This window comes from Serinicoccus chungangensis, from assembly GCF_001483745.1.
Taxonomy (GTDB): Bacteria; Actinomycetota; Actinomycetes; order Actinomycetales; family Dermatophilaceae; genus Ornithinicoccus; species Ornithinicoccus chungangensis_A.
Genome location: NZ_LQBL01000002.1, coordinates 1 through 115,343, shown reverse-complemented (window position 1 = coordinate 115,343; position 115,343 = coordinate 1). Strand labels below are relative to the sequence as shown.

The following is a 115,343-nucleotide window of genomic DNA, read 5'->3' as shown; positions in this document are numbered from 1 at the left end:
GCGACCGGTCGGCCCGGGCGGCGCAGCTGGTCCTCCAGCGCGTGCACCTCCCGCACCAGCGCGAGCAGGCCCGCGTCGTCACCCGCGGCGACCGGCTCCAGGAGCAGGTGCCGGACCTGGTCGAGCGGGCGCCCGCTCACCGTGCTGACCACCTCGACCAGACGGTCGGCCCCGGTGGTCGTCGGCAGGCCCAGGTGCGGGGCGAGCCGCCGTCGGGCCCCGGCCTGGACCGCGCGGGCGGCGTGGCGGCTGTCGTGGGCCTGGTGGTAGAGCCGGGCCCGGCTCATGGTGGTCTCGGTCGACCGGACGACGGCCGGCAGCGGCTCGGTCACCACGGCGCCCAGGCGGCGCCCCCGCCAGAGGGCGAGGGCCAGCACCCCACCCCCGAGGACCCAGAGCGCCGGGGTCAGGCTGCGGGGGAGCACGTCCCACAGCGAGCCGGTCGCCTCCAGCCCCAGGTCGGAGGGCTGCGGCTGCACCCAGACCAGGCGTTCGCTGCCGCCCAGCAGCCGCAGCGCCACCGCGGCGTTGGCGCCCTCGGTGATGCGGGCGTTGGTCCAGGTCGGGCCGATGCCGGCCAGCACGGTGCGCGGCCGGGACCCGTCCTCCTCCAGCACCAGCACGGCCCCCTCCCGGGCCCCGCCGAGGTTGTGCCCCGCGCCCGGGGGGAAGCACGCCGTGGTCGCGGGCCGGTCCTGCGACCCGGCGGACAGCAGGACGTCCCACCCGACGAGCTGGTCCCCCTCCCGCGCGAAGCCCACGGAGCAGTCGGCGACCACCGGTATGCCGGCCCCCCACGACTCCTCGACGTCCAGCCCCAGCGAGGCGCCGGTCCCCCCGGTGCCGTCGGCCAGCACCACCAGCTGGTCGAGGTCTGCGAGACGGGCCACGAGGTCCGGACCTGCCTCGGGGCCGAGGTAACGGGTGTGCGGGAGCAGGACGGTGGTCCCCGGGCCGAGCGAGGACGGGTCCAGGCGCGCGGTGCCCGCGACGATCTCCACGTCCACCCCCTCCTGGCGCAGCACCTCGGCCAGCGCCTGGGCGCCGTCGGGACCGTTGTTGGCCGGGCTGAGCGGCTCGCCGGAGCGAGGCGTGCTGAGGAGGGCGGCCACGACGGCCACGACGAGCACGAGCAGCACCCACGGCGCCCACCGGCGCAGGACCCTCACGACGGGACCGCCATCTGCGGGCGCCGCCCACCAGGCAGCTCGGGGCGGGCCGCGTCGAGGTCGGCGTCGAGCTGCACGACCGCCCGGGCCTGGTCGGTGTCGGCGTGGTGGCCGCCGTAGCGGACGGCGTCGAAGGTGTCCCCGGCGCGGTGCAGCGGCTCCGCGTGGGCGCCGAAGACGTCCCCGAGCTCGACCGCGACCTCGTGCGCGGTGCGGCCCGGGCGGTCCTCGAGCAGGGTGCGCTCGGTGGCCCCGGCCGCGATGGCCCGGAAGGCCTCCAGCACGGCCTCGTCGGCCCGCCCGGCCTCCAGGGCCGCTCGCGCGGCGCCGCGGTAGTCCGCAGCGGACCGGCGTCGACCGTCCAGGACGGCCCCGGCCCGGCCGGCGGGAGCCAGCCGCCCGGTCCGCCACCGGTCGCGCGTGACGAAGAGCGCGACGGCGGTCACGGCGACGACGACCGCGGCCAGGACGACCCACGTCGTCCACGGGGGGAGCGGCCCGAGGGCCGCCGGGTCCGGCAGGCGGTCGGTGACCCACCGCCACAGGCGCAGCCACCACGGCACCTCGAGCCGGTAGTCACCGGAGTCCAGCTCCTCCTGCAGCCACCGTCGCGCCTCGTCGCGGTCCGGGTCCACCGCCCCCGGGGCGGGTAGCACCGGGGGCAGGGTGCGCAGGGCGGGCACGGGCATACCGGGTGCTGCCGGACTCAGCGGGACCGCGTCGCGGCGCGCTCCTGGGCGGCCGCGACGAGCGAGACGTCCAGACCCTCGCGCCGGATCCGCTGGTCGAGGTAGAGCAGGGCGGTCACGCCCGCCGTGAACGGGATGGTCAGGGCCCCGACGACGAGCTGCAGCGCGTGGTCGGTGAGCACGGTCACCGGGCTCAGGGGTGAGGTGACCACCTCCGGGCCGACCAGCGCCGAGACCACGGCCACGACGGGCAGCTGCACGATCGCCGCCAGGATGCCGGTGACGATCCCCGCCAGCACCGTGATGCCGACGACGCGCCAGGCCTGGGCGCCCTTGGTGAGGGCCCAGGCGCGGGCGATGCCGCGCCACGGCCCCACCCGCTCGAGCACGACCGGGGCGGGGGCGAGGCTGAGCCGGCAGCCCGCCCACACCAGGCCCACCACGAAGGCGACGGACAGGAGCACGACGAGGAGGACCGCCAGGCCCGACTCGCCGAGGCCGACGACCAGGCCGACGGCGGCGGCCACCAGGGCGACCAGGGCGGCCGTGAAGAGCACGCCGAGGAGCAGCACGGTCCCCACGAGCGCGAGGAGGCGCCCGCGGACCGCGGCCCAGGTCGAGGCGAGGCTGGCCCGGTCGCCCAGGACGGCCTCCCCGACGACGTGCACGATCATCCCGGTGAGGGCGATCGAGGCGAGCGAGCTCAGCAGGCCCCCCACGAGGAGCAGGATGAGCTCGGCCCCCAGCTGGTCCACCGAGGAGACCGAGCGGGTGGCGAGCAGGGTCAGCAGGAGCGAGGGGACGAGCACGACGGAGAGCACGACGAGGCCCATGCCGATCGTCGCCTCGGGGTTGCGTCGCATCGTCTGCAGCGACCCGCCGAACATGTCGCCGAGGGTCAGGGGCCGCAGGGGCACGACGCCGGGCTGGTGCAGACGGGTGAGCTGCTCGGGCGGCAGCTGCTGCCACCGTGTCGGGCCGGGCGTGTCCTGCTGCGAGGGGTGACCTCCCGGCGGCTGCTGCCACTGCGGTGACCCGCCCACGGCCTGCCCCGGCGGGGCCTGCGGGATGGGTGGGGGAGCCGGTGACGGCTCGCCGCGCCCGGTGTCACCGGGCGGCGGCCCGAAGGGTGGCTGGCTCATCCCCCTGCTCCTCGATCGATCGACGACGTCCGCGGACCCGACGACGCGGTCAGCCCCCGGGCGAGCAGCTGGGCCTCGCGCGCGGTCATGGCACGCGCGCCGAGCTGCTCCTGGGCGGCCACGATACCCGGCTCCGCCCGGCGCAGGACGTGGCCGCGCCGCCAGAGGGTGAGCGGGGGCTTGCGACGTTCGGCCAGGTCACGGACCAGCCGCCGGCTGAAGGTGAGCCACGGCCGGTTGCGGATGCACCAGGCGTCGGCCAGCAGCCCGCGCGAGCGCAGCCCGGGCGTCGTGTGGGCGGCGAAGATCCCTTCCGCCACGACCACGGGGTGCCGCCCGCGGCTCACCTCGTGGGTCCCGCTGACGGCCGAGCGGCTGATGTCGTAGACCGGCATCTGGGCCGTGCCCGCCCGGCACAGCTGCTCGAGCGCCCCCAGCGCGGCGTCCAGGTCCCACGAGTCGACGTGGTCCCAGTCGGGCAGCCCCAGGGGGCTCATCGGCAGGTCCGGGTCGGTGCCCTCGCGGTAGAAGTCGTCCAGCTGCACCACCGGCCAGCCGTGGGTCGAGTGCAGGTGCGCGGCGAGCCTGGACTTGCCGGCGCCGCTGGGGCCGGCGAGCACGAGGACACGGGCGGGGGCGGGGGCCGGGTCCATGAGGGGACAGTCTAGGTCGCGGTCCCGGGCGCCGTCGCCGGGGACCTGCGCTCAGAGCAGCACGGCGAGCACCGCCAGCAGGACCGCGAGGGCCAGCGCCGCGAGCGCGGGCCGGGCCGGCGTGCTCGTCACCGTGGTGGCCCCCTCCTCGAGCTGACCGCCGTCGAGGCGCCAGCGCTGCAGCGCCCGCTGGACCTCGTCGGCGACGGTCTGGGCGGAGGTGCCCCCGTCCCCCCGCCGACGGGTGGTCTGGGCGAAGTCGTCCACGGGGGTGGGGCGGCTGCGCTCCCGCTTCGCCGGCACCGCCCAGGCGCTGTGCCGTCGACCCTCGGTGTCGTGCAGCTCCAGCGCCCACTGGTGGGTGACCTCGTCGACCGCGGCGAACGGCACCGCGGTGTCCCGCACGACGTTGACCAGGAGCACGCCGTCCTCGTGCAGCACCGCGCGGGGGCGCAGGAAGAGCACCCACGCGGCCGCGGCGATGCCCACGACGAAGGCGACGGCCCCGACCGCGCCGTCCCGGTGCCCGGAGAGCAGGTCCCAGACGGTGAGGGCCGCGAGGACGCCCGCGCAGCCCACCATCACCCAGCCCAGCACCCGGGCGGGCAGGGCGCGGTAGGTCCCGAGGACCTCGCCGCGCAGGGTGGCGTCCGTCGCTGCCATGGGTGCTCCCTCCTCTCCCTCCGGACCACGGGTGGGCCGGTGCCGGTCAGACCTCGGTCAGCTGCTGCATACTCTCGCGCACGCGCTGCAGGCGCCGACCGGCCTCCTCGCGGGCCGGCTCGAGGCCGTCCGGGTCCTCGACCCCGACGACCGCCTCGAGGTAGACCTTGAGCTTGGGCTCGGTGCCGCTGGGCCGCACGACGACCCGGGTGTCGTCGGTGAGCAGGAAGCGCAGACCGTCGGTCGGGGGCAGCCCGTCGACCCCCTCGGCGAGGTCGTCGAGGCGCTCGACCGGGACCCCGCCCAGCTCGGCCGGGGGTTGCTCACGCAGCCGGGCCATCACCGGCGGGATCTGGGCGAGGTCGCTGACCCGGACGGAGAAGGCGTCGGTCTGGTGCACCCCGTGGCGCACCGCCAGCTCGTCCAGGAGGTCGGTGAGCGTCCGCCCGCGCGCCTTGAGCGTCGCCGCCAGCTCGGCGGCCAGGAGAGCCGCCGTCACCCCGTCCTTGTCCGGGACGCAGGCCGGGTCGACGCAGTAGCCGAGGGCCTCCTCGTAGCCGTAGGCGAGCCCGGGCACGCGACCGATCCACTTGAACCCGGTGAGCGTCTCGGCCGGCTGCAGCCCGGCCGCCTCAGCCATCGCCCCGAGCAGCCGCGAGGAGACGATGGACCGGGCCAGCACGCGGCGCTCGCCACCGACCCGACCCCGGTCGATGACGTGCTGCCCGAGCAGGGCGCCCACCTCGTCGCCGCGCAGCATCCGCCACCCGTGCGCGTCCTGGACAGCGAGCGCGCACCGGTCGGCGTCCGGGTCGTTGGCGATGACCAGGTCGGGGTGGACCTGGCCGGCCAGCTCGAGGGCGGCGTCGATGGCGCCCGGCTCCTCGGGGTTGGGGAAGGGGACCGTGGGGAATGCCGGGTCTGGCTCGGACTGGCTGGGGACCGGTGCCGGCGCGGCGAACCCGGCCCGCTCGAACGCGCGACGGACGACCTCCGAACCCACGCCGTGCAGCGCGGTGTGGACGATGGTCAGGTCGCGGGGGCTGTCGGGGTCCAGCACGGCGACCGCCCGGTCGAGGTAGGCCTCCAGCACCTCCTCGTCCAGCGTCTCCCAGCCGTCCCGCGCGAGCGGGACCCCGGCGACGCTCTCGACCGCGTCGATCTGCGCGGCGATCTCGGCGTCCGTGGGCGGCACGATCTGCGAGCCGTCGCCGAGGTAGACCTTGTAGCCGTTGTCCTGGGGCGGGTTGTGGCTGGCGGTGACCATGACGCCGGCGTCGGCGCCGAGGTGCCGGATGGCGAAGGCCAGCACCGGCGTCGGCAGCGGGTGGGGCAGCACCATGGCCCGGCCCCCGGCCGCGGTGACGACGGCCGCGGTGTCGCGGGCGAAGACGTCGGAGTTGCGTCGGGCGTCGAAGCCGATGACGACCGCCGGACCGGGGGTGGCGTCGCCGGCGTCCTCCAGCCGCGCGCGCAGGTATGCCGTGAGCCCGGCGGCCGTGCGGATGACCACCGCGCGGTTCATCCGGTTCGGGCCGGCGCCGAGCTCGCCGCGCAGCCCCGCGGTGCCGAACTCCAGGAAGGCGGAGAAGCGGTCGGCCAGGTCGGCACGAGCCTCGTCGTCACCCGCCTCCACGGCCTCGAGGACGGCGTCGAGCTCCGCCCTCGTCGCGGGGTCGGGGTCGTCGTCCAGCCAGGACCGCGCGGTGGTCACCAGGTCGTCGTTCTCGGTCATGGTCGCTCCTCAGATGCGCTCGACGATGCGGGCCAGCAGCTCGCCGCAGCGCTGGGCCGCCGCGGTCCCGGCGTCGATGACCTCCTGGTGGTCCAGCGGCGCCTCGCTGATCCCCGCCGCCGCGTTGGTGACGAGGGAGACACCGAGCACCTCGAGCCCCGCCTGGCGGGCGGCGATCGCCTCCAGGGCGGTCGACATACCGACGAGGTCGCCGCCCAGCACCTTGGCCATCTGGACCTCGGCCGGCGTCTCGTAGTGCGGGCCGGGGAACTGCACGTAGACCCCCTCGTCCAGCTCGGGGTCGACCTCGCGGGCGAGGTCGCGCAGCCGGCGGGAGTAGAGGTCGGTGAGGTCGACGAAGTTCGCGCCCTCGACCGGCGAGGTGGCCGTGAGGTTGAGGTGGTCCTTGATGAGCACCGGGGTGCCGGGAGCCCACTCCGGGCGGAGCCCCCCGCAGCCGTTGGTGAGCACGATGGTGGAGCACCCGGCGGCGGCGGCGGTGCGCACGGCGTGCACCACGGAGCGCACGCCCTTGCCCTCGTAGAAGTGGGTGCGGGTGCCGTAGACGAGGGCGCGACGGCCGCTGCTCAGCGGGATGGACCGCATCGTGCCCGAGTGACCGGCCACGGCCGCGGCGGCGAAGCCGGGCACGTCGGCATGGTCGACCTCGGCGTCGGCGGCGCCCAGCGCGTCCGCCGCGGGCTTCCACCCGCTGCCCAGGACCAGGGCGATGTCGTGCCGGTCCGCGCCCGTCCTGCGGGCGATGACGTCGGCCGCGGCCGCCGCCACCTCCAGGGGGTCCGTGGCCGGGTCGTCGAGGTCGGGAGGAGCACCAGTAGTCATCGGGTCAGGGTAGCGATGGTTTGATGGGCACGTGAGTGCCGCCAACAAGTCCGTCGTCGTCATCGGGGGAGGTCCCGGTGGCTACGAGGCCGCCCTGGCCGCCGCCCAGCTCGGCTCGGAGGTCACGGTCGTCGAGCGCTCCGGGCTGGGGGGTGCCGCGGTGCTCACCGACTGCGTCCCCAGCAAGGCCCTCATCGCCACCGCCGACTTCATGGACCGCTTCAGCGCGGCCAAGCGCATCGGCGTCCACTTCGACGGGGCGCAGGTGCCCGGCGACCAGGGCGTGACCGCGCACATCACCGATGTCAACAGCCGGATCATGGACCTCGCCCGGGCCCAGAGCCGGGACATCGGCGAGCGCCTGGAGTCCGCCGGCGTCGAGGTCGTCCAGGGCGCGGGCAAGCTGCTGGGCTCGGGCCGGGTGCAGGTGCTCGAGGGCGTCGACGACGTCCTCTCGGGGGAGGAGCCGGCCCCGCACGACGAGGACTGCGACCACGAGCACACCCGTCGGGAGCTGGAGGCCGACGTCATCCTCGTCTCGACGGGCGCTCGCCCGCGCGTGCTCGAGTCGGCGCAGCCGGACGGGGAGCGGATCCTCACCTGGCAGCAGATCTGGAACCTCGCCGAGCTGCCCGAGCACCTCGTCGTCATCGGTTCGGGTGTCACCGGCGCCGAGCTGGCCCACGCCTACCTCGGGCTGGGGTGCCGGGTGACGCTCATCTCCTCACGGGACCGGGTGCTCCCGGGCGAGGACGCCGACGCCGCCAACGTCGTGGAGGAGGTCTTCCGCCGGCGCGGCATGACGGTGCTCAACCGCTCGCGCGCGGGGGCCGTCCGGCGCGACGGTGAGGGGGTCGTCGTCACCCTGGAGGACGGGCGCGAGGTGGAGGGGAGCCACGCCCTGCTCGCCGTCGGCTCGATCCCCAACACCACGGACATGGGGCTCGAGGAGGCCGGGGTGCGGCTGAGCCGCTCGGGGCACGTCGAGGTCGACCGGGTCTCGCGCACCAGCGCCGCGGGGGTGTATGCCGCGGGCGACTGCACCGGGGTCTTCCCCCTGGCCTCCATCGCCGCCATGCAGGGCCGGATCGCGGTCGCGCACTCCCTCGGCGACGCCGTGGCCCCGCTCTCCCTGGGCAAGGTCAGCTCCAACATCTTCACCGACCCCGAGATCGCCACGGTCGGCGTCAGCCAGGCCGACGTGGACGAGGGGCGGGTCGACGCGCGCGCGGTCATGCTGCCGCTCACCAAGAACCCGCGCGCCAAGATGCAGAACCTCCAGGACGGCTTCGTCAAGCTCTTCGCCCGCAGCGGCAGCGCCACCATCGTCGGTGGTGTCGTCGTCGCACCCCGGGCCAGCGAGCTCATCTTCCCCATCGCGCTGGCCGTCGCGAACCGGCTCAACGTCGACCAGTTCTCGGCGACCTTCACGGTCTACCCCTCGATGAGCGGCTCGCTGTCCGAGGCCGCCCGCCAGCTGCACGAGATCGCCGACTGACGCACCCCTCATACGACCGGGCGCCGCGAATGGTTGCCTTCAGGTCGACCGAGCGCCGCGAATGGTTGGCATCAGGCTCACCGAGCGCCGTGAATGGTTGGTGTCGGCGACTGGCAGCAACCATTGACGGCGCTCGGTGGGGTTACCGGCAACCATTCACGGCGCTCGGTGGGGTCACCGGCAACCATTCACGGCGCCCGGTGGTATGAGGCGGTCTCGGTGGTATGGAGTGGTGCCGGTGGTATGGGGTGGTGGCGGGGGTATGAGGTGGTGTCGGTGCGGGTCTCAGTCGGTGAGCTCGCAGATGACCGCGCCGGTGGTGACGGTGTCGCCCACGGACGCCGACAGGCCGCTGACCGTGCCGGCCTTGTGCGCCTTGATCGGCTGCTCCATCTTCATCGCCTCGAGCACGACGACGACGTCGCCCTCCGCGAGGGACTGGCCGTCCTCGACGGCGATCTTGACGATGGTGCCCTGCATGGGCGCGGTCACCGCGTCGCCGGACACGGCCGCGCCGCCGCCACCGCCGCGGGAGCGCTTGGGGGCCTTCTTGCGGCCGCCTGCCGCCGCGCCGCCCCCGCCACCGAGGGCGAGCCCTGCTGGGAGAGAGACCTCGAGGCGCTGGCCGCCGACCTCGACGACCACGGTCTGCCGCTCGGTCTCCTCCGGGGCGTCCGCGGTCGGGCCGGAGTAGGCCTCGATCTGGTTGTCGAAGTCGGTCTCGATCCAGCGGGTGTGCACGGTGAAGGGCGCCTCGGGGTCCTCCGGGGCGAAGGCGGGGTCGGAGACCACGGCGCGGTGGAAGGCGAGCACGGTCGGCATACCCTCCAGCTCGAACTCCGCGAGCGCCCGGCGCGAGCGCTCCAGGGCCTGCTGGCGAGTGCGTCCGGTGACGATGAGCTTGGCCAGCATCGAGTCGAAGGCGCCCGCGACGGTGTCGCCCTCGACGACGCCGGAGTCCAGGCGCACGCCCGGTCCCGAGGGCGGGCGGAAGACCGTGGCCGTGCCCGGCGCCGGGAGGAAGTCGCGGCCGGCGTCCTCCGCGTTGAGCCGGAACTCGAAGGAGTGCGCCACCGGCGCCGGGTCGTCGTAGCCCAGCTCCTCGCCGTCGGCGATCCGGAACTGCTCGCGCACGAGGTCGACACCGGTGACCTCCTCGGTCACCGGGTGCTCCACCTGGAGCCGGGTGTTGACCTCGAGGAAGGAGATGTCCCCCTCCGGCCCGACGAGGAACTCGCAGGTGCCGGCGCCGACGTAGCCGGCCTTCTGCAGGATCGCCTTGCTGGCCCGGACCAGCTCCGCGTGCTGCTCCTCGGTGAGGAACGGCGCCGGGGCCTCCTCGACGAGCTTCTGGTTGCGGCGCTGCAGCGAGCAGTCACGGGTCGAGACGACGACGACGTTGCCGTGCTGGTCGGCCAGGCACTGGGTCTCGACGTGGCGGGGCCGGTCGAGGAAGCGCTCGACGAAGCACTCGCCGCGCCCGAAGGCGGTGACCGCCTCCCGGACCGCGGAGTCGAAGAGGTCGGGGATCTCCTCCATCGTGCGCGCCACCTTGAGCCCGCGGCCGCCGCCGCCGTAGGCCGCCTTGATGGCGACCGGCAGCCCGTGCTCCTCGGCGAAGGCCACGACCTCCTCGGGACCGGCGACGGGGTCGGTGGTGCCGGGGACCAGAGGGGCCTCCGCCTCCAGCGCGATGTGGCGGGCCTTGACCTTGTCGCCGAGCGCGTCGATGGCCTCGGGGGAGGGGCCGATCCAGGTGAGCCCGGCGTCCATGACGGCCTGGGCGAACGAGGCGTTCTCGGCGAGGAAGCCGTAGCCCGGGTGCACCGCGTCGGCGCCCGCCTGGCGGGCGACGTCGAGCAGCTTGTCCTGCACCAGGTAGGACTCGCCGGGGGTCGTGCCGCCCAGGGAGTACGCCTCGTCGGCGACCTTGACGTGCAGCGCGTCGCGGTCGGGGTCGGCGTAGACGGCGACGGAGCCCAGACCTGCGTCGCTGCAGGCACGGGCGATGCGCACGGCGATCTCGCCCCGGTTGGCAATGAGGACCTTGCTGATCGGCATGGGGGTCACCCTAGCCGGAGAGGTATGCCGTTCGCGGCCAGGCGCCACGACCCCGTCGCGGCCCCCGCGAGCGGCCCGAGAGGGTCAGGACAGGCGAGCGACGTCCTCCGCGCAGCGCTGCTCCAGCTCGTCGAGCTCGCGCAGGCTGTCCTCGATGTCGCGGCGGCGGCGCTCCAGGTCCGCGCGCCGGTCGCCGATCTGGGAGAGCAGGTAGCGCAGCTGGCCGACCTCACCGGGCTGGTCGTCGTACATGTCCAGGATCGTGGCGATCTCCTCGAGCGAGAACCCGAGCCGGCGCCCCCGCAGGATGAGCGCGAGGCGGGTCCGCTCGCGGCGGTGGTAGATGCGCCGCTGGCCCTCGCGGTCGGGGGCGAGCAGCCCCAGGTGCTCGTAGTGCCGCAGCGCCCGGTGGGTGACGTCGTAGTCGTCGGCCATCTGGGCGATGGTCCACGTCGTCGTGGTGTCCGTCACGGTGCTTGTCCTAACGTCAAGGTCGGTGCGACCATCCTGCTTGACCTTGGCGTCAACGTCAAGCAGGATGGTGAGGACGTCGGCGGGAGTCCCCGTCGCCACCGTCGAGGCGAGCAAGGATGCGGACACCGATGTTCGAACTGAGCGAGGACCACGAGGAGTTCCGCGGCCTGGTCCGCGAGTTCGCCGAGGGCGAGATCGCCCCCCACGTCGAGCAGTGGGACCAGGACTCCCACTTCCCGGAGGACCTCGTCCCGCAGATGGGCGAGCTCGGGCTGTTCGGCCTCAACGCCCCGGAGGAGTTCGGTGGGGCGGGCACCGAGCACGGCGGCTTCACCTACACCTGCCTGGCCATCGAGGAGCTGGGCCGCATCGACCAGTCGATCGGCATCACGCTGTCGGCCGGCGTCGGCCTCGGCATCAACCCGATCCTGTCCTTCGGCACCCAGGAGCAGAAGGAGACCTACCTGCCGGACCTGCTGGCCGGCCGCGCGCTGGCGGGCTTCGGCCTCACCGAGCCGGACGCGGGCTCCGACGCGGGGGCCAGCCGCACCAAGGCGCGGCTGGAGGACGGCCACTGGGTCGTCGACGGGTCGAAGGCCTTCATCACCAACTCCGGGACCAGCCTGACCTCGGTCGTCACGGTCACCGCCAAGACCGGCGAGACCGACGACGGGCGACCCGAGATCAGCGCGATCATGATCCCGGCCGGCACCGACGGCTTCGTCGTGGAGCCGGCCTACCGCAAGCTCGGCTGGCACATCTCGGACACCCACGGGCTCACCTTCGAGGGGTGCCGGGTGCCCGAGGACAACCTGCTCGGCGAGCGGGGCGAGGGTTTCCGGCAGTTCCTCAAGACGCTGGACGACGGCCGCGTCGCGATCTCCGCCCTCGCCGTCGGCTGCGCCCAGCGGATGCTGGAGGAGTGCACGGCCTACAGCCAGCAGCGGCAGGCCTTCGGACGCCCGATCGCGGTCAACCAGGGCGTCTCCTTCCAGATCTCCGACCTGGCGGTCATGGTCGAGGCGGCCCGGCTGCTGACCTACAAGGCCGCCTGGCTCAAGGACGAGCAGGAGGCCGGCCGCCGCGGGGTGGCCGAGGTCAAGCAGGCCGCCGCGATCGCCAAGCTCTACTCCACCGAGGCCGCGGTCAGCGCCACGCGGATCGCCACCCAGGTCTTCGGCGGCAACGGCTTCATGGAGGAGTACCCCGTCGCCCGCTTCTACCGGGATGCCAAGATCCTCGAGATCGGCGAGGGGACCTCGGAGGTCCAGCGCATGGTCATCGCCCGCGGCCTGGGCCTGCCCGCCCGCTGACCCAGGCCTCATCCCACCGGGTCCCAGCACAGGAGAGGACGGACGTCGATGAGCAGCAGCGCGGCCGACACCCCCGGCGACCCACGGGTCGCCGACCTCCGCGAGCGGCTGGGCACGGCATACCGTGCCTCGGCGGAGCCGAGCGAGCGCGCCCGCGCCAAGCTGGACTCCCAGAACAAGCTCTACGTCAGGGAGCGGATCGCCCTGCTCTTCGACGAGGGCACGTTCGTCGAGGACGGCCGGTATGCCCACGCGACGGCGGGCACGCTCCCGGCGGACGGCGTCGTCACCGGTCGGGGTGAGGTGGACGGGCGGGCGGCGATCGTCGTCGCCAACGACCCCACGGTCAAGGCCGGGTCGTGGGGCGCGCGCACCGTCGAGAAGATCATCCGGGCCACCGAGGCGGCGCTGCGCGAGGAGCTGCCGATCTTCTGGTTCGTCGACTCGGCCGGCGCCCGCATCACCGACCAGGTCGACCTCTTCCCCGGCCGGCGCGGCGCGGGGCGGATCTTCCACAACCAGGTCGCGCTGTCCGGCAAGGTGCCGCAGATCTGCTGCCTCTTCGGGCCGAGCGCGGCCGGCGGCGCCTACATCCCGAGCTTCACCGACCTCATCATCATGGTCGAGGGGAACGCGTCGATGTACCTCGGCAGCCCGCGTATGGCCGAGATGGTCGTGGGGGAGAAGGTCTCGTTGGAGGAGATGGGCGGGGCGCGCATGCACTGCACCGTCTCCGGGGTCGGGGACCTGCTCGCCGCCGACGACACCGAGGCCATCGAGCTCGCCCGGCACTTCTTCTCCTACCTGCCCGAGTCGTGGCGCGCCCCCGTCCCCGCCTACGAGGCCGAGGAGCCCGCGCGGCCGCTGGAGCGGCATACCGTGCCGGAGGCCGAGTCGGTGCCCTTCGACGTGCACGACGTCATCGACGGGCTGGTCGACGACGACAGCTTCTTCGAGATCAAACCGCTGTTCGCCGCCGAGCTCGTGGTCGGCCTCGGGCGGGTCGACGGGCAGACCGTGGGCATCGTGGCCAACAACTCGGCGGTCAAGGGCGGTGTCCTCTTCACCGACTCGGCCGACAAGGCCGCCCGCTTCATCTGGCTGTGCGACGCCTACGGCATCCCGCTGCTCTACCTCGCCGACGTGCCCGGCTTCATGATCGGCTCGGAGGTGGAGCGCGGCGGGATCATCCGGCACGGCGCCAAGATGGTCTCGGCGGTCTCCGAGGCGACCGTGCCGCAGCTGTGCGTCGTGCTGCGCAAGGCCTACGGCGCGGGGCTCTACGCCATGGGCGGACCGGGCTTCGGCCCCGAGGCGACCATCGCCCTGCCCACGGCCCGGATCGCGGTCATGGGCCCCGAGGCCGCGGTCAACGCGGTCTACGCCAACAAGATCGCCGAGATCGCGGACCCGCAGGAGCGTCAGGACTTCATCGACGCCCGCCGTGCGGAGTACCTCGAGGACGTCGACCTGGAGCGGCTCGCCTCCGACCTCGTCATCGACGCGATCACCGAGCCCGAGGACTTGCGGGCCGAGGTCGTGCACCGCCTCCGGTATGCCGCGCGCCGGGACCGGCACTTCTCCACCCGCCACCGCAGCATCCCCCCGGTCTGATGGACCGTCGACGGGGTGCGCTCCCCCTCCTGCTCGCGGGGGCGGGGGCGGTCGGCGTCGTCGCCGGCCTGGTCTCGCTGCTCAGCCGGCCGGTGAGCTTCGGGTGGTTCGCCTACCAGGAGATCGAGGCCTACCAGGTCTTCTCCTGGGCCGACGTCGTCGGGCCGATCGCCATCTGCCTGGGCGCGGCGCTGCTCGCCGTCGGCGGCTACCTGCTCGGCAGGCGCTCGCGGGACAGGTGAGCGCCTACTGCTCACCGACGACGACGAGCAGGGCTGGAACGACGTGCTCGACCGCCTGCCGGAGCACCTGTCGACCTGAGGCGCCGCCGCACGGAGTCCGCGGCCCCGCCCGGGGCGTCGACTAGCATGACGGGCATGCCGCTGACGTCCCTGCTCCCCGCGTCGTGGCAGCAGTCCTGGCGCAAGCGCGAGGTGCTCGACACCTACGTCTTCCCGGTCCAGGGCCCCCGTCCGGAGGCCGATCCGTCCCGGACCCTCGAGGACGCGACCGAGGCCGTGCTGGACCAGATGCGGCGCGACTACCCCGACGACCTCAACGAGCGCAAGCACCGGCTGCTCGTGGAGCGGCTGCAGCACCCCGCGGACCGCACCCTCGTCATCCGGGACGAGCACGGTGAGCCGTGCGGCTACTGCCACCTCACCTACGGCGACACCGAGAACGCCCGGATCCACCTGCGGCTGCGGGTGTCTCCGCGCGAGGCGTACTTCTGGGACGACCACGTCTTCGTCGCCCACCGGCGGCGCGGGCTGCACGCCTTCTCCATCGCGCGTCGGCTGGAGCTCCTCGCCGAGGAGGGCAGGGTGCAGGGGGTGACGATGATCTCCCGCAAGAACACGGCGTCCCGCGCGTCGTATGCCGCGTTCGGGGCCCGGCGCACGCGGCAGCACGTCTTCCTCAAGGACCGCGGACGCACGCTCACCGTCCCGACTTGGGTGGAGATCCCCGCCCGATGATCGAGACGTCGATCTGCCGGACCACCGAGGACCTGGCGGCGCTGCGCGAGGAGTGGGAGGCGCTGAAGCGGCCGGGGGAGTCCTACTACACGAGCCACCGCTTCGTCTCCGCCTGGTGGGAGAGCTACCGACACGCGCCCGGCTACCGGCTGCACGTGGTGCTGGTGCGCCAGGAGGGACAGCTCGTCGGGGTGGGTCCGTTCGCCTTCCGTCCCGAGAAGCGGGAGGGCGAGCCGGTGACGGTCCTGCGCTGGGCGTCCCACGGCGACTACCTGTCCGTGCTCCACGCCGCCGGCCCGTCCGTGGCCAGCCCCCAGACGATCTCGGGCCACGTCCTCGCCGAGCTGGACCGCGTCGTGGAGGACGGCGAGGCGCAGGTGGTGCAGCTGACCGGCATACCGTCCGAGTCGGCGTTCGCGTGGCACGTCCGCACCTCCCAGGTGCACCACCGTCGGCTCGCCTTCCTCATCGAGAACCCCTGGATCGACCTGCGTGAACCCTGGTCCGCGCCGTCCCACACCGGCAAGTACCTCCGCAAGCTGCGGCGGGAGCACGACGTGCACCTGCACACCTTCACCGGCGACGAGCACGGCATCCTCGACCGGATCGCCGAGGTGCACCGCGCGGAGAAGAACCACCTCATCGAGACGCACGCGCGCTCCGAGCGGCACTCGCTCTACGACGACGACCGGCGGACCGAGCACATCCGTCAGGTGTTCACCACGACCGAGGACGCGCTGACCTTCGCCTTCCTCGACGGCAAGGACCCGGCGGCCGGTCGCGTGCTGGCCTACCGCACCGTCTTCCGGGACGGCCGACGGCTGCTGTCGTGGAACAGCGCCTACCTGCCCGAGTTCGAGCGCTACCGGATGGGCAAGGTCCTCCAGCTGGCCATCCTGGAGTACGTGACCGAGCACGACCTGGCCGACGAGTTCGACCTCGGGGCGGGGAAGTACCCGTGGAAGTTCGAGTGGACCCCGCACCAGCGCCCCACCTACCGCTACCTGCACAAGCCGCTGCGACCGAAGGCGGCGTCCAAGGGGAGCGCGAAGGTCTCGACGAAGGCCACCCCGCAGGTCGCCCCGGACTCGTCGGGGAAGGGTGGAGCGACGGACCCTGCGCCGACGAACCCTGCATCGGCGGAGGTGAGTCACGGTGCGGCAGCCCCGGCGGGGTCGACACCCGGGGCCCAGGGAGGTGCCGAGTCACCCGGTCAGGTGACCGCACCCGCGAGCCCGGTCGGCCCGCGCTGGCGCCAGGGCGTGCGGCGGGGCGTCCGGTCCACGATCCGCAGGCTCCCGGAACCCGCTGCGCAGCAGGCCAAGCGGATCGCTCGGACGCGGCGCCTGACGCGGGCGGTGATGATCTGGTACGTCCCCCACCCCGACGACGAGTCGATCTTCATGGGCGGGGCCATCGCCTCCGAACCCGACCGGAGGCACATCCTCGTGCTGCTCACCCCGGGGGAGGGGTCGCAGGCGATCCACAGCCTCCGGCGCCGACTGGGGCGCGACATCGGGCTGGACGAGTTCGTCGCGGCACGGGACCGGGAGTTCAGTGCGGCGATCGAACGCCTGGGGGTCGTGCGCCGCGACGTGCACCGGGTGGGGCTGCCCGACGGCGGCATCACCGAGGACTCCGTGCTCGCCGTGATCCGCCGCCACGCGCGCCGCCACCCGGGCGCCGCTCACCGCACGATGAGCTATCTCGACCCGCACACCGACCACGCCACGGCCGGGCGCGCGCTGCGCCGGGCGCACGAGCTCGGGATCGTCGACGACGCGAAGTTCTTCCTGCCCGTCCCGCAGGTCGTGGACGAGCGGGCCGACCGGGTCGTCCTCGACGAGCCCGCGCGGCAGGCCAAGAAGGCTGCGCTGGCGGAGTACCGCCGCTTCGACCCCGACCACGGCAGGTATGCCATCGGTCGGCGCAGCGTCAGCGAGCTCGTGACCTTCCACCACCGCACGCCGGACGAGCGGGTGCACGGCCCCGACCTGGACTGACGCCGATCCCGGCAGCCGACGGCGGGGTGGGGCGTGCATACGTCTCTGTGGATAACTTCTGCGGCCGGGGGCGGCAGCGACCTAGTCTGCGAGACATGAGACGCCATGGCCCGGGAGGACTTCCGCTCATCATCGTGGACGGGTATGCCGTGGCGCCCGGCGCAGAGGTGGAATCGCTCCTCGATCTGCTGCCTGGTCTGGTCCTGGATCAGCGCGCCTTCGGGCCCCGACAGCTCATGGTCGCCTTCGCGGCGGTCGACGGCAGGTTCCTCGCGCTGCTGCATACGTCCCGGACGGACCCGAGGCGGAGCGGGCTCGAGGCCTGCCTGCTGCACTTCTGGAGCTTGGGGCTCTCCGACAGCGACATGGTCGCGGCAGTGGTCTTGTGCGACGAGCCGGTGGAACAGGGGGAGTCCGTCGATCTCGCACCCTTCCTGACCACCTTCGAGACGGCGAAGGGGCTGGCGGCTCGACACCGCGTCCATCTCGTGGACTGGGTCAGCTGCGACGATGACGTCTACCGCTTCGCTCGCCTCGGCAGCATGGATCCGACCACGGAGCCTGGCTGGTGGGACGTCCCTCAGTAGGTCACCAAGGGCCGGCCCCGCTCTGCGGACCACGCCGTCACCGCAGGTGCTCGGCCCACCAGTCGAGGATGTGCTCGAAGCGCTGCTGTCGGTGGCGCGGCTGGCCGCTGCGGGAGAGCTCGTGACCTTCGCCCGGGAAGATCAGCAGATTGGTCGGCACACCGTTGCGCTTCAGGCGGGCGAACAGGCGCTGCCCCTGCTCCAGGGGGCACCGGAAGTCCCGCTCGGAGTGAATGATCAGTGTCGGGGTGGTGATGTTGTCGGCCCAGGTCAGCGGCGACTGCTCGTGCTGGTAGGCGCCGGCATACTCGTCGGCGAAGAACCAGCCGATGTCGCTGGTGCCGGCGAAGGAGTCCCAGGCGTTGACGGCCCGCTCGCTGATCGCGGCGGTGAAGCGGTCGCTGTGACCGACGAGCCAGGTCGTCATGAGACCGCCGTAGGAGCCGCCCTGGACGCCGAGGCGTGAGCTGTCGAGCCCGTGCAGGGTCAGCGCGTGGTCCAGCAGCGCGGTGAGGTCGGCGACATCGACCGTGCCGATCGCCTCCTTGACCGCCCGCCCGTGGCTCGCGCCGTACCCCGCACCACCGCGCGGGTTACCCATGACGACGGCATACCCCGCACCCGCGAGCACCTGCGCCTCGTCGAAGAGGTTGCCGGAGTACTGCGCGTAGGGGCCGCCGTGGATCATGAGGATCACCGGGTGGCCCGCCTTGCGACGTGCCTTCGTGGTGGGCCGGAACAACCACCCGTGGACGGGGTAGCCGTCCCCCGAGGTCGCCTCGAGCTCCTCCGGTTCGATGGCCGCGGCCGAGCCGGTGAGGTGCTGGGCCAGCTCGGTCCGCTGGGTGAGCGGCTCGCTGCCGCGGCCCACGAAGAGCTCGGAGTATGACGTGCGCGTGCCCGCGACAGCGACCGTCACGTCGCCACCGGTCGCCAGCGCATCGACGCTCACGTGGCCGTCGAGAACGACTGTGCCGGAGGGGAGTTCGCGTACCTCGGTGTCGCCGCGCCGCTCGAAGGCCGCGATGACCCGGCCGTCGTCGGCGATGACGGGTGAGCAGGCGAGGTGGTCGTCCTCGGCGTCCGTGAGCGCCACGCCGGGGCCGTCCAGGCGGCGCAGGACGGCATTGTGGGCCACGAAGTCCTGGAGGGACGGGCCGAGGTCGTTGGCGCCGTAGACGGCCGTGCCGTCGGTGCCGACGGTGAGGCTGCCGACGGACCCCGTCCCGTCGGTGTGGCGGCGGAATCCCTTGCCGCGCAGGTCGATCGAGCACACGTCCCGCACGAGGGTGTCGGGCCTCCAGGTGCCCCGCCGGTCGCGGGAGGCGAGGAAGGCGACGCGGGTGCCACCGTGCAGGAAGACCGGTGCCGTGTCGTCGCCGGCGCCGTGGGTGAGCTGGGTGCTGGTGGGGATCGCCTCGGGCGCAGCCGGGTCGTGGGGGTCGGTGACGTCGGCGTCCTCGACGGGGGCGAGGTCGAGCAGGAAGATCGCGCTCGGTCGGTCGAGCACGTAGCCGAGACCGTCCGCGAGGTAGGTGCTGTGCTCGATGAGGCGCGGCGCCTCCTGGTCGGGCTTGACCTCCGTGTCGGTGCCGTAGCGACCCTCCTCGGGCACGCGGGCGGCATACACGATCTGGCTGCTGTCGGGGGACCAGGAGTAGGCGCCGACACCGAGCGGCTGGTCGGTCAGCACGCGTGCGTCGCCGCCGTCCGTGCTCATGACGTGCAGCTGGGCCGGGCCGTCCTCGGAAGCGCGGAGGAAAGCAAGCCGGGTGCCGTCGGGGGAGTAGCGGGGGGCGGAGTCGCGGGTGCCGTGGGTGAACCGGGTCAGCTCGGCGTCCTCGACCGTGAGGTCCAGGCGCCACAGGCTGGTGCGGTAGCGGTTGTCCTCCCCGTCGGGCCGACTGAGGACCACGACGGTGTCTCGTCCAGCGGGGTGGACGGTCGGGGAGGAGAGGGTGCGGATCAGGGTGAGGTCGCCAGGTTTCACCCGAACGAGCCTACGCCGCAGCGTCCGAGTCGCCAGTGGGGGCATCGGCGCAGGTGGGAAGGTCTGTCAGTCAGTGGTCGTACAGTTGTTCGCATGAAGGGGAATCGCGGGGGCGAGGGTCCGTCGGGCGGTGGCCGGGACCCCAGGACGAGGGGCGTCGAGCCGGGGTGCGCCGGTGCCATCGACGAGGTGAGCCGTGGCCTGGACCGCGCCGTGGTCGCTCTGAGCCGGCCGGCGCTGTTGCTGGAGCAGGAGCTCTCGCAGGTGCTGTCCGGCCTCGACACCGCGCTGGCACGGATTCAGTCGCTCCTGGTGACGGTGGCGCGGGAGGCCATCACGCGGGGACTGCACGTGGGTTCCGGGTTCTCCGTCATCGACTGGGTAAGGAGTCAGTGCCCCGGGTTGTCGACCCGTGAGGCCGCCGAGGTGGCGACCGTGGCCCGGGCCGGCCAGGAGCAGGTCCACCAACCCCTGCTCGACGCGGTCGAGCGTGGGTCGGTGACCGTCTCGCGCGCCGCGTCGGTGCTGCGGGCGCTCGGGCGGATCCGACCAGCGGTGGGGGAGTCGGAGTATGCGGAGGCGACCGAGCTCCTCGCCGCTGCTGCCGGTGATGACCGCTTCGACGACAAGGCTCTGACCAGGATCACGTCGAAGCTCGTGGCGTCCTGCCTGTCCGAGCGCGAGCAGGTCGCCCGGGAGAAGGCTCGACACGAGCTGCGCGACCTGCACGAGTCCTCGCTCGCCGACGGGTCGGTGCGTCGCTTCGTGCTCACGGTCGGCGATGACGCCGACGTCGCGACGATCCAGGCCATCCTCCGCTCGCCGTTGGCAGCGCCGGTCACAGCCACGGGTGACGGCGGCGACCCGACCGCGACCACGTCGACGACAGATTCGACGGCAACGGCGACGACGGCGACGACTGCGCCAGGGACGTCAGCGACGACTGCACAAGGGGTGACGGCGACGACTGCACCAGGGATGACCGCGATGCTGGACACGCGCACACCGGGTCAGCGCAGATATGACGCTTTCATGACGGTGCTCCGTCGAGGGGTGGCCGGCAGTGAGGGTCAACCGACCACGCCCAAGGCTCAGGTCATGGTGACCATGGCCCTCGACGAGCTCACCGGTGCCCTGCGTGGCGCGGGGCTCACCGTGCACGAAGGCACCCTGAGCGCCGGTCAGGTGCGCCAGCTCGCGTGCGAGGCCGACCTCATCCCGGCCGTGCTCGGCGAGCAGGGCGAGATCCTCGACCTCGGGCGCGCCCGCCGACTGGTCACCCCGGGGCAGCGACGAGCCCTCGCTCACCGAGATCAGGGGTGCACGTTCCCGGGGTGCCACGTGCCGGCGACCTGGTGCGATGCGCATCATGTCGTCCACTGGGCCAGGGGCGGACGATCGGACCTCGCCAACTACGCCTTGCTGTGTCCCAGGCACCACACGTGGGTCCACCAGCACGACGCCACGGCCCAGGTCGACGCCACCGGTGTGCGCTGGAAGCTGCGATGATCCCGCCCCGCACCCGGCCCAGGAGGGCCGGGTCATGGGGCTGCGATCGAGCCGGACTTGCCGGCTGTGACTCGATGTCCGGGCCCGGAGGCTGCGCCGTCAGGCCGATGTCGCGCCGGGGCGGTCGAGGCGTTCCCAGGTGACCCACGCGACCACGGCGTCGTCACCGGAGCCGGGCTGGCGAGAGACCACGCGCCATGCCGAGGGGTCGACAGGGGGAAAGCGGGTGCGGCCTGTCGGCTCGAGATCGACCTCGGTGAGGATCAGGCGTTGGGCATGCTCGATGGTCTGGGCATAGATCTCACCGCCACCGACGACGAAGACCTCGCCGTCCCCGGCCATGAGGAAGGCCTCCGCGAGGGAGTGCGCCACCTCGGCGCCGGGAGCCGACCAGCCGCGCTGCCGGGTGACCACGATCGTGCGTCGGCCCGGCAGCGCGCGGCCGATGGAGTCCCAGGTGCCTCGACCCATGAGCAGGACTCCGCCCATCGTGGTCTGCTTGAAGAACCTCAGATCAGTGGGGAGGTGCCACGGCATCGACGACCCGTCGCCGATGACGCCGTTGCGACCGACCGCGGCCACCAGGGTCAACGACTGGCGGAAGCCGTGGAGCAGCAACGAGCCCCGTCTTCCCTCCCGCAGCGCGTCGAGGGCGAGACGTTCGTGCGGGACCACGGCGTCGGGCAGCTCATCCAGCGGCCACCAACGCAGCTCGGCGGCTCGGTGCGACTCGGCCACGTGCGGCTCTCCCGTCCAGGTGGTCGCGGTGACGAAGACGTCGACCCGCTGCTCGACCGGGTCCGGGAGCGCGCAGGTGCGGTGCACCGTCGCGAGGTAGGACAGCTCGGACTCCGCGAGGGTGATGCCCATCTCCTCCGACGCCTCGCGGACGCCCGCCTGCAGGAAGGACTCACCCGGCTCGACGTGCCCGGCGGCCCCGCACGCCCACCACCCGTCCATGTAGGGCGTGCCCTGGCGCAGCTGCAGGAGCACCTCGGTGCCGGACCCGCCCTCGCGCTGCAGCACGACATACGTGGCGGGCACGAGCCTGGAGTCGGGGTGCCGGTCCTCGCGGTCGGGCGCAGGCGCGCCCGCGGGGCCTGCGCTCATACGGCGATCGGTGCCTTGATCGTGGGTGCGGCGACGTAGTCGCGGACCTCGACGTCCTCGATCTCGAACCCGTCGATGTCGCGGACCTCAGGGTTGAGCCACAGCGTCGGCAACGGGCCGGGGGTGCGCGTCAGCTGCTCGGCCGCCTGGTCTAGGTGGTTGGTGTAGAGGTGTGCGTCACCCAGGGTGTGGACGAAGTCCTTGGCTCGCAGGTCCGTCACCTGCGCCACCATGTGCGTGAGCAGGGCATAGGAGGCGATGTTGAAGGGCACGCCGAGGAAGGTGTCGGCGCTGCGCTGGTAGAGCTGGCACGACAGCCACCCCCGCTGGTCCTCGTCGTCGGCGGCCGCGGGCGCGACGTAGAACTGGAACATCGTGTGGCACGGCGGGAGCGCCATGTCGTCGACGTCGGCGACGTTCCAGGCGCTGACGATGTGTCGACGCGAGTGGGGGGTGGTCCGCAGGCCCTCGACCAGCCGCTGGATCTGGTCGATGGTCTGCCCGTCGGCGGTCGGCCAGGACCGCCACTGGTGGCCGTAGACCGGACCGAGGTCGCCCTGCTCGTCCGCCCACTCGTCCCAGATCGTGATCCGGCGCTCCTGCAGCCAGCGCACGTTGGTGTCGCCGCGGAGGAACCAGATGAGCTCGCCGATGATCGAGCGCAGGTGCAGCTTCTTGGTCGTCAGCGCCGGGAACCCCTCGGTGAGGTCGAAGCGCATCTGGTGCCCGAAGACCGACAGCGTGCCCGTCCCCGTCCGGTCGTCCTTGCGGACCCCCTCGCGGCGGATCCGCTCCAGGAGGTCGAGGTATGCCTGCATGCGCCACACCCTAGACGAGGGCGGGGACACACCATCCCGGTCCGGATATCCTCTCTCGCCATGAGCCACCCTCATCCCGAGCTGTCCGCGCCCCCGCCGCTCCCGGACGGGGGCGTCCGCGTCATCCCGCTCGGGGGGCTCGGTGAGGTGGGCCGCAACATGGCCGTCATCGAGCACCGCGGCAAGCTCCTGGTCATCGACTGCGGCGTGCTCTTCCCCGAGGAGCACCACCCCGGGATCGACCTCATCCTCCCCGACTTCACCGCCATCGAGGACCGGCTGGACGACGTCGTCGCCGTCGTGCTGACGCACGGGCACGAGGACCACATCGGCGCCGTCCCCTACCTCCTGCGGCTCAAGCCCGACATCCCGCTGGTCGGCTCCCAGCTGACCCTCGCGCTCGTCGAGGCCAAGCTCAAGGAGCACAAGATCACCCCGCTCACCCTCGGCGTGACCGAGGGCGGGCGCGAGCAGCTCGGCCCGTTCGACTGCGAGTTCGTCGCCGTCAACCACTCCATCCCCGACGCCCTGGCCGTGTTCATCCGCACCTCGGGCGGCACGATCCTGCACACCGGCGACTTCAAGATGGACCAGCTGCCGCTGGACGGCCGCATCACCGACCTGCGCGCCTTCGCCCGGCTGGGGGAGGAGGGCGTGGACCTGTTCATGACCGACTCCACCAACGCCCACGTGCCGGGCTTCACCACCCCCGAGCGGCAGATCGCCCCGGCCATCGAGCGGGTCTTCCACAACGCCGCCCGCCGCATCATCGTGGCCTGCTTCTCCTCGCACGTGCACCGCGTCCAGCAGGTGCTCGACGCGGCCGAGGAGTCGGGTCGCAAGGTCGCCATGGTCGGGCGCTCGATGATCCGCAACATGGGCATCGCCGCGGACCTGGGCTACCTGCGCATCCCGGACGGCGTGCTCGTCGACCTCAACCGGCTGACCCGGCTGCCCGACGACCAGCAGGTGCTCGTCTGCACGGGGTCTCAGGGCGAGCCCATGGCGGCCCTGTCCCGCATGGCCGGCGGCGACCACAAGATCGACGTGGGCGAGGGCGACACCGTGCTGCTCGCCTCCTCGCTCATCCCCGGCAACGAGAACGCCGTCTACCGCGTCATCAACGGGCTGACCCGTCGCGGGGCGGACGTCGTGCACAAGGAGAACGCGCTGGTGCACGTGTCCGGGCACGCCAGCGCCGGCGAGCTGCTGTACTGCTACAACATCGTGCGCCCCCGCAACGTCCTGCCGGTCCACGGCGAGTGGCGGCACATGGTGGCCAACGCCGACCTCGCCGTCCAGACGGGTGTGCCCCGCGACAACGTCGTCATCGCCGAGGACGGCGTCGTCGTCGACCTCGTCGACGGCCAGGTCCGCATCGCCGGTGCCGTGGACTGCGGCTACGTCTACGTCGACGGGTCGCTCGTCGGCGCGGCGGACGAGACGATGCTCAAGGACCGCAGGATCCTGCGCGACGAGGGGTTCGTCACGATCATCCTCGTCCGGGACGCCTCCTCGGGGGCGATCGCGGCCGGGCCGGAGATCCAGACCCGCGGCTTCGCCGAGGGCCAGGACGTCTTCGAGCGGGTCCGCCCGAAGCTGGTCGCGGCGCTCGAGGAGGCCCAGCGCACCGGCACCCAGGACAGCTACCAGCTGCAGCAGGTCATCCGGCGCACCGTCGGGTCGTTCGTCGGCAACAAGCTGCGCCGTCGGCCGATGATCATCCCCATCGTCATCGACGCCTGAGGCAGGCCGGCCGCCGTCAGTCCTCGGGGTGGTCGGGGCGGCCGAGCCGCTTGCGCAGGCGGGCGGCCTCCTCGGCGATCTGCGCCTCGGTGGGCTCGCGGTCCAGCCGCAGCGTGGTGGCGTGGATGGCGACGCCGACGCCCCAGCCCATCATGGGCCAGACGGGCCAGTAGTAGCCCATGCCGCTGACCAGCCAGATCGCGGTCAGCAGCGTCATGATGATGACGTAGACACTCAGGTGCTGCAGGAACTCCTTGCGCTGCTGCAGGCGCTGCAGCGCCCGCTCGCGCATCTCCGGGTCGAGCTCGGTCTGCGGCCGGTAGGGCTGCAGCGGGGCGCCCCCCTCGACCGGGTCGTGCGGTCCCTGCGGTGGCTGGCTCACCGTTGCAGCGTACTCAGCACCCACCACGGCCACGACCCGCTCGCCCGTCGAGGATCCGCGCGACGTCCGGCGCCAGGCACGCACCCCAGCCGATCATGACCCAGACCGGCCAGAAGTGCCCGCCGCCGCTCACCGCCCAGACCACGACGAGCAGCCCGAGCAGCGCCAGCGCCCGCACCACCCGCAGCCGGCTCGCGGACAGGTCTGCCCGGCCGGAGGTGCCGCACCCCGAGAAGCCCGGGGGCACCGGGAACCCGCCGGGGCCGGGCAGGCCGGGCAGGGGCGTGCGGACGGGCCGCCCGGGCACCTCCTCCACGCCCCCGGTGCCGGGGGTGGGCAGCGGCGGCGGGGCGTCCGTCGCACCGGTCGCGTCGAACGGGCCGGGTCGGTTCTGCACCGGGATGGTCATGGCGGCTCCTCGCTGGTCGGACGGTATGCCTCGACGCTAGAGGCTGCGGCGTCACCACGGGTGTGACACCTGTCAGCGGGTGGCCGGGTGCCCCGTCACGAGGCGGACGAGGAGCCCCCGGTCGGGCCGCGGACGGCGTGGGACCCGTGTGACGACGGTGACCATTGGGTACCGTGCGACCGTGGCCAAGACTGCGACCTCGACCCGAGCCGGCTCCGGCGGCGCCTCCCGGCGCCCCGCGAGCCGGTCGACGACGACGAAGGGCCGTGGCTCGGCCGGCTCGGGCCGGGGCGGGCCCGCCGCCTCCCGGCCGGCCGACGGCCCCTCGCTCCCGGGCCGGGCGCTGCGCGGCATCGCCGGCGTCACCGGCGGCACGGTCCGGGCGATGACCGACACGGCCCACGACCTGGACCCCGAGCACCGGCGCGACGGCGCCGGGTTCCTCCTGCTCGCCCTGGCCCTGGTCGTGGCCCTGCGGGAGTGGTGGGGCCTGGACGGCTACGTCGGCGACGTCATCCACGTGGCGGCCGCGGGCACCTTCGGCCGGGTCGCGCTCGTCCTGCCGGCCGTGCTCCTCTTCTTCGCGGTCCGGCTCTTCCGTGCGCCCGACCAGCAGCAGGCGACCAACCGGATGAGCATCGGGATGACCGCCATCCTGGTGTCCGCCAGCGGCATCACCCACCTCGCGACCGGCAACCCCGACTACGCGGAGGGCTCGGCGGTCCTGCAGCGCTCCGGCGGCATCCTCGGCTTCATGGCCTCCTCCATCCCGGCGTCGGCGATCACCGTGACCGGGGCCTACATCGTGCTCACCCTCCTGGGCGTCTTCGGGTTCCTCGTCCTCACGCGCACCCCCGTGCACCGCATCCCCGACCGCCTCAGGGAGGTCGAGCAGCAGCTCTTCGACTCCGCCCGCTTCGACGAGGTCGACGCCGACGGCAACCCGCTGCCGCGGCGTCGCCGCGGCGCCGGTGACGTCGACGGCCCGCGCGAGGGGGACGTGCCCTTCGACCAGGCCGCGGAGGTGGACCGTGCGGCCCGGCGCGCCCGTCGTGCGGGAGCCCGCAGGGCCGCGGCCGGCGACGACGACACCGGGGAGGCCCCCCCGCCGGCGACCGGTCGGACCGCCGCGAAGGCCACCCCCCGGCCCGGGCCGAGGACGGCCCCCGCCGCGGACGCCCAGGGCGACTCCACCGACGAGATCCCCGGCCCCCGGCCCGGGCAGAAGCGGCCGGCCGCCCCCACCGCGGTCGAGAAGGCCAAGGCGGCGAAGTCCGAGCTCGAGGCCCCGCCGACGGCCCAGCTGCCGCAGCGGGTGGAGCAGCTGCAGCTCGCCGGCGACATCACCTACACTCTCCCGGAGTCCGCGCTGCTCAAGCCCGGCACCCCGCACAAGGAGCGCTCGGAGGCCAACGACAAGGTGGTCGAGGCGCTCACCGGCGTGCTCGAGGACTTCAACATCGACGCGCAGGTCACCGACTTCAGCCGGGGGCCGACCGTCACCCGCTACGAGGTCGAGCTCGGACCCGGGGTCAAGGTCGAGCGGATCACCGCGCTGTCCAAGAACATCGCGTATGCCGTCGCCAGCGCGGACGTGCGGATCCTCTCGCCCATCCCGGGCAAGTCGGCGGTCGGCGTCGAGATCCCCAACGCGGACCGGGAGAACGTCAGCCTCGGCGACGTCCTGCGCAGCCAGACGGCGCGCAACAACACCCACCCCATGGTCATGGGGGTGGGCAAGGACGTCGAGGGCGGCTACGTCATCGCCAACCTCGCCAAGATGCCGCACATGCTCGTCGCCGGGGCCACCGGCTCCGGCAAGTCGAGCTTCGTCAACTCGATGATCACCTCGATCCTCATGCGGTCGACCCCCGACGAGGTGCGCCTCATCCTCGTCGACCCCAAGCGGGTCGAGCTCACGGCATACGAGGGCATCCCGCACCTCATCACCCCGATCATCACCAACCCCAAGAAGGCCGCCGAGGCGCTCGCCTGGGTGGTCAAGGAGATGGACCACCGCTACGACGACCTCGCGGCGTTCGGCTACAAGCACATCGACGACTTCAACAAGGCCATCCGGGCCGGCAAGGTCAGCCCCCCGCCGGGGTCGGAGCGGGTGCTGCAGCCCTACCCCTACCTCCTGGTCGTCGTCGACGAGCTCGCCGACCTCATGATGGTCGCCCCGCGCGACGTCGAGGAGTCGGTGGTGCGCATCACCCAGCTCGCCCGCGCCGCCGGCATCCACCTGGTGCTCGCCACCCAGCGTCCCAGCGTCGACGTGGTCACCGGCCTCATCAAGGCCAACGTGCCGAGCCGGATGGCCTTCGCGACGTCCTCGCTGGCCGACTCCCGGGTCGTGCTGGACCAGCCGGGGGCGGAGAAGCTCATCGGCATGGGCGACGCGCTCTTCCTGCCCATGGGCGCGAGCAAGACGATGCGCGTCCAGGGGTCGTGGGTCACCGAGTCCGAGATCCACGACGTCGTCGCGCACGTCACCGGGCAGCTCAAGCCGAGGTACGTCGAGGAGGTCATCGCCGCCCCGGCCAAGAAGCAGATCGACGAGGACATCGGCGACGACCTCGACCTGCTGCTCCAGGCCACGGAGCAGGTCGTCACGACGCAGTTCGGCTCGACCTCGATGCTGCAGCGCAAGCTGCGCGTCGGCTTCGCCAAGGCGGGTCGTCTCATGGACCTCATGGAGAGCCGGGGCATCGTCGGACCGTCCGAGGGCAGCAAGGCCCGCGACGTGCTGGTCAAGCCGGACGACCTCGAGACCACCCTCGCGCTCATGCAGGGCCAGGAGCCGCCGCGTCCGGAGGTGGAGTCCGACACCGCGCCCTTCGACGCCGACCCCACCGAGGTCGCCGACGAGGACGACGTCGTCGAGCAGGAGGGGCCCGGCCCCGTGCGTGGTGACGGTGCGCCGGCCCACCCGGCCCGGCGGGACCCCCGCTACGACGGCGACCCGATCAGCGGCAGCTACGTCGAGGACGAGGAGGAGCCCGAGAGCGAGGACGCCTGGTCGCTCACGGGGCGCGACTGACGTGGCCCCCGGACGCGGCAGCTCGCTGGGGTGGGTCGCGGCCGGGACCCGGCTCTGGGAGACGACGCTCGCATCCCTGCCGGACCAGGCCCTCCGGGAGCCCTCCCTGCTGCCCGGCTGGACCCGGGCGCACGTCGTGGCGCACGTCGCGCTCAACGCCCGCGCCCTGGGCCACCTGGTCAGCTGGGCCCGCACCGGGGTCGAGACGCCCATGTATGCCTCGCCGCAGGCTCGCGACGCCGACATCGAGGAGCTGGCCCACGCCCCGGCGTCGATGCTGCGGGAGCGCTCGCGCGAGGAGGCGCAGGCGTTGGCCGAGGGGATGGGCCGGCTGGGGGAGGAGCAGTGGCAGGTCCGGGTCCGGGTCCGGCAGGGCACCGTGATCGCGGCGGACACCCTCCCCTGGCTGCGGGCGCGGGAGGTCTTCCTGCACGCGCTCGACCTGGGCGCCGGGGCCCACGACCAGGACCTGCCCGAGGTCTTCGCCCACGCCCTGCTCCGGGACGTCACCCGTCAGCGGTCCCGCGTCGAGGGCCACCCGAGCCTGGTCCTGCGCGAGGAGGGCGGCGAGGCGGGCTGGGAGGTGGGTCGTCCCGGGCCGGAGGCACCGCGGGTGGTCGGCGACGTGCGCGCGCTGGCGGCCTGGGTGAGCGGGCGACCCGTCACGCTGCCGGTCGCGGCCACCGGTGGTCGGCTGCCGCAGCTGCCGGCGTGGCTCTGAGGCCCCCTCATCCCTCCGCCGCGTCCTCGACGTCCTGCAGGAGCCGCAGGACGTTGCCGTGGGTCAGCGCGTCCAGGTCGGCGCCGGACCATCCCCGGTCCCGCAGCTCGGCGAGCAGGGCCGGGTAGGTCGAGACGTCCTCGAGGCCGACGACGACCTGCTCGGTGCCGTCGAAGTCCCCGCCCAGCCCCAGGTGCCCGACGCCGGCGACGGCGCGCAGGTGGTCCAGGTGGTCGGCCACCTCCGGGAGCGTCGCGACCGGCCGGGGGTGATGCTGCTCCCACGACCCGGCGAAGCGGGTCATCGCCGGGTGGTCGTTGGGGTCGAGCCCCGCGTCCTGGGCCGCCTCGCGCGCCTCGACCTGCCAGCGCCAGCAGGCGGGGGAGACGAACTGCGGCACGAAGGTGGCCATGCACACCCCGCCCGCAGCGGCCATCGAGGCGAGCACGTCGTCCGGCACGTTGCGGGGCGAGGGGCAGAGGGCGCGGGCGTTGGAGTGGCTGAACAGCACGGGGGCGGTCGACGCCGCCAGCGCGTCACGCATCGTCGTGGCCGCGACGTGGGAGAGGTCGACGAGCATGCCCAGGCGGTTGAGCTCGCCGACCACGCGGACGCCGAGGTCCGTCAGGCCGCCGTGCTCCGGGACGTCGGTGGCGCTGTCGGCCCACGGGGTGTTGTGGTTGTGGGTGAGGGTGAGGTAGCGCACCCCCAGCCGGTGCAGCATCCGCAGCACCCCCAGCGAGGAGCCGATGGAGTGCCCGCCCTCCGCGCCCAGCAGCGAGGCGACCCGGCCCCGCGCCATCGCCTCGCGCACCTGGGCGGCGGTCGTCGCCAGCGTGAGGTGGTCGGCATACCGCTCGACCAGCCGGTGCACGAGGTCGATCTGCTCGAGGGTGGTCGCCACGGCGCGGGCCTCGCCCGTCGAGGACGGGACGTAGACCGACCAGAACTGACCGCCCACCCCTCCCCGGCGCAGGCGCGGCAGGTCGGTGTGCAGACCACGGTCCCGCGTGGACGCGCCCAGGTCCACCTCCGGGCCCAGCTCGGTGCCGACCAGCTCGCGCAACGCCCAGGGCAGGTCGTTGTGCCCGTCCACGACCAGGTGCCGACCGCTCCAGGACCCGGGGTCCGCCTGCTCCTCCATGGGTCCATCTGACCACGCGAGGCCCCCGACGCCGGGCCGGGGGGCGGCGTCGACGGCCGCGGCACGGGGATGCCGCACCTACACTCGAGGGATGCTGGAGCCCACGCGAAGCGTCGCCGTCGTCACCCTGGGGTGCACCCGTAACGAGGTGGACTCCGAGGAGCTGGCGGGCCGCCTGGCGGCCGAGGGCTGGACCCTGGTCGAGGACGCCGCGGACGCCGACGTGGCGGTGGTCAACACCTGCGGCTTCGTCGAGCAGGCCAAGAAGGACTCGATCGACGCCCTCCTCGAGGCGAACGACCTCAAGCGCACCGGCCGCACCCAGAAGGTGGTCGCCGTGGGGTGCATGGCCGAGCGCTACGGCGAGCAGCTCGCCTCGGAGCTGCCCGAGGCCGACGCGGTGCTGGGCTTCGACTCCTACGGGGACATGTCCCAGCACCTGCGCACCATCCTCGGGGGCGGGAGCGTGCCCTCGCACGTCCCCGCCGACCGGCGTCGGCTGCTGCCCATCTCGCCCAGCGCACGGCATACCTCCAGCGCAGGGGTGGCGCTGCCCGGCCACCAGCAGCCGCGGGGGACGCCGACCCCCACCGGGGTCGAGCCGACCGTGCCCCTCGAGCAGGTCGCACCGGCCACCGGCCCGCGGGTCGTCCGCGCCCGGCTGGACGGACGGCCGTGGGCCCCGCTCAAGATCGCCTCGGGCTGCGACCGGCGGTGCGCCTTCTGCGCCATCCCCATGTTCCGCGGCGCCTTCGTGTCGCGGACGCCGGAGGAGATCCTCGCCGAGGCGGCCTGGCTGGGCGAGCGGGGCGTCAAGGAGGTGTTCCTCGTCAGCGAGAACACCACGTCCTACGGCAAGGACCTGGGTGACCTGCGCCTGGTCGACGCGCTGCTGCCCGAGCTGACCCGGGTGCCCGGCATCGAGCGGGTCCGGGTGTCCTACCTGCAGCCGGCCGAGATCCGTCCCGACCTGCTGGACGCCATGGCCAGGACCCCCGGCGTGGTCCCCTACTTCGACATCTCCTTCCAGCACGCCTCCGGGCCGCTGCTGCGCCGGATGCGCCGGTTCGGCGACCGCGATTCCTTCCTCGGGCTGCTCGAGCAGGTGCGCGCCCGCGTCCCTGAGGCGGGCATCCGGACCAACGTCATCGTCGGCTTCCCGGGTGAGACCGAGGAGGACGTCGCCGAGCTCACCGACTTCCTCGGGGCGGCTCGCCTCGACGTCGTCGGCGTCTTCGGCTACTCCGACGAGGACGGCACCGAGGCGGAGGGGTATGCCGACAAGGTGCCCGAGCACGTGGTCCGGGAGCGCGTCGAGCAGGTCGGTGCGCTCGTCGAGGAGCTGACCGCCCAGCGGGCCGCCGAGCGGGTGGGGACCCTGGTGGAGGTGCTCGTCGAGGCGGTCGAGGACGACGACGAGGAGCTCCGGCTCGTCGGTCGGGCCGGGCAGCAGGGCCCGGACGTCGACGGGGTGACCTACCTCGTCGACGAGGACGGGCGGATGCCGGCGCTCGTGCCGGGTGCCGTCGTGACGGCGCGGGTGGTGGACACCGAGGGTGTGGATCTGGTGGCATGTCCCATCGCGTCCCCCGGCAGCGAGGAGCCTGGCCGATGATCGGCCCGCACGACCCCGACGGACCCGACCTGGCGACCGCCACGGTCCCGCAGCCCGTCTCCCCCTGGAACCTGCCCAATGCGCTCACCGTCCTGCGGATCGCCCTGGTCCCCCTCTTCGGGTGGCTGCTGCTCAGCGGCGGCGGGGACGACGCGGGGCTGCGCTGGTGGGCGCTGGCTGTCTTCCTCGTGGCGATCGGCACCGACTGGGTGGACGGGCACCTCGCGCGCAGGCAGGGGCTCATCACCGCCTTCGGCAAGCTCATGGACCCGATCGCCGACAAGGCGCTCATCGGCACCGCCCTGGTCGGGCTCTCGCTGCTGTCGCAGCTGTCGTGGTGGGTCACCGTCGTCATCCTCGTGCGGGAGGTCGGCATCACGCTCATGCGCTTCGTCGTCATCCGGCGCGGGGTCATCCCGGCGAGCAAGGGCGGCAAGCTCAAGACGGTGCTGCAGGCCGTGGGGATCGCGGTGCTCGTCGCCCCGGTCGCGGGCTGGTTCCAGGACCTCGGGCTGTGGGTCATGTACGCCGCCACCCTGGTCACGGTCGTGACCGGCGTCGACTACGTCCGCCAGGCCCTGGCGCCCACGGGCAGGCCGCGGGCCGGCGGGTCGTGACCGGGTCCGCCGGGGAGCCGCGAGCCACGGCCCTGGTGCGCGACCTCCTGGAGCGTGGGGAGTCCGTGGCCACCGCCGAGTCCCTGACCGGGGGCCTGGTGTGCGCGGCGCTGACCGACGTGCCCGGTGCCAGCGGCGCGGTGCGCGGCTCGGTCGTCGCGTACGCCACCCCGGTCAAGGAGCAGGTGCTGGGGGTCGGTGACGGGGTGCTGACGGGTCCGGGGACGGTCTCGCAGGAGTGCGCGGAGGCGATGGCTCTCGGAGGGGCCCGGGTGCTGCACGCGGACTGGTGCGTCTCGACGACCGGCGTGGCCGGGCCGGGACCCAGCGAGGGCGCCCCCGCCGGCACGGTGCACGTCGCCGTCGCCCACCGGGAACAGGTGGTGGGCCACCGGGTGTTCTCCCTTCATGGTGACCGTGACCACATCAGGAGGGCGACGGTGAGCGTCGCGCTGGACCTGCTGCAGGGCTGCCTGACGAGAGGTGTGTCGGGCGGGGAAGGTACGGTAGAGGCAGCAGGTGCCGCTACGGCATCCGCGTCGGCCCCCGGGCCGGCGCGGGTCGACGCCGCGGCACCGGGCACGACCGACGCGAAAGGTGAGGAGGGATGACCATGGTGCTCCTACGACGCGAGCTCGGGGACGCCCTCCGAGAGACGCGGCAGACCCAGGGCCGGACGCTGCGTGAGGTCAGTGCCTCGGCGTCCTGCTCGCTGGGCTATCTCTCCGAGATCGAGCGGGGGGAGAAGGAAGCCAGCTCCGAGCTGCTGGCCTCCATCTGCCGCGCGCTGGACGTGCCCCTGTCCCAGATGCTCTCGACCGTCGCCGACCGGGTCAGCCTCACCGAGACCGCCGAGACGCAGATGACGACGGTCCTCACCGAGGGTCTGGCGAAGCCGATCGACCCCCGCCGGGTCGGTCGCCGCGACTCCGTGGTCTCCGCAGCCTGAGCCCGACCACGGCGCATCGCTGATGCACCTCGACATCCACCACGAGCCCGGCCGGGTCCGTATCGCCCTGACCCCGGGCGAGGGCGAACCGGTCACCCGCAAGGGTGGGCTGGCCAGGCATACCGCCTCGTTCACGGTCACCGTCGCCCCGCGCGGCGTCCACCCCGACCTGCTGGTCCTGTCCGCGGTCCTCTGCGCCCGTCCGTGGATCCGCCGCCAGACGCCGGTGACCAGCAACCTGGCGGGCAGCCCCGCCCTGGCCGCTGCCCTGGCCTCCGGTCCCGGCCTGCGGCTGGGGTCGGTGGACCCCACCCTGGCCCCGCGGCCCCGGCCGGAGCCGGGGGTGCCCGGGCTGTGCTTCAGCGGCGGGACCGACAGCGTCGCCACCCTCGCCGTCATGCCGGAGTCGACACGCTCCTACCACCTGCTCCAACGGGCGCCGGAGGGGGAGCGGCGGGCCACGATGTTCGACACCCGCGCCGCGCAGGAGTCCTGCGAGGTGGTGCGGCGTCACGGACGCCGGGTCGACGTCGTGGACAGCGACGTGGAGTACCTCCGGGCGTCGATGGGTTTCCCGCACGACTTCACCACGGCCGTCCCGCTCCTCCTCCACGCCGACCGGGACCGGCTGGACGTCATCGCCTGGGGCGCCCCGCTGGAGGCGACCTACCGGCTGCAGCGTGGTCACTACCGTGACCTCGCCGAGTCCCCCTTCGTGGCCGAGTGGGGCCCGGTCTTCGCTGCGGTCGGGCTCCCGGTGTGCGTGCCCGTCGCCGGTGTCTCCGAGCTGGTGACGAGCCGCATCGTCCACACCCATGCCCTGGGCGCGGCCGCGCAGTCGTGCGTGCGCGGCCCCCGGCTCGGCTCGCCGTGCGGGCGGTGCGCGAAGTGCGCCCGCAAGACGCTGCTGGCCGGCGCCGTGACCGGGCGGTGGCCCTCCGCGTCGACGCTGGAGCGCCAGTGGCGTGGCGCGGAGCCGCGGGCCCACCTGCTCGCCGACCCGATCAAGGTGGAGCCGGTGATCGCCCACACCGTCCACCGCTACCTCACCGACGGCGGTGACAGCACGGTGCTGCGCCTCGTCGCCGACAAGGTCGGCCCGGACCCGCTGCCGTGGCTCTCCCGGTCGTTCGACCCAGCGCTCGAGCTGGTGCCGCAGCCCTACCGGGACGAGGTCTCGGACCGGCTGCACCGGGTGGCTCCGTCGATGAGCCCCGCCGAGGAGCAGGTCGTGCGTGACTACGACGTGCGGGGCGAGGACCGCCGCGCGGCGCAGCAGGCCCTGGTCGAGTGGTTCGAGGCCCACCCGCCGCAGGAGCGGTGGTCCCGGATCCGGGGCCGGGCGCGTCGGGAGTCGCGGGCCCGGGCGCGGCTGGCCCGCGAGGCGGCGCGCCGCCTCCTGCCCGGCACCCGGGCCCGGGCGGGTCAGTAGGTCGGCCGCCGCCCGTGGCCGAGGGGTGACTGCGGGCGCCCGTCGTCGGTCGGGGCGCGACCACCCTGGCAGTGCGGGCACGAGAACATCACGCGTTCCTGCGGCTGACGTCCGATCGGCGCCAGCCGGATGGTCGTGCCGCAGCGCTTGCACGGCAGCCCCATGCGCCCGTGCACCCAGGCGTCGTCCTCGTTGACGTCACCCCGCCCGGTGATGGTCGTCCGACCCGCGCGGCAGCTGACGACGAGCAGCCGGCGGGCCAGCGCGAGCAGCTCGCGCACCTGGTCCTCCGCCAGCTCGCCGACGGGCGTCCACGGGTTGATCCCGAGGAGGAAGAGCGGCTCGGCGGTGAAGATCGTGCCCATGCCGGCCACGTTGCGCTGGTCGAGGCAGGCCTCGGTGATGGTGCGCGTCGGGTCCGAGCGCACGTGGTCGAGGGCGAGCTCGGCGTCGTACGCGGGGTCCAGCAGGTCGGGGCCGAGGTGGCCGACCACGCGGTGCTCCTCGCTGGTGCGCACCAGCTCGAGCATCCCCAGGGAGTCGCCCACCGCGACCCGGCGCCCGGTCCACACCAGCATACGCACGGTATGTCGTCGCCCCAGCGCGTGCCGGCGCGCCACCGGGTGGACGCGCCAGGACCCCTCCATGCGCAGGTGGCTGTGCACGGTGACGTCTCCCTCGACCCGGTGGAGCAGGTGCTTGCCGCGGGGCACGACCTCGAGGGTGCGGCGTCCGGACAGGTCGGCCGTCGCGTGCGCCGGGACCCGCACGTCGGAGCCCTCGAGCACCTCATCGGCCAGGGCCTGGTGCAGCCGTCGGGCCGTCCGCCAGACCGCGTCGCCCTCAGGCACCGGCGAACCCCACCCCGAGAGAGGTGCCGATGCTGATCACCGCGGCAGCCGGCGCGGCGGTGAGCGGCCCTCGTCCCCCGCCGGCGGTGGTCGGGGCGTCGGCTGCGGGCAGGGTGGCGTGGGGCTCGACGGAGAGGGCGGCGGCGGCGCCGTCGTTGACGAGCACCTCGACCCGGACCGGGCGCGCGAGGCGGTCGGACAGCTCGGTCGACAGGGTGTCGCGAGGGTCCGCGCCGGGACGGGCGAGCGTCCCGTAGGTCTGGTCGTCGTCGAGCCGGCCGTCGACGACGTAGTTGGCGACGGCCACCCTGACCCGCAGCGGCCCGAGGCTCCCGGGAGCGGGCAGCACCGTGCGGCACGCGGCCGCCACGAGGTCCAGGAGGGCGTCGGGCGACGGCCAGGTGTCCGTGTCGAACGGGTGCCACGGCACCGGCACCGTGGCCGGGGGGCCGAGCGCGCCGTCGCTGACCGTCGCCGCCATGATGCTGGAGTGGCCGAGGTCCAGGACGAGGACGGGCCCGTCGTCACCGCCCGCGAGTCCGTGGAGGCAGGCGTGAGCGGGATCCTGCGCCACCTCGGCCCGGTGCGCACGCACCCCCGGGTCATCGGCTGCCCTGACTCCCAGCTCACCGGCCACGACACCACCGCACAGAAGGACGCGGGACGCCGAGGACCACCTGGCCCAGTCGGCGTCGTCCCACTCGGGGCGGGCGTCGCGGTCGACGTCGGTGGGCTCGCGCAGGGTCCGCAGGAGGTGTGACAGGGCGTCGACCCAGGCCCCGGCGACCTCCTGCGCCCACGGGTCCCCGGCGAGCAGGGCACGGTCGAGCGCCTGCAGCGGCGCACCATCCGTCCCGGCGCCGGCCTCGGACGCCGCGGCCCGGACCGTCGAGGACAGCCCGGTGGCGCCGAGCACCCGTCCGGCGGGTCGCCCGTGCCAGGGCGCACCCGGGCGCAGCAGCACCGTCCGGTTCAGGCCGGTGCGCCGGGTGATGTCGGGTGCCCTCACGTGCCCAGTCTCTCCTCCGCCGTGGTCGGCCGCACGCGGACCGGCTCCGGGAGGTGCAGGCGTTCCCCCGACCAGTCCTCGCGCAGCCACCGGTCGTGGCTGGCGACGACGACCGCGCCCGGATAGGCGGGCAGGGCGAGCTCCAGCTCGGAGACCAGCAGCAGGGACAGGTGGTTCGTCGGCTCGTCCAGGAGCAGCAGGTCCGGTGGGTCGGCCAGGACCACGGCGAGGTCCAGACGCCGCCGCTGGCCGACCGACAGCTCCGCCACCGGTCGGTCGAGGTCGCGGTCGGCGAGGAGTCCGAAGCCGGCCAGCGGCTGCCGGGCGGCGCGCTCGTGGCCCACCCGGCGCGCATACTCGGCCCGGGCGGTGTCGCGCGTCGGGTGCGGCATCGGCTCCTGGGACAGCAGACCGACGCGGAGGCCGGGCGCCCGCATCACCCGCCCGGACGTCGGGAGCAGGGTGCCGGCCAGCAGCGCGAGCAGCGTGGACTTGCCGGAGCCGTTGGCGCCGGTGACGAGCAGTCGCCCGTGTGCCGGCACGACCAGGGACAGAGGCGCGAGCCTCCGGCGCAGGCCCACGTCGGTCGCGCGGAGCACCGGGCCCCCGCCGGCGGGTCCCCCCGCTGCGCCCTCCGGTGACCCGAGCCCTCGGAGACGCAGCCGGTCGGGCGGGCGCCGCACCTGGTCGCGCTCGAGCTGCTCGAGGGCGGCACGGGCGTCGTTGACGCGTCGCGCCACGACCCTGGCGTTGCGGTCGGCGTAGAACTTCGCGCTGGCGCGGGCCTCGGTGCGTGGGCCGCGGTCGGCGTGGCCGACCGTGTGGTCGTCGGCGACCTTGCGCCGCAACCGGGTCAGCTCGGCCTGCTCGTCGCGGTACCGGCGCACCCAGCGACGCCGGTCCTCCCGGCGCTGCTGCAGGTATGCCGTGTAGCTGCCGGTGTACCGGGTCAGCCCGTATCCCGAACCGGGCGAGTCCTCGTCGGCGGCGACCCGGGCGTGCGGCACCGGTGTCGGGTCGAGGTCCAGCACGGTGGTGGCCACCTCGTCCAGGAAGGCCCGGTCGTGGCTGGCCAGCAGCACCGGCCCGGACCAGGAGCGCAGCAGGTCCGTGAGCAGCGCGGTGCCGGCGTCGTCGAGGTGGTTGGTCGGCTCGTCGAGCAGCAAGGTGTCGGGCGAGCGCAGCAGCGTCCAGGCGAGCGAGAGCCGGGAGAGCTGACCACCGGACAGCTCCCCGGCCCTACGGCCTCGGGGGAGGGAGGCCAGACCCAGTCCGTCGACCACCTGGTCGGCGCGGTGCTCGACGTCCCAGGCCCCGTGCCGCCGGGCGTCCTCGAGGGCGGCGTCGAGCGCGACCTCGGCGCCGGGCTCGGCACGGCCGAGGGCCTCGCCCGCGCGCTCCACCCGTGCCGCCAGCTCCCGCACCGCGACGGTCGCGTCCTCCAGCACCTCGGCGACGGTGAGCGCCGGGCTGAACGGCACCTCCTGGTGGTGCAGGCCGACGGTGCCGGGGGCCTGGACCCGACCGGTGTCCGGCCGGGTCAGGCCGGCGACGATCCGGAGCAGGGTCGACTTGCCGGAGCCGTTCTCGCCGATGAGGCAGGCCCGTCCGCCGGAGGGCACGACGAGCGAGACGTCGGTCAGCACCCGACGGGTGGGGAAGGACATGGACACCCCTTCCACCCGGAGGTGGAGCGGGCCGGCGGCGTCGCCGGAGGGCAGGTGCGAGGTCGTGGACATGGGTCTCCCGGGGCAGCTGGGGCGGGCGGGCGCGCTGCGGAGGGCAGCCTCAGGAGATCCACATGAGGCCGAGCCTAGGCGTTCCCCTCCGCCCGGCGCGACCGGATAGTCGAGGTCCGCAGACCGTCCAGCTCCGCGCGCAGCCCGCCCAGGGCGGTGCGGGTGTCCTCGTCGTCGTCGTGGGGGCCGCGGAGCCAGGCGCTGTAGGAGCCGACCTCGCCCAGCTGCCACTCCAGCCGGAAGAGGTGCAGCAACGCCGGGTCGTGGGGGATCGCGGAGGCATAGCCCGCGACCACGTCGCGCTCAGGAGGCGCGAGGCGCAGCGTCTCCCAGTCCAGCAGCAGCAGGCGACCGTCGTCCGCCCGCCACAGGTTGTGCACCCCGGGCTCGCCGTGGGTGGGCACGTAGGTGTGGGGGTCGAGACGCTCGACGAGCCGGAGGTAGTCCGCCAGGCCACGTCGGACGTCGGCAGCCCCTGCCCGGACGGCGTCTCGCGCCGCCTCGCCCAGGGGACCGTCCGTCCACGCGCTGCGGGTCCACTCCGAGAGGTGGTCCACCAGGTCTGGTCCGACCGAGGGCTCCCAGGTGAGGATCCCCTCCGGCGGCCGGCTCGCATGGAGGTCGGCCAGGGCCCGGACCGCCTCCGGCCCGAGCGATCCTGGTCGGTGGCCGGGCACCCACGACGTCAGGCTGAGGCTGCCGTCACCGGCGCGGCTGGTGAACCTGCCGGTCGAGGTCCGCACGCACGGATGGACGAACGCGAGGGTCTCGCCCAAGGAGGCCGCGGCGGCATACGTCGCCTCCAGGGTCGCCGCGGAGTGCCACCACGGAGGGTCGAGGCTGACGAAGTAGCCGGGCTGGGGGTGTCCATCCCCGCCGGGGACGTCGGCGCGCCAGTGCCAGGCCCCGAACCCGACGGCCAGGTGCTGCACGCCGACCACCCGGCTGTCCCACAGGGAGCGGACCTGGCTCAGGACCTGGTCTGCCGTGACGCTGCGGGGTGGCTCGTGCACCACCCCAGGCTAGGGGGGCGGCGTCAGCGGCGGAGCCGTAGTCCTTGGGGAGCGGTGTGGAAACCGGCCTCGGCGAGCGCGACGGCGAGCGGGTGCGAGGAGGAGAGGGCGCCCCCGCCGTCGATCGTGGCGATGGTCAGCCCGCTGACCGAACCGCGGCGGACGGCGGTGACGAGGGCGCGGGCCGCGGCGGGCCAGACCACGTCGGGGGCGGCCTCGGGCGGCATCTCCATGGTGAGGGCCCGGCGGCCACCGCGTTCGAGGTAGAGCGCCAGGGCGCCGTCCACCAGGACGACCATGGAACCGGCCTTGCGCGCGGGACGGTGCGAACCCTCGTCGTCGCCGCGCTCGGGCCAGGGCACGCTCGCCCCGAACGGGCTCGCCGGGTCGGTCGCGGCGAGCAGGACGACCTCGGGGCCCGCGTCGGGTCCGTCGGACGAGGACCCGGGCCGGCGCTCGTGGCTGAGGGCACGGAGCCGGTCGATGGCTCCGCTGCTGCCGAACTGCGCGGCGCCGAGCCCCTCCACGACATACCCGCGGCGGACCCGCCCGACCTCCTCGGCCCCGGACAGCACGCGGTAGACCCCGGCGAACCCGCCCGGCACGCCCTCGGCCACGACCGAGCCCCGGGTCAGCACGCCGTAGCGGTCCAGCAGCTGCTCGGCGCCCGCCAGCGCGCGCACCGTCGGGTCCGTCTCGACGGCGGGGAGGAGCGACCACCGGCCGACGGTGGCCGGGGGGCCGGACCGCGTGGGTCGTCCGGGGCGGGAGGCGCCACCACCACGCGAGGCCGCCAGGCCCACCGAGGTACGTGACCAGCGGCCCGTGCGCGAGGGGGCACGTCGCGCCTTGTGGGTGGTCCGGCCACCGGCGAGCAGCGCCCGGACCGGGGCATAGGTGTCGGCACTGACGCGGCCGGTCCACACCAGCTCCCACAGGGTGCCGGCCAGCTGCTGGTCGTCCAGCGAGCCGACGGCGTCGCTGAGGGCACGGAAGAAGTAGGCGCCGCCGGCCACCCGCTCCAGCACCTCGAGCACACCACGCGCGGTCTCGCCCAGCTCGTCGGTCGACGCCTCCTCGGCCGCCCCGGCCGACCGCTCCGGGGCCGGCGTCATCGTCAGGTGCGCGGTGTCCGCCAGGTGCAGGGAGATCCAGCCGTCGTCGCCGGGCAGCGACCCGTGACCCTGCCACAGCACCTCGCCCGCGCTCATGAGCTCGTCGAGCATCGCGGGGGAGTAGTCGACGACCCGGGCCGGCAGGACGAGCGACTCCAGGGCCGAGGCGGGGATCCGGGCCCCGGCCAGCTGCTCCACCGCGCGCACCGTGCCGTCCAGCCCGCGCAGCTCCCCGACCGACTGCCACCGGGGCAGGAACCGCGCGTAGGTGGCCTGGGTGACCGGCTCCACCTCCTGCCGCAGGGCCGCCAGGGAGCGGCGGCGCAGCAGCCGCAGCACCTCGGCGTCGCAGACGTCCTCGTCGCCGGTACCGGACGGGGCCAGGGCGCCCACCACCAGCCGTCCCGACGACACCTGGCGCCGCACGGCGTCGCGGACCACCGCCGTGCCGAGCCCGAGGCGGGTCGCCAGCGACCCGACCGTGAAGGGGGTGTGGGTGCGCGCGTGCCGGACGACGAGGTCGCCGAGCGGGTCCTCCACGCCCTCGAGGAAGGTCGCCGGCACCCCGACCGGCATCGCGACCCCCAACGCGTCGCGCAGGCGCGCGGCGTCCTGCGCGTCGGCCAGGCGCTGCTCGCCGGCGATGCGCACCTCGATGACCCGCCGGGAGTCCAGGAGGGAGGCGATCCAGCTCTCGACGTGGTCCCTGCCCTCCTCGGTCGTGCGCTCGGCCACCTCCAGCCGGCTGAGCGGTCCGAGCACCCGCAGGAGGTCCACGACCTCCTCGGGGTCGCGGGCCTGCCGGTCCGGGGCCAGTCGCTGCAGCTCGGCCCCGGTGCGGGCGACCACCTCGGGGTCCAGCAGGTCGCGCAGCGCGGCGCCCTCGCCGCGGCCGAGCAGCTCGGCGAGCAGGCCGGCGTCGAGGGAGAGGGCCGCCGCGCGCCGCTCCGCCAGCGGCGAGTCCCCCTCGTAGAGGAACTGCGCGATGTAGCCCATGAGCAGTGAGGAGGCGAAGGGGGAGGGGCGCTGGCTGACCACCGAGACCAGCCGGACCTCACGGGCGGCGAGGCGCCGCATGAGCTCGCGCAGGGCGTCGACGTCGTAGACGTCCTGGACGCACTCGCGCACCGCCTCCAGCACGATGGGGAAGGTGGGGTAGCGGGCAGCCACCTCGAGCAGCTGGGCGGAGCGCTGCCGCTGCTGCCACAGCGGCTGCCGCTTGCCGGGGTTGCGGCGGGGCAGCAGCAGCGCCCGCGCCGCGCACTCCCGGAAGCGGGAGGCGAACAGCGCCGAGCCCCCGATCTCCTGGGTCACCAGGTCCGCGACCTCGTCCGGGTCGAGGGTGAGCAGCTCGGCGATCTCGGCGTCCAGCCGGGCCGCCTCCGAGCCGCCTCCCCGAGCGCCGCCAGGGCCACCGCTCCGGGAGCCGTCCGTCGCGTCGTCGGCAGGGCCGGGGCCCTCGGGGTCGTCCCAGCCCCCGAGGTCGGGCAGGCGCAGCACGATGCCGTCGTCGGCGGCCAGCGCCTGCACGTCGGTGCCGAAGCGCTCCCGCATCCGCGCGGCGAGGCACAGCGCCCACGGGGCGTGCACGGGGCTGCCCCACGGCGAGTGCACCACCACGCGCCAGTCGCCGATCTCGTCGCGGAAGCGCTCGACGACGAGGGTGCGGTCGTCAGGCAGGTGGCCCACGGCCTCGCGCTGGTCACCCAGGTAGGTCACGAGGTTGTCGGCGGCGAACCCGTCGAGGCCCTGCTCGGTGAGCGCGCCCAGCGCGGCCTCGCGGGGCTGCCCGGCGATCCGCCGCACGAACTCGCCGACCGCGGCCCCCAGCTCGGCGGGACGCCCGAGGGACTCCCCCTTCCAGAAGGGGAGCCGGCCGATCTGTCCCGGGGCGGGGGTGACCAGCACCTGGTCGTGGGTGATGTCCTCGATCCGCCAGCTCGTCGTGCCCAGGGTGAACACGTCCCCGACGCGGGACTCGTAGACCATCTCCTCGTCCAGCTCGCCGACCCGGCGACCGGGACCCTCGCCGGTGGCGAGCATCACGGCATACATGCCGCGGTCGGGGATGGTGCCCCCGGAGGTGACCGCCAGCAGCTGCGCCCCACGACGCGCGCTGAGGGTGTCGGTCACCCGGTCCCAGACGATGCGCGGGCGCAGGTCGGAGAAGTCCTCGCCGGGGTAGCGTCCGGCCAGCATGTCGAGGACGGCGTCGAACAGGGAGCGGGGGAGGGCGGCGTAGGAGGCGCTGCGCCGCACGAGCTCGAAGAGGTCCGTGACGGACCAGTCCTCCATGGCCAGCACGGCGACGACCTGCTGGGCCAGGACGTCGAGCGGGTTGGTGGGGACCGCCAGCTGCTCGATCGCGCCGCGGCGCATGCGGTCCACCACGACGGCGGTCTGCACCAGGTCGGCCCGGTGGGTGGGGAAGAAGACGCCGTGGCTGGTGGCCCCGACCTGGTGGCCGGCCCGACCCACCCGCTGCAGCCCGGAGGCGACGCTGGGCGGGCTCGCGACCTGGACGACGAGGTCGACCGCTCCCATGTCGATGCCCAGCTCCAGGCTGCTGGTCGCCACGACGGCCGGCAGCTGGCCCGTCTTGAGGGCGTCCTCGATCTGGGCGCGCTGCTCCTTGCTCACCGACCCGTGGTGGGCGCGGGCGAGCACGGGTGCGGCGCCGCCGCTCGCGCCGGACTGCGCCATGACCTGCGCCGGGGTGCGTGAGGTATGCCGCCCGCCGTCGCCTCCCGGGCCGTCGCCGTCACGGTCGCGGTCGTCGTGGTCGTCGTGGTGGTCGCGGTGGTCGTCGTGGCCCCCCTCGCCGGGACGGGAGTGCCGGTCCTCCCACTCCTCGTTGAGCCGTGAGGTGAAGCGCTCGGCCACCCGGCGCGAGTTGGTGAAGACGAGCGTGGAGGTCTGCCCCGAGACGAGGTCGGCGACCCGGCGCTCGATGTGCGGCCAGATGGAGGCACGCTCCTCGGGGTCCGCGGCCGGTGCCCAGACGTCCTCGTCCTGGTCGGCGCCCGTGCCGTCGAGGTCCGGCAGGACCGGGCCCGCCCCCACGGACGGCGGGTCGTCGTCGAGCTCCGGCAGCACCGGACCCTCGCCCACCTCGACCGGCTGGGCCTCGTGCTCCCAGTCCGCGCTCCCCGGCGGCGGGGTGCCGCTGCGCGCCGCGACCTCGGAGCCCGGGGCGTCCGGACGGTCGGCGGCCCCGGGGTCGGCCATGTCGGGGATCGGCACGACGACCTCGAGGTCCCAGCTCTTGGTGGACGGTGGCTGGACGGTGGTCACCGGTCGCCCGCCGGCCAGGTAGCGGGCGACCTCCTCGACCGGTCGCACGGTCGCGGAGAGCCCGATCCGCTGGGCCGGCCGCTCCAGCAGGTGGTCGAGGCGGTCCAGGGTCAGGGCCAGGTGGGTGCCCCGCTTGGTCCCCGCCACGGCGTGGACCTCGTCGACAATGACCGACTCGACCCCGGTGAGGGCGCTGCGGGCCTGCGAGGTGAGCAGCAGGAAGAGGGACTCCGGCGTGGTGATGAGGATCTCCGCGCCGTTCTTGGCGAAGGCCCGCCGCTCGGCGGCCGGGGTGTCTCCCGAGCGCACGGCCACCGACACCTCGGGCGCGGCGGCCCCGAGCCGTCGGGCCGCGTGGCCGATGCCGACGAGGGGGGAGCGCAAGTTGCGCTCCACGTCGACGGCGAGCGCCTTGAGCGGCGACACGTAGAGCACCCGGCACCGGCCCCGCTGCTCGGCCGGGGCGTCTCCCGACGCTGACGGCGACCCCTCCGCGGTCGGTGTCCGCCCGCCGGACGGGGAAGGAGTCCCTGGTCGGGGCCCGCTGACGATCCGGTCGATGGCCCACAGGAAGGCCGAGAGGGTCTTGCCCGACCCGGTCGGTGCCACGACCAGCGTGTGCTCACGACGGCTGATGGCGTCCCAGGCCCCCAGCTGCGCGGCGGTGGGGCCGGCGAAGGACGCCTCGAACCAGGCCCGCGTGGGCGCCGAGAACCGACCCAGCACCGTCGCCGGGTCCGGGGGGTCGGGGCTGCTGTCCCGCTGCTGGCTGCCGGTCACGCGGTCACTGTGCCACGCGCCACCGACAGACGCCGTCGAGGCTCAGTCCATCGTGCTGGTGATGGGGGCGTCGTCCCCCCGCTGCGGCACCAGACGGCGGCGCGTCGAGGTCACCAGCCGGTTGCCGTAGGCCCCGGTCACCGGCGGCATCTCGGGACGCTCCATCTCCTTGCGCACGTGGTGGTCGGTCCGGTGCTCCGGGCGCCACAGCTTCAGCGCGACGAGCAGCTTCTGCCACCAGGCCAGGTTCTGCTGGGTGCTCACGAGGTTCCTCCAGGACGCCGGGACGGATGCTTCGACCCTCATCCTCTCATCCCGGCCCCCGCCGTCCCAGACCTCTCCGGCACGAGGCGGTACGGCATACCTCCGGCCACCGTCGCGGGGGCCTTGACGTGCACGGAAAAGCGGTGGAGGTGTGTCGGGCGGGCGTCCTAGGCTGGCCCTCGCCATGCGCGACTTCCCACCCACCGTCACCGCCTGGACCCCTGCCTCGACGCAGCCGGGTCGTCGGGCCGGCATCGGCGTGCCCGACACCCGCGGGCCGGTGCGCTTCCTCTGGTGGCTGGTGCGCCAGCAGCGCGACCTCGTGCTCGTCGGCTGCCTGTGCAGCCTGCTGTGGATGCTGCCGACGGCCCTGACGCCCTGGGTCTTCGGCCAGGCCATCGACGAGGGGATCATCCCCGGCGACAGCACCCGCACCGCCCTGTGGTGCGGGGTGCTGCTGCTCGTCACCCTCGTCGGCGCCAGCAGCGGCGTCTTCTACCACACCGTCGTCGTGCGCTCCTGGCTGTACGCCGCGTACGGTCAGACCCGCCTCGTCACCCATCAGGCCACCCGGCTGGGGCACGTCCTGCCGCGCCGGGCCCCGACCGGCGAGGTCCTGAGCGTCAACGGCAGCGACGGCGACCAGTTCGGCCAGTTCATCGAGATCTTCTCGCGGCTGGTCGGCAATGTCGTGGCCTACCTGCTCGTCGCCGTCATCGTGCTGCAGATCTCGGTGCCGCTGGGGCTCGTCGTCCTCCTCGTCGCACCGGTGCTCGTGCTCATCTCCTCGGTGCTGCTGCGCCCGCTGGCCGCCGCCCAGACGCGCGAGCGCAGCCGGGACTCCGAGCTGACCTCGATGGCCACCGACATCGTCGCCGGGCTGCGCATCCTGCGCGGGATCGGCGGCGAGCGGATCTTCGGCGACAACTACGCGCGGCAGAGCCAGCGGGTGCGCCGCGCGGGCGTGCAGGCCGGCGCCTGGGGAGCCTTCGTCGAGGGTGTGGGCGTCCTGCTCTCCGGGCTCTTCGTCGTCGCGCTCATGGTGCTCGGCGTGCAGCGGGTGCGCGCCGGCGACATCGAGATCGGCGAGCTCATCACCTTCCTGGGGTATGCCCTCTTCCTCGTCCAGCCCATCCGCGTCGTCTTCGAGGCGGCCCAGCAGATCACCCGCTCGGTCGTCTCGGCCCGCAAGACCGTCGGGGTCTTCGGCACCACCGACCCGTGGCCGCAGCGGGCGCCGCTCGAGCCCGACCAGCTGCGCGCGCTGGCGGCCGGCGAGCTCCTCGACCAGGCGTCCGGCCTCCGGGTGCGCCCCGGCCGGCTGACGATGGTCGTCAGCGCCCTGCCCGACGACAGCGCGCGCCTGGCGGACCGGCTCGGTCGCTACCTGCCTGCCGGTGACACCGTGCCGGCGGGCGACGACGAGGCCACCGGCCGGGCCGCCCGCCGGGCGGCCGCGGAGCGGGCGCGGGTCCGGACCGAGCTCGAGGCCCGCGACACCCGGCGCGCCCACGGGTCCTGGGGCGTCACGCTGGGCGGCACCGACCTGGCCGAGCTGCCGCTGGACCAGGTGCGCTCGCTCGTGCTCGTCAGCGACACCGCCGCGCACGTCTTCGCGGGCACCCTGCAGGAGGCGGTCGACCCGCACCGGACGCTGAGCCGGGAGCAGGCCGAGGCCGCGCTGCACGCGGCGGCGGCCGAGGACGTCTACGACATCCTCCCAGGCGGCTGGCAAGGCGTGCTCGACGAGCGCGGGCGCGGCCTGTCCGGCGGGCAGCGGCAGCGGCTCGTCCTCACCCGGGCGCTGGCGGCGGACCCGCCGGTGCTCGTGCTGGTGGAGCCGACCTCGGCGGTGGACGCGCACACCGAGGCCCGGATCGCCGACCGGCTGCCCGGTCACCGACGGGGTCGCACGACCGTGGTCATGACCGCCTCGCCGCTGCTGCTGCACCACGCCGACGAGGTGGCCTTCCTCGAGGACGGCCGGGTGGTCGCCACGGGGACGCACGACGACCTCGTCGCCGGGCACGCGGCATACCGCGCCACCGTGCTCCGGGGCGAGGCCGGCGACCGGGTGACGACCACCGGCGAGGCGCCCGGTCGCCCGAGCGACGGGACGACCACCGACGCGACCACGACCACGACCACCACGACCACCACGACCGGCACCAGGGAGGTGACGCCATGACCAGCCTGCTCGACCCCGACCTGCGCGAGCGCTCCGCGCGCACCTGGCGCGACGCCGACGGCAATCCGCCTGCCCCCGTCGTGCCGGACCTCCTCTGGCCGCCCGCACCAGGGTCGGTGGGGCTGCGCGAGCGGCACCGCCTGCTGTGGCAGCGGCACGCGCTGCGCCGCGAGCGGGCCCGCGCCCACCTCATGACCGCCCTCGACCCCGACCGCGGCATGCCCGTCGCCACGTCCGGCACGGTCATGGCCTACCTGCGGGGCCTGCTGCGGGAGCGGTCCCGTCTCGTCGTGCTCGTCACCCTCGCCAACGGCCTCGCGGCAGCGGCCGGGCTGGCCGTGCCGCTGCTGCTCGGCGACCTCGTCGACGCCGTGGCCCGGGCCGGGGGAGACCCCGCACCCGGGGCGGTGCGCGACCTCGTCCTGCTCGTGGTCCTCCTCCTCGTCGCCCAGGCGGTCCTCACCTACGCCGCGAAGGGGCTGGCGGCCGTCCTCGGCCAGGGCGTGCTCGCGCAGGCCCGCGAGCACGTCATCCGGGCCGTGCTCCGGCTGCCGCTGGGCAAGGTCGAGTCGGCCAGCACCGGTGACCTCGTCACCCGGGTGACGCGCGACGTCGGGTCGATGAGCGGGGCCGTGCGCTGGGCGCTGCCCGAGTTCATCATCGGCGTCGTCACAGTGCTGCTCACCGTGGTCTTCATGGTCCTCAACTCGTGGGCGCTGGCGGTGCCCACCCTGGTGACCGCGTCGCTCTCGCTGTGGCAGGTGCGCCGCTACCTCCAGCAGGCCCCGGCCGGCTACCTCCTGGAGGGCGCGACCTACAGCGACATCAACACCACGCTCACCGAGACCGTCGAGGGCGTCCGGACGGTCGAGGCCTACCGGATGCAGCACACCCGCCGCTCGGTCTGCGTCGACGACATCGAGGTGTCCTCGCAGGCCGAGCGCTACGGCCTCGTCCTGCGCAACGTGCTCTTCGCGGTCATGGACATGGCCTTCTCGCTGCCGCGGGTCATCACCCTCGTCATGGGCGCCTGGCTTTACTCGACCGGCGCCGTGACCCTGGGTCAGCTCACCACCGCCATGCTCTTCATCGAGATGTTCTACGCACCCTTCGACCGGCTCGTGGGCACCATCGACCGGCTGCAGGTCGGGGTGGCGTCGACCACGCGTCTGCTCGGCATCGCCGAGGTGCCTCCCGACCGGACGCCGGGCGAGGACCGGCCCGAGGGCAGCACGCTCGTGGGGCACGACCTGAGCTACGCCTACCGGCCCGGCTACGACGTGCTGCACGGCATCGACCTCACCCTGGAGCCGGGGGAGCGGCTGGCGATCGTCGGGCCCTCCGGGTCGGGCAAGTCGACCCTGGGCCGGCTCATCTCCGGCATCCACGCCCCCACCGGCGGCACGGTGACCGTGGGCGGGGTGGAGGTGACCGAGCTGCCGCTGGAGCTGCTGCGGACCGAGGTCGCGCTCGTCACCCAGGAGCACCACGTCTTCCGCGGATCGGTGCGCGACAACGTCGAGCTGGCGCGCGACGGCACGGGCGAGGACGGGGTATGGCGTGCGCTCGCCACCGTGGACGCGCGCGGCTGGGTCGAGGCGCTGCCGCAGGGCCTGGACACGGTGCTGGGCTCGGGCCACCACGAGCTGACCCCGGCGCAGGCGCAGCAGATCGCGCTGGCCCGGCTCATCCTGGCCGACCCGCACACGCTGGTCCTCGACGAGGCGACGAGTCTCATCGACCCGCGCACGGCACGCCACCTGGAGGGCTCCATGAACGCCCTGCTCACCGGGCGGACCGTCGTCGCCATCGCGCACCGGCTGCACACCGCCCACGACGCGGACCGCATCGCGGTCGTGCAGGACGGCCGGGTCGTCGAGCTCGGCAGCCACGACGAGCTCATGGCGGCGGACGGGGAGTATGCCGCGCTCTGGCGGGCCTGGACCAGCTGAGCCTCGGTCGACGTCCCGGGGTCCGGCGACGACCGGACGGTCGCGCCCCGCCTGTGGTGTGATGGGCACATGGCAGGAGCCGGGTTCAGCGCTGCCGAGCGCGAGGCGATGAAGCAGCGCGCCGAGGAGCTGCGCACCACCAAGGGGCTGAAGGGTGCGGCCAAGAAGGCGCGCGAGCTCGAGGCGTGCCTGGACGCCATCGACGCCCTCTCCGGCACCGACCTGGAGCTCGCGACGATGCTGCACCGCATCGTCACCGAGGTGGCGCCCGACCTGACCCCCCGCACGATGTACGGCTTCCCGACCTATGCCCGGGAGGGCCGCACCGTGGTGTTCTTCCAGCCCGCGTCGAAGTTCGACACCCGCTACGCCACGATCAGCTTCGACGAGGCGGCCGCCCTGGACGACGGCGTCATGTGGGCGACGTCCTACGCCGTCCTGGAGGCCGACGAGGAGGTCGAGCGGACGGTGCGCCGGCTGCTCCGGAAGGCGGTCGGCTAGGCCGCGGACCGGGCAGGCGCACCGCGGCCGGGTCAGTCGTCGGGGCGGTCCTCGGAGCGCTCGGTCGACGGGGCGGCCGGCCGCTCCTCGGCCCGGTCGACGCCGAGGTGCTGGTGCTGCGGCTGCTCCTCGTGGCTGCCGGCGTGCCGCTCCTCCACGGTCGCCAGCCTGCCCAGCGTGCGCGGGCGCAGCCGGTCGTCCGCCTGGCGCCGGAGCCGTCGCGGGTTGAGGCCGTGCTGGGCGTTGTACCCCTTGACGATGGCGGCCCGCAGCTCGCCGGCGGTGGTCGCGGGGTCGTCGGCGTCGTGGACGATGGTGTCGACCAGGCCCTGCGCCTTGAGGTCGAGGGCGGAGGCCTTCATGGTCTCCAGGGTCATCCCGACCTGCTCGACCGTGGGGTTGGCCACGCTGTAGAGGATCGAGGCCGTCGAGCGCGGCTCGGACACGAAGCCCAGGGCGCTGTCGAGCATGATGGTCTCCCGGCCGAAGGGCGTCGTCGCCAGACCGCCCCCGGAGCCCATGGCCCCCGAGATCACCGAGATCGTGGGGTAGGGGTGGGAGGCGGCGCGCTTGATGCTCTGGGCGATGGCGCGGGACTGGCCGCGGCGCTCGGCGGCCATGGACGGCATGGCGCCGAGGGTGTCGGTGAAGAAGACGATCGGCAGGTCCCACCGCTCGGCGGCGGTCATCATCCGCACGGCGTACTCGAAGTCCTCCGGGCTCGGGTTCGCCGGGCGCTTCCCGACATACCCCCCGGAGATGGTGTAGGACGGCTGGTCGCCGATGACCATGAAGGACTGGCCCCCGAGCGTGGCGAGCGCGGCGATGATGCTCGGGTAGGCCTTCTGGTCCTCGAACCGGACGTGGTTGTAGAACGGCACCGCGGCGTCGAACACGTGCCGCAGGAAGTACTCGGTGTCCAGGCGGCCGGCACCCGCGGCGATCTCGTTGTAGCGCGCCATGAGCGAGTCCCGCGTGCTGGCGCTGTCGCGGTCGCGGCGCTCCCGGGGGATCTCGACCGACTGCTCGACCTCCTGACGGTCCCACAGCGCGGCGGAGAAGCCCTCCGGCCCGGCCGTCACCGTCCGCGACCCGGTGCCGGTGCCCGGCTCGTCCCGGTCGCCGACCTTGAGCCGGTGCGTGTGCCGCCCCGAGGTGAGGACCTGTCCGATGAAGGTGATGAGCTCCTCGACGTCCTTGACGAGCACGTCGACGTTGCGGTCGAGGTAGTTGGCCTCGGCGCTCTGCAGCCCCCGCGGCACCTCGCGGCCCTCGAAGGTCTCGATGACGCGTCGCCCGGCGAAGCCGTAGTCGGTGCCCTCCAGCGCCACGATGAGGTCGGCGACCGGCACGGCGCTGGCCGACATGCCGCCCCACACCTGGCCCGCGAGCACCGAGATGTAGGGGCGGTTCGTCGTGTGCTGGAACTTGTTGGCGGCGGCCGCCATGCGCTGCATCTGGACGAGACCGAGGACGTTCTCGTGCTGCCGGACGCCGGAGGAGGCGCCCATGCTGATGAGGGGCAGGCCCTCACGCTCGGCGAGCTCGGCCGCCTGCACGAACTTCTCTCCGGCCACCTCGCCCAGGGAGCCGGCGAAGAACGACCAGTCCACGACATACACGACGGCGCGCTCGCCACCGAAGTGGCCGATGCCGAAACGGGCGGACTCGCTGGTGCCGGAGCGGGCCTCGGCGTTGCGCAGCTTGTCCGTGTAGCGCTCGATGGTGTCGCCGACCCGACGTTGCAGGCCGATGAGGTCGTCGACGACCCGCAGGTGGCCGTACCGCTCCTGCAGGTTCACCGCCTCCACGAAGGTCCTGGCCGCCTGGGTAGGGTTGAGACCGGGTCGGGACTCGTAGAGGCTGGCCACCGTGCGGGGGACGACCGGGCGACGGTCCAGCAGGTCCGGGGTGACCCCACCCTCGCCGTAGACGTCGTCGACATCGACGTCGGAGTCCGCCGGGTCGGGGGTGTCGCGGGGATCGGCCATGGGGTGGAACGCTAGCAGCAGGGCACCCTCCGACCCGACAGGACGGACCGCTGATAATGGGCCGGTGCTGTCGGTGCTGGAGGGGTTCTCGCTCATCGCTGCGGTCGTCGCCGTGGGGTGGCTGCTGGCGCAGACCGGCATCTTCGGCCGCGACGAGCAGCGGATGCTGGCGCGGCTGACGTTCTGGGTCGGGTCCCCGGCCCTGCTCTTCCTCATCGTGGCGCGTGCCGAGCTCGGGGTCATCTTCTCCGGCTTCCTCGTCGCCACCGTCGCCGCGACCGCCGCGTGCGCGGTCGTCTACCTCGTGCTGGCCCGCCGGGTCCTGCGCCGGCGGTGGGCCGACGCCGTGCTGGGTGGCATGGCGGCCAGCATCGTCAACGCCAACAACCTCGGTATCCCCATCGCCATCTACGTCCTCGGCGACGCCTCCTGGGCGGCCCCCGTCCTCTTCATGCAGCTGCTCTTCCTGCAGCCGGGCTGGCTGGCCGCCCTCGACGCGACGCGGGCGGGGCACGTGTCGTGGGGCCGGGTGCTGCGTTCCCCGGTGACCAACCCGCTCACCATCGGGACGGTGCTGGGGCTGCTCGTCAACCTCTCCGGATGGCAGCCCCCCGACCTGCTGCTGGCGCCGGTCGAGCTCGTCGCCGGGGTCGCGGTGCCCTGCATGCTCCTCGCCTTCGGCATCTCGCTGCGCCTCTCCCCGCTGCCCGGGCGCGAGGGCGGGCTGGCCGAACCGGTCGCCGTGGTGCTGGTCAAGCTGCTCGTCATGCCGCTGGTGGCCGGGCTGGTCGCCGGCCCCGTCCTCGGTCTGCAGGACGCGGAGGTGCTGGCGGCCGTCGTCATGGCGGCCCTGCCCACGGCGCAGAACGTCTACGTCCTCGCCCTCGCCTACGGCCACGGCGAGCGGATCGCTCGGGACGGCGTCTTCCTCACCACGGTCCTCTCGCTGCCGGTCATGCTCGTGGTCATGGCGGTCCTCGGGTGACCTAGCCTGGAGGTATGCGGTTGAGCGAGTTCTGGGACCTCGTCGAGCAGGAGTTCGGCTCCGGCTACGGCGCCGTCGTCACGCGGACCCAGTCGCTGGGCAGCCTCGGGGGGCGCACGGCCGACGAGGCGCTCGAGCAGGGGGAGTCTGCCCGCCGGGTGTGGGAGGCCATCTGCCGCGACATGGATGTGCCCCCCGAGCACCACTACCTGCCGGACCCGCCCGCTCCGGACGAGCGGTAGCCGACGGCCCTGCTCCGGGCGGACGCGTGGCGGGTCTGGGTCGCTCCCCAGCGCTCACGCCCGCGAGGCATGATGGCTCCATGTCGCAGCAGGAGGAGGAGCTGACCAGGGCCGCCTACGACGCCGTGGCCGACCTCTACGCCGACACCTTCACGGCGACCGAGCCCGAGCAGCCGCCGGAGCTCGCGATGATCGACCACTTCGTGGCGCTGCTCGGCGACGGGCCGCGTGTGCTCGACGCCGGCTGCGGTGCCGGGCGCATGCTCCCCCGGCTGGCGGCGCGCGGGTGCCGGCCGTGCGGTGTCGACCTGTCGCCGGAGATGGTGCGCCGGGCTCGCGCCGACCACCCTGCATACCCGTCCACGACCGGGAGCCTCGCCGACCTCGACGTCGCCGACGAGACCTTCGACGGGGTCTTCTCCTGGTACTCGACCATCCACACCCCGGACGACCACCTCGACGCGGTGCTGGCGGAGCTGGCGCGGGTGCTGCGCCCGGGGGGTCACCTCCTGCTGGCCTTCCAGGTCGGCGAGGGCGCGCGCGACATCGGCGCGGTCTTCGCGGCCCACGGCCACCGGGTCTCCCTGACCAGGTACCACCGCGGTGCCCAGGACGTCGCAACCCGGCTCGAGGGGCTGGGTATGCCGGTGGTCGCCCGGCTGGAGCGCGGCCCCCTCGGCTCGGAGCAGGACCCCCAGGCGGTGGTCATCGCCCGGCGACCGGCGAGATGAACCGGCACGGTCGAGACCACGCCAGCCACACTGAGCACACGCTGCGCCGATATGTCCGTGGGACGGCGAAATAACCCGTGCAGCTGGGCACATCCCCGCGCCGTGGTGCGCGTGAGCCCAGTGTGACGCGAGGGACACGGGACCTCCGCGCTCGGGCTGGTTCGCCCTCCGCCGGCGGGCCATCGACCGCGAGCTGTCTGACCGGGCCGCCTCGGCGGGACCGGCCACCCTGGGACCGGGCCGTTCTCGGCCTCAGGCTGGGCCGACGGAAGGTGCCGTGGCACGACGTGGTCGGGTTCCGACGACAGGGCCGCGACCTCGACGTCCCGTCCCTCCGGCTGGGGGACGGCTCCGAGGTGCCCCTGACCGTGCCCGGCGACCAGCTGGCCGAGCTGCTGGCCTACGCCCCATCGCGCCTGCGCGACGCCGAGGTCCGCCACGGCAGCAGGACGGTCGAGATCCGCAGAGGGCTGAGGGATGCGGGTCAGGCATAGATAGCACGCCACCGCGCAGATCACGCCAGCCACACTGAGCACACGCTGCGCCGATATGTCCGGAGGACGGAGAAATAACCCGTGCAGCTGGGCACATTCCCGCACCGTGGTGCGCGTGAGCCCAGTGTGACGCGAGGGACACAGGACCCACGCGCTCGGGCTGGCTCGCCTCCGTCGGCGGGCCATCGACCGGCGAGCTGTCTGACCGGGCCGCCTCGGCGGGACCGGCCGCCCTGGGACCGGGCCGCCCTCGACGGAACCGGCCGTCATCGGACTGCGTCGTCTTCGGCGAGACCCGCCGCCATGGGGCCGGCCCGACCTCGGCGAGACCGGCCCGCCCTCGGGCCGGCCCGACCTCGGCGGGACCGGCCGCCATGGGGCCGGCCCGACCTCGGGCCGGCCTTCAGACCAGGTCGCGCTCGAGCAGGACCTCGGCCAGCTGCACGGTGTTGAGGGCGGCGCCCTTGCGCAGGTTGTCGTTGCTGATGAAGAAGACGAGGCCGCGGCCGTCCGGCACCGACTGGTCCACCCGGATGCGCCCGACGTAGGACGGGTCCTGACCGGCGGCCCGCAGGGGCGTGGGCACGTCGGCCAGCTCGACACCGGGCGCGTCGGCCAGGAGCTCACGGGCCTGGTCCGGCGTGATCGGCTCGGCGAACTCGGCGTGCACGGCCAGGCTGTGGCCGGTGAAGACCGGCACCCGCACGCAGGTGCCCGAGACGGCGAGGTCGGGGATGCCGAGGATCTTGCGCGACTCCTGGCGCAGCTTGATCTCCTCGGTCGTCTCGTCGTCGGCGCCGAGGTCACCGGCCATGGGCAGGACGTTGAAGGCGATGGGGGCGACGTAGACCCCGGGCCGCGGCATCGACACCGCGCCGCCGTCGTGGGTGAGCGTCTCCACCGGCACGTCACCACCGAGGGTGGCCCGCGCCTGGTCGGCGAGCTCGGTGACGCCCGCCAGCCCGGAGCCGGAGACGGCCTGGTAGGTCGCGACCCGCAGCCGCTCGAGACCGGCCCGGGCGTGCAGCGGACGCAGGACCGGCATCGCGGCCATGGTCGTGCAGTTGGGGTTGGCGACGATGCGGCGGCCGCCCTCGCCCAGGGCGAGCCCCAGGTCGTCGGGGTTCACCTCGCTCACCACGAGCGGCACGGCGTCGTCCATGCGCCAGGCGGAGGAGTTGTCGACCACCACGGCCCCGGCCTCGGCGAACCGTGGTGCGTGCTCCCTCGACGCGCCGCCCCCGGCGGAGAACAGCGCGACGTCGATGCCCGAGAGGTCCGCGGTCGCGACGTCCTCGACCTCGATGTCGCGCGCCACGTCATACCCGGGTGCGCCGGCGGCCGACCCGGCCCAGGCGAGCGTCGTCCCGGCGGAGCGGGCGGAGGCGAGGTAGCGCACCGAGGCGACCGGGAAGTCCCGCTCGGCGAGCAGCCGCCGCATGACCGCACCCACCTGGCCGGTGGCGCCGACCACCGCGACGTGCAGCCGCCGCCCCCGCGCGCCGCTCTCCGGCTGCTCACCGCTCATCGCGCTCACCGCCCCGTCCCGCCGTAGACCACGGCCTCGACCTCGGTGTCCAGGTCGAACGCCGTGTGCACCGCCCGGACCCCGGCCTCGAGGTCGGTCTGGTCGCAGATGACCGAGATCCGGATCTCGGAGGTGCTGATCATCTCGATGTTGACCCCGGCGTCCGCGAGCGCGGAGAAGAGGCGGCTCGCCACCGAGGGGTTGGAGCGCATGCCCGCCCCGACCAGCGACAGCTTGCCGACGTGGCTGGTGTAGAGCACGTCGGAGAAGCCCATCTGCTCCTGCAGGCCGCGCACCGCGGCCACCGCCGTCTGGCCGTCGGTCTCCGGGAGGGTGAAGGAGATGTCCGACGTCTCGGCGTTGGAGGTCGAGACGTTCTGGACGATCATGTCGATCGACACGCCGGCCTCGGACACGGCCCCGATGACCGCCGCGGCGGCGCCGGGCCGGTCGGGGACGCCGACGGCGGTCACCTTGCCCAGGGACTTGTCGTGGGCGATGCCGGAGATGATGGGCTCTTCCATGGTGTCCTCCGTGAGGGGTCGCCCGACCAGGATCCAGGTGCCTTCCTGGTCGGAGAAGCTGCTGCGGACGTGCAGGGGCACCTGGAAGCGGCGGGCGTACTCCACCGCGCGCAGGTGCAGGATCTTGGCGCCGTGGGCCGCCATCTCGAGGGTCTCCTCGATGGTGATGCGGGTGACCCGGCGGGCGCTGGGCACGATGCGGGGGTCGGCGGTGTAGAGGCCGTCGACGTCGGTGTAGATCTCGCACACGTCGGCCCCGAGGGCCGCCGCGAGGGCCACCGCCGTGGTGTCCGAGCCGCCGCGGCCCAGGGTCGTGATGTCGTCGTCGGTGGAGATGCCCTGGAAGCCGGCCACGATGGCGACCGCGCCGTCCTCCAGGGTGCGGCGCACCCGGTCGGGCTGGACGTCGAGCAGCCGGGCCCGCCCGTGTGCGGTGTCGGTCCGCATGCCCGCCTGGGCGCCGGTGTAGCTGCGGGCCGGTACCCCCAGCTGCTCGATGGCCATGGCCAGCAGGGCCATGGAGATGCGCTCACCGGCGGACAGGAGCATGTCCATCTCCCGCTCCGGGGGCGTCCCGGACGCGATCTGCCCGGCCAGGTCGAGCAGGTCGTCGGTCGTGTCGCCCATGGCGGAGACGACCACGGCGACGCGGTCTCCGGCGCGGTGCGCGGACACGACGCGCTGGGCGACGCGGCGCATCGCCTCGGCGTCGGCGACGGAGGACCCGCCGAACTTCATCACGAGCAGAGCCATGGGACTTCCTGAGCAGGGGTATGACGTGGCAGCCGGACGGCGGCGTCCTGGCCGGGGTGCGGTGAGCCAGTCTAGAGGGAGCGGGCGGGGTCCCTTGACGCCGGGGAATCCCGTGCCCGGCGCCGTGGACCGGTGCGGGGCGGGCGGGGCATACCCTCGGGTGCATGGATGACGAGGACCGGATCGCGCTGCTCATCGACTACGAGAACCTCGCGCTGGGCTCGCGCGACCACCTGGGGGTGCCCTTCGACCTGCGGCCGGTGGCCGACGCGCTCGCGGAGCGGGGCAGGGTGGTGACGCGACGGGCCTACGCGGACTGGTCCTACTTCGACGAGGACCGTCGGATGCTCACCCGCAACCACGTGGAGCTCATCGAGATGACCCAGCGCATGGGCGCCTCGCGCAAGAACGCCGCGGACATCAAGATGGCCGTCGACGCGATCGAGACCGCCTACGAGCGTGACTACATCACGACCTTCGCCATCTGCACCGGGGACAGCGACTTCACCCCCCTCGTGCACAAGCTGCGCGAGCTCAACAAGCGGGTCATCGGCTTCGGCGTCCGCGACTCGACGTCGACGATGCTGCCCCCGGCGTGCGACGAGTTCCTCTACTACGACGACCTCGACGGGGTGGTCCCGGCCGGGGCCGGCGCACCACGGGGCGACACCTCCACGGGCCGGGGTCGGGGCCGCGGGCGCGGCGGCCCGACCAAGGGCTCCGCGACACCGCCGGCAGAGCCGGCCGCGCCGGAGCCCCAGCCCGAGCCCGAGCACGAGGAGACGGAGGAGGAGCCCACCACGGACCTCGCCTCGCTGGTGGCCCAGACCGTCTCGGGGCTGCAGCGCAGCTCCGGGGGAGCGGTGACCGCGTCCGTCCTCAAGCGCACCCTGGTGCGCAAGGACTCGACGTTCTCCGAGGCGGCCTACGGCTTCCGCGCCTTCGGCGAGCTGCTCGACCACCTCGCCGGGCGGGGCATCATCGAGCTCAGCCCCGGTCCGGCCAAGGGCGACCCCGAGGTGACGCTGCCCGAGGAGGGTGGGCGGCAGGAGGCCTTCGCGCTGCTGCGGCAGACGGTGGCCGAGCTGGACGACGGCTCGGGCGTGGAGCTGTCCGGGCTCAAGGACCACGTGCGGGCCCGTCGCGAGGGGTTCTCGGAGAAGCCGCTCGGCTACGGCTCGTTCCTGCAGTTCTGCAAGGGCGCGGCGGCGGCGGGGCTGGTGAAGCTCACCCGTCGCGGGACGGGGTACGTCGTCACGGTGGTCTGAGGGTCGACCCCGGCCGGCGGGGGCCGCGACACGCGCGGCCCCCGCTGCGTGATGTCGTACAGGTTTTCGATTACGGTGTCCACATGGTGTCGCCGACCGGCACCGTCGTCCACAGAACGGTGGGTGGACGGCGAGGTATGTCGGGGGTGGCGCCTAGCGTCTGACGCAGACATCGGATCGCCCACCGGGGGAGGTCCGCGGGTCGGTCGAAGGTAGGCGCGCCCGCCACGAGACGAAGGAGCACCGCATGGCACAGGCCAGCAAGACGAGCAGGACGACCGGGGTCGACACCGACCGGTTCAGGGCTCTCGACACGGTGATGGCCCAGATCGAGAAGCAGCACGGCAAGGGCTCGGTCATGCGCCTGGGGGACGAGGAGCGTCCCCCGATCCAGGTCATCCCGACCGGGGCCATCGCGCTGGACGTCGCGCTGGGTGTAGGCGGGCTGCCCCGTGGTCGTGTCGTGGAGATCTACGGCCCGGAGAGCAGCGGGAAGACCACGGTCGCCCTGCACGCCGTGGCCAACGCCCAGAAGGGCGGCGGCATCGCGGCCTTCATCGACGCCGAGCACGCCCTCGACCCGGAGTACGCCAAGAAGCTCGGTGTCGACACCGACGCCCTCCTGGTCTCCCAGCCGGACACCGGTGAGCAGGCCCTGGAGATCGCCGACATGCTCATCCGCTCCGGCGCCCTCGACATCATCGTCATCGACTCGGTGGCGGCCCTGGTGCCGCGTGCGGAGATCGAGGGCGAGATGGGGGACAGCCACGTGGGTCTGCAGGCGCGGCTCATGAGCCAGGCCCTGCGCAAGATCACCGGCGCCCTGAGCACCACCGGGACCACGGCCATCTTCATCAACCAGCTGCGCGAGAAGATCGGTGTGATGTTCGGCTCGCCGGAGACGACGACCGGCGGCAAGGCGCTGAAGTTCTACGCCTCGGTGCGCATCGACGTGCGACGCATCGAGACGCTCAAGGACGGCACCGACGCGGTCGGCAACCGCACCCGGGCCAAGATCGTCAAGAACAAGGTGTCCCCGCCGTTCAAGCAGGCCGAGTTCGACATCCTCTACGGTCAGGGCATCTCCCGCGAGGGTGGTCTCATCGACATGGGGGTGGAGCACGGCTTCGTCCGCAAGTCGGGAGCCTGGTACACCTACGAGGGCGAGCAGATGGGGCAGGGCAAGGAGAACGCCCGGCAGTTCCTCAAGGACAACCCGGACATCGCCGACACCATCGACCGCAACATCAAGACCAAGCTCGGCATCGGCGCGGCCCCGGCCGCCGAGGACCTCCCGGACGGCGTGGACCCGGTCACCGGTGAGGTCTCGGTCGACTTCTGATGTCCGGCGCAGACCGGCTGTCCGCGGCACGTGAGGCGCTGGCCGAGGCCGAGGACGCCGCCAGCGTCTACGGGCTCGGCGCGGCCGGCGTGCAGCGGTCCGGTCGGACCAAGCCGTCGGGAGGGCGGGGCACGTCCTCGCCCGGGCCGGCCGTCTCGTCGTCCGAGCCCGACCCCCACGCCGTGGCTCGCAAGATCGTCCTGCGCCAGCTCGCCATGGGGCCGCGCACCCGCCGCCAGCTCGAGGACAAGCTGCGCGACCGCGACTGCGACCCTCAGGTGGCTGCCCGCGTGCTGGACCGGATGAGCGAGGTGGGGCTCGTGGACGACGAGGCCTACGCGGAGATGTACGTCCGGTCCAAGCAGGAGACCAAGGGCCTGGCGGCGACCGCGCTGCGGCAGGAGCTGCGGCAGAAGGGCGTGGCGGACGAGCTGGTGGACGCCACCCTGGAGGACATCGACCCGGAGCAGGAGAAGGAGCAGGCGAGGGCCCTGGTGGCGCGCCGGCTGCGCTCCATGCGGGGCCTCGGCCGCGAGGTCCAGACCCGTCGGTTGGCCGCGTTCCTCGCCCGCAAGGGCTACGGCGCGGGGGTGTCCTACCAGGTCGTCCGGGAGGCGCTGGACGACCTGCCCGAGCACGGGAGGGACTGAGCCTCCAGGGCGCGGTGCGAGGACGTGACCTCGTCGGGCGGCTACTCGTCCTCGCCGCGCTGGGGCTCGTCCGAGGGCATCCACTCCACCTCGGTGAGCTCCTCGTCGTCCTCGTTCAGGTAGTGCATGGCCGACTCCTCGGGGGAGTCCCAGCTGGTGGTCCGGCACTCCCGGGCGATCTCCCGGGCCTCCCCGTCCGGGCGGTGCCGGTCGGCCCACCGCGGCGACTCCTCCTGACGCTCGCGCTGGGCGATGCTCTCCTCGTGGGACTGCTCGTCCGCCGTCACCCCGAACGCCGACGAGCCGACGTAGTGCTCGCCGGTCTGGTAGCCGCGGTCCAGCACGTCGCCCTCCCCGTCGAGCGTGTCCTCGGGCTGCAGCTGGTCCTCCGCGTCGATGCTCCACACCCCGAGGTCGTCACCGATGGTCTCGCGGTCGGCCTGGTCGCTCATGGCGGTGCTCCTTCGCTCGCGGCTCCTTCGCTCGCGACTGCTGTGGCACACAGTAGCGCCGGGACGCTCCCCGCGGCAGCCCGAGCCCGGACCGTGGAGCAGACTGCGCGGTATGACCTTCGCCGTGCTCGTCATCGCCGCCGTGGCGCTCGGTGCTGCCCTCCAGCGGGTGGCCGGCATGGGTCTCGGGATGAGCGTGGCCCCGGTGGCCTCGGTGCTCATCGGACCGGTGGCCGGCGTCATGGTCTCCAACGTCGCGGCGATCGTGGCGGCGGCGATCCTCGCCGTGATGCTGCGCGGCGACGTGGACTGGCGCCGGTTCCGCACGCTCGTGCCGCTGCTGCTCGTCGGCTCGCTCGCCGGGGCCCTCGTGGTGCGGCACGTCCCCGTCGCCGTGCTGGACGTCGTGCTGGGGGCCAGCGTGCTGGTCGCCATCACCGCCGTGGTGGGCACCCGTCGCCAGCCGGCGGTGACCGGTCGCGGAGCGGTCGTCGTCTCGGGCGCGGTCGCCGGGTTCATGAACACCACCTCCGGTGTGGCCGGGCCGGCCATGGCGGTGTACGCCGTCGCCTCCCGCTGGGACCAGCGCTCCTTCGCCGCGACCCTGCAGCCGATCTTCCTGCTGGCGAACACCGCCTCGGTCGTCATCAAGGTCGCGGTGGGCGCCACCCCGTCCGGCGGCGTCGTGCCCGCGTGGACCTGGGTGGTGCTGTGCGCCGCGGTGCCGGTCGGCATCTGGGCGGGCTCCGCCGTCAGCGACCGGGTGAGCCTGCGGACGGCCCGCCGGGTCGCCATCGCCGTCGCCGCGACGGGGGGTCTGGTCGCCCTGGTCCGGGGCCTGCTGACCTGGCTGGGGTGAGCTGCGCGGCGCGTACCCTAGGAGGGCCATGAGCACGACGACCAGCACCAGCACCAGGACCTACGACGTGCGCACCCACGGGTGCCAGATGAACGTCCACGACTCCGAACGGCTCGCCGGCCTCCTGGAGACGGCCGGCTACGTCGACCTCGCCAGCCTCCCGGGGGAGCACCGTCCCGAGGTCGCCGACGTCGTCGTCCTCAACACCTGCGCCGTCCGCGAGAACGCCGCCAACAAGCTCTACGGCAACCTGGGCCAGCTGCGCCCGGCCAAGCAGGCCAACCCCGGCATGCAGATCGCCGTGGGTGGGTGCCTGGCGCAGAAGGACCGCTCCACCATCGTCGAGCGGGCGCCCTGGGTGGACGTCGTCTTCGGCACCCACAACGTCGGCTCGCTGCCGGCCCTGCTCGACCGCGCCCGGCACAACAAGGCGGCCGAGGTCGAGATCCTCGAGTCCCTCGAGACCTTCCCCTCGACGCTGCCGACCCGGCGCGACTCGGCATACTCCGCCTGGGTGTCCATCTCGGTCGGCTGCAACAACACCTGCACCTTCTGCATCGTGCCGGCGCTGCGGGGCAAGGAGAAGGACCGCCGCCCCGGCGAGATCCTGGCCGAGATCGAGGCGCTGGTCGCCCAGGGCGTGGTCGAGGTCACCCTGCTGGGCCAGAACGTCAACACCTACGGCGTGGAGTTCGGCGACCGGCTGGCCTTCGGCAAGCTGCTGCGCTCGTGCGGCGAGATCCCGGGCCTGGAGCGGGTCCGCTTCACCTCACCGCACCCGGCGGCGTTCACCGACGACGTCATCGCGGCCATGGCGCAGACCCCCAACGTCATGCCCAGCCTGCACATGCCGCTGCAGTCCGGCTCGGACCGGGTGCTCAAGGCCATGCGGCGGTCCTACCGCAGCGAGAGGTTCCTCGGCATCCTGGACCGGGTGCGCGAGCAGATCCCGCAGGCCGCCATCACCACCGACCTCATCGTCGGCTTCCCCGGTGAGACCGAGCAGGACTTCCAGGGCACCCTCGACGTCGTGCGCGCCTCCCGGTTCTCCAGCGCCTTCACCTTCCAGTACTCCATCCGCCCGGGGACCCCGGCCGCCGAGATGGACGACCAGATCCCCAAGGAGGTCGTCCAGGAGCGCTTCGACCGGCTCATCGAGGTGCAGGAGGAGGCCTCCTGGGCCGGCAACCGGGAGATCGAGGGACGCGAGGTCGAGGTGCTCGTCGCGCCCGGCGAGGGCCGCAAGGACGCCGAGACCCACCGGCTGTCCGGCCGGGCCCGCGACAACCGGCTGGTCCACTTCGCGGTGCCCGAGGGCGCGGAGCGGCCGCGGCCCGGCGACATGGTCACCGTCGAGGTCACCTACGGCGCCCCCCACCACCTCGTCGCCGACTCCGGCGTCCAGGGCGGGGTGTATGCCGTGCGCCGCACCCCGGGCGGGGACGCCTGGGCGGCGCTCCAGGAGGGCGGCACCCCCGGTGGGGTGAAGAAGCCGGCGGTGAGCCTCGGCATCCCCACCGTGGGTGCACCCGCCCCGGTGCCGGCGGCCGTCGCCCCCTGCTGCCCGACGGACTGACGGCTCAGGCCGAGGCCTCGCGTCGGTCGGCGGCAGCCTCGGAGGCGTCGGCGACACGGTCGGCCGCAGCCGCCTCCACGGTGGCCTCCCGCGCCTCCTGGTGCTCCTCGCGGGCCTCGCGGCGCCGCTCCCGGGCGACCGCAGCCTTGTGGTCGGCCTCCATCCGGTCGACCTCGGCCCGGGCCTCCGGCTTGCCGTAGAACCGCCACACGCTGTACGCCAGCAGCCCGATGGCGATCGCGCACGAGGCGAGCATGGTGATGGCCACCGGCCGGCCGCCGAAGAGCCACCAGCGCTCGTCCACCGGCCACCAGCCCGGGGGCGGCGGCGCCATCAGCCACCCGACCGCGACCCCGACCAGGCCCGCCGTGATGAGGACCGAGAGGGCGATCCGCGGGATCGTCTCCACCCCCTCTGAGGCGGCGCGCAGCGCCCGGATCTTCACCGGGTTGGTCCACCGGCGGGCCCAGGCGTACTGGGTCGACAGGATCCAGAGGCCCGCGAAGGTGCCCAGCAGGCCGGGGCCGGGCAGCAGGAGCATGAGGATGCCGGCGACGAGGACGGTCCAGCCCAGGGTCTCCAGGGCGATCCTCTTGGCGGCGGCGTTCACAAGGGTCGAGCCTAGGCGAGCCACCGCCGCAGCGCGAGCCGCGCCTGTCCGGCCGCGGATGCGACGGCATACCCCTGGGGGATCGGCACCGTGTCCCCGGGCTGTGGCAGGCTACCGCCCGTGACATGGAGCCAGGTCGACCGTGACGAGCTGCTCGAGATCTCCCGCCACGACCCGTTCGTGCGTTTCGCCACGAGCAACGAGATCGTGGCCGTCGCCGCGCCCGAGGGCTGGGCGTGCGTGGGTCCGTGGCGCCCGGGCTCCGGCCACTGGGGCGGCGCGGCGGTCGTCGGGGCCGGGTCGGGGTCGTCCGCCGAGACCTGCGCCCTGCAGGCCATCCTTGAGGCCGGCGGCACGGACCTGGCGCTGGAGTGGTTCTCCACCGGTCAGGAGCGGCCGCTGTCCGTCCCGGACCCCTACGCCTGCTCCGGCTCCGAACGCTGGTCGTTCCTGTGGACCGAGCAGGCTCCGGGCACGGACGCGCAGGGGCTCCTGGCGCAGCGCGGCCTGGGGGTCCAGGAGCTCGACGACCGCGACGACGCCGAGGCCATCGAGGCCTTCGGGGCGGCCTACACGCAGGGCCGCTACCTCGGCTTCCCCGGGTGGGGGTTCGCCACGACCTGGCTCGCCGTGCAGGACCGCGCCGGGGGGACCGTCGCCGTGGGCGCCCTGCACGAGCTGGCCTCCGGCATGCCGCACCTGGCGGGCATCCTCGTCCGCCCCGACCGGCGCGGGCAGGGCATCGGCGAGCTGCTCACCCTCGAGCTCACCGCCCGCGCGGTCCAGGAGGCCGGGGTGGCGACGCTGGGCGTCCTCACCGACAACCGGGAGGCCCTGGCGCTCTACGAGCGGCTGGGGTATGCCGTGGCGCACCGCTTCCACACCCGTGAGCTCGCCACGGCCCCGGAGCCGGCGTAGGGGGCCCGGCCCTGCCACCAGGTCGGGGCCGCGCCCTCGGGACGGGTCGGCGCGAACCTACGATGGGAGGGTGAGCGCGTCCTCCCCGTCATCGCCCGGACCCGAGCCTGGGCCCCGGCCGCTCGACCCGCCGACCCCGCGCCAGCGCACCGCCGGCCGTCTCGCCGCGGGGCTGGTCGCCCTGGAGGCTCTGGTCGTCACCGGGTTCGCGGTGTTCTACCTCGTCGAGCTGGCGCTGGGGGAGGGCCAGGACCTCATCGTCGTCATCATGTCGGTCGTGACGATGGTGGTCTTCGTCATCGGCCTGGGCTACACCAGCCTGGGCCTGCTGCGGCGGCACCCGCGCGCGCAGGCACCGGCGATCGCGTTCAACTTCCTCATGGTGCCGCTCGGCATCGCCCTGCTGCCGCTCGCGCCCTGGTGGGTCGGGTCCGGCGTGCTCGTGCTGGGGGTCGCCGCCGTGGTCTCCACCGTCCTCATGGGGCGCCTCGAGGAGCGCTGAGCCGCGGCCGGCTCCGCACGGGTGCGCTCCACGACACCACGGGAGCCGCGCTGCCGTCCTGCAGCCGGTAGGTCATCTGACAGCCCCGTCGAGGAGGCTCTCAGATGAGCACCCAGCTGCCAGCTGCCGAACCGGCCCCCAGGTGCCGCCCCCCGCCGCCCCCCCGCCGTCAGGAGGCGGTGGTGCGCCGGCGGAGGGAGGCGAGCACCCCGGGGTCGGCGCGGAGGTCGATGCGCCGCACGAGCCCGTCCTGGACGGTGAAGTCGAAGGCGACCTGCGGCATACCTCGCAGGAACCACGCGGCCCCGGGCCGGTCGTCCACCAGGACGGATAGCGCCGCGGCAGCCCCACCGTCGAACATGCGCGCGACGGCCTCGCGGCCCTCGATGCGGGCGGGCGTGCCCACCTCCACGGCCGCCGCGTCGCCCTGGACCAGCGCGTCCGGGGCCAGCAGCTCCAGCAGGCGGGTGACGTCACCCTGCCGCGCCGCGGCGAGGAAGGCGTCCACGACGACGGCGTCGGCCCGCCGCTGCGGAGCGACCGGCTGCCGGACCTTGGCGCGGGCCCGCGAGGCCAGCTTGCGTGTGGCGGCCGGGCTGCGGCCCAGGATCTGGGCGATGGTCGGGAAGTCCACCTCGAAGGTGTCGTGCAGGACGAAGGCCACCCGCTCGCTCGGCGTGAACCGGTCCAGCATCACCTGGAGCGCGACCCCGACGGTGTCGGCGAGGACCACCTCCTCGGCCGGGTCCTCGACCGCGTCGGGTCCGCTGCGCGGCGCTGCCTCGCGGTGGTCGACCGGCTCGGGCACCCGCGCGCGCAGGCGGTCCAGGCACAGCCGCACGGTCACGGTGGTGAGCCAGCCCGGCAGGTTCTCGATGCCGGCCGCGCCGTGAGTGTGCAGCCGCAGCCAGGCGGTCTGGACGACGTCCTGGGCCTCGGCGGGGTCGCGCAGGACCTGGGTGGCGATGCGGGTCAGCCGAGGCCGCTCCGCCTCGAAGGCGCTGGTCCGGTCCATGAGGTCACACTTCCACGTCGGCATCCGTCACCCTGGTGACGAGCACAGGAGCCGACCTGTGACCGCGGACCGAGAGGACCGGACGTGAAGACCATGACCTGCCGCCAGCTCGGCGGACCGTGCGACCTGGCGCACCGCGGCGAGAACGCCGACGAGGTGATCAACGCCCAGGACCAGCACCTCAAGGACGCCGTGGCCGCCGGCGACACGGCGCACGAGCAGGCGAACGACGACATGCGCGGTCGCTGGAAGCGGCCGGCAAAGTCGCTGGGGTGGTACGTCAGCATGAAGAAGCAGTTCGCCGCCCTGCCGGAGGACTGAGCGGCCTCACCCCTTGCCGAGGTCGGGGGCGGCCAGCTGGACCCGGGTGCAGCGTCCGCGCTGCACGAGCACGCCGCGCCCGGGCAGGGGCAGGTCGCCCACCGGCACGCCGACCCCCAGCAGAGACCCCTGGCCCGGGGAGGTCGGCTGGAGCAGCAGCCCGGTGCGGTGACGGGCCGCCAGCGGCACCAGACCCCGGAAGGCGCCGGCGGCGGCGTCGATGTCGGCGGCGACGACCAGGTCGAGCCGGTATGCCGTGACCGCCTGCACGAGGACGTCCTCCAGCGGGGTCCCGGCGAGCAGGTGGGCGTCGTCGACCACGACGAGCCCGCCCGGTCCGGCGCCGGCGAGGAGGTCCTCGAGCTCGTCGCGCCCGGACGGGGCGGTGGGGTCGACGAGCACCGGTGTGCGCCCGGCCTGCAGCAGTGCGAGGGCGTGCGACCGCCCCGACCCGGGTGGGCCCAGCACGAGGACCGACCCGTCTGGCCGGGCCAGCGGACCCGCCTCGTCACCCCCGACGGCCCAGGCAGGACGCGGACCCGACGGCGACCAGCGGCGGGGGAGCGGGCGGCATACCACGGGAGGCGCGCCCGGTGGCGGGTCGCCGACGGCGTCGGCGGGCAGGGCCACGTGCGCCTCGACGCCGTCGCGCATCCCGACCAGCCGTCCCGGCGGGTGGTCGACAGGGACCTGGTGGGGCCGCAGCCCGGTCATGAGCAGGTCGCCCGGGTCGTTGAGCCGGTGGGCCCAGGTGTGCGGGAGGAGCGAGGAGACCTTGCCGAAGAGCAGGCTGCGGTCGCCGGTGACGAGCCCGACGACGCCTGCTGCCGGGCCCTCGCGCAAGATGCGCAGGGCCACCTCCTCGGCACGACCACGCTCCAGCCCCTCGACGAGGTCGACGAAGCGGTCCCAGCCGTCGACCGCCAGGACCACCGGGTCGCGACCCGTGGCTCCCTCCGCCAGGCGGGAACGGACGAGGTCGTCGAGCCGGTCCAGCACGCGCAGCCCGTGGGCGAGGTCGTCCGGCTCGACCCAGGCCAGGAGCCCGGGGTGCCGGCGCAGCTCGGTGGCCTCCAGCGAGCGGCCCAGGTCGAGGACGACGAGCCAGGCACCGGGGGTGCGCGAGAGCACCGAGCGCAGCGTGGTCGACCGCCCGGAGCGGGCCGCCCCGACGACCGCGAGGTGCTCCGTCGGCGACCAGGAGAGCGGCTCCCGGCGCTGCCGGGCGGGCAGGTCGGCGAGGGCCCACGCGCCCGGTGCGTCGGGGACGGCATCGAGGTGCGCCGGCAGGGGCGGGTGCCACACCACCGGTGGCCCCGCCCCCAGCTGCCGGGCGGCGGCCCGGAGCACCTCGGCCACCGTGCCGAGGCCGTCCTCGCCCGGCCCCTGCTCCTCGCCCCGCTCGAGCACCCTCCGGGCCGCCCACACGTCGTCGGTGATGGTCACCTGCCACGACGATCCCCCGCGCGCCGGAGGGCCCACCCGTGCCACCTGGACCGCCCGGGGCGCGTCGGCACCGGTGCGCCAGAGGGCCAGGCCGGGACGCCCCTCGGGGAGCAGCGCGGCGGCCGGCGTCTCGATGACGTCCTGGGAGTCGGTGCCGTCACGGACCCGCAGGGCGATGCGCAGGTTGACGTTGGCCCGCAGGTCGGCGCCCACCACGCCCGCGGGCCGTTGCGTGGCCAGCACCAGGTGGACCCCGAGGCTGCGGCCGACCGCCGCCAGCCGGACCAGGCCCGACATGACCTCGGGCACCTCCTCGGCGAGCACGCGGAACTCGTCGATGACGACGACGAGGCGGGGCAGGCCGGGCAGGTCGCGGGCGTCCTTGACGCCTGCCTCGGCCAGGCGGGCCTCCCGGTGGGTCAGCTCGGCCTGCAGCGAGGTCAGCACCCGTGCGGCCAGGTGGGGGTCGAGGTCGGTCACCATCCCGGTGACGTGCGGCAGCCGGGCGCAGTCGCCCAGGGAGGAGCCGCCCTTGAAGTCCACCAGCAGCAGAGCGAGGTCGGCGGGGGAGGAGCGCAGCGCCAGACCGGTGATGAGGGTGCGCAGCAGCTCGGACTTGCCGGAGCCCGTGGTGCCGGCGACCAGGGCGTGCGGGCCGTCGCGCACGAGGTCGACCGTGACCGGGGACCCCGAGGCGTCGGTGCCGAGCGGCACGTCCGTGCCCGGCCGGCGCCAGCCGGAGACCGCCTCGTCCGGGGTCGCGGGCCAGGCCACGATCGCCCCCAGCGGTGGGGCCTCGCCGGGCAGGGCGGGTGTGCCGTCGTCGGCGTCCGCGGCCCGGCGTGCCTGCAGCGGCGCGAGGGTGCGCGCCAGGCTGCGCGCCCGCGCCAGCCCGAGGGTGGTGGGGCGGAAGGGCAGGTCCGGCTGCCCGGGCAGCTGGAGGACGGCGTCGGTGGGCCCGAGCAGCTGCACCCGGGTCGCGCCGGCAGGTGCCTGGGACAGGTCCTCGACGAGGACCAGGTCACGGCCCCATACCACCGGCAGTCCGTCGACGCGGTCGTCGGCCGTGCGGGTGTGGGGCAGCCAGGCCAGCAGGTCCCACGTGGCCCCTGGGGGGCGGTCGGGGTCGACGACGAGCGTCCAGGTGCCCGGCGGGTATGCCGTGGCGAGCTGCAGCAGCAGCGCGCGCGCCAGCCCGTCGCGGGTGGCCCGGTCGCCGGCCAGCACCAGGGGCCCCTCGAACGTGAGGGGCAGGGGTGCTGCGAGGTGCCGCAGCGGCTCGCCCTCGAGCCGCACGCCCGAGTCGCGCACGTGCTCCCCGAGGGTCACCGTCAGCGGCTCCGCCGCGCACTGCCACAGCGCCACGGACGGGTGCGGGTTGAGGCTGGTCACGACACTGACGAGCCCCGGGTGCTGCTGTCTGAGCCGGTCCAGCTCCTGCTGCAGGCACACCTCGGCCTGGGCCCGGTGGGCCGCGCGGGCCACCTCGTGGGCGGCGCGGCCCTCCTCGTGCTCGAGGCGGGCGGTCCGCCGGTCGCCCAGGTGGTGGCCCAGCACCATGGCCGGGCCCAGCAGACCGAAGAGCAGGAGCCACGGCATGCGCAGCACCACGGCGACGGCCAGGGCGACCACCAGCGGGAGGCTCCACGCCCAGGCGCTCGGGGGTCGGACCCGGCGCCGGTCCGGTGGGGCGGGAGTGGAGAACTCCCGCGTCGGCACGGTGGTCGTCGGCCTGGGCCAGGGCTCGACCTCGAGACGGCCGCCGACGAGCACCTGCCGGATCGGGGCGGGTGGACGCGGCACCAGCACCACGCCGGAGGCACCGACGAGGAGACGGTCGCCGGGGGGCCACCGCCGGTCCTCGCCGTCCAGCCCGCTCTCCCAGGTCACGCCGTTGGTGGACCCGAGGTCCTCCACCCGGACCCCGTCGCGGTCCTGCCGCACCCGGACGTGCCGTCGGGACAGGCCCGGGTCGGCGATGGTCAGGTCGCACCGCGGGTCCCGCCCGAGGGTCACCCAGCGGCCGGGCGGGAGCGGGGCCGTGCCACCGGCGTCGGGACCTGTCGCGACGACGAGGCGCGGGACACCGGCGCTGGTGACGCCCGGTGTCGACGGCGTGCGGGCCTCGGGGACGGGGTCCAGGTCGGCGCCGTGGACCAGCGGGATCCGGGGCCCCCGGTGCTCTCCGACCGGCTGGTCCCGGGCCGAGGTGTCGAGGCGGCGGGCGAGCTCCTGCTCGGTGGCGTCGTCGGGCGCCTGGACCGCCAGATGCTCGACGCGGCGGTCCGCGACGCGGGTGACGATGACTCTCATGAGGCCCATGGTGCGCAGGTCGATTCCTGCGCCACCGACGTTGTCCACAGGCTGTGACGAAGAGGTTCCGCTCACCTGAGGAACGTCATACAGTGATGCGCCAGAGGGTCGTCGGGGCCTCGCTCTGGGCCCGGCGTCGACAGGTCGGACGAGCGGGGCGCAGGGTGCCGGGCGGGCACCGCTACGCCAGCGACAGGGGTGCAGGGGCATGCCGGCGACAGCGTTGCAGCTGCTCGAGGACGACGTCCGCGAGCTCATCCGGCGACGCCGGCTGGACCCCTCACGGGACGACGAAGCCGTCCGCGACCTCATCGGCGAGGTCCTCGACGACTACGACGACCGGTCTCTCGTGGGCGGGCTGGTGCCGCTCGCCGACCGCAAGGAGGCCCACCGGGCGCTGCTCGAGTCGGTCGCCGGCTTCGGCCCCCTGCAGCCCTATCTCGACGACCCCTCCGTCGAGGAGATCTGGGTCAACGAGCCGACGAAGGTCTTCGTGGCGCGCAACGGCCGCTCCGAGCTGACGCCCACCCTGCTGACCGAGCAGCAGGTGCACGACCTGGTGGAGCGGATGCTGCGCAGCTCGGGTCGTCGGGTCGACCTCAGCAGTCCGTTCGTCGACGCGAGCCTCCCCGACGGCAGCCGGCTGCACGTGGCCATCCCGGACATCACCCGGCGGCACTGGGCGGTCAACATCCGCAAGTTCGTGGTCGCGGCCGACGAGCTGTCCGACCTGGTGCGGCTGGGCACGCTGACCGAGCAGGCGGCGAGGTTCCTGGAGGCCGCCGTCGCAGCCGGGCTGAACGTCCTCGTCGCGGGCGGGACGCAGGCCGGGAAGACGACGATGCTCAACTGCCTCACGGCCGCCATCCCTGCGGGTGAGCGGGTGGTGACCTGCGAGGAGGTCTTCGAGCTCAAGGTCAACCTCCGGGACGTGGCGGCCCTGCAGTGCCGGCAGCCCAGCCTCGAGGGCACCGGGGAGATCCCGCTGCGCCGCCTGGTCAAGGAGGCCCTGCGGATGCGGCCGGGGCGCATCATCGTCGGCGAGGTGCGTCAGGAGGAGAGCCTGGACCTGCTCATCGCGCTCAACAGCGGCCTACCCGGGATGTGCACCATCCACGCGAACTCCGCCCGTGAGGCGGTCACCAAGATGTGCACCCTGCCGCTGCTGGCCGGGTCCAACGTCAGCAGCAGCTTCGTCGTGCCGACCGTCGCGAGCTCGGTGGACATCGTGGTGCACCTGGCTCTCGAGGTGCAGGGCGCGCGCAAGGTCCGTGAGATCGTCGCCCTGCCCGGCCGCGCCGAGGGGGAGGTCGTCGAGATCGCCGACCTCTTCGTCCGGTCCGGGTCGGAGCTGGTGCGCGCCGACGGTTTCCCGCCGCACGTCGACCGGTTCGCCCGAGCGGGGTTCGACCTCGGCAAGCTGCTGGGGCGCGGACCATGATGCAGGGCGCGGGATGGGGTCTCCTGCTGGGTCTGGGGCTCGCCAGCATCTGGTGGTCGTTCTGGCCGCGGAGCATTCGCGTGGGCCGGCGGCCGGGAGCGAGGAGGCTGGAGCGCCTGCAGGACCAGATCGTCCTGGCCGGCGTCCGTGGCCTGGGAGCCCGCACCCTGCTCGTCCTGTGCGTCACGGCCGGGCTCCTGGTCCTGCTGCTGATGTTCGCCGTGACCCGGGTGTGGACGGTGAGCGGGTGCTTCGCGGTGATGGCGAGCTGGTTGCCCGTGGCGGTGGTCACGGCGCGCGCCCGGCGGCGTCGGACCCGGCTGCGGACAGTCTGGCCGGACGCCGTCGACCATGTGCAGTCCGCCGTCCGTGCCGGTCTGGCTCTGCCGGAGGCGCTGGTCCAGCTCGCCGACCGAGGGCCGGAGGAGCTGCGGCCGGCGTTCGAGGAGTTCGCGCACGACTACCGGGCCACCGGGCGCTTCTCGGAGAGTCTCGACCTGCTCAAGGAACGGATGGCCGACCCCGTCGCGGACCGGCTCATCGAGGCCCTGAGGATCGCGAGAGACGTCGGCGGCACTGACCTCGGTCGCGTGCTTCGGACGCTGTCCTCGTTCCTGCGCGACGACGCGCGGGCGAGGGCGGAGCTGGAGGCACGCCAGTCTTGGACCGTCAACGCGGCGCGCCTGGCCATGGCGGCCCCGTGGGCGGTCCTGCTCCTCCTGGCGACGCGGGGGAGCACGCTGCAGGCGTACGGCACACCGGCCGGCGCCCTGGTGCTCGCCATCGGTGCCGGCCTGTCCCTCGTGGCCTACCGGGTCATGGTCGCCATCGGGCGCCTGCCGGAGGAGAGCAGGGTGCTGCGATGAACGTGGCGTGGTGGGGTGCGGTCCTGGGGCTGCTGCTTTCGTGCGGTCTGCTGCTGGCCTGGGCCGGTCTCCCGGTCACGCGCCGGGTCAGGCTGGTCGACCGGGTCGAGCCCTACCTGGACCGGCCTCCCCGACAGTCGCGGCTGCTGGCCCTCGACGACACCCGTCCGTGGCGTGCCGGCGAGCTGTTCGCCCCGGTGGCAGCCAGGGCCGCTCGACTCCTGGACCGGATGCTGGGCGGCGAGGAGTCGGTGCGGACCCGGTTGCACCGGGCCGGCCGGACGGGGGACGTGGAGGCCTTCCGCGTGCAGCAGGTGGTGTGGGGCGTGCTGTGCGCCTCCCTCGCCGTCTTCCTGGGCCTGCTGCTGTGGTTCACGCGAGGGACGAGCCCGGGCGTCGTGCTGCTCCTCGTCGGCTGCGCCTTCCTGGGCGGCGTCATGCTGCGGGACCACCTCCTCAGCCGGGCGGCGGCGCGGCGCGAGCGCCAGATCATGGCCGAGTTCCCGGCCGTCGCCGAGCTCCTGGCCCTGTCGGTGACGGCGGGGGAGGGCACGGCGCAGGCGCTGGAGCGGGTGGCGAGGCTGTCCCGCGGTGAGCTCGCCGCCGAGCTCGACCTGTGCCTCGCCCAGGCCCGGACGGGCGCCAGCCTCCCGGAGGCGCTGCACGGGCTCAGCCGGCGGACCGGCATCGGGCCGATCATCCGCTTCGTCGACGGTCTCGTCGTGGCCCTCCAGCGCGGGACCCCTCTCGGCGAGGTGCTCCGGGCGCAGGCCGCGGACGCCCGCGAGGCGGCCCGCCAGGAGCTCATCGAGGAGGGCGGCAAGCGGGAGATCAGCATGATGGTCCCCGTCGTCTTCCTCATCCTGCCCGTGACGGTGCTGTTCGCCGTCTTCCCAGGCGCCACCATGCTGCGCCTGGCGATGTGAAGGTCCACCACCAAGGAGAGTCCGATGATCCGACGATTCAGGCACACGTCAGCACACCTGATCCAGCGCGTCCGACGGTGGGCCGGGCAGCCCGAGCGGGGAGACGTCCCCGGGTGGGTGCTCATCACCATCATGACCGCCGGGCTGGTCGCCGCCCTGTGGCTCGTCGCCGAGCCCCTGCTGACCGGTCTGTTCTCCAACGCGGTCAGCGCCGTCACCGGTCCCTGAGATGGTCGGCGGCTCTGCCGAGCGGGGAGCGGCCGCCGCCGAGTTCGCCCTGCTGGCGGGCCTGGTCAGCGTGCTCATGCTGGCCGTCGTGCAGCTGGCGTTCGGGCTGCACCTGCACAACACGGCCACCGCCCACGTGGTCGAGGGAGCCAGGGCGGGTGCCCGCGCGGACGCCACCCCGGCTGACGGTGCCCGCCGGGCGCAGGAGCTGCTGTCCTCGAGCCTGACCGGGGGCGGCCCCGGGGTGACCGTCTCCGCGAGGCGCACCGTGGTCGACGGCGTCGCCGTCGTCGAGGTCAGCGCGACCATGCCGCTGCCGATCGTCGGTCCGCTCGGGCCGGGGGAGTCGATGACGGTCGTCGGCCACGCCTACGCGGAGGACCAGTGAGGGCGGGCAGCGGCGAGCGCGGTTCGATGACGGTCGAGGTCGCCTTCCTGCTGGTCCTGCTCGTCGTGCCCCTGTTCTACCTCGTCGGCACCGTGGGACGCCTGCAGGCCGGGGCGTATGCCGTCACCGCCGCCGCGCGAGAGGCCGGGCGGGCGTTCGTGACGGCGGAGGACGTCTCCTCCGCCCCGGCCCGGGCACAGGTGGCCGCCGGACTGGTCTACCGGGCGCACGGCTTCGACCCGCAGGACGGCGGCGTGCAGCTCAGCTGCGCGGAGGCCGGGTGCCTCACCCCAGGGGGGAGCGTGCGGGTCGACTCGCAGGTCAGCGTGGAGCTCCCGTTGGTGCCGGACTTCATGCGGGAGCGGTTGCCGACCGCGGTCACGCTCACCGCCAGCCACCTCGAGACGGTGGACGAGTTCCGGACGGGTGCCCCGTGAGGGCTGTCTGCGACGAGGGGGCGGCACGGCGAGCCGGCCGCTCGCACGAGGGGTTGCGCCAGCGGGTCGCCCGAGCCCGGTACCACGCCCTTCGTCGCACGACCTGCCCGGACCGAGGGGGTCGGGCTCGCCCGGGCCGGGACGGCGGGCAGATGAGCATCCTGCTCGTCGGCATGGTGGCGATCACGTTGACCGTCGTCCTGGCCGTCGTCGGGGTGACGTCGGTGCAGCTCAGCCGGATCCAGCTGCTGGATGCCGCGGACGCGGCGGCCCTGGACGCGAGTGACGCCCTGGCGCAGGAGCAGGTCTACGAGGGAGGGCTCGGCTCAGGTCCGCCCCTGAGCGACACGACGGTCGTCGAGGCCGCGTCCGCCCATCTGCAGCAGCGGTCCGTCCCTCCCCGCGTCGTCGGCTGGGCCGTGGGGCCGGGCACGGGCACCCCCGACGGGCGCACGGCCGTGGTCACCGTCACCGGCCAGGCCGACATCCCCGTCCTGAGTCCCGTGCTCGGCGCTCTCGGCGGGGGTGTCTCCATCACGGTCACCTCGACGGCTCGCTCGGACCTCGACCCCTGACCGTGCACGCTCCCGGTCGGCGCGTCCGGCACCCGGCACCGGTGGCCCGCGCCTGTCGTCCTCGTCGCCCTGGTGCCGGCGCCTCGCGTCCGCGACGCCCGCGTGGCGGGTCCGTCGTCCACGACGCCTGGTGACAGGTGCCGGCATACCTCCCGGGTGGCGTGCGCCGGCGGCCTGGAAGCATGTCGGTATGCGCGACATCACCCAGGAGACCTTCGAGGCCGTCCTCTTCGACAACGACGGCACCCTCACCGACTCCCGGGGCCCGGTCGAGCGCTCCTGGCGCTCCTGGGCGGTCGACCACGGTGTCGACTTCGCGCGGTTCGGCAACTTCCACGGGGTGACCAGCCGCGGCATCGTGGAGCGGGTGGCGCCGCACCTGGACGCGGATGCCGCCACCGCCGACATCGACCGGCGAGAGCTGGAGGACCTCGACGGCATCGTCGCCCTCCCTGGTGCCGTCGACGCGCTGGCGGCCGTCGGTGCGCGCGCGGCCATCGTCACCTCTGCCGGCCGGGAGCTGGCGGTGCTGCGCATCGACGCGGCCGGGTTGAGCGCGCCCGCGGTCCTCGTCACCGCTGACGACATCAGCCGCGGCAAGCCCGACCCCGAGCCCTACCTCGTGGGGGCCCGCCGTCTCGAGGCCGACCCTGCCCGGTGCCTGGTCGTGGAGGACGCCGTCGCCGGGCTCGAGTCGGGCCGGGCGGCCGGTGCGGCCACCCTCGCGGTGCTCACCACCAGCAGTCGGGAGGAGGTCGCCGACCACGCCGACCTCACCGTGGGCTCGCTCGCCGACGTGCGGCTGGAGGTCACCGACGCCGGGGTTCGCGTGCACCTGCGCCAGGCCTGACGACGCGCGTGTGCGCGGTGGTGGCCCTCTGGGGCCACGACTGCACACGGCGGCCGAGCGGGTCGCACTGCCGGGCGTGGTGGTGGCCCTCTGGGGGCCACGACTGCACACGGCGGACCTGTGGCGAGGGGCCGCCGGAGGGTGCTCAGCGCCGGAAGGGCGCCACGCGCTGACCTGCGGTGATCCGGCCGAGCCTGACAAGGGGTGGCAACCTACGTTACCGTAACCTACGCAAGCGAAACCTACGTCGCCGTAGGCTGCTCCCCGACCAGAGAGGTGTCCCCTCGGATGGCCGCACTCCCCGTAGCACCCATCGACCTGCCCACCCAGACCGACCGCCCGCGCCCCACGATCATCCAGGGCGGCATGGGCGTCGCCGTCTCCGGCTGGCGCCTGGCACGCCAGGTGGCGCGCGCCGGCCACCTCGGCGTCGTCTCCGGCACCGCGATGGACGCCGTCATCAGCCGGGTGCTGCAGGACGGCGACCCCGGGGGGCACTACCGGCGCGCGCTGGCGGCCTTCCCCAGCCAGGACATGGCTCAGCGGGTGCTGGACAAGTACTTCATCGAGGGCGGGAAGGCGTCGGGCACCCCCTACAAGCCGATCCCCAAGCTCACCCTCGAGACGGCCCGCGCCGGGCAGGAGCTGGGCGTCGTCGGCAACTTCGCCGAGGTGTGGCTGGCCAAGGAGGATCTGGCGCAGCACACCGACGAGGGTGCCGTCGGCATCAACTGCCTCGAGAAGATCCAGATGGCGAACCCGACGGCCATCCTGGGCGCCATGCTGGCCGGGGTCGACTACGTCCTCATGGGCGCCGGCATCCCCCGCGAGATCCCGCAGCTGCTGCGCTCGCTGGCCGCGGGTGAGCCGGGCAGCATCTCGGCGGACGTCGCCGGGGGGTCCCTGCGCCGGCACGTCACCGTGGACCCGGCCGACCTGCTCGGCGAGGACCTGCCGACGCTGACCAAGCCGGACTTCCTGGCCATCATCTCGGTCGACCAGCTCGCCAACTACCTCCACCGCGACCCGGAGATCCGCCCGGACGGGTTCGTCGTCGAGCGCCCCCCGGCCGGCGGCCACTCCGCGCCCCCGCGCGGCAAGATGCAGCTGGACGACGCCGGCGAGCCCGTCTACGGGGACCGCGACGAGGCCAACCTCGCGAAGATGACCCAGATCGGGCTGCCGTTCTGGATGGCCGGCGCCTACTCCACCCCCGACAAGGTGGCCGAGGCGCTCGCGGCCGGCGCCGTCGGGGTGCAGGTCGGCACGCTCTTCGCCCTGTCGCACGAGTCGGGCCTCGCCGACGGACCGCGAGGTCAGCTCATCGGCCGCCTGCGCACCGGCGAGCTCACGGTGCGCAACGACCCGCGCGCCAGCCCGACCGGCTTCCCGTTCAAGGTCGCCACCCTGGAGGGCACCGCGAGCCAGGTCGAGGTCTACGAGGCGCGGCCCCGGCTGTGCGACCTGTCCTACCTGCGCCAGCCCTACGAGCGCGAGGACGGCGAGGTCGGCTACCGCTGCGCCTCCGAGCCGGTCCACATGTACCTCAAGAAGGGCGGCGAGGAGGCCGACACCGTGGGCCGCAAGTGCCTGTGCAACGGGCTCATGGCCAACATCGGCCTCGGTCAGGAGCGCAAGGACGGGTATGCTGAGGACACCCTCGTGACCCTGGGCCAGGACCTCGCCGGGGCCACGGCGCTCATCGAGCGCCACCCGGAGGGCTGGTCGGCCCTGCAGGCACTGGACTACCTGCAGGAGCAGGTGGCCGCGGGCCTGCGGCTGCGCCACACCGCCTGACGCGTCCCAGCCGCTCCTCCACGGGGTGCGGTGCTTATGATGCGGTCACCGCACCGCCGCGTCGGCCCTGACCCAGGGGGTTCGCTTCCGGGCGTGCACGTCTGGAAGGGGTCGAGGATGACCGGAGTCAGCAGCAGGCAGGCCGACCGCACCCGGGAGGAGCGCAAGGTCCTCGCCGGCACGCTGGTCGGCACCACCATCGAGTGGTACGACTTCTTCATCTACGCCCAGGCTGCGGCGCTGGTCCTCGGGCAGCTCTTCTTCGCCCCCATGGGTGAGGGCGGCGCCCAGCTCGCCGCGTGGGCCTCCCTCGGCATCAGCTTCCTGGTGCGCCCGCTGGGTGCGGTGGTCGCCGGCCACCTCGGGGACCGCTTCGGACGCAAGGTCGTCCTCGTCTTCACGCTGGTGGGGATGGGCGGCGCCACCGCCATCATCGGGCTGCTGCCGACCTACGCCCAGATCGGCGTCGCCGCTCCCGTCCTGCTCATCCTCATGCGGCTCCTGCAGGGCTTCTCCGCCGGCGGTGAGTGGGGCGGCGCCGCCCTCATGTCCGTCGAGCACGCGCCGAAGGGCCGACGCGGCCTGTTCGGCGCCTACCCCCAGATCGGCGTGCCCATCGGCATGATCCTGGCCACGCTGTTCATGTTCGGGCTCAGCACGTTCATGACCGACGAGCAGTTCCTCACCTGGGGCTGGCGCATCCCGTTCCTGTTCTCGATCCTGCTCATCGGCGTGGGCTACTGGATCCGCCGGGCCGTCGAGGAGTCGCCGGTCTTCGCCGAGATGGCCCGCCTGCGGCAGAACGAGTCGGCCCCGCTCGGCGAGCTGTTCCGGCACCACCGCAAGAACGTCCTGCTCGCCGCGCTGATCTTCGCCGCCAACAACGCCGCCGGCTACCTCGTCATCGCCTACTTCAACGGATACGGCGTCAACGCCCTCGGCATGGAGCGCACCGAGACCCTCATCGCCTCCCTGCTCGGCGGCGTCGGGTGGCTGGTGTTCACGCTCTACGGCGGTCACATCTCCGACCGGATCGGTCGCGTCCTGACCTTCCAGATCGGCTACGGCATCATCATCCTCTGGGCGATCCCCATGTGGTTCCTGCTCGACACCGCCTCGCTGCCGCTGTTCACCCTGGCCATCCTCGTGCTGACCCTGGGCCTGGGCCCGTCCTACGGGCCGCAGTCCGCGCTCTACGCCGAGATGTTCCCGGCGCGGGTGCGCTACTCCGGCGTCTCCATCGGGTATGCCCTCGGCTCGATCATCGGTGGCGCCTTCGCCCCGCTCATCGCCGAGCTGCTGCTGCAGCGCACCGGCCAGTCCTGGACCATCGGGGTCTACATCGCGGTGCTGGCCATCGTCTCCTTCGTCGCCGTGTCCATGGTGCCGAAGTCGCTCCAGGACTCCGACCTGCACCTCGAGGAGTCGGCCCGCACCTGACGGGCGCGACGGCATACCGGACGAAAAGCGGTCGGCGGCTGTCCGCGAGCGGCCCTAGGGTGCGGGTCATGAGCGAGACCACCATCGACGACGTCGGCTGCCCGGAGCCCCCGCTGGCGGCGGGCGAGGCAGCGACGCTGGCCGGCTTCCTCGACTTCCAGCGGGCCACGCTGAAGTGGAAGACCCGGGACCTCGGGGCCGACGGGCTGCGCGTGAGCCTGCCCGGCCACCCCAGCGGTATGACGCTCGGTGGCCTGCTGAAGCACCTGGCCTGGGTGGAGGACCACTGGTTCACCCAGGTGGTGTCGCGGCAGGCCATGCCGGCCCCCTGGGCCGAGGTGGACTGGTCGGCGGACCACGACTGGGAGTGGTCCAGCGCCGCCGGTGACGATCCCGCGTCGCTGCGCGACCTGTGGGCCCGGTCGGTCGAGCGCTCCCGTGCCGCGCTGCACCAGGCGTTGGCCGCGGACGTGGCGGACCCGCTCGGGGCGACGCACCCGGCCTGGGGTGGCCAGGACGAGGTGTCGCTGCGGTGGGTGCTCACCCACATGGTGGAGGAGTACGCCCGGCACAACGGGCACGCGGACGTGCTGCGCGAGCTGGTCGACGGGCAGACGGGGGAGTAGCGACCCCCGGGCGCAGGCCGGGGAGGGTCGTCCGCTGGCGTAGGCTGGTGGATCGTGGCAGTCGACTTCGAGACCGAGATCAAGCAGCTCCGCACGACCATGGCGTCGGTGCGGGAGGTGACCGACCTCGAGCGCCTGGGCGCCCAGATCAGCGACCTGGAGACAGAGGCCAGCGCGCCCGACCTCTGGGACGACGTCGACCGTGCCCAGAAGCTCACCTCCACGCTGTCCCGGGCCAAGGCCGAGCACGACAAGGTCACCGGCATGGACGCCCGGATCGACGACCTCGAGGCCCTGGTGGAGCTGGGCCGGGAGGAGAACGACGCGGAGACGCTGCAGGAGGCGGAGAAGGAGCTGGCCGGGCTGCGCAAGGCGGTCCAGCAGCTGGAGGTCCGCACCCTGCTCAACGGGGAGTACGACATCCGCGAGGCCGTCGTCACGATCCGCTCCGGCGCGGGCGGGGTGGACGCCGCCGACTTCGCCGAGATGCTCCTGCGGATGTACCTGCGGTGGGCCGAGCGGCACGACTACCCCACCGCCGTGCTCGACACGTCCTACGCCGAGGAGGCGGGCCTGAAGTCGGCGACCTTCGAGGTCAAGGTGCCCTACGCCTTCGGCACGCTCGCGGTCGAGGCCGGCACCCACCGGTTGGTCCGGATCAGCCCCTTCGACAACCAGGGCCGTCGGCAGACCAGCTTCGCCGCGGTCGAAGTGGTGCCGCTCATCGAGAGCACCGACACGATCGAGATCCCCGAGGCCGACCTCAAGGTCGACGTCTTCCGCTCCAGCGGCCCCGGCGGCCAGTCGGTCAACACCACCGACTCCGCCGTCCGGATGACCCACCTGCCCACCGGCACCGTCGTCTCGATGCAGAACGAGAAGAGCCAGATCCAGAACCGCGCCGCCGCGCTCCGGGTGCTCCAGTCGCGGCTGCTGCTGCTCAAGAAGGCCGAGGAGGACGCCGCGCGCAAGGAGATGGCCGGCGACGTCAAGGCGTCCTGGGGTGACCAGATGCGCTCCTACGTCCTGCACCCCTACCAGATGGTCAAGGACCTGCGGACCGGTCATGAGGTCGGTTCCACCGCGGCGGTCCTCGACGGCGACATCGACGACTTCATCGACGCGGGGATCCGGTGGAAGCGCTCCGCCGACCGCCAGGACGCCTGAGCGGTCCCCGCACGCGGAACGGGCGGCATACCTCGCGATGAGGTATGCCGCCCGCTCACGTCAGGGGCGTGCGCCGGTCAGTTCTTGCCCTTGCCCCGGTTGCCCGTGTCGAGACCGACCAGGACGGGGTCGTGGTCGGAGCTGGCGAACTGGTCGTCGCTGTGGAAGTCGACGACGTTGTAGTTGCGCCGGCTGTACTGGAACGCGATCGACTCGTCGGCGTTGATGTCCCACACGCCCGCACCGGTGACCAGGCGCTGCGCCTTCTCGTTGGCGAAGACGTGGTCCAGGGAGCCCAGGCGGCCGCTGAACTGGTAGGTCATCGAGTCCGGCTCGTCGGCCCGGGCCAGGTTGGTGTAGCCCGCGTCCTCGATGATGCGGACCGGGTCCTCCCGGCTGTAGGCGTTGAAGTCGCCCATGAGGAAGATCGCCTCGTCCTCGAACATCTCCTCCGACCAGGCGGTCAGTGCCTCGGCCTGCGCGATGCGCGAGGGGTTGGCGTTGCCCTGGCCGGTGCCGTCGTCCTCGCCCGAGCCCTTGGACTTGAAGTGGTTGGCGACCGCGACGAACGGCTTGCCGGTGCCCGTGGCCTTGAACTTCTGGGCCAGCGGGTAGCGGGCGTTGGCGAAGGCGTCGTCCAGCTGGATCATCGACGGGCCCAGGAGCTGGACCTGGTCCGGGTCGTAGATGAACGCGGTCCGGATGACGTCCTCGTTGGGCGGGGTGACCGTCGGGGAGGGGGCGTAGGCCCAGCGCTGCTCACCGGCCTCGGCGTTGAGCGCGGCCACGAGGTCGGCCAGCGCCTTGTCGCGCGGGTGGTCGACGTAGGACAGGGCCGCGGAGTTCTCGATCTCCATGAGCGCCAGCACCTCGGCGTCGGTGCCGTTGATGGCGGTCACCAGCTTGGCCTGCTGGTCGGCGAAGGCCTGCTCGGACCAGGCGCCACGGACCTCGCAGAAGTCCGTCGCGACCGGGTTGCCGAAGCGGTCGGCGAAGAAGTCGCAGTCCTCCTCGTCCTGACCGAGGTCGGAGAAGTAGTTGAGGACGTTGAACGCGCCGATCTGGATGTTGCCACCCACCTCGGGCGCGGCGTACTCCCGGTCGTTCTCGCTGCTGATCGGGTCGACCGGGCTGTCCGAGCCGACCACCTGGCCCACCGGCTGGTAGTTCCACTGGAAGCGGTAGTCCAGGACGACCGGCTGCTCGAAGGTGACCTGCGAGCCGGTGCGGTGCGGTTCCTGCGCGGACAGGTAGGGCAGCGGGGAGTCCTGCGCCGTGGAGTTGCGGACGTAGTCCCAGCTCGAGCCGTCGTCCAGGGTGATGTACTTCTCCTGGTTCGCCGCCTGGTAGGCCTCGGCCTCCGGGCCGGGGAGCACCTGGTCGGTCGCCTGGTAGAGCGGCTCGTCACCGACCGCGAGCCCGAGCTGGCCGTACTGGTTGAGCTGGTAGTTGTTGGTGATGGTGTAGGTCCCCTCGGGCTGCACGAGCATGCCCTCGTAGACCTCCTTCTCGGCGTCCGTCGCCGGGAGGCTGCTCAGCACGGTCGGGACGACCGCCTCGCAGCCGTCCACGACGGTGACGAAGCCGCCGGAGATCTCGGTGAGGCCGTTGTACTCGACGACCTCGCCGTCCTCGACCTCGACGCAGTCGCCGATCTCCAGGTTGTCGGCCGCCCAGGAGCTGTAGAGGAAGACGCCGTCCGAGGCGTCGCCCGGTGCCTTGGCCGCGCCGCCGGAGCCGGCGGTCTGCAGGTAGACGCCGTTGAAGCCGCCGGTCGGGTAGGCCGCGGTCACGACGCCGCTGGTGTTCACCGGCTGGCCCTCCAGGGGCGAGGTGGCACCGGTGCCCTGGATCTGCGCGATCGTCGTGTCGACCGGCTCCGGGTCGGGCTCGGGCTCGGGGTCCGTGCCCCCACCGCTCCCGGTCGGGGTCGGCTCGCCCCGGGTGAAGTCGGCGGCGTTGTCATCGGTGTCGACCGCGTCGCTGCGGCTGGCCGAGGTCGTGTTGGACAGGCCGGGAGCCGCGCCGCTGCCCTCGAAGCGGGTGGCCGAGCCGTAGCCGACGAGGTCGACGACCTCGCCGTCGAGGCTGAGCTCGACGATGCCGTTGGAGCCGGACATGGAGGCGCCGCACTCGATGTCGGGGTCGGGCAGCGGGGTGGTGCCGCCGGAGCCGGGGTTCTGCTGGATGAGGTACGAGGCGCCCGGCTCGACCGTGCCCGACAACGGGCACGCGTTGCCCAGGTTGCCGGAGGAGGAGTAGTACGAGACGGCATACCCGTCGAGGTCGACCGGGGCGTCGGTCGAGTTGACGAGCTCGACGAAGTCGTGGGTGTAGACCGCGCCGCTGTTGCCGCCGCCGCCGTAGACCTCGTTGACGACGAGGCCGGGGCCGGCGGCCTGGACCGCGGGGGAGAGGGCGACGAGGCCGGTGACGGCCAGGGCTGCCGTCGACGCGGCGGCCACGGCGCGCCTGGGGACGTTCTGCATGTGGTGCACTCCAATGGGCAAGGGACGGTGGGCGTGTGCCGCTGTGACGGCTCCACGACCGTAGCCCGTGGGGCCGACAGACGCTCCCCGACCCGCGTGCGACACCCCAGATGTCACGCAGAGTTCGCCCGGTCCATGGGATCGGCGTACGCCCGGCGTGGGAGCCCTTGACCCCAGGCACCCGTCGGCTACCGTGTGTCGCGGTCGAAACTCCTCACCCACACGCCACAGCCGTCCCACACACCTCTGGAGTCCCGCCCGGATGATCACCATGGAGCGCGTCAGCCTGCGCTACGCCAAGGCTGACCCCTGGGCGCTGGACGAGGTCGACCTGGACGTTCGACGAGGAGAGTTCTGCTTCGTCGTCGGGGAGTCCGGGTCCGGTAAGTCCTCGCTGCTCCGGCTGGTCATCCTGGAGCAGCGGCCCAGCCGCGGGCGGGTTCTCGTCGCCGGCCACGACCTGGGTGAGCTGGCCCCCCGTCGTGTCCACCTGCTGCGCCGGCAGATCGGGACCGTCTTCCAGGACTTCCGCCTGCTCTCCGGCAAGACCGTCCACCAGAACGTCGCCTACGTGCTGCAGGTCCTCGGGGCGAGCCGGCACGAGATCCGGCAGCGGGTGCCGGAGACCCTCGACCTCGTGGGGCTGCAGGGTAAGGGCAGGAGGCTGCCGCACGAGCTCTCCGGCGGGGAGCAGCAGCGGGTCGCCATCGCCCGCGCCATGGTCAACAAGCCGCCGATCCTGCTCGCCGACGAGCCCACCGGCAACCTGGACCCGGACACCAGCGAGGAGATCGTCGCGATCCTGGACCGGATCAACCGCGCCGGGACGACCGTGGTCATGGCCACCCACGACACGACGATCGTCGACCACTTCCGCAAGCGGGTTGTGCAGCTGCAGGACGGCCAGGTCGTCCGCGACCAGGCCGAGGGCGGCTACCGGCGGGCGGCGCTGCCGTGAGGCCCGGCTTCCTCCTCGGGGAGGTCGGCAACGGGCTGCGCCGCAACTTCTCCATGTTCGTCTCCGTGGTCCTCGTGACGATGGTGTCGCTGTTCTTCCTGGGAGTGGGTCTGCTCGCTCAGGCCCAGGTCAGCACGGCCAAGGGTGAATGGTACGACCGGGTCCAGGTGTCGATCTTCCTGTGCACCCCCGACTCGACGGACGCGCCCGGCTGCACGGCTGGTGCCGTGACGCCGGAGCAGCGGGACCAGATCGAGAGCGACCTCCAGGGCCTGGAGCCGCTGGTCACCGAGTACTTCTACGAGTCGAACGCCGAGGCCTACGAGCGCTTCACCGAGCAGTTCCGCAACTCCTCGGCGCTGGAGTCGGTGCCGCAGGAGTCCATCCCCGCGTCGTTCCGGGTCAACCTGTCCGACCCCTCGCGGTATGACGTCATCCGGGCAGCCTTCGAGCAGGCGCCGGGGGTGGACAGCGTCGAGGACCAGCGGGAGGTCGTCGACCGGCTCTTCGCCTTCCTCGGCGCCCTCAGCTGGGGGGCGCTCGCGCTCGCCGTGGCGATGGTCGTCTGCGCGGTCCTGCTCATCTCGACGACGATCCGGCTCACCGCCTGGACCCGTCGCAAGGAGACCGCGATCCAACGGATGGTCGGGGCCTCGGCCTTCTCCATCCGGCTGCCGTTCATCCTCGAGACCGTCGTCGCCGCGGTGCTCGGTGCCGCGCTGGCCGTCGCCCTCCTCTGGGCGACCGTGCGCTTCGGGATCAGCGGTTTCCTGTCCGAGCTGCTCGCGGGGGAGAGCGGCCTGGTCAGCCTGGTCGGGGAGCGCGACCTGTGGCTGATCACCCCGTTCCTCGTCGGTGGGGCAGTGCTGCTCGCCGTCGTGACCGCCTGGACCGCGCTGCGGCGCCACGTCAGGGTCTGACAAGGAGAAGTGACCATGATGAGAACCCCCCGACCCGGCGCCGGGCGAGACGGCGCGACGCCGGTGCGGCGCGTGACGGCATACCGGCCTCGCGTGCGCCGTGCCCTGGCGCTGGCCCTCGTCGGCGCGATCGGCGTGGCCACCCCGGCACTCGCCTCCGGTGAGCTGGACGACATCCGCGACCGGTTGAGCAGCGTCGAGGACGAGCAGCAGCGGACCGGTGCGGACCGGGACAGCTCGGCCGAGCAGGTGCGCGAGCTCGGCGAGGAGCTGGAGCACACCAGTGCCGAGCTGGTGGCTGCGGACGAGCGGCTGCAGGAGACCACGGCCCAGGTCGACCAGGCCCGCGTCGTGCTGGAGGAGGCCGAGCTCGACCTCGCCGACGCCGAGGCCGAGACCGCGCGGATCGAGGGCGAGCTGGCGCTGGCGCGGGAGAACGAGGCGCAGATCGAGGACTCGCTCGAGCAGGTGGCGGACGACCGGGCGGACACCTCGGCGACGGTCGGGGCGATCGCGCGGCAGAGCTACAAGCAGGGCGGTATGGGCTCGCTCGCCACCACGCTGGAGCTGCTGTCCGGTGAGGCCGACGCGGTCGACCAGATGTCGATGGCCCGCACGGTCCTGCGCGTGCAGGACCAGCAGATCCGGCAGCTGGCCACGCAGGAGGCCGAGCAGGTCGCCGAGCAGGACCGGCTGGCCGGGGTGCGCTCCGACATCGCCTACCTGCTCGCCAAGGCCGAGGCCAACGTCGTCGCCAAGGAGCAGGCGCGCGCCACGGCGGACGCCGCCAAGGCCGAGCTCGAGCAGCGGGAGGCCGAGCAGGAGCAGGCCAAGGCCGACCTGGAGACCGAGAAGGCCAAGGTCGAGGAGTCGTTGGCGGCCGAGGAGGAGCGCTCGCAGGCCCTGGAGCAGGAGCTGGCCGAGCTGGCCCGGACGAAGGACGGCCTGAAGGACCAGGAGCAGGCCGAGCTCGAGCGCATCGAGGAGGCCCGGCGTCAGGCCGAGGAGGAGGCCCGGCGCAAGGCGGAGGAGGAGGCCCGGCGGCAGGCGGCCGCCGAGGCCGCGGCGAAGCGGGCCGCCGAGGAGGAGGCCGCCCGGCAGCGGGCGGCGGAGCGGGAGGCCCAGCGCCAGCGCGAGGCCGAGGCCGAGGCGCAGCGGCTGCGCGACGAGGCGGCTGCCGCGGAGGCGGCGCGGCGGGCCGAGGCGGCCGAGGCGGAGGCGGCGGCTGCCGCCCAGGCGGCCCAGGCGGCTGCGGAGCGGGAGGCCGCCGAGCGCCAGGCCGCCGAGGAGCGAGCCTCGCGTCAGGCCGAGGAGGAGCGGCAGGCCGCGGCGGCGGCGTCCAGCGGCATCCTGTCGGTCCCCACCAGCGGACCGGTCACCAGCGAGTTCGGCGACCGCTTCCACCCGGTCTTCCAGACCTGGCGGCTGCACGCCGGCATCGACTTCGGCCCCGCCTGCGGGACCCCGGTCACCGCGGCGGCCGACGGCGTGGTCTACACCTCCGGCTTCGACGCCGGCGGGGGCAACATGGTCATCGTCGACCACGGGGTCCTGCGCGGGGTGAACCTCACGACGAGCTACCTGCACCTGCAGAGCGCCGCCGTCGTCGCACCCGGTCAGGCGGTGAGCCGCGGTCAGCTGCTCGGGTATGTCGGCACGACCGGGTCGTCGACGGGGTGCCACCTGCACTTCGAGACCCGGGAGAACGGCACCCCCGTCAACCCCCGCACCTGGCTCTGACCCGCGCGCGCCACAACCCGGGTGATCGACAGGCGTTCGTCGCCTAGACTTGTGCGGCCATGCCCAAGGAGACCGGACGCACGCTGATCGCCAGCAACAAGAAGGCCCGATACGAGTACCTCATCGAGGACACCGTCGAGGCCGGTCTCGTGCTGACCGGTACCGAGGTGAAGTCGCTGCGGATGGGGCGGGCCAGCCTCGTCGACGGGTATGCCACGCAGTACCAGGGGGAGCTGTGGCTGGAGGGGGTCCACATCCCCGAGTACACCCAGGGGACGTGGACCAACCACTCGGCGCGGCGGCGGCGCAAGCTGCTGCTGCACCGCGAGGAGATCGACAAGCTGGTCGCCAAGGCCGAGCAGGCCGGTCACACCATCGTGCCGCTCTCGCTCTACTTCGTCGACGGGCGGGCCAAGGTCGAGATCGCGCTCGCGAAGGGGAAGAAGCTGCACGACAAGCGGCAGACGCTGCGTGAGCGCCAGGACCGTCGTGAGGCCGAACGGGCGATGTCAGCGCACCTCAAGAAGCACGGCTGAGGCGACGCACCACCACGGACGGGCGGGCGAACAGCCACAGCCCCGCTAGCGAGAACAGCGCGGGCACCAGGTAGACCAGCAGGTTCATGGGCTGGCTGACGAAGGCCAGGACCAGCCCCACCATCGCCGGCGCCTCGAGCAGCGCGGCGCGCAGGACGACGAACGGCTGCACCTGGGCGAGCAGCGGCATACCGCTCTGCCGGGGGACGGGCGCGGCCAGGGCCAGTCCCCAGGCCCCCACGGTCGCCAGGCCCGCCACGAGCAGCTGCCACGTGGCGGGGGTCTCCAGCCGGGCCCCGATGAGCACCAGGACCACCGCGAGCATGACGAGTCCACCCGCCATGGCGACGACGACGATCGTCAGCGGACGCAGCGCGTCGCGGTGCTGCTCGTCGGCCGATGCCCCGGGGAAGCTCATGCACGGCAGCCTCTCACGGTCCTCGGGAATCTCCGTGGTGGTCGAGCCGTTGGACCACGTAGACTCCCTCGGGTCGCCCGGGCCCTCCGGGTTGGTTGACAACTGCACAGCGTGAGGCACCCCATGGGGGTGATCGGTTTCGACGTTGCACGGCACTTCAGGGGAAGCGGGTCGAGGATGCAAGGTCATCTCGTCAACGCTCCTTGCGAAACCAATAGCTGCCAATTCCAAGCGCAGCGACTTCGCCCTCGCCGCCTGAGCGAGCCCGAAGTCTGTCAGCCTGAGCGCGTCACCGACTCAGTGCCTGGCATCAGCTAGGTGACTTGCTGCGTGATCATGTCGAGGGATCACGTGGGACTTCTACTCGACCGGGCCTGTCAGGGAACGTGTGCGCGCGAGCCCTGGGGCCGAGAAAATCCACAGCGCACTGCACCCGGAGAAGCCCTGATTTCCCGGTAACGGACGCGGGTTCGATTCCCGCCACCTCCACCCACGTGTCTCACGCTGTGCGGGTTGTCGCACCTCAGCCCCCGAAATCCGCATAAGGACGCGGATTCGGGGGCTTCGTGCTGGGGGACGCAGATGGCCTTGTCGAGACACGAAACGCCAGAAAAACTGTCACACAGCTGTCACACGGGTTGGGTTCGTTGTCCTGCACAAACATCGGTAACTTAGCGGTACGCTTCCCCCGTCGGGAGGAGTATTCGCGTGCCGACGAGCTCGAGGCTTCCACGGGGCATCACGCAGTACCGCGGCCGTTATCGCGTGCGGGTCGACGTCGAGGGTCGAACCCACTCCCTCGGCATGTTCCAGACCCTCACGGACGCCAAGGCGGCCCTGCACATCGCCAAGGCCGACGCGGCCCGAGGTACGTTCGTGCCCCCGGCCCAGCGTCGCGCGGCGCAGCAGTCACAGGCGGTACGGGTCCAGACGGAGGCCCTGACACTGGGGGAGTGGGCGCAGACGTGGCTGGCGGCTCTCGAGGCGGACCCCCGCCGCTCCCCGGCCACGGTGGTCTCCTACCGCTCGGTGCTCAAGAACCACGTGCTGCCCGAGCTGGGTGAGGTCAGGCTCGTCGACCTGACGACCGAACAGGTCACCGAGCACCTGGCTGCGCTGGCCCGCCGACCGTCGCGACGCCACCCCGGGGCCCGGGTCAACGGCGTCGCACCCAACACGGTGATCGTCCTGCGCTCGAGGCTCAACGCGGCGGTCAAGGCGAGAGCCGGGGGACTGGAGCGCTTCGACTTTCCAGCCGCGGCCAAGCACCGCCGGGTCCGCCCCGAGGACGACGACGGGGACGTCGCCTCACCGGAGCAGGTGCGAGCCATGACCGAGGCTATGCCCCCTCATCTGCAGATCGCCATCCCCCTGGCCGCATGGTGCGCTCTGCGGATCGGGGAGCTGCTCGGGCTGCAGCGCCGCGACCTCGAGCACCTGGACAACCCGCAGCGAGCCGTCCTCCACGTCCGCCGGCAGTGGAACGTCAAGGCCAACGCCCTGACACCTCCCAAGGCGGACAGCGTCCGATCGGTGGCACTCCCAGCGGCGCTGCTGCCCGCCCTGCGCGAACACCTCGACACCTACACCCCCGCCGGCCACACCGCGCCGGTCCTGGCAGGGTCCCGCGGCGCCCGGGTCTCGCAGACTGCCCTCGACAAGGCGTGGCGAGCGGCCCGTGAAGCAGCCGGTCGGCCCGGGTTCCGCTTTCACAACCTGCGGCACACCGGCCTGAGCAAGTACGCCGAGCAGGGCGCCACCCTCGCCGAGCTGCTCCACCGCGGTGGCCACACCGACGTCACCGTCGCCCTGCGCTACCAGCACGCCACCGCCGAGCGCGACCGGGCCCTCACCGATCGGCTCAGCCGCGACATCAGCCTGCCCGCAGGTGTGGCATCTCCCCGCAAGTGAAACACGTGCTGGTGCCCACCCGCGGACCGTCGAGAGCAACCTGAGCGACAATGACTGCGACTCAGTCGCGGGCGGTCAAAACGTGCCCGTGTCGCAGTGGCCTGGCCGCGCGCTCTAGGCCAGCGCCACTCCGTCGAAGCATATGAGCACTGGCCGGGGTATCGTCGGAAACTATGGGGACATCAACACCAACGACCATTTCCCGGTCTCTAGGAAGATCGAAACTGGCGTCGGCTCTATCCATGAGTGCTGGGACGGCCCTTCTCGTCCTTCTTGGAGCGTGCACCCCCGATAGTCCTAGCGTGAATGTCGACCTACCATCTGAGGCTGGTAACGACGAGGTCGCCACGACGGTGGGCGGCTCGACGCGGGAGGAGTTCTTGGCCGAGCTGGCGGTGATGTACGGGATCGAAGACCCCCCTCCTGTGGAGGTGGTCCGCGAAACGATACCCGGGGGTGACGGGCTGCGGCTGCTTGGTGAGTGTCTGCAGGAGCGAGGCTGGCCCGTGGACATCGAGGACGGCGGCATCACCATCCGCGAGGTCCCGGTCGAGCAGCAGGACGCTCTCAACCTTGATCAGTACATCTGTGATGCGCAGTATCCGGTAGCCCCAGAATACGCCAACGTGCCCGTGGAAGATTCCCTCACAGCCCACTACGAGTATCTCGTCGAGGAGTACGTGCCGTGCGTGGCGGAGTTCGGTTTCACGGTCAGCACGCCCCCGTCGTTGGAGACCTTCCTGGCCGGACAGGGTATGGGCTGGGTTCCCGGGGCCCAGGTTTACGACCAGATCGCGTCAAGTGACGTCGAGTGGTCCGAGGTGGAGGAACGGTGCCCGCAGAATGAACCCCTCGGATAATCGACACGAGGCCAATGCCGGTCTGTGACAGGATCGGTGAATGAGCAGGCGAAAGATTCCTACAGGTGGTGTGGGGACCGCCGCCGGGTCAAGCTTGTTGGTCAAGATCACCGGGATCGTGATCGTTACTGCGTTTGTCGCTTCGTGCACGCCAGCCTCGGAGACCACCACCGCGCCGTCGGGTTGACGAGCAAGTGTGGCGGCACAGACAAGTACGCCAACGTGATGATCGTCCTCGCCCCGGTCCGCGACGGCACCGGCCCCTCCCGGCTGCTCGCGATGCTCGACGGACGCTCCAAGAAGGTGTTCGGCGACTGGCTCGCCGAACGAGACCAGGCTTGGCGCGACGGCATCGAAGTCGTCGCGATGGACGGCTTCGCCGGGCTTGAGACCGCCACCACCGAAGAGCTACCCGGCGCGGTGTCGTTGATGGATCCCTTCCACGTGGTCCGCCTGGCCGGCGGGGCCTGGAATGAGGGCCGTCGCCGGGTCCAGCAGGACCTGCACGGTCACCGCGGCCGCAAGGGCGACCCGCTGTACTCCGCGGGGCGGACGCTGCACGCCGGCGCCGAACTGCTTGTCGACCGCCAGCAGCAGCGCCTCGACAAACTGTTCGCGAACGAGCAGCACGTGCAGGTCGAGGTCACCTGGGGCGTCTACCGACGGATGATTACCGCCTACCGCAACGCCGACCGGTCCGCTGGCCGCATCGAGATTAGGAACCTCCATCATCGAAAGACCTCGACACCTACCGCCCCCGGACCGACGCGCCCGCCCCCTCTACACCCTCATCTGTGAAGAGCCGGTAAAGATTCGGTCAAATCAACCGGCGACTCCTTGACGTCGCAAGCCTATCGTGTCTTCAATAGCACATGATTAGAAACAACCGATTCACTCGAACCGCCGCGACTGCTACGTCCGCAGCTGCATTACTGTTGGGTCTATCCGTCTTGGCGACACCTGCCCAAGCGGATACTTTGAGCAAGAGCGAGCACGGCACAACCACCGCAAGTTACTGCAGTCCTCGCGTTCCGTATTCTATAGGCAACACCTATGGCCAGATCGGGCACAAGTCTCCTGGGGGAACCTACCGTTTCTATTCCTCTACCGGCTGGACGACCAGAGGGTATTATGGACCTGGTGGTACCTGGAAAGTTGAGGTGAACGAACAGTATTATTCTCTTGTCAACGAAACGAACACCTATGGAACTTGCCGCAGTGTCTGAGGGTTGGATCAGACCGCGCGTCTGCCAGTGCCGAGAAGATGCTTGAAAAAAGGCGCGCTCTTCGGTTCTCAGCGGTTGTAATTGCGCTTGCACTCGGGGGTTGCACGCAGCAAGATGAGAATCTCTCCAACGAGCATGCTTACGCAGAGTTCGCGGGCAGTCTTCGCATTTACTACACCGATATGGCGAAGTGCATGACCGAACAGGGCGTGCCGATGCGAGTAATGGAAACGGGAGACGGTATTGAGCCCGCTGGGAGAGATACAGACCAAATTGCTAACGCAGCTCAAAGCGCGTTCGAAACGTGTGATGGAGTCGTTGGGGGGCATCCGCCAATGCCGCCGCCGCCAACACGAGGGGAGCTTTCAGAATACTACGAGCTGCAGTTGGGAGTCGTCGACTGCCTACGTGAGAATGGTTTTGACACCACCGAACCTCCAAGCTCTGAGGTGTACGTTGAAACGTACTTGGCCAGCCTTGGTGGAGGTGGATCGCCGCCGTGGGATCCGTATACCGGTCTTGGACAGGATGGCGTAATGGAAGCGTTGGAGACGTGCCCTCAGCCGCCTCTGGAGCAAGTGTTCGAGAACTAGGTGGATCTCGCGCACGTTCGAATCTAGCCATTGCTGCCGTTAATACGCTGGTTTAATTTCGTGGCGGGTTCATTGATCTTGGCGCGTCTTATCTGCCTTGCTCAGTGGAGGCGCCCGGCGTGTGGGTAAGACTGGCTACGCCGTCGCCTCCTCGACCAAGCTTCGAGTCAGTCAGGTTAGTCGGGGCGGTGGGACGACGTGTGCGCATAATGATTGACAGACAGGCACCTGCGACGTGACGTGGAGATGAATGACCGTTCCGTTCTATGACCAAGAGTAGTAGGCTCTTACGGCTACCAGGCCAGTCTGCCGCCACTTCGCACCTCGACTCCAGTTGACTCCTTGTAGTGGATCAGCGCGGCAAGTCGCTCTTGCTGCGGGAGCGGTTCGACGTCTCAAAGAGGTCACCCTTGAACGAGCTAGCGGGTTCGCGCAAGGAGATCCAGGGGAAAACGTGGGACCGCTCCAGTCAGCCGCATAGACAGCCTCGTGAACACCGCCAGAGTGCTTACGACAAAGCAAGACATAGCCGTGGTCTGAACCGGCCAGCCACGGGGAGCGCTTGTAACCTCGTGGGCGAGGTTGCGACATTTGAGGGCGAGGCCGCGGAGGTGCCCAAGGCGTTTGTTGACGGCTTCGGTGGGGCCGTTGCTCGTGTTGGAGCCGCTCGGAGTAAGCCAGAGGTGAGAGGATCCGTGGATGGTGAGGAATGGGGGCATCGGTCGGCGCGCATGGGGTGTGGTCCTGGTGGTCGTGCTGTGTGTGCTGGTGGGTGGCGCGGGGTGGTGGGCGTCGCGGGCGACGTTGCCGGACAGCTCGGTGGGCGAGTCGAGCTCGCCGGCCGGTGAGGTGGTGTGGGGTGAGGTAGTCCAGGGGTCGGTGGGGCGGTCGCTGCCGCTGTCGACCACGGTGCGCCAACCGGTGGGGGTGGTGGCGGTGAACGGGTTGTCGGGGGTGGTGACCTCGACGTCGCCGGGCCGGGTGGATTCCGGTGGTGTGGTGTACACGGTGGGGCGGACACCGGTGCGGGTCGTGCAGGCGGGAGAACCGTTCTGGCGGGAGCTGTCCCGGGGTGTGCGCGGTGAGGACGTGGTCGCGTTGCAGGAGCTGCTCATCGCCGGGGGGCATCTGGACGGTGAGGCCGATGGTGACTTCGGTCAGGCGACTGAGGATGCGGTAGAGGCGTGGCAGGAGGAGCAGGGACTGCCGGAGTCTGGGGTGGTGGGTCTGGGGGAACTGGTCGCGGTGCCGGAGCTGCCGGCCACGGTCACGGTCGGTGAGGCGATCAGGGTGGGGGCACAGGTGTCGGGCGGTGAGGATGCGGTGCTGGCGCCGACGGGGGAGCGGGACTTCGTGCTGGTGGTGACCGCCGAGCAGGCCCGGTTGATCCCGGCCGAGGCGACGGTGGAGATGAGCTTTCAGGACCAGCAGTGGACGGGGGTGATCGCCGGGTCGAGTGTGGACGAGTCGGGGTCGACGGTGTTCGAGCTGACCGCTCCGGGCGGTGGGCCGGTCTGCGGAGAAGACTGCGGGGCGCTGCCGGGGGATGAGCAGGTGACGGTGCGCTCTGAGGTCGTGGTGGTGCCCCGGGTGGAGGGGTTGAGCGTCCCGGCGGCAGCGGTACGGACCCGCGCGGATGGCAGCGCGTTCGTGGTGACCGAGGACGGGCAGGTTGAGGTGGTGGTGGCCGGCTCGGGGCAGGGAATCGCGGTCGTCGAAGGTGCAGGGCTCGAGGAGGGGTTGCGGGTGCTGGTGGCCGGGGACCCAGCGCAGGTACCACGTGATGGTGGCGATGAGACCGGGGGAGGGTGAGCCGTGCTGGCCCTGGAGGGTGTGTCGTTCGCGTACGCGAAAGGTGCTGAGGAGCTGTTCGGGGGGTTGTCCCACGTGTTCACCCCAGGGGTGGTGACGGCCGTGACGGGACCGTCGGGGCGGGGCAAGTCGACGTTGCTGTACGTGCTGGGCCTGATGTTGACCCCGTCGCAGGGGCGGGTGCTGCTGGAGGGCGAGGCGGTCTCGGCCGCGCCGGACGCGGCGCGGGCACGGGTGCGGGCGCACCGGATCGGGTTCGTGTTCCAGGACGCGGCGTTGGACCCGACCCGGACCGTGCTGGACTCGGTCATCGAGCCGGCGCTGTATGCCGGGTGGCGGCTGGGTGATGCCCGGGCCAGCGGGTCAGAGTTGCTCGAGCAGATGGGGGTTAAGGCGCGGGCGGGACACCGGCCGGGAGAGATCAGCGGTGGCCAGGCGCAACGGGTCGCGGTGTGCCGGGCACTGGTGACCGACCCGGTCGTCGTGCTGGCTGACGAGCCGACCGGCAACCTGGACCGGGACAACGCCGCCGGGGTGCTGGCCGCGTTGTCCGCAGCCGCCGGCGGCCGCGACCAAGCGGCAGACCATTCAGGGAACGGCGCGGGCGATGCGCCGCCAGCGGGTGGGTCGGGGGGGCGGACGGTGGTGATCGCCACGCACGACCCGTTCGTGCTGGACCACGCGGATGAGGTGCTGGCGCTGTGAGGTGGGTGCTGGTGGTGCGGGAGGCGGCCGCGACGGCGTGGGCGTCCAAGGTCCCCTCGGCACTGGTCGGGTTGCTGGTCGCGGTGATGTGCGCAGCGACGATCGCGACCGTGGGCCGCACCGCCGCCGCGGAGCAACAGCTCACCGACCGGTTGGACGAGGCCGGGTCGCGGGTCCTGGCCGTCGCGGACGCCCGCGGTGAGGGTCTGCTGCCGCCGACGGTGGTGGACCAGGCGAGCACCCTGTCGACGGTCGAGCGTGGGGTGGGGACCCTGATCCCGGTCGATGTCGTCAACGGAGTCATCGGGCAAGGCGGGACCCGGGTGCCCGCGTGGGGTGTGCACGGTGACCTGGCCGCGGTCGCCGACCTGCAGGCCGGGCGGTGGCCAGGCCCGGGGGAGGCTATCGTCACCGACACCGCGATGACACAGCTCGGGATGGCCGACCCGTTCGGGTGGGTCGCGTTGGCCTCGACCAGCGAGGTCGACGACTGGTCGGTCGTCGGGACGTTCACCCCCCGGGACCCGTTCGGTGACTACGCCGCGGGGGTGCTGTACGTCGCGCCCGCCGACCAACCGGTAGACACCCTGCAGGTGGTGCTGACCGACGCCGCGGCCGCGCAGACCACTCAAGCCAGTGTCCTGGCGCTGGTCGAGCCGCCCACCCCGGACGCGGTCACCATCACCTCCCCCGTCTCGTTGGCCGACCTGCAGGCCCAGGTCACCGGTGACCTCGCCGCGTTCGGCGCGACCCTACTGCTCGGGGTGCTCGGCGGCGGCGCCCTGCTCGTGGCGATCGTCGTCCTGGCCGACGTCCTCGTCCGCCGCAAGGACCTCGGCCGCCGCCGCGCCCTGGGCGCCACCAGGGCCACCATCATCACCCTCGTCATCGGACGCACCCTCGCCCCCGCCATCCTCGGCGCCGCCCTCGGAGTCGCAGCAGGCCTGGCCCTGGCCGCCCGCCTCGGCCAGGACACCATCCCCCCAGCCGACTTCACCACCGGCACCGCCACCCTCGCCCTCATCGCCGCGACCACCGCCGCCATACCCCCCGCCCTTTACGCCGCCACCCGAGACCCCGTCCGCATCCTCCGAACCCCATGAGGGAACAGAACAATCAGAGGATGTATGCGTGGATCAGCCGCCTCAACGACATCGGCCCAGGCCAAGAGGGTACGAACGTTATCGACGGCGTGCAGGACCGCCACATTGCGGGCTTACGATGACTCTTTCGCGGTGGGTGGTCGGGATGAGCGGGGCAGGCGCAAGTACCGAGGTGGTCAGGGACCGTTTTTCTGCGTTGCGTTCCCGCACCTGACGCAGCCTCCCGATCTGCTCACCGGCAGTGTGGCGTGGGTTCTTGTTCCAAGCGCGCATACGGGAGACGAGCACGCCCCGCACGGTGCCCGTGTCGGTGCCGGTGACGGCGGCAATTCTTGTTACACCGGGGTCCCAATGGTCTGATGGGGTGGTGGCCAGGACGCTGGCGGCCTCGTCGAGTGCTTGTGGTCCGGTGAGGTGGGTGAGGCGTTCGTCTAGGAGGGCGTTGCTGAGGGGGCTGTGGTTGTCTCGCAGCGCGGCCGCGAGGGCGCCCGGGCCGCGCCGCTCGAGGATGCTGGCGGGGTCGGACCCGTCGGGGAAGGTGACCAGCTGCGGGGTGGCCCCGTGCTGGGCCAGGAGCCAGTAGTCGCGGTGGGCAGCTATCTGGCCGGCGAGGTCGCCGTCCGTGGCCACGAGCGGGCGGTCCGAGTACTCGGCGAGCTGTCGTGCCTGGGCCTCCGTCATGGCGGTGCCCAATGGGGTGACGCCGACGCAGGTCCCGTGGGTGGCGAGGGTGACGGCGTGGGCGTCCATGAGCCCTTCGACCAGGACCGGGATGGCGCCGGCGTTCAGCAGGGCCTGGTGGGTGCCGTAGAGCCGGTCGCCCTTGCGGAACAGGGGCGTCGTAGGGGTGTTGAGGTACTTTGGACCGGCCTTCTCCTCGTCGGTGCGGGCGGGGTTGCGGCGACCGATGAACCCGAGGACCTGGTCCTGGTCCATGACGGGCATGACGGCACGGTCTCGGAACCTGTCGATGAGGTCGCCGGAGCGGGTCCGGGAGGCCAGCCCGCTGGTCTCCAGCTCGAGGTCGGTGACGCCGCGGCCGCGCAGGTGGTCCACCAGGTGGGTCCACCCGGCGGGGGCGTAGCCGGGGCGGATGTGCGGGTGTCCGGCGATGTCGTGCCCGAACCGGTCGGCGAGGTAGTCCCGGGCCCAACCGTGCTCGTCGACGAGCCGGGACTCGTAGTAGTCCAGTGCCATCTCGTTGACCGTGGCCAACCGGTCCACCGGCACCGGGGACTCCTGCTGTTCCTGGGCCCGGTCCCACTGGTGTGCCAGTTCCCTCTCGCTGTACTCGAGCGGGTCGGGCCCGAGGTCGCGGATCCGTGCCAGCAGGGCCAACGCCACTGCTGGTGACTCCTCGTCAAGGTGCCCGGGCGGCGGGGTGGGGTCAGGTGCCGGCTCCAGGTCGTCGTCGGGCAGGGCAGCCTGAGCCAGGTGGTCCCGGAGCTCGCTGTCGGTGGGGGCGTGCTCCGGTGGTGCCTGGTCGCGGTCGTGGTGGTCGTAGAGGTCCATGGGGGGCTGGTCCTCCTGCGGGGTGTGGTGGTCGTCCTCGGGTGGGGGAGTGGAGGTCAGCAGCGAGACTCGCCAGGTCATCGCTTGTGCGTCGTCGACGCGGGCACCGTCCGCGGCGGCCTGGTGGAGCAGCTCGGTGACCGGCCATCCTCGGGCCGTGGCCTGCTCGATGGTGGTGACCAGCGCCGGCCACCAGGGGCTGTCCTGCATGGCGGTGGCCCGGGCGGTGCCGACGTGGTCGACCAGTAGGTGCTGCCAGTCCGTGGCCAGCGCGTGCTGGGTGTCCATCTCGGTGGCCACCGCGGGGGACAGGGTCCGGTTGATCCGCCACCACAGGGCCGCGCAGGCGTGGTCGTCCGGCAGCGGTCCGTCCCTGAGCGCCGCCTGGACGGTGGCTGGCGCGTCGAGTCCGGCCCGGGACAGGCCGGCCAGTCTCTCGGCCAGGACCGGGGCGAACCGATCCTGGCGTGCGGTCGGGGACGCTGCGGTGATCAGGGGCCCGAACTCGGCCATCGCCGGGTGCCGACCCATGCGCAGGCAGGTGTCCAGGTCCTGCTGGTGCAGCGCGTGCGCCTTGGCGATCTGCCGTGGACCGGTGGGCCGAAGGTCGGTGTCCTGCACCTGGTTCGCGGCGCGCCAGACCTGTACCCGGGCCAGCAAGTCTGGTTCGGGGCGTTGCGTGCCCTGGCGCGCCCAGGACGGGGTGTCGGCGTCGCGTGACTCCTGACTGACCTGCTGGGCGAGGGCACAAACCAGGTCCGCCCGTTGGATCAGATAGTCCGACCAGGTCGGGTCCGCCGCCAACGAGGCCGGGATGCCGGGGAGCCAGGGCAGCGGACCGGGGCCGGCGTTGCGTAGCCCGCTGTCGTCCAGGCGCCACCCGAGGACGGCGGCGGGGTCGGCGGCGGTGTCCAGCTCGCGCGTCACGGCCGCTTGCCGCAGGGCCGCGACCGGGTCGACGTCGTGAGCGGACAGCAGGATCAGGTGGGCGCGCAGGGTGGGCCAGGCGGGGGACTGGGTCAGACCCGGGACCAGGTCGGCCGCGCGCTCCAGCCGGTGCACACCGGCAGAGCCGAGGCGCTGTTCGGCGGCGAAGGTGAGCGCGTCGACGTACCGGGTCGCGGCATGCCCCAACCCGGTCGTGGCCGCTGCGTCGTCCCGGACCATGGTGTGGACGGACCGGGGTGCGTCGTCGCGGGCCAGGATTCTCTCGAGGATGTCCGTGGCGGTCGGGGGGATCGTGTTGCGCGGCTGGATCAGGGTGTGCGGGTCGCCGTCGCCGACGACCTCGAGGTAGGCGTGGTTCGCTCCTCTCCCGCGGGTCATCATCGTGTAGAACTGCTGCCGCGACTCGCCCCCGCCGATGAGCCCGTGCATGGTGTCCACCGACAGCCCCTGGGCGGTGTGCACCGTGGAGGCGTACCCCAGCTCGGTGTGGGTCTGCACGTAGGAGGCGGGTAGGACGATGCGTCGGCGTGTCTCCCGGTGTCGCACGACCAGGTCGCCGCCCCGCGTGAGGCGGATGATGTGCCACCGGTCACCGTTCTTGACGAAGTCGGTCGCGCTCGTACGCAGGGAACGGTTGTTGCTGCGGGTGATGATGAGGTCGCCCGGGCTGGCCTGGTTCCCGTCGGCCAGGGTGCGCGTACGTACCGGGACCTCACCGCCGGCGACCAACCTGTCGGCGCGGGCCCGATGGTTGAGGTGGCTGGCGAGCTCGCGGGTGGGGGCGAGCATGATGGAGTCACGACCGGCGGTGGTGTCGGCCTTCCACGCGGCGAAGACCTGGTCGGCCATCGTGCCGGTGTCTCCGACGTGCACCCTCTGCTGGTCCAGGTAGAACCCCAGCGCGGCGGTGTCCCCCTGCCGCAGGGCCAGCGACGCGGCGCCTTCGGCGCGGTCGGTGAACCGCATCAGCTCGGTCAACCGGACGCTGCCGTGGGTGGCCTCGATGTCGCGGAGCACCCCGCCGGCGCCGATCGCCGCGAGCTGCTGGTCGTCCCCCACCAGGCGCACGCTGGCGCCCCGGTCAAGTGCGTACTCGACCGCCGTGCGCAGCGACAGGGTGTCCGACATGCCGGCCTCGTCGATGAGGACCAACGTGCCTCGGTTGATCTGCGCGGCCAGGGCCCAACCGTTGCTGCTCTGGCCTCCGTCCAGGTGGTGGGTGAGGGCCGCGGCCGTGTCGGTGGGTGCCTCGATCTGGGACCGCAGCTGCCCGGCGGCCGCGGCGGACGGGGCCAGCCCGACGACGGTGCCACCGGAGGCCTCCCAGGCCCGGGTCAGCGCCGCCATCGCGGTCGTCTTCCCGGCGCCGGCTGGCGCGATCGCCAGCTGGACCCGCGACCCGGAGGTCGCCATCCGCCGCACCAACGATGCCTGCCCGGGGTTGAGCCGTACCCCGTTGGCCTCCAGCTCCAGCAGAGCCACGCCGACGCAGGTCTCGGGGGCTACGCGGCCGCCGGTGCGCCCGGCCGCCTCGAGCAGGAACTGCTCGGCCTGCAGGATCGCCGAGGAGGTGAACAACTGCGACCCGGCGACCGTGTAGACGCTGGACCCGTCCCGCCGGCGCAGCACCTCAGGCTCGACCGCGGCCTCGTCGCGCGGCTTGGCCAGGGCGATGCTGTGCGTCGCCAGAGCACGGTGGACCAGCTCGTCGACCAGTCCGGGCGCGTGCTCCAGCGGCACGTCCACCGACCGGGCCAGCCGCTGCGCCTCGGCCCGCACATGCCACACCTGCCAGGTGCCACGCCGCTCCGCGATCGTATCGATCATATGGCCCGCGTAACGGTCCACCCAGCCCTCACCCGGGTGCACCCAACTCCGCCGGGGGCCTTGGGCGAGCACGTTGGCGACCATCTGGTCGACCTCTTCCTGGCTGCCCAGGACATGGCGTGCCTGGACGGCCCACTGGGTGCGTTGCTCGGCCAGGGTCCGGGGGGCGTGCTTGTCCTGACGGGTCTGCAGAGTGGCCTGCTGAGCGAGCTTGACCGCCTCGACCGCGGTCGGTGGCCGCCAGTGCCGGGCCTGGAACTCTCGGGCCAGGACGCCGCGGCGGGCCTCAATATCGGCACGCCGCGAGGACCACCGTTCGTTGAGCTCGGCCGGCACACCGACCACCTCCCGGACCGGTCGTGCCCGGGCGTCCCCGCTGGGCCGGTCCTCGAACCGCAAGCCCAGCGTGCCGAGGTGCTGCTCCAGGGCGGTGTTGTAGGTCTCGGACGCGGTGACGGTCGCCTTGAACAGGACACGACCGTCGATCGAGAGCCACTTCCCGTCGAGGGTCTGGACCTTGTTCGCGACCGCGACGTGGGTGTGCAGGTCCGGGTCCCCTGCCCGTGAGTCACGGTGCGTGAACGCTGTCGCGACCAGGCCGGTGACGTCGACCTGGCGGGCGCCGCCGGTACCGGTGCGGGTGAAGAGGGCGTGCTTCTCGATGAACGCCAAGGCATCAGTCACAGCGGCCTGGTGGGCGACCTCGATCTTCGCGGCGGTGCCCTGGTCGGCGACCGCCCACAGCGCGGACACGCTCTTGACGGGGGAGAACGCGAGGTCATACCCGGTGACCGCGGTGCTCGACGGGCGGGACGCCCGGGCGATCAGACCGGCCAGCTCACGCTCGTTCAACGGGTCCCGGCCGTGGGTGTCCCGGAACATCTCGGTGGCTACTTCGGTGCGCACCTTGGCGCGGGTGTCGAGGTCGACTGCGGTCCCTGACGGCAGCCCCTTGGCCCGGTTGATCTTGTCCAGCCGGCCGGCGACCTTCTTACGCAGCTCGCCCAGGTCTCCCTCGATGACCGGGTAGGCGCGGCCCATCAGCATGACCCGGTCCAGGTCGGTCTCATCCACGTGGGGGGAGCCCCTGCGGGCCAGGGTCGCCGCGTCCTCGCCAAGGGGTTGGATGCCGTAGCCGAACAGGTTCTGCATGTGCTTGGCCGTGACCGTGTCGCCGGCTTCCAGGCCGATGATTCCGGTCATCCCCGACCCCATCCACGCCCCGGGGGTCTCGCCTCGTTCGGTGTAGTAGCTGGCCAGCCCGGCGTGGCCGACCTCGGTGGCGTCCTGGCGTGCGACCTGCCGGGTCAGGTAGTCATACCCGGACCCCGCGGTCAGCTTGTGAAGGGTCATCGCCACACCGAGAACAAGCCGACGACTCGCGACCGGCGTTCAGCAACATGACGCGTCAAGTACTGGTGGACAGCCCTTTCGAACCAGTCCTTATAGCTGGCCCGAAGCAGGCGACGCCCCGCAGGTCAGGCGCCCGGAATGGGAGGCGTCACGCTCCGTCGTTCGGCGCTTCGTAGGGTCCCGGTTTGTCAGAGTCCGAATGCGCCGCCGCTGACGAGGATGGCTATGCCGAGGCCGATCAGGACGATCGGGAAGAGCACGTGTTCCCATCGCTCGAGCACCTCGGCGATAGGCCTGCGGGTGGCGACATACCTGGCGAGAAGGACCAGCACGCCGACGAGCAGCAGGAACACGACGCAGAAGATGACCACGGTTGCCGTGCTGACGTTCAGGAACACCGGGACGTAGACGCCGATGTTGTCTCCGCCGTTGGCGAAGGTGACCGCGGCGACAGTCAGGATGCCGACCTTCTTGCCCTCGACCTTCTCGTCGTCGTCGTCACCGTCGCCTCGCCATGCCTGCCACGCCGCCCAGATACCGAGCGCCAGGGGGATGAGCCCGAAGTAGGGAATGGCGCCGGACGGCAGGACCAGTCCGGCCCCCCAGGCGACCAGCAGCGCAGCACCGAGGATCCCGACGAACCCCAGGTACTGCCCCAGCGCGATCCGGGTGGTGGTGCCTCGTTGGCCGGCGCCTCGGGCGAAGAACAGAGAAAGAATGATGATGTCATCGATGTTGGTGGCCATGAACAGCCCGATCGCCTGCAGGACCGTGGTGAGGATCACCGGCTGACCTCGCAGCCGGCGACGGGGCACTGCGGATCCAGGCACGGGGCGTCCTCGTTCACGGCGAGGGTCACCTCGACCAGCGCGAGCAGCGCGTTGGTGAGGTGCGGGTCGGCGATCGCGTAGAGGGTCTGTCGTCCCTGCGGTTCGGCCACGACGATGCCGCAGTCGCGCAGACAGGTCAGGTGGTTGGACACGTTGGGCCGCGTCAGGCCGAGGTCCTCGGCAAGTCCAGCGGGATAGGCAGGCCGTTCGAGCAGCGACAGCAGGATCCGAGCCCGCGTCGGATCTGCCAGGGCCCGGCCGATCCGATGCATCGCGTCCAGCCTGGAGGAAGTAGTCAGCACGGGCTGAACTATACAGTTTGTGCTGAACCGTCCGTGAGGTCGGGGGTGCAACGGGAAGTCATCAGCTTCAGCGTCGGAGGTGGGTGTCGCGTTGGGCGGTGTAGGCGCTCCAGTCTCGTGAGGCCAGGGCGGCCCACCGGGTGGCGGTGTTGGGGGCCAGGCCGAGCACCTCTGCCAGGATCGGGGTGGGCATGCTCGCAGCAAGCTGGAACATGGCGGCGTTGCGGGCGGCCATGGGCTGGATGCCGCGTTCGACGAGCTGGGCGCGGACGTTCTCCGTCGCCAGGTGCTTGCCCGGGATGCCGCCGGGGAAGAGCCAGGTGTCGGGACGGCTGACGTAGGAGGCCTGCCCGCGACGGGTCAGGTGGGTGCGGACGAGGCGGTCGAGCGGGCCCGGCAGCTCGACGGGGAAGGTGTCGAACGTGGCCGTGGTGACGCCGACGGCGTCAACGGTGATCTGGTCGGCGCGCATGCGACAAACCCGGGCCAGGGGTTGGGCGTAGAGCAGGACGAAGAGACCGGCGACGCGGGCGTAGAGGCGGATCGTGTCGTCGTGCAGGAGCAGCTGGACGTGCGACCACCTGTCCTCGTCGGAGAGGGTGACGGCGGGCTGCGTGGTGGGGCGGGTGGCCGCGGACAGATCCCCTCCGAGGCCGGTGCGGGCACACCAGGCCAGGAACGGTCGCAGCGCGAGGGCGCGGGCGCGGTGCTCCTCGGCGAACCGGTCCAGGTCACCCTGTTCGATGTCGGCGAGGTCCGTGCCGTGCTCGGTGAGCCAGTTCATGAAGCGGGCGGTGACGACGATGGTCGCTCGGGCTGCGGAGATCGCGCCGTGGGTGAGGGTCCCGTGCTGCTCCTGGCGGCGCAGCCTGCTCAGCACCTGCCAGCGGGCGAACCGGGCCAGTACCTCGGACTGCCCGGCCGGCAGGGTGCCCAGCAGCTCCTCCAGCCACGGGCTGACCCGCTCGAGCTCGGCGTGGAAGGGCGGCAGGACCCCCAGGGCGGTGAGCAGGTCGCGCAGGTAGCTGTTCGTCCTGCTCGCGGGCATGGCCTCGAAGGTCGCGTGGGAGATGTCGAGCTCGCCGCGGGCCATCGCGCCCAGGGTGGCCGGGCCGGTGGAGCGGGTGAACCAATGCAAGGTGGTCTGTGGTCGTGGCCCGCCGATCAGCGCGTCGTACACCGGCCGCAGTCGCGGGTGGATGCCGCCGTCGGGGCCGGACAGCAGCGCGGTGGTCTTCTCCTTCAGTGCGCAGTGCCCGCACAGCCGGCCCCACGGGGAGTCCTCCCGCCCGCAGGCGGTGCAGGCGTAGACGGCCTCGTTGCCGGTGCAGGCCGCGCACGCCGGCCGACGGTCGGCGTCGTAGAAGGCCAGCACCCTGATGTTCGCGCAACCTGGGCAGGGTTGGGCGGTCCGGGCGAAGCGCAGGGTGCAACGCTGGCAGACCGCCTCCTCCAGGACAATCCGGGTGCAGCGTTCATGGCGGCCGCAGTGTGCGCAGTTCTGGCGCGGCAGCCGCGCCCGTGGGCTCATCGGTCCTCGGGCGGGCGGCGGACCCGGGCCCGGATCGGGCGCAGCTCACCGATCCCTGGGCCACTGTCCCCGGTTCCTGTCTTTGCGGTCTGGTCCTCGACGACGGTGGGGACCAGCAGGTCGTTGGGTTCGCAATCCAGGATGTCGCACAGGGCGGCCAGGACCTCCATGTTCAGCCGTTGCGGGGTCCGGGCCACCAGCCGGTACACGTGCTCTCGGGAGAGGTGCACGCCGCGTTCGGCCAGCAGCGGGACCAGGTCGGAGGTCTGGTACATGCCGTGGGTAGCCATCACCTGGCGCAGGTGCCATCCCATGGCGGTGCGGACGGTCATGACGGGTCCTCCTGATCGGTGCGTTGTGCGTAGACGCGGGCCAGTGCGGACTTGAGCGTCTTGTCCTTGAAGTCGTTGCTGACCGAGGCGTAGATCGCGGTGGTCGAGGCGTAGGCGTGCCCGACCTGTTCCTGGACGAACCGTTCGGGGTAGCCGAACTCGATCAGGTGGGTCACATAGGAGTGGCGCAGGCAGTGAAGCGACAGCGCCGGATCCAGGCCTACCTGCTCGCGCACGTCGGCGAAGCGGGCGTCGAGGTGGCGCAGCGAGACTCGGGAGAGCCGCTCGGTCACCCACAGGGCGGGTTGGCCGGGTGCCTTGAACAACGGCCGTGCCTGCTCCACCCACTGGCGCATGCCCTCGATGGCCCAGTCGAACTCCGGTACTGCCAGGACTGTGCGGCGGCGCGGGACACCGCCGCGGACGGCCTTGCCATACCGGACGTGGACCGAGCCGTAGGTGCCCCACCGGGGCACGTGCGGGTTGGGTCGCAGGTCGGCCACGTCCAGGCGGCACAGCTCGTTGCGACGCAGCCCGAACGCGTAGGCCGTCTTGAAGACCTGCGCGTCCCGCAAAGCGCTCAGTGTGCCCTTACGGCCCGAGGACGCGGTCCGTTCGACCTGGGCGTCAAGGTGGTCGAAGAGATCCTGCAACTCGGAGTACGTCAACGGTCGTCGCGCCGGGCGGCCCTCGTACTCGTTCAGGTGTGCCACCGTGTTCCACTCGTGGCACACCTGGGAGGGCACGGCGCCGAACCGGTCGCGGCACTCCTTCAGCCATCCGTAGCGGGCGTCGGTGACGTAGTCGCAGAACATCCGTAGTGCCAGGTGGTACCCGCGGATCGTGGAGGGTGCTCGGGCGCCGGGTCCGCTGGCCAGGGACACAGTGAAGTCTTCCACGTCACCCGGTCCCCACGCCCACGGGTAGGAGTCGGCGAACTCGGTGAACCGGCGCACCAGTCGGGCCCGGTCGGAGACCGTCTTGCTCCCGAGTAGTCGGGACTGCTGCTGACGTCCCCACCCGGTCAGCATGGCCTCGAAGACGGCGCTCTCCTCGTTCAAATGAGCGATCCCAGCGACGAGGAGCAGTCTTGCCGAGCCCGGCACGTCGACCATCAGGACCACCCATCCGCCGTTGCCGTAGAAGTCATATTGTTGCTCCTGACGTTACACCTAGTTAGGCGTCCCTGGTCAACGGGCCCGCGGGGGGACGTCGAAGTCTCTACTAATCCGCAGACCACCCGGCCGGTGTGACTTCTGACGCGATAATGCTCGCTTTAACCGCTAGTGCAAGAGGTGTGTCCGGTTTGGGGGGCGCGGTCAAGGGCGGGGTGCCGGGCGCGCTGCAGGTGGGTCGCGCGTCCGGCTGGTTACGGGGAGGTGGACGGTTGAAGTGGGGCGCGGGCTTGTGGACGGTGTGAGCAGTGTCAGAAGTGATCGGTGAGAGGGCGTGATGGGTGATGGTGGCGAGCAGGGCGCAGCAGGTGCGGGCAGCGGCGCGACGTCGCGCGGTGCAGGCGCAGGAGAAGCGGCGAGCCGAGGAGAAGGCGCGGGAGAAGCGGTGCGCCGACCTGGGAGTCGCCGTGTCGGTAGCCCTGGCCCAGCGGGATGATGCCGTGGAGCACTTCGAGCAGCAGGCGGGCCAGGCGCTGGACGGGCTGATCGGGGAGGGGTTCAGCGTGGACGAAGCGGTGAGGTGGAGCGGCGTAAATGGGCTGAGCACTAAGCAGGCGCAACGGCTGCGCACAATGGCACGCAAGGCCAGCTCTGCTGGCCGGGACGCGGACACCGGGGACAACGCTGTAAGGTCCGAGCCGCCGGCGGCAGGCGAGTAGTCCACTGTGGGGCGGGTATCGGCGAATCTGCTGCGTCACGCTGTCATTGACCCCGGGGGTGCTCGCACGCTACCGGGACCAGATCGCCACCGTGCCCGGTTCGGGATGCTCCTGGTGGACTGGGGCCATTGCGGGACGGGGGCACGGGCGGGTCTGGGTCGGTCGGGGGCGCGTGGTCATCGCGCACCGGCTCGCGATGTCTCTCGCGTGGGGACCGGACGTCGCAGCAGCGGTGCAGCTCGGTGGCCGTCGGTGTGACAACCCGCAGTGCCAGCCCGTCGGGACCCGGGGTCGCACCCGGGGTGGTGATGGTGGTGGTGCCGGGGCACGCCGTGCACCCGATGACCGGGCGATACCGCACCACCAGCGAGTACGGGTGGCGGGCAGACCCGTTCACCGGGGCGCGTAGCCTGCACGGCGCATCGACTTCCAGCACGTCCAGCCCGGGCAGCCGGTCGCGGCCGTCCTGGACGGGGTGGTCACCCAGTCCACCCAGGACACGGTCGGCGGGTACGGCAACTACGTCGAGGTCGACCACGGCGGTGGCCTGGTCACCCGGTACGCCCACCTTCGGGACCGGGGGGTCAACGTGGGGCAGGAGGTGGCCGCCGGCGAGCACGTCGGGATCGAAGGGCCCACCGGCCGCTCGACCGGGGACCACCTGCACTTCGAGGTCCCTCAGGACGGGCAGAGCACGGACCCTCGGGTGTGGTTGACCGAGGCCGGGATGAGCATCCCGGCGGTCGGGGAGGACCCGGTAGCCCGGGGCAGCCGGCCCAACCCGGGCCGGTCCCGACCCAGACGGTCTCGTCCCCGGCGGCCTCCGGGGGACGATGCCCCAGAGATCGGGGGGGTACTCCGGTAAGCAACGGGTCAACGCCGGTCACATCGTGCAGGCCGGGCTGGACCGTGGCTTGGATGAGGGGGAGCTGTCGGTCGCGGTGATGACCGCGATAGGCGAGTCCAGCCTGATCAACATCGACTACGGCGACGAAGCCGGTCCTGACTCCCGGGGACTGTTCCAGCAGCGGTCCTCCTGGGGCACCGAGGAGCAGCGGATGCACCCGCCGACCGCGGCCGGGTTCTTCTACGACGCGCTGGTGGAAGTGCCCGGGTACCGGGACCTGGCCCCGACCATCGCCGCGCACCGGACCCAGCGCAACGCCGACCCGTTCCACTACGAGCAGCACTGGCCGACCGCGGCCCGGATCGTGGCCGCGATCACCGGGGACGACGACTTCCTGAAGGACCTCCCGCCTGGTGGCGGCGACCCGCCCGGAGGGTGCCTGCCACCGGGCACCACCCCGTCCGGCCCATCGGGCAGTGCCCGCCCAGCGGGTCCCCGGCCGAGACCGGGCTCACCGAGGACACGGTGTACCTGCTGCGGTCCAGCGACTGCTACCTGCCGGACCGTGCTGCTGCCGCGGTGTGGGTTCGCGAGCTGCGTGACCGGTTGCGGCAGTATCTCCGCGGCCGAAGCCAGGGCCAGCAGGACTAGGACGCAGAAAGCATGGCTGCGGCGACGACGAGCGTCACCAGTCCGACTGACTGGAACCAGATCGCCAAGGTTCGCCAGAGGTACAACGACTTGCACACCTTCTCCAGCGTCTTCATTTGGTCTACCTGGTGGGTGATCATGGAGTAGCGGGCTGCGACCTCGTCGTCGGCCCACTGCCTCCTGACGAAGCCTTGGAGGCCTGCGGGTTTGACCAGCCAGGTGCGGTTTCTCGACATGCCGATGGTGGCGAGCAGTGCCCCACCGACCAAAAGCCCGGCAGCAACGATGAACAGCCAGAGCGACAGCCCACCGACCGGCCGGTCGGACAGCCCGGAGAGCACGGCCACGATTGAGACCGCCAGCGCGGCGGACTGCTGCACTCGGGCGAGGGCCTGGAGGTTGGTGTCGCGGCTGTCCCGCCATCCGCGCAGCTCTTCGGCAACCAGCTGGGCGTAGGCCGTCCCCTGGTCAGTCGCCGTCTCGGGTGTTGCTTCCGTGGTGCTTGGTGAACTTTTCTCCTTTGGGTCCGGAGTTTTCCTTGACCAGACGCGCTGGAGGCACCTGCGGATTCTCTGGTGCCGGCCGGCGCTGGGGCTGCTGGGTGGGGGCATCGTCGGATCCGGAATCGTCACTCATAGACGTCCAGTATGGCTGGGCCGTCCTCGAGTTCGTGATTTCGCTTCGTGGGGGACATACCTTCCCGGCCTGGACGTCGACGTGGGTGTGCTCAGGACGGCTAGGAATCGCTCTCGAAGCGAGAAGCGCGGCCGGCCGGAGGGGTGTGGATCGCGGTCGAGACGAATGCTTCAGCCGCCGGGGTGGTGGAGGGGCTTGGCGCGGTCGCCCAGAACCACCGCCACTCGGTGTACCGGAGGTCGCTCGTGGGTGAGCAGGTGCACCTCGTGCGGGTGGTGTCAGTCGCGGGAGTGCTAGGTCGGGGCGACGTCGGCTGTCGCTGTCAGTCGGGCGTGGCACTCTCCCTGCATGTCGAAGATGCCGTGCACGCCCGCACGAGTGCGCCTCAGCAGCGGGATGAGGGACGCTTGTGTCGGGGGGTGAGTTGCGCAAGGCTCACCACACGGTGCCGCGCGCTTTACTGCGCGGTTTCGCTCACCAGGGCAAGGTCTTGTGCCGTCGACGTGGCGGGCACGACTTCGAGCAGTCCGTGGAGCGTGCCTCTGTCATGCGTCACTTTTACTCGGTGTTGGATGACGCCGGAGACTGGCATGACGACGTCGAGGTCTGGCTCGCTCAGGAGATCGAGGACCCGTTCCACGCCCTGAGCCCGAGCCTCGCTACGGGCCAGCAGCCTCCTCCTGGCTCGGCGCAGGTGATCGCTCGCTACGTCGCGGCACTGGCGGTTCGGTCCGCCGAAACAGAGGCGTTGCAACGAGATGTCACCCCTGTCTTGGGGGGCATCAGCATCTTGGCGCGTTGGGCCGACGTCAAAGGTGTCAATCTTGCCGACGTGTCCGAGGATCGCCGTCTGAACCTGCGTGATCAGGCTGAGCGACTCTTCGATGAATACTTCGGTGAGCCATCCAAAGCCAGCCTGCTCCGCGTAGCGCTCTGGCTGTATGACGAGGCCGCCTGCCGGTTGAAGCACTACGAGTGGGCGGTCGTCCACATGGACGAAGACCTCTTGCTCGCAGATGCGCCAGTCGTTGCTATAGCCCATCAGGGACCGGACTGGAAAGGTCTCTTGCCCCATGGTTGCAGCATCTTCCTCCCCCTGGCTCCTAGACAATTGCTCGTAGGCACCTCGCCCCTATTCATCCAACCGCAGTACGGGGTGCGGACTCAGCCGCGAATCATCAACCGGCTGGCGGTCCGCGACGCTCACTCAACCGTCTTTCGCCATCCAGCGACCGTGTGGCCGCACAGCCTGTCACTAGCACCTAAGCGCGCCGGGCTGGTGAGCCAAGGCTGGAGCGTTTCGCGCGGGCCTGACGAGGAACTCTCCTCACAGGAAAGCAGCTCTGAGCTCGGGTTGCCTGCTCTCGCCGATCCGACTGCTCAACAGCTGATGGAGACGTTGCAGAGACATGAGGTAGCCAAGGTCGAGAGGGTCGCGGAGCGCATGACCAACGAGATTATGCAGCGACTTAGCACAGGTGAAGTTGGCGGCGGATACCTTTTCCATGGCTCGCAGTAGCCGTAGATGTTGAGCACCCTAGTCACGGGCATGCTCACTCGTATCGCCGAGGTGCTTGTTGCACTCGGATCGGCGCGTGGGCCTAAATGCCAGACTGTGTCGGATGGATCCGACCTTCGACATCGCGGGCTTCCTGCGCGAGCCGCGTCGCCCGGCTAGCGTGTCCACCGTGACCGCCAGCGGCCGTCCGGCGCTGGCCACGATGTGGTTCGGCTTCTTCGGTGGACGCTTCTGGTTCCACACACCCATCGCCGAGAAGAGACCGAGCCCTTTCCTCCTGGCCGCCAGCCAGGGGCGCGAGGTCGCGGCGATGGTCGCCACGTTCGACCCGCCCACCGACGTGCGACAAGTGAGAGTCACTGGACCGGCTATCCTTCACCCGCACGACCCCGCTCGAGCCCGAGCGATCTATTGCAAGTACGTGTCTGACTGGACCGACTCCTGAAATGGCCAGGCCGACTCTCGGGCGCTACAGCTCTGGTCCGTACTTCCGCAGCGCGGGATGGCCATCCACTACCCGAACCTGGAAGACACCACACCAGTGCGCTGGACCGCACCGCCCCCCTGGCTCGCCTAAGTAAGTTGGCGGCACAGGCAACGACTACACCCTCAATTGGGAAGAGCCGCCTTGACCTGATCGCCCGCAAACGGGGGGGATTGCTCCGTATAGCTTCAGTTCGTGACTGGCAAGAGACGGATGGGCAATTCCTGGTGCGTTCGAAAGAAGGGTTGCTAGGAGTGGGCGGCGTCGTAGGCGTCGACAATGCACTTTGCGATGCGGCCGCGGTCGCTGACTTGGTACCCGTTCTCGCGCGCCCATGCCCGGATCTGGTCTAGATCGTCGCGGCTTGTGGTCGACCCGCTGTACAGTCGGCGGGTTTGGCGTCGGCCACCGGTGCGGCGTGCATGGTCGACCCAGTGCATGAAGGTCTCCCGAAGCTCGGTTGCATGCTGGTCGTGGAGGTCGATGGTGTAGGACACCCCGTCCAGGGCGAACTCGACGGTCTGGTGTGCCTCGGTCCCGTCGATGTCATCGACCAGGATCACTTTCACGTTCTGGGCCATGGTGAAAAGCATCTCCTCTGGGGGTGTTGGTCTTTGGAAGCACCGGAGTTTCCGGTGTGCGTCGGAAACAATCTGGGTGAGCGAGAATGAGCATACTTGGGACACGTGCCCAGGTCCCTGGTTCTGCGAGTTCGTGACTTCGCTACAGCGGGGGACATACCGTCCGGGTCATGTGTCGAGCTGGTCGTCGTCGGTGTCCGGGGTGTCAGGGTGTGACGGCGCGGGTCAAGCACAACGAGCGGCGCCGGCGTAACCGGGAGCTGAAGGCGCAGATCGTGGCCGCGGCGGGGGAGATGGGCCACGGCAGCGAGGTGCTGGCGTGGTTGCGGCAGGGGCCGCCGGCTCGGGCGAAGGAGTGGGCCAAGGGGCATGGCCTTCCGCAGGGTTGCACCCGGGGGAGGGTCACCCCACCGGCGAAGGGGCCGTAGAGGGCGTCCACGCGGGTTCTGCGGCCCGTTCAGCCGCTTCCGGTCCAACACTCGGACCCGGTCCAGGGCGCGCTGGAGGAGCTGCTGCGGGCCGTCGCCGCCGGTGGTGGCCGCGCACACCCGGCCCCGGTCGGAGGTGTGCGTCGGGAACCGGGCCGTGCGCACCGTGAACGCCAGCCCGGCGCGGCAGCGGCCGGGCCGGCCCTCGGTGGGGGTGACTGGGCGCGGTCTGGGATGCAGGAGGGCTGGTACGTCCCCGAGCTGGGGGGCCAGATCGAGACCGCTCTGGAGCGGCAGGGTGGTGACCGGGACGAGCGGCACCTGCTGTCTGGTGAGCCGGCGCACCCGCAGCGGGCCAGGGGCGGGACGAACGAGACGACCAGGTGGCAGCTGCACAACGGGCAGGTCGCGTTCCACAAGCCGTTCGCGGACCTCAACGACAGCATTGCTGACGGGTTCGGGCAGGCGACGGCGCAGCAGCCGGTGCACGAGGCCGCGGCCTGGCGGTTGGCCGAGCGGCTGGGGGAGCCCTACCGCTCCCTGGTGCCGCCCTGCGTGCTGCGCGAGGTGGAGGGCAAGATGGGGTCGTTGTCGCTGGAGCGCCCCGGGGTCCCGGGCCGGCCGATCGGCGAGCTCGAGGAGGCCGACCGGCGCGCGGCCGGGTTCTTCGACTGCCTGATCGGGCAGCAGGACCGGCACCGCAACAACTACCTCGTCGCCGGTGACCGGCTCACCCTGATCGACCACGGGTACGCCTTCGCCAAGCCCGGCAACTACTGCAACTACTCGGATTTCGTCAGCTGGCGGACCACGGACGATGCAGACTCGGACAAGAGGGGCCGGCTCAGCGGCGCGGAGATCGACGCGCTGGACCGGGTGCTCGACTCCGAGGACGCCGGCGGTCTGCGTGGGATGATCGAGGACGACCGGTTGGACGCGCTGCTGGGGCGGGCGCGGCGGATGCGGGAGACCGGCCGGCTCCTCGGCCGAGGTGATTACTGAGAATGACAAGAAATACCTAAATGCAATCTCACGTTGTAGTATATGGGTGGGTGTCTTCACCCGGGAAAGGAAGGTGAGCAGCCATGGTGACTCTCCAGCTGCACCGTGTCCCCGAAAGTGGGGATCACTACGAGGTGGCCGCCACGATGGTCATCGAACCGGATGGGCACTACGTCCTGGACGATCCCCAGGGGCTGGTCCCGACCGACCTGCACGTCCTGGTGCCCGACGAGGTGGCCGGGGGGTTGCGCCCGGTGGCCGTCACGGAGGACCCGGAGACCTGGGCGCGCAACCTGCACACTGTGCTGCGCACCGGCTACCTGGTGCCGGTGCTCCTCGACGCCGACCCAGGACAGACGCCGGCGTGAGCTCGACCGGGCACCGGGGGACCTACCGCGACGGGCTGCTCACCCGGTCCGAGGCCGCGGCCTCGATCGGGGTCACTGCGGCCACCTGGTCGGGGTACGTCTCCCGTGGCTTCGCGCCGGCCCCTACCGAGGTCGTGGGCCGCACCCCCCTGTGGGACCCGGACGTGGTCCAGCAATGGCACCAGTCCCGGCCCGGGACCGGCCGTGCCCGCAAGGGCGACCCGGGCCTGCCGTCGTGGTCACAGCCCACCCACCGGTTGACGCTGACCCCGGAGGAAGCCACGGCCCTTCATCGTCTCCTGGGGACCCGTCTCGCGGCTAACGACCGGCAGGCCCAGCTTTTGGCCGGGGTCCGTGACCGCCTCGGAGTCCTAGGTTATAAGGGTTAATACGGCGAGCCGATGTCTCATGACACGAGCTAGTCGCAACTCGTCTAAGCGGGCGAAGTCGACGCAAGCCAAGGCGTGATTGACACCGGGCGTGGTGAGCGCACTTTCAGGGGGTGTAACGCGAGCACTGGCGAGGTGCTCATGCTGATGTTAGCGTGATGTGCGTACGCTATTTTTCCGAAATAAAAGGAGATGCCATGAGCAAGCGATTGGGCGTTGTGATCGCGCTGCCGCTATTCGCAGTGTCAGGCCTCGCAGGGCCGGCGGTGTCGGCCGCGGAGGGCAATACTACGGAGAACATCGAAACGGTAATCTCGACCGAAGAGGTGACCGAGAAGGTCTATAATGAAGACATCGGTGAGTATGTTACCTTTACCGGCACTCAGACTACTTCTCTGCTGACGGGGACAGACAATGTCAGCACGACCACAGCGAACACTACGTCTGGGTGTCGTGTCACCGAGTGGGCGGGAAATCCTAAAATGGTGCGCGGTAGTTCCGCTCCTTACACAGAGTATGTTGCCGCTAGTGGTTACAAGACCTTATCTTCTGCGTGTAACCGCAGTTACATTTCTATGTCCTTAAAGGAGTGTAGGTGGGTCGGTTGTTCCTATCACCCCACAAGAGATGACGACTCGGGTTACGTCTATCCCGGCGGAACGAAGTGGCTTAACGTCTCCTACACATGTGGGGATTCACGTGAGTACTACGCGCTCAGCGGGCTGTACCAATATGGAAGTAGCGATCGAGTTAGGTTGTGCGGATGAGCGCCACCGTTCGATCTGACACTGAAGAGCAGATAACCGGTCGCGGCCTGGGTGCAGGAATGCAGATTTTCCTTGGCCTGAGTGTCATCGTCGCCGTAGGGGCGGCTGAGTACCTATACAAATGGGCGAACGTGGATGGCCGCCCATCTTTGGTTGCTCTGGCTGGCGGTTTGTCTCTGGGTGCCTTGTTGTGCGGCATCGTCGGTATGTCAAGTACGCGGCTAGCGGGACCTTTCCTGTGGTCTTTAGTGGCTGGATTGGGTTTGGTAATTGTGGGGGGGGTAATAGCTACGCAAGGCAGCGTCATTCCCCCATCTAACATTCCAATGCGACCCATCTTCCCTGAACTAGTTATAGCCATGGCGTGGAGTTTCGCCACCTGGTGTACCTTCGGTGCGGCTCTTGGTTCACTAATTAGGGTCCGAAACCTACGGCAGCGGAAGGAAGCCACAGGCTGATCTGGACTTTCGCCCACGTCGTGCAAGGACCAGTGCTCGCTGAACGCGGCTAGCACCCGGCCGCCGGCCCCGCGGACTGACGAGGGTCGCCGATGCAGGTGGACGTCCAGCGGTACCCGGTGAGCGACTCTGTGGGGCGGCGCGTTGTTGCCCCCGGTCGTGGCTCGGACCGCGCTGCGGTTCGGGCTGATGCGCGCGGCCGCGGTCGTGCTGGCCCTGGTGGTGCTCATCGTGGCGCTCCTGCGCCGGGAAGCTGCTTTTCTCGGGCTCGCGGTCCTGGTCCCGTTCATCTGTGTGAAGGGTCTCCTGGATGCACGCGCGCTTCTCAACGTCTGGTGGCGGCTCGTGGTGGGTCGCGCGTTCTGACGCAGGGGGGTGTCGCGGTGCTGCGGACGGTACCCCGCGATGAGGGCAGGGCCTGCTGGATCTCCGACTTCGCCGCCATCCCTGTGGGTAGGGCCTGGGGCGGGCTCTGGCCGAGGCCCTTGTCCGCGAGCTGCCAGCCGGGACGCAGCTGAAGGCCGGTGTGGTCGCCGGCAAACTGGTGGGGACATACCGGCTCTTCGACTTTGAGCGTGGTGGGGCCCTGACGTAGGGCTC

98 protein-coding genes, 1 other RNA gene and 1 pseudogene (1 of these 100 running past the window's edge) are annotated in these 115,343 nt (G+C 72.2%); 62 read left to right on the top strand and 38 right to left on the bottom strand.

The genetic code is table 11. The annotated features are described in order from the left end of the window. The 7 genes in view from AVL62_RS00770 to AVL62_RS00740 are tightly spaced (at most 51 nt apart) and all read right to left on the bottom strand, a layout consistent with a single transcriptional unit that may run on beyond the window. Positions 1-1,169 carry the 5' portion of a DUF4350 domain-containing protein gene (locus tag AVL62_RS00770; protein ID WP_058889784.1) on the bottom strand. Its footprint begins 94 nt before the window's first position, so 1,169 of the gene's 1,263 nt are visible here — the first part of the coding sequence; it begins with the start codon at positions 1,167-1,169; the stop codon falls past the left edge of the window. After that, positions 1,166-1,858 carry a DUF4129 domain-containing protein gene (locus tag AVL62_RS00765; RefSeq protein ID WP_058889783.1) on the bottom strand — a complete coding sequence of 231 codons (693 nt, stop codon included), beginning with the start codon at positions 1,856-1,858 and terminating at the stop codon, positions 1,166-1,168. Before AVL62_RS00765 ends, AVL62_RS00770 begins: the two co-directional genes overlap by 4 nt. A 17-nt stretch (positions 1,859-1,875) precedes the next feature. Beyond that, the gene (locus AVL62_RS00760; RefSeq protein ID WP_058889782.1) at positions 1,876-3,000 is read right to left on the bottom strand and encodes a hypothetical protein; all 1,125 of its coding nucleotides are present in this window, start codon (positions 2,998-3,000) and stop codon (positions 1,876-1,878) included. Continuing rightward, positions 2,997-3,653: a uridine kinase family protein gene (locus AVL62_RS00755; RefSeq protein WP_058889781.1), complete on the bottom strand. Its 657-nt coding sequence runs from the start codon at positions 3,651-3,653 to the stop codon at positions 2,997-2,999. The genes AVL62_RS00760 and AVL62_RS00755 overlap by 4 nt, the downstream gene beginning before the upstream one ends. A 51-nt stretch (positions 3,654-3,704) precedes the next feature. Beyond that, positions 3,705-4,316, bottom strand: coding sequence for a hypothetical protein (locus tag AVL62_RS00750; protein WP_058889780.1), 612 nt, complete (start codon positions 4,314-4,316; stop codon positions 3,705-3,707). Between the two features lie 46 nt (positions 4,317-4,362). Beyond that, positions 4,363-6,051 carry a phospho-sugar mutase gene (locus AVL62_RS00745; RefSeq protein WP_058889779.1) on the bottom strand — a complete coding sequence of 563 codons (1,689 nt, stop codon included), beginning with the start codon at positions 6,049-6,051 and terminating at the stop codon, positions 4,363-4,365. A gap of 9 nt (positions 6,052-6,060) precedes the next feature. Further along, on the bottom strand, positions 6,061-6,894 hold the full coding sequence (locus tag AVL62_RS00740; RefSeq protein WP_058889778.1) for a purine-nucleoside phosphorylase: 834 nt from the start codon (positions 6,892-6,894) through the stop codon (positions 6,061-6,063). Between the two features lie 31 nt (positions 6,895-6,925). Here AVL62_RS00740 and AVL62_RS00735 point away from each other — a divergent pair, with 31 nt between their 5' ends. Further along, positions 6,926-8,392, top strand: a complete 1,467-nt coding sequence (locus AVL62_RS00735) for an NAD(P)H-quinone dehydrogenase (protein WP_058889777.1) — start codon at positions 6,926-6,928, stop codon at positions 8,390-8,392. Between the two features lie 285 nt (positions 8,393-8,677). Here AVL62_RS00735 and AVL62_RS00730 read toward each other — a convergent pair whose 3' ends face one another. Beyond that, a complete protein-coding gene (locus AVL62_RS00730; protein WP_058889776.1) occupies positions 8,678-10,453 on the bottom strand; it encodes an acetyl/propionyl/methylcrotonyl-CoA carboxylase subunit alpha in 1,776 nt (591 codons plus the stop codon). 84 nt (positions 10,454-10,537) lie between these two features. Next, positions 10,538-10,924, bottom strand: a complete 387-nt coding sequence (locus tag AVL62_RS00725) for a MerR family transcriptional regulator (protein ID WP_083518565.1) — start codon at positions 10,922-10,924, stop codon at positions 10,538-10,540. A gap of 131 nt (positions 10,925-11,055) precedes the next feature. On the opposite strand from AVL62_RS00725, the gene AVL62_RS00720 reads away from it, so the two are divergent. The 6 genes from AVL62_RS00720 to AVL62_RS00695 all read left to right on the top strand — a co-directional run bounded on the left by AVL62_RS00720 (position 11,056) and on the right by AVL62_RS00695 (position 17,421). After that, on the top strand, positions 11,056-12,240 hold the full coding sequence (locus AVL62_RS00720) for an acyl-CoA dehydrogenase family protein (protein ID WP_058889775.1): 1,185 nt from the start codon (positions 11,056-11,058) through the stop codon (positions 12,238-12,240). Between the two features lie 48 nt (positions 12,241-12,288). Beyond that, positions 12,289-13,854 (top strand): acyl-CoA carboxylase subunit beta, encoded by a 1,566-nt coding sequence (locus tag AVL62_RS00715; RefSeq protein WP_058889774.1) that lies wholly within the window; start codon positions 12,289-12,291, stop codon positions 13,852-13,854. Then, entirely contained in the window at positions 13,854-14,096 is a 243-nt protein-coding gene (locus AVL62_RS00710; protein WP_058889773.1) for a hypothetical protein, read from the top strand. Before AVL62_RS00715 ends, AVL62_RS00710 begins: the two co-directional genes overlap by 1 nt. 135 nt (positions 14,097-14,231) lie before the next feature. Continuing rightward, positions 14,232-14,831 (top strand): GNAT family N-acetyltransferase, encoded by a 600-nt coding sequence (locus AVL62_RS00705; protein ID WP_058889772.1) that lies wholly within the window; start codon positions 14,232-14,234, stop codon positions 14,829-14,831. Continuing rightward, the gene (locus AVL62_RS00700; RefSeq protein ID WP_058889771.1) at positions 14,828-16,834 is read left to right on the top strand and encodes a GNAT family N-acetyltransferase; all 2,007 of its coding nucleotides are present in this window, start codon (positions 14,828-14,830) and stop codon (positions 16,832-16,834) included. Before AVL62_RS00705 ends, AVL62_RS00700 begins: the two co-directional genes overlap by 4 nt. A gap of 134 nt (positions 16,835-16,968) precedes the next feature. Continuing rightward, the gene (locus AVL62_RS00695) at positions 16,969-17,421 is read left to right on the top strand and encodes a hypothetical protein (RefSeq protein ID WP_058889770.1); all 453 of its coding nucleotides are present in this window, start codon (positions 16,969-16,971) and stop codon (positions 17,419-17,421) included. A gap of 37 nt (positions 17,422-17,458) precedes the next feature. Here the strand turns inward: AVL62_RS00695 and AVL62_RS00690 are convergent, their stop codons facing one another. Beyond that, positions 17,459-19,411 (bottom strand): alpha/beta hydrolase family protein, encoded by a 1,953-nt coding sequence (locus AVL62_RS00690; RefSeq protein ID WP_058889769.1) that lies wholly within the window; start codon positions 19,409-19,411, stop codon positions 17,459-17,461. 93 nt (positions 19,412-19,504) lie between these two features. On the opposite strand from AVL62_RS00690, the gene AVL62_RS00685 reads away from it, so the two are divergent. Continuing rightward, positions 19,505-20,920 (top strand): HNH endonuclease signature motif containing protein, encoded by a 1,416-nt coding sequence (locus AVL62_RS00685; RefSeq protein WP_058889768.1) that lies wholly within the window; start codon positions 19,505-19,507, stop codon positions 20,918-20,920. 99 nt (positions 20,921-21,019) lie between these two features. Here AVL62_RS00685 and AVL62_RS00680 read toward each other — a convergent pair whose 3' ends face one another. Together AVL62_RS00680 and AVL62_RS00675 are read right to left on the bottom strand one after the other, a co-directional pair. Then, entirely contained in the window at positions 21,020-22,030 is a 1,011-nt protein-coding gene (locus tag AVL62_RS00680; protein WP_058889767.1) for a dihydrofolate reductase, read from the bottom strand. Then, a complete protein-coding gene (locus tag AVL62_RS00675) occupies positions 22,027-22,848 on the bottom strand; it encodes a thymidylate synthase (protein WP_010147828.1) in 822 nt (273 codons plus the stop codon). Before AVL62_RS00675 ends, AVL62_RS00680 begins: the two co-directional genes overlap by 4 nt. Positions 22,849-22,908: 60 nt before the next feature. Here AVL62_RS00675 and AVL62_RS00670 point away from each other — a divergent pair, with 60 nt between their 5' ends. Then, on the top strand, positions 22,909-24,594 hold the full coding sequence (locus tag AVL62_RS00670; protein ID WP_058889766.1) for a ribonuclease J: 1,686 nt from the start codon (positions 22,909-22,911) through the stop codon (positions 24,592-24,594). Positions 24,595-24,610: 16 nt separating this feature from the next. On the opposite strand, the gene AVL62_RS00665 is transcribed toward AVL62_RS00670, so the two are convergent. After that, complete coding sequence (locus AVL62_RS00665; protein ID WP_058889765.1) at positions 24,611-24,976, bottom strand: 2TM domain-containing protein; 366 nt, start codon at positions 24,974-24,976, stop codon at positions 24,611-24,613. 13 nt (positions 24,977-24,989) lie between these two features. Further along, positions 24,990-25,385, bottom strand: a complete 396-nt coding sequence (locus AVL62_RS00660) for a hypothetical protein (protein WP_058889764.1) — start codon at positions 25,383-25,385, stop codon at positions 24,990-24,992. Positions 25,386-25,770: 385 nt separating this feature from the next. On the opposite strand from AVL62_RS00660, the gene AVL62_RS00650 reads away from it, so the two are divergent. Further along, a complete protein-coding gene (locus AVL62_RS00650) occupies positions 25,771-28,428 on the top strand; it encodes an FtsK/SpoIIIE family DNA translocase (RefSeq protein ID WP_058889762.1) in 2,658 nt (885 codons plus the stop codon). 1 nt (position 28,429) lies between these two features. Further along, the gene (locus tag AVL62_RS00645) at positions 28,430-29,149 is read left to right on the top strand and encodes a maleylpyruvate isomerase family mycothiol-dependent enzyme (RefSeq protein WP_058889761.1); all 720 of its coding nucleotides are present in this window, start codon (positions 28,430-28,432) and stop codon (positions 29,147-29,149) included. Between the two features lie 7 nt (positions 29,150-29,156). On the opposite strand, the gene AVL62_RS00640 is transcribed toward AVL62_RS00645, so the two are convergent. Beyond that, on the bottom strand, positions 29,157-30,293 hold the full coding sequence (locus AVL62_RS00640) for a dipeptidase (protein ID WP_058889760.1): 1,137 nt from the start codon (positions 30,291-30,293) through the stop codon (positions 29,157-29,159). Between the two features lie 91 nt (positions 30,294-30,384). On the opposite strand from AVL62_RS00640, the gene rimO reads away from it, so the two are divergent. The 5 genes from rimO to AVL62_RS00615 are packed head-to-tail and all read left to right on the top strand — an operon-like array spanning position 30,385 to position 34,906. Further along, positions 30,385-31,908: a 30S ribosomal protein S12 methylthiotransferase RimO gene (gene rimO, locus AVL62_RS00635; protein WP_058889759.1), complete on the top strand. Its 1,524-nt coding sequence runs from the start codon at positions 30,385-30,387 to the stop codon at positions 31,906-31,908. Next, entirely contained in the window at positions 31,905-32,525 is a 621-nt protein-coding gene (gene pgsA / locus AVL62_RS00630) for a CDP-diacylglycerol--glycerol-3-phosphate 3-phosphatidyltransferase (RefSeq protein ID WP_058889758.1), read from the top strand. Before rimO ends, pgsA begins: the two co-directional genes overlap by 4 nt. Continuing rightward, positions 32,522-33,136, top strand: a complete 615-nt coding sequence (locus tag AVL62_RS00625; RefSeq protein ID WP_058889757.1) for a CinA family protein — start codon at positions 32,522-32,524, stop codon at positions 33,134-33,136. The genes pgsA and AVL62_RS00625 overlap by 4 nt, the downstream gene beginning before the upstream one ends. Positions 33,137-33,138: 2 nt before the next feature. Then, the gene (locus AVL62_RS00620) at positions 33,139-33,474 is read left to right on the top strand and encodes a helix-turn-helix domain-containing protein (RefSeq protein ID WP_058889940.1); all 336 of its coding nucleotides are present in this window, start codon (positions 33,139-33,141) and stop codon (positions 33,472-33,474) included. Between the two features lie 22 nt (positions 33,475-33,496). After that, entirely contained in the window at positions 33,497-34,906 is a 1,410-nt protein-coding gene (locus tag AVL62_RS00615; RefSeq protein ID WP_058889756.1) for a DUF6395 domain-containing protein, read from the top strand. On the opposite strand, the gene AVL62_RS00610 is transcribed toward AVL62_RS00615, so the two are convergent. The 6 genes from AVL62_RS00610 to AVL62_RS00585 form a co-directional block, all read right to left on the bottom strand. Beyond that, complete coding sequence (locus tag AVL62_RS00610; RefSeq protein ID WP_058889755.1) at positions 34,900-35,757, bottom strand: DNA-formamidopyrimidine glycosylase family protein; 858 nt, start codon at positions 35,755-35,757, stop codon at positions 34,900-34,902. The genes AVL62_RS00615 and AVL62_RS00610 overlap by 7 nt on opposite strands. After that, positions 35,750-36,766, bottom strand: coding sequence for a hypothetical protein (locus tag AVL62_RS00605; RefSeq protein WP_058889754.1), 1,017 nt, complete (start codon positions 36,764-36,766; stop codon positions 35,750-35,752). The genes AVL62_RS00610 and AVL62_RS00605 overlap by 8 nt, the downstream gene beginning before the upstream one ends. Next, a complete protein-coding gene (locus AVL62_RS00600; protein WP_153011589.1) occupies positions 36,763-38,505 on the bottom strand; it encodes an ATP-binding cassette domain-containing protein in 1,743 nt (580 codons plus the stop codon). The genes AVL62_RS00605 and AVL62_RS00600 overlap by 4 nt, the downstream gene beginning before the upstream one ends. 74 nt (positions 38,506-38,579) lie before the next feature. Further along, positions 38,580-39,518, bottom strand: a complete 939-nt coding sequence (locus AVL62_RS00595) for a phosphotransferase (protein ID WP_161937810.1) — start codon at positions 39,516-39,518, stop codon at positions 38,580-38,582. A 23-nt stretch (positions 39,519-39,541) separates the two neighbouring features. Further along, a complete protein-coding gene (locus AVL62_RS00590; protein ID WP_058889752.1) occupies positions 39,542-44,707 on the bottom strand; it encodes a DEAD/DEAH box helicase in 5,166 nt (1,721 codons plus the stop codon). A gap of 42 nt (positions 44,708-44,749) precedes the next feature. Beyond that, positions 44,750-44,971, bottom strand: a complete 222-nt coding sequence (locus AVL62_RS00585) for a hypothetical protein (protein WP_058889751.1) — start codon at positions 44,969-44,971, stop codon at positions 44,750-44,752. Between the two features lie 184 nt (positions 44,972-45,155). On the opposite strand from AVL62_RS00585, the gene AVL62_RS00580 reads away from it, so the two are divergent. The 3 genes from AVL62_RS00580 (at position 45,156) to AVL62_RS00570 (ending at position 49,612) form a co-directional block, all read left to right on the top strand. Continuing rightward, positions 45,156-47,159 (top strand): ABC transporter transmembrane domain-containing protein, encoded by a 2,004-nt coding sequence (locus AVL62_RS00580; RefSeq protein ID WP_083518563.1) that lies wholly within the window; start codon positions 45,156-45,158, stop codon positions 47,157-47,159. After that, complete coding sequence (locus AVL62_RS00575; RefSeq protein WP_083518562.1) at positions 47,156-49,111, top strand: ABC transporter ATP-binding protein; 1,956 nt, start codon at positions 47,156-47,158, stop codon at positions 49,109-49,111. The genes AVL62_RS00580 and AVL62_RS00575 overlap by 4 nt, the downstream gene beginning before the upstream one ends. Before the next feature lie 69 nt (positions 49,112-49,180). Beyond that, positions 49,181-49,612: a hypothetical protein gene (locus tag AVL62_RS00570; protein WP_058889750.1), complete on the top strand. Its 432-nt coding sequence runs from the start codon at positions 49,181-49,183 to the stop codon at positions 49,610-49,612. Between the two features lie 32 nt (positions 49,613-49,644). Here the strand turns inward: AVL62_RS00570 and AVL62_RS00565 are convergent, their stop codons facing one another. Beyond that, the gene (locus AVL62_RS00565) at positions 49,645-51,603 is read right to left on the bottom strand and encodes a carboxyl transferase domain-containing protein (RefSeq protein ID WP_058889749.1); all 1,959 of its coding nucleotides are present in this window, start codon (positions 51,601-51,603) and stop codon (positions 49,645-49,647) included. A 64-nt stretch (positions 51,604-51,667) separates the two neighbouring features. Here AVL62_RS00565 and AVL62_RS00560 point away from each other — a divergent pair, with 64 nt between their 5' ends. From AVL62_RS00560 to AVL62_RS00545, 4 genes are all read left to right on the top strand, one after another. After that, the gene (locus AVL62_RS00560; RefSeq protein ID WP_058889748.1) at positions 51,668-52,588 is read left to right on the top strand and encodes an AEC family transporter; all 921 of its coding nucleotides are present in this window, start codon (positions 51,668-51,670) and stop codon (positions 52,586-52,588) included. Between the two features lie 14 nt (positions 52,589-52,602). Beyond that, positions 52,603-52,830 (top strand): DUF3046 domain-containing protein, encoded by a 228-nt coding sequence (locus AVL62_RS00555; protein WP_058889747.1) that lies wholly within the window; start codon positions 52,603-52,605, stop codon positions 52,828-52,830. An 80-nt stretch (positions 52,831-52,910) separates the two neighbouring features. Next, entirely contained in the window at positions 52,911-53,561 is a 651-nt protein-coding gene (locus AVL62_RS00550) for a class I SAM-dependent methyltransferase (protein ID WP_058889746.1), read from the top strand. A gap of 272 nt (positions 53,562-53,833) precedes the next feature. Continuing rightward, on the top strand, positions 53,834-54,055 hold the full coding sequence (locus tag AVL62_RS00545) for a hypothetical protein (protein WP_058889745.1): 222 nt from the start codon (positions 53,834-53,836) through the stop codon (positions 54,053-54,055). A gap of 403 nt (positions 54,056-54,458) precedes the next feature. On the opposite strand, the gene AVL62_RS00540 is transcribed toward AVL62_RS00545, so the two are convergent. Both AVL62_RS00540 and AVL62_RS00535 read right to left on the bottom strand, forming a co-directional pair. Further along, on the bottom strand, positions 54,459-55,583 hold the full coding sequence (locus tag AVL62_RS00540) for an aspartate-semialdehyde dehydrogenase (protein ID WP_058889937.1): 1,125 nt from the start codon (positions 55,581-55,583) through the stop codon (positions 54,459-54,461). Positions 55,584-55,588: 5 nt separating this feature from the next. Then, positions 55,589-56,860, bottom strand: a complete 1,272-nt coding sequence (locus tag AVL62_RS00535; RefSeq protein ID WP_058889744.1) for an aspartate kinase — start codon at positions 56,858-56,860, stop codon at positions 55,589-55,591. Between the two features lie 164 nt (positions 56,861-57,024). Between AVL62_RS00535 and AVL62_RS00530 the strand changes: the two genes are divergently transcribed. From AVL62_RS00530 to AVL62_RS00520, 3 genes are all read left to right on the top strand, one after another. Next, complete coding sequence (locus AVL62_RS00530; RefSeq protein WP_058889743.1) at positions 57,025-58,128, top strand: NYN domain-containing protein; 1,104 nt, start codon at positions 57,025-57,027, stop codon at positions 58,126-58,128. Between the two features lie 319 nt (positions 58,129-58,447). Then, on the top strand, positions 58,448-59,470 hold the full coding sequence (recA, locus tag AVL62_RS00525) for a recombinase RecA (RefSeq protein ID WP_419177476.1): 1,023 nt from the start codon (positions 58,448-58,450) through the stop codon (positions 59,468-59,470). Continuing rightward, positions 59,470-60,120 (top strand): regulatory protein RecX, encoded by a 651-nt coding sequence (locus AVL62_RS00520; protein WP_058889741.1) that lies wholly within the window; start codon positions 59,470-59,472, stop codon positions 60,118-60,120. Before recA ends, AVL62_RS00520 begins: the two co-directional genes overlap by 1 nt. Before the next feature lie 41 nt (positions 60,121-60,161). On the opposite strand, the gene AVL62_RS00515 is transcribed toward AVL62_RS00520, so the two are convergent. Further along, on the bottom strand, positions 60,162-60,572 hold the full coding sequence (locus AVL62_RS00515; RefSeq protein ID WP_058889740.1) for a hypothetical protein: 411 nt from the start codon (positions 60,570-60,572) through the stop codon (positions 60,162-60,164). 112 nt (positions 60,573-60,684) lie between these two features. Here AVL62_RS00515 and AVL62_RS00510 point away from each other — a divergent pair, with 112 nt between their 5' ends. After that, complete coding sequence (locus tag AVL62_RS00510) at positions 60,685-61,431, top strand: sulfite exporter TauE/SafE family protein (protein ID WP_058889739.1); 747 nt, start codon at positions 60,685-60,687, stop codon at positions 61,429-61,431. A gap of 28 nt (positions 61,432-61,459) precedes the next feature. After that, the gene (gene miaB, locus AVL62_RS00505; RefSeq protein WP_058889738.1) at positions 61,460-63,007 is read left to right on the top strand and encodes a tRNA (N6-isopentenyl adenosine(37)-C2)-methylthiotransferase MiaB; all 1,548 of its coding nucleotides are present in this window, start codon (positions 61,460-61,462) and stop codon (positions 63,005-63,007) included. A gap of 4 nt (positions 63,008-63,011) precedes the next feature. On the opposite strand, the gene AVL62_RS00500 is transcribed toward miaB, so the two are convergent. Then, positions 63,012-63,617, bottom strand: a complete 606-nt coding sequence (locus AVL62_RS00500; protein ID WP_235585446.1) for a PGPGW domain-containing protein — start codon at positions 63,615-63,617, stop codon at positions 63,012-63,014. A gap of 120 nt (positions 63,618-63,737) precedes the next feature. On the opposite strand from AVL62_RS00500, the gene AVL62_RS00495 reads away from it, so the two are divergent. Both AVL62_RS00495 and AVL62_RS00490 read left to right on the top strand, forming a co-directional pair. Next, positions 63,738-64,535, top strand: coding sequence for a GNAT family N-acetyltransferase (locus tag AVL62_RS00495; RefSeq protein ID WP_058889737.1), 798 nt, complete (start codon positions 63,738-63,740; stop codon positions 64,533-64,535). A gap of 70 nt (positions 64,536-64,605) precedes the next feature. Further along, positions 64,606-65,037, top strand: a complete 432-nt coding sequence (locus AVL62_RS00490) for a hypothetical protein (RefSeq protein ID WP_058889736.1) — start codon at positions 64,606-64,608, stop codon at positions 65,035-65,037. A gap of 169 nt (positions 65,038-65,206) precedes the next feature. On the opposite strand, the gene AVL62_RS00485 is transcribed toward AVL62_RS00490, so the two are convergent. Beyond that, positions 65,207-66,052, bottom strand: coding sequence for a sigma-70 family RNA polymerase sigma factor (locus AVL62_RS00485; RefSeq protein WP_058889735.1), 846 nt, complete (start codon positions 66,050-66,052; stop codon positions 65,207-65,209). A gap of 93 nt (positions 66,053-66,145) precedes the next feature. Here AVL62_RS00485 and AVL62_RS00480 point away from each other — a divergent pair, with 93 nt between their 5' ends. Next, positions 66,146-66,373, top strand: coding sequence for a hypothetical protein (locus AVL62_RS00480; RefSeq protein WP_235585456.1), 228 nt, complete (start codon positions 66,146-66,148; stop codon positions 66,371-66,373). A gap of 6 nt (positions 66,374-66,379) precedes the next feature. Here AVL62_RS00480 and AVL62_RS18000 read toward each other — a convergent pair whose 3' ends face one another. Further along, a complete protein-coding gene (locus tag AVL62_RS18000; protein WP_153011587.1) occupies positions 66,380-70,132 on the bottom strand; it encodes an FtsK/SpoIIIE domain-containing protein in 3,753 nt (1,250 codons plus the stop codon). Positions 70,133-70,340: 208 nt separating this feature from the next. Between AVL62_RS18000 and AVL62_RS00470 the strand changes: the two genes are divergently transcribed. The 12 genes from AVL62_RS00470 to prfB all read left to right on the top strand — a co-directional run bounded on the left by AVL62_RS00470 (position 70,341) and on the right by prfB (position 80,873). Next, positions 70,341-71,573, top strand: coding sequence for a CpaF family protein (locus AVL62_RS00470; RefSeq protein ID WP_058889732.1), 1,233 nt, complete (start codon positions 70,341-70,343; stop codon positions 71,571-71,573). After that, complete coding sequence (locus AVL62_RS00465; protein WP_058889731.1) at positions 71,573-72,439, top strand: type II secretion system F family protein; 867 nt, start codon at positions 71,573-71,575, stop codon at positions 72,437-72,439. Before AVL62_RS00470 ends, AVL62_RS00465 begins: the two co-directional genes overlap by 1 nt. Then, entirely contained in the window at positions 72,436-73,365 is a 930-nt protein-coding gene (locus tag AVL62_RS00460; RefSeq protein ID WP_058889730.1) for a type II secretion system F family protein, read from the top strand. Before AVL62_RS00465 ends, AVL62_RS00460 begins: the two co-directional genes overlap by 4 nt. Positions 73,366-73,389: 24 nt before the next feature. Beyond that, positions 73,390-73,593, top strand: coding sequence for a hypothetical protein (locus AVL62_RS00455; RefSeq protein ID WP_058889729.1), 204 nt, complete (start codon positions 73,390-73,392; stop codon positions 73,591-73,593). A gap of 1 nt (position 73,594) precedes the next feature. Further along, positions 73,595-73,981: a TadE/TadG family type IV pilus assembly protein gene (locus AVL62_RS00450; RefSeq protein ID WP_058889728.1), complete on the top strand. Its 387-nt coding sequence runs from the start codon at positions 73,595-73,597 to the stop codon at positions 73,979-73,981. Next, the gene (locus tag AVL62_RS00445) at positions 73,978-74,418 is read left to right on the top strand and encodes a pilus assembly protein (RefSeq protein WP_235585445.1); all 441 of its coding nucleotides are present in this window, start codon (positions 73,978-73,980) and stop codon (positions 74,416-74,418) included. Before AVL62_RS00450 ends, AVL62_RS00445 begins: the two co-directional genes overlap by 4 nt. Positions 74,419-74,570: 152 nt before the next feature. After that, positions 74,571-74,993, top strand: a complete 423-nt coding sequence (locus AVL62_RS00440; RefSeq protein WP_058889726.1) for a hypothetical protein — start codon at positions 74,571-74,573, stop codon at positions 74,991-74,993. A gap of 190 nt (positions 74,994-75,183) precedes the next feature. Then, positions 75,184-75,843 (top strand): HAD-IA family hydrolase, encoded by a 660-nt coding sequence (locus AVL62_RS00435; RefSeq protein WP_058889725.1) that lies wholly within the window; start codon positions 75,184-75,186, stop codon positions 75,841-75,843. A gap of 288 nt (positions 75,844-76,131) precedes the next feature. Further along, positions 76,132-77,640, top strand: coding sequence for a 2-nitropropane dioxygenase (locus AVL62_RS00430; RefSeq protein ID WP_058889724.1), 1,509 nt, complete (start codon positions 76,132-76,134; stop codon positions 77,638-77,640). A gap of 117 nt (positions 77,641-77,757) precedes the next feature. Continuing rightward, positions 77,758-79,080, top strand: a complete 1,323-nt coding sequence (locus tag AVL62_RS00425) for an MFS transporter (protein WP_058889723.1) — start codon at positions 77,758-77,760, stop codon at positions 79,078-79,080. Positions 79,081-79,148: 68 nt separating this feature from the next. After that, a complete protein-coding gene (locus tag AVL62_RS00420) occupies positions 79,149-79,706 on the top strand; it encodes a DinB family protein (protein ID WP_058889722.1) in 558 nt (185 codons plus the stop codon). A gap of 54 nt (positions 79,707-79,760) precedes the next feature. Then, the gene (prfB, locus tag AVL62_RS00415; RefSeq protein ID WP_058889721.1) at positions 79,761-80,873 is read left to right on the top strand and encodes a peptide chain release factor 2; all 1,113 of its coding nucleotides are present in this window, start codon (positions 79,761-79,763) and stop codon (positions 80,871-80,873) included. A gap of 77 nt (positions 80,874-80,950) precedes the next feature. Here prfB and AVL62_RS00410 read toward each other — a convergent pair whose 3' ends face one another. Further along, positions 80,951-83,362: an ExeM/NucH family extracellular endonuclease gene (locus tag AVL62_RS00410; protein WP_058889720.1), complete on the bottom strand. Its 2,412-nt coding sequence runs from the start codon at positions 83,360-83,362 to the stop codon at positions 80,951-80,953. 262 nt (positions 83,363-83,624) lie between these two features. On the opposite strand from AVL62_RS00410, the gene ftsE reads away from it, so the two are divergent. From ftsE to smpB, 4 genes are read left to right on the top strand one after another with little or no spacing between them, the layout of a single operon-like run. Next, positions 83,625-84,320 carry a cell division ATP-binding protein FtsE gene (gene ftsE / locus AVL62_RS00405; protein ID WP_058889719.1) on the top strand — a complete coding sequence of 232 codons (696 nt, stop codon included), beginning with the start codon at positions 83,625-83,627 and terminating at the stop codon, positions 84,318-84,320. Next, positions 84,317-85,240, top strand: coding sequence for a permease-like cell division protein FtsX (gene ftsX / locus AVL62_RS00400; protein WP_058889718.1), 924 nt, complete (start codon positions 84,317-84,319; stop codon positions 85,238-85,240). Before ftsE ends, ftsX begins: the two co-directional genes overlap by 4 nt. A gap of 15 nt (positions 85,241-85,255) precedes the next feature. After that, the gene (locus AVL62_RS00395) at positions 85,256-86,980 is read left to right on the top strand and encodes a M23 family metallopeptidase (protein WP_083518556.1); all 1,725 of its coding nucleotides are present in this window, start codon (positions 85,256-85,258) and stop codon (positions 86,978-86,980) included. 59 nt (positions 86,981-87,039) lie between these two features. Continuing rightward, on the top strand, positions 87,040-87,516 hold the full coding sequence (smpB, locus tag AVL62_RS00390) for an SsrA-binding protein SmpB (RefSeq protein ID WP_058889716.1): 477 nt from the start codon (positions 87,040-87,042) through the stop codon (positions 87,514-87,516). Here the strand turns inward: smpB and AVL62_RS00385 are convergent. After that, a complete protein-coding gene (locus AVL62_RS00385; RefSeq protein WP_058889715.1) occupies positions 87,500-87,934 on the bottom strand; it encodes a hypothetical protein in 435 nt (144 codons plus the stop codon). The genes smpB and AVL62_RS00385 overlap by 17 nt on opposite strands. 125 nt (positions 87,935-88,059) lie before the next feature. On the opposite strand from AVL62_RS00385, the gene ssrA reads away from it, so the two are divergent. From ssrA to AVL62_RS00355, 7 genes and pseudogenes are all read left to right on the top strand, one after another. Continuing rightward, positions 88,060-88,426: a transfer-messenger RNA gene (gene ssrA, locus AVL62_RS16330) on the top strand. 216 nt (positions 88,427-88,642) lie between these two features. Continuing rightward, positions 88,643-89,845, top strand: coding sequence for a tyrosine-type recombinase/integrase (locus tag AVL62_RS00380; RefSeq protein WP_153011586.1), 1,203 nt, complete (start codon positions 88,643-88,645; stop codon positions 89,843-89,845). A gap of 302 nt (positions 89,846-90,147) precedes the next feature. Beyond that, entirely contained in the window at positions 90,148-90,705 is a 558-nt protein-coding gene (locus AVL62_RS00375) for a hypothetical protein (RefSeq protein ID WP_153011585.1), read from the top strand. A 182-nt stretch (positions 90,706-90,887) separates the two neighbouring features. Continuing rightward, positions 90,888-91,413: pseudogene (locus tag AVL62_RS00370) on the top strand (ISL3 family transposase); the annotation flags it as partial. Between the two features lie 1,849 nt (positions 91,414-93,262). Then, positions 93,263-94,336 (top strand): peptidoglycan-binding domain-containing protein, encoded by a 1,074-nt coding sequence (locus tag AVL62_RS00365; RefSeq protein WP_058889712.1) that lies wholly within the window; start codon positions 93,263-93,265, stop codon positions 94,334-94,336. Positions 94,337-94,339: 3 nt separating this feature from the next. Next, positions 94,340-95,041: an ABC transporter ATP-binding protein gene (locus AVL62_RS00360; RefSeq protein WP_058889711.1), complete on the top strand. Its 702-nt coding sequence runs from the start codon at positions 94,340-94,342 to the stop codon at positions 95,039-95,041. Beyond that, positions 95,038-96,144 carry an FtsX-like permease family protein gene (locus AVL62_RS00355; protein WP_058889710.1) on the top strand — a complete coding sequence of 369 codons (1,107 nt, stop codon included), beginning with the start codon at positions 95,038-95,040 and terminating at the stop codon, positions 96,142-96,144. Before AVL62_RS00360 ends, AVL62_RS00355 begins: the two co-directional genes overlap by 4 nt. A 78-nt stretch (positions 96,145-96,222) precedes the next feature. Here the strand turns inward: AVL62_RS00355 and mobF are convergent, their stop codons facing one another. The 6 genes from mobF to AVL62_RS00325 all read right to left on the bottom strand — a co-directional run bounded on the left by mobF (position 96,223) and on the right by AVL62_RS00325 (position 105,894). Then, a complete protein-coding gene (gene mobF / locus AVL62_RS17995) occupies positions 96,223-101,784 on the bottom strand; it encodes a MobF family relaxase (RefSeq protein ID WP_058889709.1) in 5,562 nt (1,853 codons plus the stop codon). 188 nt (positions 101,785-101,972) lie between these two features. Beyond that, a complete protein-coding gene (locus tag AVL62_RS00345; RefSeq protein ID WP_058889708.1) occupies positions 101,973-102,569 on the bottom strand; it encodes a cadmium resistance transporter in 597 nt (198 codons plus the stop codon). Next, entirely contained in the window at positions 102,566-102,916 is a 351-nt protein-coding gene (gene cmtR, locus AVL62_RS00340; protein WP_029202581.1) for a Cd(II)/Pb(II)-sensing metalloregulatory transcriptional regulator CmtR, read from the bottom strand. The genes AVL62_RS00345 and cmtR overlap by 4 nt, the downstream gene beginning before the upstream one ends. Before the next feature lie 67 nt (positions 102,917-102,983). Continuing rightward, positions 102,984-104,291 (bottom strand): hypothetical protein, encoded by a 1,308-nt coding sequence (locus AVL62_RS00335; protein WP_058889707.1) that lies wholly within the window; start codon positions 104,289-104,291, stop codon positions 102,984-102,986. Between the two features lie 152 nt (positions 104,292-104,443). Next, entirely contained in the window at positions 104,444-104,779 is a 336-nt protein-coding gene (locus tag AVL62_RS00330) for a helix-turn-helix domain-containing protein (RefSeq protein WP_058889706.1), read from the bottom strand. Beyond that, complete coding sequence (locus tag AVL62_RS00325; RefSeq protein ID WP_058889936.1) at positions 104,776-105,894, bottom strand: tyrosine-type recombinase/integrase; 1,119 nt, start codon at positions 105,892-105,894, stop codon at positions 104,776-104,778. The genes AVL62_RS00330 and AVL62_RS00325 overlap by 4 nt, the downstream gene beginning before the upstream one ends. Positions 105,895-106,238: 344 nt before the next feature. On the opposite strand from AVL62_RS00325, the gene AVL62_RS00320 reads away from it, so the two are divergent. Both AVL62_RS00320 and AVL62_RS17990 read left to right on the top strand, forming a co-directional pair. Beyond that, complete coding sequence (locus AVL62_RS00320; RefSeq protein ID WP_153011583.1) at positions 106,239-106,613, top strand: hypothetical protein; 375 nt, start codon at positions 106,239-106,241, stop codon at positions 106,611-106,613. Positions 106,614-107,034: 421 nt separating this feature from the next. Continuing rightward, on the top strand, positions 107,035-107,478 hold the full coding sequence (locus tag AVL62_RS17990) for a M23 family metallopeptidase (protein ID WP_201023166.1): 444 nt from the start codon (positions 107,035-107,037) through the stop codon (positions 107,476-107,478). A gap of 629 nt (positions 107,479-108,107) precedes the next feature. On the opposite strand, the gene AVL62_RS00305 is transcribed toward AVL62_RS17990, so the two are convergent. Further along, the gene (locus AVL62_RS00305; protein ID WP_058889702.1) at positions 108,108-108,491 is read right to left on the bottom strand and encodes a hypothetical protein; all 384 of its coding nucleotides are present in this window, start codon (positions 108,489-108,491) and stop codon (positions 108,108-108,110) included. A 665-nt stretch (positions 108,492-109,156) separates the two neighbouring features. Between AVL62_RS00305 and AVL62_RS00300 the strand changes: the two genes are divergently transcribed. Together AVL62_RS00300 and AVL62_RS00295 are read left to right on the top strand one after the other, a co-directional pair. Continuing rightward, entirely contained in the window at positions 109,157-110,266 is a 1,110-nt protein-coding gene (locus AVL62_RS00300; RefSeq protein WP_058889701.1) for a DUF4238 domain-containing protein, read from the top strand. Positions 110,267-110,369: 103 nt separating this feature from the next. Beyond that, positions 110,370-110,711, top strand: coding sequence for a pyridoxamine 5'-phosphate oxidase family protein (locus AVL62_RS00295; protein WP_201023163.1), 342 nt, complete (start codon positions 110,370-110,372; stop codon positions 110,709-110,711). 287 nt (positions 110,712-110,998) lie between these two features. Here the strand turns inward: AVL62_RS00295 and AVL62_RS00290 are convergent, their stop codons facing one another. Further along, a complete protein-coding gene (locus AVL62_RS00290) occupies positions 110,999-111,331 on the bottom strand; it encodes a histone-like nucleoid-structuring protein Lsr2 (RefSeq protein ID WP_058889935.1) in 333 nt (110 codons plus the stop codon). A 662-nt stretch (positions 111,332-111,993) separates the two neighbouring features. On the opposite strand from AVL62_RS00290, the gene AVL62_RS00280 reads away from it, so the two are divergent. The 4 genes from AVL62_RS00280 (at position 111,994) to AVL62_RS00265 (ending at position 115,109) form a co-directional block, all read left to right on the top strand. Then, the gene (locus tag AVL62_RS00280) at positions 111,994-112,761 is read left to right on the top strand and encodes a hypothetical protein (protein ID WP_058889699.1); all 768 of its coding nucleotides are present in this window, start codon (positions 111,994-111,996) and stop codon (positions 112,759-112,761) included. Between the two features lie 83 nt (positions 112,762-112,844). After that, a complete protein-coding gene (locus AVL62_RS17190) occupies positions 112,845-113,129 on the top strand; it encodes a hypothetical protein (RefSeq protein ID WP_161937809.1) in 285 nt (94 codons plus the stop codon). A gap of 586 nt (positions 113,130-113,715) precedes the next feature. Then, a complete protein-coding gene (locus tag AVL62_RS17185; RefSeq protein ID WP_161937808.1) occupies positions 113,716-114,285 on the top strand; it encodes a hypothetical protein in 570 nt (189 codons plus the stop codon). A 617-nt stretch (positions 114,286-114,902) separates the two neighbouring features. Next, positions 114,903-115,109 carry a hypothetical protein gene (locus AVL62_RS00265; RefSeq protein ID WP_058889697.1) on the top strand — a complete coding sequence of 69 codons (207 nt, stop codon included), beginning with the start codon at positions 114,903-114,905 and terminating at the stop codon, positions 115,107-115,109. Positions 115,110-115,343 lie beyond the last annotated feature (234 nt).

Bases quoted from the DNA above. Each gene is read 5' to 3' on its own strand.
- AVL62_RS00515 (WP_058889740.1), bottom strand. From the start codon at position 60,572: ATGAGCGACCAGGCCGACCGCGAGACCATCGGTGACGACCTCGGGGTG.
- pgsA (WP_058889758.1), top strand. From the start codon at position 31,905: ATGATCGGCCCGCACGACCCCGACGGACCCGACCTGGCGACCGCCACG.
- AVL62_RS00520 (WP_058889741.1), top strand. From the start codon at position 59,470: ATGTCCGGCGCAGACCGGCTGTCCGCGGCACGTGAGGCGCTGGCCGAG.
- recA (WP_419177476.1), top strand. From the start codon at position 58,448: ATGGCCCAGATCGAGAAGCAGCACGGCAAGGGCTCGGTCATGCGCCTG.
- AVL62_RS00325 (WP_058889936.1), bottom strand. From the start codon at position 105,894: ATGGTCGACGTGCCGGGCTCGGCAAGACTGCTCCTCGTCGCTGGGATC.
- AVL62_RS18000 (WP_153011587.1), bottom strand. From the start codon at position 70,132: ATGAGAGTCATCGTCACCCGCGTCGCGGACCGCCGCGTCGAGCATCTG.
- AVL62_RS00715 (WP_058889774.1), top strand. From the start codon at position 12,289: ATGAGCAGCAGCGCGGCCGACACCCCCGGCGACCCACGGGTCGCCGAC.
- AVL62_RS00455 (WP_058889729.1), top strand. From the start codon at position 73,390: ATGATCCGACGATTCAGGCACACGTCAGCACACCTGATCCAGCGCGTC.
- AVL62_RS00640 (WP_058889760.1), bottom strand. From the start codon at position 30,293: ATGGAGGAGCAGGCGGACCCCGGGTCCTGGAGCGGTCGGCACCTGGTC.
- AVL62_RS00720 (WP_058889775.1), top strand. From the start codon at position 11,056: ATGTTCGAACTGAGCGAGGACCACGAGGAGTTCCGCGGCCTGGTCCGC.
- AVL62_RS17185 (WP_161937808.1), top strand. From the start codon at position 113,716: ATGAGCAAGCGATTGGGCGTTGTGATCGCGCTGCCGCTATTCGCAGTG.
- AVL62_RS00280 (WP_058889699.1), top strand. From the start codon at position 111,994: ATGCAGGAGGGCTGGTACGTCCCCGAGCTGGGGGGCCAGATCGAGACC.
- AVL62_RS00730 (WP_058889776.1), bottom strand. From the start codon at position 10,453: ATGCCGATCAGCAAGGTCCTCATTGCCAACCGGGGCGAGATCGCCGTG.
- AVL62_RS00330 (WP_058889706.1), bottom strand. From the start codon at position 104,779: ATGACCGTCCGCACCGCCATGGGATGGCACCTGCGCCAGGTGATGGCT.
- AVL62_RS00710 (WP_058889773.1), top strand. From the start codon at position 13,854: ATGGACCGTCGACGGGGTGCGCTCCCCCTCCTGCTCGCGGGGGCGGGG.
- AVL62_RS00385 (WP_058889715.1), bottom strand. From the start codon at position 87,934: ATGAGCTTCCCCGGGGCATCGGCCGACGAGCAGCACCGCGACGCGCTG.
- AVL62_RS00425 (WP_058889723.1), top strand. From the start codon at position 77,758: ATGACCGGAGTCAGCAGCAGGCAGGCCGACCGCACCCGGGAGGAGCGC.
- AVL62_RS00540 (WP_058889937.1), bottom strand. From the start codon at position 55,583: ATGAGCGGTGAGCAGCCGGAGAGCGGCGCGCGGGGGCGGCGGCTGCAC.
- AVL62_RS00480 (WP_235585456.1), top strand. From the start codon at position 66,146: ATGACCTGCCGCCAGCTCGGCGGACCGTGCGACCTGGCGCACCGCGGC.
- AVL62_RS00295 (WP_201023163.1), top strand. From the start codon at position 110,370: ATGGATCCGACCTTCGACATCGCGGGCTTCCTGCGCGAGCCGCGTCGC.
- AVL62_RS00570 (WP_058889750.1), top strand. From the start codon at position 49,181: ATGGCAGGAGCCGGGTTCAGCGCTGCCGAGCGCGAGGCGATGAAGCAG.
- AVL62_RS00685 (WP_058889768.1), top strand. From the start codon at position 19,505: ATGAAGGGGAATCGCGGGGGCGAGGGTCCGTCGGGCGGTGGCCGGGAC.
- mobF (WP_058889709.1), bottom strand. From the start codon at position 101,784: ATGACCCTTCACAAGCTGACCGCGGGGTCCGGGTATGACTACCTGACC.
- AVL62_RS00615 (WP_058889756.1), top strand. From the start codon at position 33,497: ATGCACCTCGACATCCACCACGAGCCCGGCCGGGTCCGTATCGCCCTG.
- AVL62_RS00740 (WP_058889778.1), bottom strand. From the start codon at position 6,894: ATGACTACTGGTGCTCCTCCCGACCTCGACGACCCGGCCACGGACCCC.
- AVL62_RS00705 (WP_058889772.1), top strand. From the start codon at position 14,232: ATGCCGCTGACGTCCCTGCTCCCCGCGTCGTGGCAGCAGTCCTGGCGC.
- AVL62_RS00660 (WP_058889764.1), bottom strand. From the start codon at position 25,385: ATGACCATCCCGGTGCAGAACCGACCCGGCCCGTTCGACGCGACCGGT.
- AVL62_RS00440 (WP_058889726.1), top strand. From the start codon at position 74,571: ATGAGCATCCTGCTCGTCGGCATGGTGGCGATCACGTTGACCGTCGTC.
- AVL62_RS00320 (WP_153011583.1), top strand. From the start codon at position 106,239: ATGGTGGCGAGCAGGGCGCAGCAGGTGCGGGCAGCGGCGCGACGTCGC.
- AVL62_RS00700 (WP_058889771.1), top strand. From the start codon at position 14,828: ATGATCGAGACGTCGATCTGCCGGACCACCGAGGACCTGGCGGCGCTG.
- AVL62_RS00470 (WP_058889732.1), top strand. From the start codon at position 70,341: ATGCCGGCGACAGCGTTGCAGCTGCTCGAGGACGACGTCCGCGAGCTC.
- AVL62_RS00510 (WP_058889739.1), top strand. From the start codon at position 60,685: ATGACCTTCGCCGTGCTCGTCATCGCCGCCGTGGCGCTCGGTGCTGCC.
- AVL62_RS00565 (WP_058889749.1), bottom strand. From the start codon at position 51,603: ATGGCCGATCCCCGCGACACCCCCGACCCGGCGGACTCCGACGTCGAT.
- AVL62_RS00750 (WP_058889780.1), bottom strand. From the start codon at position 4,316: ATGGCAGCGACGGACGCCACCCTGCGCGGCGAGGTCCTCGGGACCTAC.
- smpB (WP_058889716.1), top strand. From the start codon at position 87,040: ATGCCCAAGGAGACCGGACGCACGCTGATCGCCAGCAACAAGAAGGCC.
- AVL62_RS00485 (WP_058889735.1), bottom strand. From the start codon at position 66,052: ATGGACCGGACCAGCGCCTTCGAGGCGGAGCGGCCTCGGCTGACCCGC.
- AVL62_RS17190 (WP_161937809.1), top strand. From the start codon at position 112,845: ATGGTGACTCTCCAGCTGCACCGTGTCCCCGAAAGTGGGGATCACTAC.
- AVL62_RS00745 (WP_058889779.1), bottom strand. From the start codon at position 6,051: ATGACCGAGAACGACGACCTGGTGACCACCGCGCGGTCCTGGCTGGAC.
- ftsE (WP_058889719.1), top strand. From the start codon at position 83,625: ATGATCACCATGGAGCGCGTCAGCCTGCGCTACGCCAAGGCTGACCCC.
- rimO (WP_058889759.1), top strand. From the start codon at position 30,385: ATGCTGGAGCCCACGCGAAGCGTCGCCGTCGTCACCCTGGGGTGCACC.
- AVL62_RS00680 (WP_058889767.1), bottom strand. From the start codon at position 22,030: ATGAGCGCAGGCCCCGCGGGCGCGCCTGCGCCCGACCGCGAGGACCGG.
- AVL62_RS00765 (WP_058889783.1), bottom strand. From the start codon at position 1,858: ATGCCCGTGCCCGCCCTGCGCACCCTGCCCCCGGTGCTACCCGCCCCG.
- AVL62_RS00600 (WP_153011589.1), bottom strand. From the start codon at position 38,505: ATGTCCACGACCTCGCACCTGCCCTCCGGCGACGCCGCCGGCCCGCTC.
- miaB (WP_058889738.1), top strand. From the start codon at position 61,460: ATGAGCACGACGACCAGCACCAGCACCAGGACCTACGACGTGCGCACC.
- AVL62_RS00435 (WP_058889725.1), top strand. From the start codon at position 75,184: ATGCGCGACATCACCCAGGAGACCTTCGAGGCCGTCCTCTTCGACAAC.
- AVL62_RS00575 (WP_083518562.1), top strand. From the start codon at position 47,156: ATGACCAGCCTGCTCGACCCCGACCTGCGCGAGCGCTCCGCGCGCACC.
- AVL62_RS00530 (WP_058889743.1), top strand. From the start codon at position 57,025: ATGGATGACGAGGACCGGATCGCGCTGCTCATCGACTACGAGAACCTC.
- AVL62_RS00410 (WP_058889720.1), bottom strand. From the start codon at position 83,362: ATGCAGAACGTCCCCAGGCGCGCCGTGGCCGCCGCGTCGACGGCAGCC.
- AVL62_RS00580 (WP_083518563.1), top strand. From the start codon at position 45,156: ATGCGCGACTTCCCACCCACCGTCACCGCCTGGACCCCTGCCTCGACG.
- AVL62_RS00670 (WP_058889766.1), top strand. From the start codon at position 22,909: ATGAGCCACCCTCATCCCGAGCTGTCCGCGCCCCCGCCGCTCCCGGAC.
- AVL62_RS00535 (WP_058889744.1), bottom strand. From the start codon at position 56,860: ATGGCTCTGCTCGTGATGAAGTTCGGCGGGTCCTCCGTCGCCGACGCC.
- AVL62_RS00420 (WP_058889722.1), top strand. From the start codon at position 79,149: ATGAGCGAGACCACCATCGACGACGTCGGCTGCCCGGAGCCCCCGCTG.
- AVL62_RS00675 (WP_010147828.1), bottom strand. From the start codon at position 22,848: ATGCAGGCATACCTCGACCTCCTGGAGCGGATCCGCCGCGAGGGGGTC.
- AVL62_RS00465 (WP_058889731.1), top strand. From the start codon at position 71,573: ATGCAGGGCGCGGGATGGGGTCTCCTGCTGGGTCTGGGGCTCGCCAGC.
- AVL62_RS00550 (WP_058889746.1), top strand. From the start codon at position 52,911: ATGTCGCAGCAGGAGGAGGAGCTGACCAGGGCCGCCTACGACGCCGTG.
- AVL62_RS00450 (WP_058889728.1), top strand. From the start codon at position 73,595: ATGGTCGGCGGCTCTGCCGAGCGGGGAGCGGCCGCCGCCGAGTTCGCC.
- AVL62_RS00395 (WP_083518556.1), top strand. From the start codon at position 85,256: ATGATGAGAACCCCCCGACCCGGCGCCGGGCGAGACGGCGCGACGCCG.
- AVL62_RS00555 (WP_058889747.1), top strand. From the start codon at position 52,603: ATGCGGTTGAGCGAGTTCTGGGACCTCGTCGAGCAGGAGTTCGGCTCC.
- AVL62_RS00290 (WP_058889935.1), bottom strand. From the start codon at position 111,331: ATGGCCCAGAACGTGAAAGTGATCCTGGTCGATGACATCGACGGGACC.
- AVL62_RS00755 (WP_058889781.1), bottom strand. From the start codon at position 3,653: ATGGACCCGGCCCCCGCCCCCGCCCGTGTCCTCGTGCTCGCCGGCCCC.
- AVL62_RS00620 (WP_058889940.1), top strand. From the start codon at position 33,139: ATGGTGCTCCTACGACGCGAGCTCGGGGACGCCCTCCGAGAGACGCGG.
- AVL62_RS00430 (WP_058889724.1), top strand. From the start codon at position 76,132: ATGGCCGCACTCCCCGTAGCACCCATCGACCTGCCCACCCAGACCGAC.
- AVL62_RS00460 (WP_058889730.1), top strand. From the start codon at position 72,436: ATGAACGTGGCGTGGTGGGGTGCGGTCCTGGGGCTGCTGCTTTCGTGC.
- AVL62_RS00760 (WP_058889782.1), bottom strand. From the start codon at position 3,000: ATGAGCCAGCCACCCTTCGGGCCGCCGCCCGGTGACACCGGGCGCGGC.
- AVL62_RS00650 (WP_058889762.1), top strand. From the start codon at position 25,771: ATGACCGACACGGCCCACGACCTGGACCCCGAGCACCGGCGCGACGGC.